The following is a 110,935-nucleotide window of genomic DNA, read 5'->3' on the forward strand; positions in this document are numbered from 1 at the left end:
CCGCGAGGACGACGTGTCGCGGCATGACGGAGGACCCGATGTAGAGCGCCACCGGGTGCTGGGCGACGGCGGTGGCGGCGGTCGCGAAGGCCGCCGACGGCGACCACCGGGCGAGGCGGGTGCCGTAGCCGACGTCCTCGATCGGGCGCAGTGCGTGGGCGACCGCCCAGGGCGGGGTGCCGAGGGTCGACGGCCAGGGCAGCTGGGCGCGGCCGCCCGGGGCGACGGTGCCCACGAGCCGGCGGTGCGTGTCGAGCACCTCGCGGGAGAAGGACTGCGGAGTCGGCTCGGCATCGGGCGAGGCGAGCAGCCGCGCGACGACCACGCACGCAGCGCCGCACGACGTCTGGTCGGGTTGGCGCAGCGTGGGGCCGTACGGCGGCGTCATGTCAGCCAGTGTGGATCAGGCGCTGCACGTCGGCGTAGCCCTCGTCGGGGCTGATCACGACGCAACCCTTCGCGGCGGCGTCGGCGACCACGCGAGACTGGCCCCGCATCAGCGCCCAGCCGCGCCGGACGAGCACCAGCGGTGGCTTGCGGCGCTCCCGCAGATCGCGGGCGAGGCGGCGCCAGAACGTGACGAGCGGGTGCTGGGTGACGCAGTACGCCGCCGCGAGGATGCCCGCCTCGCGGCAGTCAGCGACGATGTCCTGCGCGAAGATCCCCTCGGCCAGGAACAGCCGGTGCTCGCCGAGGTCGAGCAGCTGGTGGCCGGTGCGTCCGTCGTGGGCGATGTCGTAGACGGGGACGTCGGCGCGCCCGTCGGCGCACAGCGCGTGCAGCGCGGCCATCGCGTCGTCGGGCAGCCAGGAGTCGGGGTGGTCCCAGTCGACCAGGCTGGCGTTGGGGCCGTCCTGGATGCGCGGCAGCGTCGGGTCGCTGCCGTTCTTGTAGAAGTCGTCCAGTCGCAGCACGGGCAGGCCGAGGCGCCGGGCGAGACGCGACTTGCCCGCCCCCGACGGCCCCGCGAGTACGACGACCCTGCGAGACGCCTCGTCCCTCGGTTCCTCCGGACGAGACTGTGCGTGCGGCCTCACAGGCCGATCGGGTGCCAGACCGTCTTGGTCTCGAGGAAGTCGGTCATCGTGTCGAGCTCCGGCTCGGCGGCCCAGTCCGGCTCGGCGGACGGCGCGCGACGTACCCGCTTCAGGTTGTCGGCGGCGGCGACCTCGAGCTGCGTGGCCAGGTCGGGGCGGCCCGCGACACCGGTGAGGTCGATGGCGTTGACGTCCATGTGGGCGGCCAGCCAAGGCCCGATCGACGCCGCGTCGCCGGTGAGCAGGTTGACGACCCCGCCCGGCACGTCGGAGGTGGCCAGCACCTCGGCGAGCGTCACGGCCGGCAGCGGGCGCGCGAAGGACGACACCACGACCGTCGTGTTGCCGGTGACGATCACCGGCGCCACCACGGAGACCAGGCCGAGGAGCGAGGACTCCTGCGGCGCGAGGACGGCGACGACGCCGGTCGGCTCGGGCGTGGAGAGGTTGAAGTAGGGGCCCGCCACGGGGTTGGCGTTGCCGAGCACCTGGGTGAGCTTGTCCGCCCAGCCGGCGTACCAGACGAGCCGGTCGATCGCTGTGTCGACGATGCGGCCGGCCTGCCCCGCGCTCGCACCCTCGGCCAGCACGACCGCGTCGGTGAACTGCGGGCGGCGGTCCTCCATGATCTCCGCGACGCGGTAGAGGACCTGGGCGCGGTTGTAGGCCGTGCGGCCGGACCAGCCGCCGAACGCCTTGCGTGCCGCGACGACGGCGTCACGCGCGTCCTTGCGGGAGGCGAGCGCCGCGTTGGCCGCGAACCGGCCGGCGGCGTCGGACACCTGGTAGGAGTGACCCGACTCCGAGCGAGGGAACGCGCCGTCGATGTAGAGCTTGTAGGTCTTGCGGACGTCGAGACGGGTCATCGCAGGTAGGCCTCCAAGCCGTGGCGGCCGCCCTCGCGGCCATAACCGGACTCCTTGTAGCCGCCGAAGGGCGACGTCGGGTCGAACTTGTTGAACGTGTTGGCCCACACGACGCCGGCGCGCAGCTTGTCCGCGATCTTGAGGATCCGCGAGCCCTTCTCGGTCCAGACCCCCGCGGAGAGGCCGTACGGCGTGTTGTTGGCCTTCTCGACCGCCTCGGCGGGCGTGCGGAACGTGAGCACCGACAGCACCGGGCCGAAGATCTCCTCGCGGGCGATCCGGTGCGCCTGCGTGACGCCGGTGAAGACGGTCGGGGCGAACCAGTAGCCCTGCGTCGGCAGGTCGCACGGGGCCGACCAGGCCTCGGCGCCCTCGGCGGCCCCGATCTCGGAGAGCTCGCGGATGCGGGCGAGCTGGGCGGCGGAGTTGATCGCGCCCACGTCGGTGTTCTTGTCGAGCGGGTCGCCGACCCGCAGGGTCGCCATCCGCCGCTTGAGCCGCGCGAGCACCTCGTCGGCGACGTTCTCCTGCACCAGCAGCCGGGAGCCGGCGCAGCAGACGTGGCCCTGGTTGAAGAAGATGCCGTTGACGATGCCCTCGACCGCCTGGTCGATGGGGGCGTCGTCGAACACGATGTTGGCGGCCTTGCCCCCGAGCTCGAGCGTGACCCGCTTCTCGGTGCCGGCCACGGCGCGGGCGATCGCCTTGCCGACGTCGGTCGACCCGGTGAAGGCGACCTTGTCGATGCCCTCGTGCTCGACGAGCGCCTGGCCGGTGGCGCCGGCGCCGGTGACGATGTTGACGACGCCCGGCGGCAGGTCGGCCTGCTGGCAGATCTCGGCGAACAGCAGCGCGGTCAGCGGGGTCGTCTCGGCCGGCTTGAGCACGACGGTGTTGCCGCACGCCAGCGCCGGGGCGATCTTCCACGCGAGCATGAGCAGCGGGAAGTTCCACGGGATGACCTGGCCGGCCACGCCGAGGGGAGTGGTACCGAAGCCGGCGTACGCGAGCTTGTCGGCCCAGCCGGCGTAGTAGAAGAAGTGAGCGGCGACGAGCGGTACGTCGACGTCGCGCGACTCCTTGATCGGCTTGCCGTTGTCGATCGACTCCAGCACCGCGAGCTCGCGGGAGCGCTCCTGGATGATGCGGGCGATCCGGTAGAGGTACTTCGCGCGCTCGGCGCCCGAGAGCTTGGACCAGACCTTGTCGTAGGCCTTGCGAGCGGCCTTCACCGCGCGGTCGACGTCGTCGGAGTCAGCCTCGGCGACCTCGGCGAGCACCTCCTCGGTGGCCGGGTTGACGGTCTTGAAGGAGGTGCCGCCCCCGTCGACGAACTCGCCGCCGATGAAGAGCCCGTAGGAGGGCTTGATGTCGACGATCGAGCGTGACTCGGGCGCCGGTGCGTATTCGAAAACCATGTCCTCAGTCCAGCGTGAAGTAGTCGGGGCCGGAGTAGCGGCCGGTCGTCATCTTGGTGCGTTGCATCAGCAGGTCGTTGAGCAGCGTCGACGCGCCGAACCGGAACCAGTCGGGGTCGAGCCAGTCCGACCCGGCGACCTCGTTGACCACGACGAGGTACTTGATCGCGTCCTTGGCGGTGCGGATCCCGCCGGCGGGCTTGACGCCCACCATCTGCCCCGTCGTCTCGCGGAAGTCGCGGACGGCCTCCAGCATGACCAGCGTGACCGGGAGGGTGGCGGCGGGCTGCACCTTGCCGGTCGAGGTCTTGATGAAGTGGGCGCCGGCCAGCATGGCGAGCCACGACGCCCGTCGTACGTTGTCGTAGGTCTGCAGCTCGCCGGTCTCGAAGATGACCTTCAGGTGGGCGTCGCCGCAGGCCGCGCGCACGGCGGCGATCTCCTCGAAGACCTGCAGGTAGCGGCCGGCCAGGAAGGCACCGCGGTCGATGACCATGTCGATCTCGTCGGCGCCGGCCTCGACTGCGTCGCGGGTGTCGGCCAGCTTGATGTCCATCGCGGCGCGGCCGCTGGGGAACGCGGTCGCGACGGCGGCGATGTGGACGCCGCTGTCGCCGAGGACCTGCTTCACGTCGGCGACCATGTCCGGGTAGACGCAGACGGCCGCGGTGCTCGGGCAGGTCGGGTCGGCCGGGTCGGGTCGCATCGCCTTGGCGGCCAGCGCACGCACCTTGCCGGGAGTGTCCTGGCCCTCCAGCGTGGTCAGGTCGACCATCCGGATGGCGAGGTCGAGCGCGAAAGCCTTGGCGGTGGTCTTGATCGAGCGCGTCCCGAGGCCGGCCGCTCGAGCCTCGGCACCGACCTGATCGACACCGGGAAGGCCGTGGAGGAACCGGCGGAGCGTGGCATCGGAGCGGGTCACGTCGGAGACGACGCCGTCGAGATCGGCAGCCCGCGTCGGGGAGGTGGCTGTCACTGCACCAGCATAGGGCTGGTCTTAGGGTTGAGCCTCATGGGCAACGACCTCGACGACCGCGTGACGTGGTTCGCAGCGACCAACGGTCGCGTCACCGGTGTGATCGGCCTGATCGCCGGTCTGGTGATCGTGCTGCTCGGCACCTTCCACACCTCCCTCGCCGACGTCGTCGCCGGTCTCCTCGTCGGGCTGCTGAGCTGGATGGTGCTGCTGCGACCCCGGGTGGGCACGCGCGCCACCGACCTGCACCTGCGCGGCATCGCCTCGACGGTGGTCGTCCCCCTCGCGTCCATCGAGAGCGTCAATCTCCGCCAGGTGCTGGCCGTCTGGGTCGACGGCCATCGCTTCGTGAGCGCCGCGGTCGGGCACACCTTCCGTGAGATCAACCGCCAGCGCCGCGGGGTCGGGCAGGTCGAGACGGTCGAGAGCAACGCGCCCAAGTACGCCGAGCAGGTCCGCGAGATCATCACCGAGCGCTCCCGCGAGGCACGCCGCGACGGCGCCCCGATGGGACCGGCCCGCCGCGAGTGGGCGTGGCTGGAGCTGGGCGCGCTCGCCGTCCTCGTCGTCGTGCTGGTCGTCGCGATGGTCCTGCACGTCGGCACCTGACCGCCCGAACACGCGCCCCGCGGGCCCGGCGTTCGCACCGTCGGGTGCGCGGTCAGAGACCCGCAGCCGCCTTCACGTCGTCGCGCAGCGCGTCGAGCCGGCCGACGGCCGCGATGCGGGCGGCATCGACGCCGGTCCCTCCTGAGCCTGTCGAAGGATCGTCGGGATCGACGGGGACCACGACCTCGAGGTAGCACTTCAGCTTCGGCTCGGTGCCGCTCGGCCGGACGACCACGCGGGCGCCGCCCTCGAGCCGGTAGCGCAGCCCCTCCGTCGAGGGCAGGTCGGCCGAGCCGGCGGACAGGTCGTCGACGCCCTCGACGGCGAGGCCGCCGAGCGTCGTCGGCGGCGCCGCGCGCAGCCGGGCCATCGCGGCGCCGATCTCCGACACGTCGGTGACTCGCACCGACAGCTGGTCGGTGGCGTGCAGTCCGTGCGCCTCGGCGATCTCGTCGAGGAGGTCGACGAGGGTGCGGCCCTCGGCCTTGAGTCCGGCCGCCAGCTCGCACAGGAGGAGCAGCGCGGAGATGCCGTCCTTGTCGCGCACGTGCTCGGGGTCGACGCAGTAGCCGAGCGCCTCCTCGTAGCCGAAGGCGAGCCCCGGGACGCGACCGATCCACTTGAAGCCCGTGAGCGTCTCCGCGTAGGGCTGCCCCGCGGCGGTCGCGAGCTTGCCGAGCAGCGTGGAGGACACGATCGAGGCGGCGTAGGTGCCGGTGACGCCGCGGCTGAGCAGCGCGGCGCCGAGGAGCGCGCCGACCTCGTCCCCGCGCAGCATCCGCCAGCCGTGGGGGCCGTGGCCCGGGAACGGGACGGCGGCGGCGCAGCGGTCGGCGTCAGGGTCGTTGGCGACGACGAGGTCGGCGCCGGTGTCCGACGCGAGCGTCATCGCCAGGTCCATCGCGCCCGGCTCCTCCGGGTTCGGGAACGCCACGGTGGGGAAGTCGGGGTCCGGCTCGGCCTGCGCCGCGACGACCCTCGGCGCCCGGAAGCCGGCCGCCTCGAGGACCTGGGTCGCCAGGTCGCCGCCGACCCCGTGCAGGGGCGTGTAGACGATGTCGAGGTCGCGCGGGCCGTCGCCGGCGAGGCCGACCACCGACGTGAGGTAGCGGTTGACGATCGAGTCGTCGAGGACGGTCCCGGCCTGGCCGCGCGGGACGTCGGCGAGGGTGCCGACGGCGGCGATCCGGGCCGCGATCTCCGCGTCGGCGGGCGGCACGATCTGCGAGCCGTCGCCGAGGTAGACCTTGTAGCCGTTGTCCTGCGGCGGGTTGTGGCTCGCGGTCACCATGACCCCGGCCGAGCAGCCGAGGGCCCGGATCGCGAAGGCGAGCAGGGGAGTGGGCAGCGGCCGCGGCATGACGTAGGCCTCGAAGCCGGCGCCGGTCATGACCTCGGCGGTGTCGCGCGCGAAGATGTCGGAGTTGTGCCGGGCGTCGTAGCCGATGACGACGGGGGCGGTGTGGCCGTTGTCCCGGAGGTACGCCGCCAGGCCGGCCGCGGCCCGGGTGACGACCACGCGGTTCATGCGGTTCGACCCCGCCCCGAGGGCGCCGCGCAGCCCGGCGGTGCCGAACTCCAGCGTCCCGGCGAAGCGGTCCTCCAGGCCGGCGGTGTCGCCCGCCTCGATCAGGGCCGACAGCTCGGCGCGGGTCTGCGGGTCGGGATCCTCGGCGAGCCAGGCACGGGCTTGCGAGAGCACGTCGGTCATGTCCGGAACGCTAGCGGTCATGCTGGGCAAGCATGATGGTGCCGTGTTCTCGTTCCACGACCGCTGGTGGCTGCCGGCACCGCCGGACGCGGTGCGGGACGTGCTCGTCGACCTCGAGAGCTATCCGCTGTGGTGGCCCCAGGTCGTCGCCGTCGCCTCCCTCGGGCCCGACGACGCGCGGGCGCTGTGCCGGTCGACGCTGCCCTACACCCTCGATCTCGTGCTGCACGCCGTCAGCCGCGAGCTGCCGGTGCTCGAGGTGGCGGTGGCCGGGCACCTGAGCGGCTGGGTGCGCTGGCGTCTCGCGGCGGAGCGCGGCGGCACCGGTCTCCACCTGGCCCAGCAGGTCACTGTGCACGGGCCGCTGGCTCCGCTCGCGGCCGGGTTGCGGCCGCTAGCCCGCTGGAACCACCGACGGATGCTCGCCGGCGGCCTCGCCGGTCTTCGCGCCCACCTCGCGAAGCACGCCGAGGACGAGCAGTAGCTGCGCGACGCAGTAGGTGCCCATCACCCACACGTCGTGGCCGGGCTGGGTCCACACGTCGAAGGCGTCGAGCGCGATCAGGCTGTCGGAGGCCATGAAGATCGCCCCGCCCGCCCAGGTCAGCTTGTTCACGCCGGTCGCGAGCACCGCCATGGCGGCCAGGCTGCACCCGTAGACGACGACCGCCGGCGCCAGCGCACCGGCCGCGGGGGCGCAGGTCGCGAGCAGGGCCAGCAGCGCGACGACGTACGGCGTCAGCCAGCCGCGACGGGTACGCAGCACGCTGCGGCCGGCGTAGGGCCGGAACGCCGAGATGTAGAAGACCTGGGCGACGAGGAAGCAGCCGAGCATGGCGCCGAAGGCGGCGTCGTCGTCGAGCAGCCGCGGCGCGGTGTCGCCGAGCCACGAGAAGAGCAGCGCCCAGCGGGTCAGCCGGACCAGCCGGGTCGACTGCCGCGCCGACCCGACCAGCACGAGCGCCAGGGCCGGCACGAGCAGGACCTGGGTGGCAGCGGCGAGCGCGTCCCAGCCCGCGGCGTCGCAGAGGAGGTGGGCGGCCGCGACCAGGAGGTACGGCGCCAGCAGGGTGCCACGCATGCGCGCACCCTAACTGACTCCGGAGTCAATTCGCCGCTGTCACGCGTCGATCGAGCTCATGTCGCCGTACCGTGCTCCCGCGACCGCCTCCCGCGGAACCGCGGCGGTGAGCTCCGCGAGCTCGTCGGCGGTCAGCGTGACGTCGAGGGCGGCCACGTTCTCCTCGAGGTAGCGCACCCGCTTGGTCCCGGGGATCGGGGCGACGTCGTCGCCCTGGGCGAGGACCCACGCCAGCGCGAGCTGCCCGGGGGTGACGTCCTTGTCCGCCGCGATCTCGCGCACCCGCCCGACCAGCTTCAGGTTCGCGGCGAGGTTGTCGCCCTGGAAGCGGGGGAAGTACGCCGAGCTGCGGCTGTCGCCCTCGCCGAGCGTCTGCTCGGTGATCGCCCCGGTGAGGATGCCGCGGCCGAGCGGCGAGTAGGGGACCAGCCCGATGCCGAGCTCGCGGACGGTCGGGAGGATGTCGTCCTCCAGGTCGCGGGTGAACAGCGAGTACTCGGTCTGCAGCGCGGTGATCGGGTGGACGGCGTGCGCGCGGCGGATCGTCTCCGGGCTCGCCTCGGAGAGGCCGAGGAAGCGCACCTTGCCGGCCTCGACCAGCTCCTTCATGGCGCCGACGGTCTCCTCGATCGGGACGCTCTTGTCGACGCGGTGCTGGTAGTAGAGGTCGATGTGGTCCGCGCCGAGCCGGGCGAGGCTGGCGTCGCAGGCGTCGCGGACGTACTCGGGGCGCCCGTTGATGCCCAGGCGGGTGCCGTCGGGCAGCCGCTCGTTGCCGAACTTCGTGGCGAGCTGCACCTCGTCGCGACGGCCGGAGATGGCCTTGCCGACGAGCTGCTCGTTGGTGAAGGGGCCGTACATGTCGGCGGTGTCGAGGAACGTCACGCCCAGGTCGAGGGCCCGGTGGATGGTGTCGATCCCGCTCTGCTCGTCGGGTGTCCCGTAGAACTCCGACATGCCCATGCAGCCCAGCCCGAGGGCCGAGACGGTGAGCGGAGCGGCGGTACCGAGGGTGCGTCGTTGCAGCGTCATGCCTCCACTCAACGCCTTCGAGCGCGCTCCAGGTCAACCGGGTCAGGCGGTGAGCTCGGCACTGTCGACCAGCCGGCCGGCGTAGAGGTCGATCTTGTGGTCGATCGCCGCGAGGTGGGCGGTGACCTCGGCGAGATCGGCCAGCACGCGCTCGCGGTGGGCCTGCAGCAGCTCGAGCCGGGCCACCTCGTTGCCGTCGCCCGCGCGGACCAGCGCCGCGTAGCGACGGACGTCCCGGATCGGCATCCCGGTCGCCCGCAGCCGCGTCACCATCTCGATCCAGCCGAGGTCGCTGTCGGTGTAGCGACGATGCCCGCTCGCCGACCGCCCGACCGGCCGCACCAGGAGGCCGTCGCGCTCGTAGTAGCGCAGGGTGTCGGCGCTCAGTCCGCAGGCGGCCGCCGCCTCGGCGATGCTCAGTGCCATGGCCCCGAGCCTACGCCGGGCGCCGACGGCTCAGAGCCGGGGAACGAGCCGGCTGAGGAGGTCGCCCATCCGGGTCGCAGCGGCGCGACCGGCCTCGAGGACCTCCTCGTGGTTGAGCGGCTGGTCGCTGATCCCGGCGGCGGCGTTGGTGACCAGGCTGATGCCCAGCACCTCCATCCCGGCCTCGCGGGCGGCGATCGCCTCGAGCGTCGTGCTCATGCCCACCAGGTCGCCGCCGATGATCCCCGCCATCCGCACCTCGGCGGGGGTCTCGTAGTGCGGGCCGGGGAACTGCACGTAGACGCCCTCGTCCAGGCTCGGGTCGAGCTCCCGGGCGACGCCGCGCAGGCGGGCGCTGTAGAGGTCGGTGAGGTCCACGAAGTTCGCGCCGACCAGCGGCGAGGCGCCGGTCAGGTTGATGTGGTCCTTGATCAGCACCGGGGTCCCGGGCGCCCAGTCCGGGTCGAGCCCGCCGCAGCCGTTGGTGAGCACGATCGTGTGGCAGCCGGCCGCGGCCGCCGTACGCACGCCGTGCACGACCGCGTCGACGCCCTTGCCCTCGTAGTAGTGCGTGCGCGAGAGGAACACGAGCAGGTTCTTGTCGCCGGCGCGGATGCTGCGGATCTTGCCGGAGTGTCCGGCCACGGCGGCGGCCGAGAACCCGGGCAGGTCGGTGGTGGCGATCTCCGCGGTCGACTCGCCGAGCATGTCGGCGGCGGGGAGCCACCCGGAGCCGAGCACGAGCGCGAGGTCGTGCCGCTCAACGCCGGTCGCGGTCGCCAGCTGGGAGGCGGCCTGCTCGGCCACGGTGTAGGGCGACGGATCGTACGACGGGGGCGCGTTCACCCGCGTCACCCTAGGGCATGTCAGGTGTCCCAGCGGCTCACAGGCCGGTGGAGCGGCACGGCCGGCGGCGCAGCTGGCCGACGTAGTCCTGAGGCGCGTCCGCGGCCTCCGCGGCGTTGGCGATGGTGCCCAGCAGGTGCGCCGACGGCAGGCCGCCCTCGAAGGCGTCGAGCACGTAGGTCCAGGCGACGACGTCGCCGGTCAGCGTGTTCACCCGCACCTTCGTCCTCCGGTAGAGCCCGGTGTCGGCGGACTCCCACTCGTCGAGGCGGGCCTCGTCGTGCGGCGCGACGTCGTAGATCGCCACGAAGACCTGGTCGAGCGGGTCCTGGACGATCGTCGGGAGGGCGCCGTCCCAGCCGTGCTCCTCGCCACCGAACGTGAGCCGCCAGCCGGTCAGCCATCCGGTCGTCTGCAAGGGGGAGTGGGGGCACCGCGCGACCATCAGTGCCGGGTCGAGGTTGGTCCCGTAGGCGGCGTACGACGTCACGGAGGCACAGCCTACGGAAACCGGATCCGTCGGGTTCCGGCTGCTACCGTTCCATGTCGCGCGGGTGAACGGTGGAGGAACCGCATGTCACGGTCGAGTCGGCTCCGGTCCCTGGCGACGCGGCTTCGCCTGAGGCGGGGGAGCGAGCCCGAGGGGCTCAGCCCCTGGAAGGATCTCCAGCGCGAGTTCCAGCTCGACGCGGAGCGCTACCACCGCTACGCGATCCCGCGCGGCGGCAACGAGCGGTTCGACTCGATGTCGGGCATGCAGCTCGACGCCGCAGCCACCCGACTCAGCCACCGGCTCGAGAAGGGCTTCGCGCTCCCCGACACGAGGCGCCCCTTCGGCGTCCGGGCGGCGCCCGCGCTCACCCGGGCGATGGCGAACCTCGATGCCGGTGACGCGCTGTTCGCCACGGAGGCGAAGGAGGTTCTCGAGGCGCTGCAGCGGTGGAACGACCACGGGGTGCGCGACGACCGGATCTCGCCTCGCGGCGACGCGCTGCCCGGCAACCCGCTCGACCCGGAGACCCTCGCGACGTTCCTGACCTCGCGGCACAGCGTCCGCGACTTCGACCAGCGCCCGGTCGACCGGGCACTCCTCGAGGAGGCGGTCCGGCTCGCGGCGTACGCGCCGTCGGTGTGCAACCGCCAGGGCTACCGCGCCTACCTGTTCGACGACCGCGCCGACATCGCGCGGATCCTGTCGATGCACGCCGGCTCGCGGGGCTTCTCGGCGCGGGTGCCGGCGCTGTTCGTGGTGACGTTCGACATCCGTGCGTTCGAGAACAGCCTGGAGCGCAACCAGGGCTGGATCGACGGCGGCCTGTTCTCGATGATGCTCCTCCTCTCCCTGCACGGCCTGGGGCTCGGCGCCGTGCCGCTCAACTGGTCGCGTCGCAACGGCGCGACCGCGCGGCTCCGTCGTGTCGCGGCCCTTCCCGACCACGACAACGTGGTCATGCTGATCGCCGCCGGGCACCCCGCCGAGGGCTATCGCGTGGCCCGCTCGACACGCCGTCCGCTGGGGCAGATCCTGCGCATCGGAATGCCGTCCGACTGACCCTCCCGAACGTGTCGAAGGCGACGTACGGCGCCTCCGGACCGCGGTCTAGGCTGTGCCCGTGACCCACTTCGATGTCCTCGTCCTCGGCGCCGGCCCCGGTGGTTACGTCGCCGCCATCCGTGCCGCACAGCTCGGCAAGTCCGTCGCCGTCGTGGAAGACAAGTACTGGGGCGGTGTGTGCCTCAACGTCGGCTGCATCCCCTCCAAGGCGCTGCTGAAGAACGCCGAGCTCGCGCACGTGCTCACGCACGAGAAGCAGAAGTTCGGCATCGAGGGTGACGCCACGATGTCCTTCGGTCCGACGCACGCGCGCTCCCGCCAGGTGAGCGCCGGCATCGTCAAGGGCGTCCACTTCCTGATGAAGAAGAACAAGATCACCGAGATCGACGGGTGGGGCACCCTGACCGGTCCGAAGGGGATCGACGTCAAGGGCAAGGACGGCGCCACGACGTCGTACTCCTTCGACAACCTGATCATCGCCAGCGGCGCGACCGTGCGCAGCGTCCCGGGGGTCGTGCCCAACGGGAAGAACATCGTCACCTACGAGGAGCAGATCCTCACCGACCAGCTGCCGAAGTCGATCATCATCGGCGGCTCGGGCGCGATCGGTGTCGAGTTCGCCTACGTGCTCAAGAACTTCGGCGTGGACGTCACGATCATCGAGTTCCTGGACCGGATGGTCCCGACCGAGGACGCGGACATCTCCAAGGAGCTGCTGCGCCACTACAAGAAGCTCGGCGTCAACGTGATGCTCTCCACCGCGGTGAAGGGTGCCGAGGACACCGGCAACGGCGTCCGCGTGACGGTCGCCCCCGCCCAGGGCGGCGAGGAGCAGGTGCTCGAGGCCGACAAGTTCCTGGCCGCGTTCGGCTTCGCGCCGCGCGTCGAGGGCTACGGCCTGGAGAACCTCGGCATCGAGCTGACCGAGCGCAAGGCGATCGCCGTCGACCCCGTCGGCCGGACCAACGTCGAGAACGTCTACGCGATCGGTGACGTCACCGGCCTCATGATGCTCGCGCACGTCGCCGAGGCGCAGGGCGTGGTCGCTGCCGAGACGATCGCCGGCGTCGAGACCATGCCGGTCGAGATCGACTTCATCCCGCGTGCGACCTACTGCCAGCCGCAGATCGGCTCCTTCGGCTACTCCGAGCAGCAGGCCCGCGACAAGGGGTACGACGTCAAGACCGCCACCTTCCCGTTCTCGGCCAACGGCAAGGCCATGGGCCTCGGCGAGGCCGTCGGCTTCGTGAAGGTCATCGCCGACGCGAAGTACAACGAGATCCTCGGCGCGGCCATGATCGGCCCCGACGTCACCGAGCTGCTCCCGGTGCTGACCCTCGCGCAGAAGTGGGACCTCACCGCCGACGAGGTCTCCCGCAACGTCTTCGCCCACCCGACGCTCGGCGAGGCCGTCAAGGAGGCCATCGAGGGCATCGTCGGCCACATGATCAACCTCTGATCACGCCCCATCCCAGCTCCACCCAGCGCCCCCGCCGGTCTCGGCGGGGGCGCTGTGGCTTTCTCTGCCCGTCTTCCGTGTGCTGTGCGCGCTGGGCGTTGGGGCCGGCCGCGTGGCTCGAGAGTGGCGAGCTCTGCCACGGATCTCGAGCCGGCTCGGCCGGAGGTCGCCACACTCGGCGGGCGATCGTCGGAGAGCGGACACAGGGGTGTTCTCGTGCGCGCGTGGCGCACGCCCGGCGGCGAACCCCGCCCCCCGCCCCGGGTGGAGCCGCTGCAAGAATGAGCCCATGCCTAGCGTGGTGATCATCGGTGGAGGTCCCGGCGGTTATGAGGCGGCGTTGGTCGCCAACCAGCTCGGAGCCGACGTCACCGTGGTCGACCGCGACGGCCTCGGCGGTAGCGCGGTGCTCACCGACTGCGTCCCGAGCAAGACGCTGATCGCCACCGCCGAGGTGATGACCGACATGGGGTCGGCCGCCGAGCTGGGCATCAACTTCCACGACGCGCAGGGTGACGCCGCGACGAGCATCCGGGTCGACCTCGGCAAGGTCAACGCGCGGGTCAAGGCGCTGGCCGCCGCGCAGTCCGCCGACATCGAGGACCGGCTGACCCGCCGTGGCATCGGCATCATCAAGGGTCTCGGCCGGCTCGGGAAGGGCGCGGGCCGCGGCGGTGGCGAGGTCATCGCGACGCACCCCGACGGCACGGAGGAGTCGGTCCAGGCCGACGCCGTACTCATCGCGACCGGGGCGCACCCGCGGGTGTCGCCGACGGCGCAGCCGGACGGCGAGCGCATCCTCACGTGGGAGCAGGTCTACGACCTGACGGAGACGCCGACGCACATGATCGTCGTCGGCTCCGGTGTCACCGGCGCCGAGTTCGCCAGCGCCTACCTCGCCCTCGGCGTCCCCGTCACGCTCGTCAGCTCGCGCGACCGCGTACTGCCAGGCGAGGACGCCGACGCCGCGACGGTGCTCCAGGACGTCCTCGAGCGGCGTGGCATGACCATCCTCGGTCGCTCCCGGATGCAGTCGGTGGTCCGCGACGGCGACACCGTCACCGTCACGCTCACCGACGGCCGCACCGTCACCGGCTCGCACTGCATCCTCGCCGTCGGCTCGATCCCCAACACCGCGGGGCTCGGGCTCGAGGAGGCTGGTGTCCAGCTCGACGACGGCGGCTTCGTCCGCATCGACAAGGTCAGCCGTACGACGGCGCCCGGGGTCTACGCCGCCGGCGACTGCACCGGTGGGTTCATGCTCGCCTCGACCGCGGGCATGGCCGGCCGCATCGCGATGCGCCACTTCCTGGGCGACGCCGTGCAGCCGATGGACCTCAAGCAGATCGCGTCCAACGTCTTCACCTCGCCCGAGATCGCGACCGTGGGGTGGTCGCAGGCGGCCATCGACAGCGGCGAGATCCAGGCCGACGTCGTGAAGCTCGAGCTGCAGGGCAACCCCCGCGCGAAGATGCAGGGCATCCACGACGGCTTCGTGAAGCTCATCGCCCGCCGCGGTAGCGGCGTCGTCATCGGCGGCGTCGTCGTCGGTCCCCGGGCCAGCGAGCTGATCCACCCGATCAGCCTCGCCGTGGCCGCGAACCTCACCGTCGACCAGGTGGCCAACACGTTCACCGTCTACCCGTCGCTGAGCGGCTCGGTCGCCGAGGCGGCGCGGAGGCTGCACCAGGTCTGAGGCCCGTGCGGTCGCGCATCATGACCTAAGTCCCGGCCACGAGGGCGGCGACACGCCGTAGACTCCCAGAGGTTTTCAACTTTCTCTGGAGTCACACATGTCACGGACGTCGACGCTCGCGATGGTGGTCGCGACCGCCCTCCTCGGCCCGGCCGCACTGCCGGGCGCGGCATCCGCGCGGACCGCCGAGCCGGCGGTCGCCGTACCCGAGGGGGGTGCGCTGCACCTCACCGGCCACGGCTACGGCCACGGGCGGGGGATGTCGCAGTACGGCGCCGAGGGGGCCGCTCGGCAGGGGCTGACGTCCGCCCAGATCATCGGCTTCTACTACCCGGGCACGACGATCGCGCGTGCCACCGGGAAGATCAGCGTCCGGATCGGCGCGGACACCACGACCGACACCGTGGTCGCCGCGAACAGCCGGCTGGTGGCCCGGGTGGTGGGCAAGCCGTCGCAGAGCTGGTCGCTGCCGAGCCTGCGGCGTGACGCGACCCGCTGGCGGCTCAAGCCGGTCGCCGGCGGCCGCACCGTCCTGGCCTACCAGGTGCCCGGCCACTCCTGGGCCCGCGCGAAGGTGCTCGACGGCACGGCCGAGTTCTTCGCGGGTGGCGCTCCGATCACGCTCTACGTGCCGGGCGGCTCGGCCGCCTACCGCGGCGCCCTCCGCAACGCACCCGCGGGTGACACCGACCGAGACACCGTCAACGTGGTCGGCCTGGAGAACTACGTCCGCGGCGTCGTCGCGCGCGAGATGCCGTCCGGCTGGAGCGCCGCGGCGCTGCAGGCCCAGGCGGTGGCCGCCCGCACCTATGCGGCGTACGACCGCGCGCACGCGCCGGCGAGCCGCTCCTACCAGACCTGCGACAGCACGTCCTGCCAGGTCTACGGGGGCGTCGCGGCCGAGACGCGGGCGACCGACGCCGCCGTCGCGGCCACCAACGGCCAGGTCGTGACGTACGCCGGCCAGCTCGCCTTCACCCAGTTCAGCTCCTCGAGCGGCGGCTGGACCGTGCGCGGCTCGGTGCCCTACCAGGCCGCGAAGGCCGATCCCTACGACGCGTGGGCGGGCAACCGCGTCCATGACTGGACCGCCACGGTCACCGCTGCGCAGGTCCAGGCCGCCTGGCCGTCGATCGGCACCCTGACCGGCGTCCAGGTCCTCGACCGCGACGGCAACGGCGACTGGGGCGGCCGGATCGGCGCGCTCCGGCTCACCGGCAGCAAGGGCGCGGTCACGGTCGACGGCACCGACTTCCGGATGAGGCTCGGCCTCCGGTCGACCTGGCTCAAGCTCGGCTGACCGTCGAGCTCCGGGTCGTCGGGGCGACAACCCGGAGCTCGAGGGGCGAGAACCCGGAAGTCGAGGGGCGAGAACCCGGAAGTCGAGGGGCGAGGACCCGGAAGTCGACGAGGGGTCAGCCGAGGACGAGCACCAGGTCGCCACCGTCGACGGCTTGGGTGCTGCCGAGTGCCAGCCGCTCCACGGTGCCGTCGATGGGTGCGGTGATGGCCGCCTCCATCTTCATGGCCTCGATGGTCGCGACTGTGTCGCCCGCGCGCACCTTGTCGCCCTGGGCGACGACGATGGTGACGACGCCCTGGAACGGTGCGGCGATCTGCCCGGGCACCGAGGTGTCCGCCTTCTCCGCGGCCGCCGCCTCGGCCTCGACCGAACGGTCGCGCACCGCGACCGGACGCATCTGGCCGTTGATGGTGCACATGACGGTGCGGTAGCCGCGCTCGTCGGGCTCGCCGATCGCCTCGACGCCGAGGTAGAGCTGCTTGCCCTCCTCGATCTCGACGACGTGCTCCTCGCCGAAGCGGAGGCCGTAGAGGAACTCCAGCGTCGGCAGGACGGCCACGTCGCCCCACTTCGACCGGGCCTCGGTGAAGTCGCGGTTCGGGCCGGGGAAGAGCAGCCGGTTGAGCGTGCCGCGGCGTTCGCCCGGAGAGTCGCTCGCCAGGCCGGCCTCGTCCTCGGGGGAGAGCTCCTCGGCCGGAGCCTCCCAGCGGCGGCCCTCGATGGCCTTGCTCCGGAACGGCTCGGGCCAGCCGCCCGGCGGGTCACCGAGCTCCCCGTGCAGGAACCCGATGACGCTCGCCGGGATGTCGTACGACGACGGGTCGGCCGCGAACGCCGCCGGGTCGGCCCCCGCGGCGACGAGCGCGAGCGCGAGGTCACCGATGACCTTGGAGGACGGCGTGACCTTCGGGAGCCGGCCGAGGATGTCGTTCGCTGCGGCGTACATGTCCTCGATCTGCTCGAACTTCTCGCCGAGACCCAGGGCGATCGCCTGCTGGCGCAGGTTGGACAGCTGGCCGCCGGGGATCTCGTGCCGGTAGACGCGGCCGGTCGGTGCGGGCAGCCCCGACTCGAACGGCGCGTAGACCCGGCGGGTGGCCTCCCAGTAGGGCTCGAGCGCGTTGACGTTCGCCAGCGACAGCCCGGTCTCCCGCGGGGAGTGGTCGGTGGCCGCGACGAGCGAGGAGAGCGGCGGCTGGGACGTCGTACCGGCCATGGCGGAGCAGGCCGCGTCGACCGCGTCGACCCCGGCCTCGATGGCGGCGGTCAGCGTCGCGAGCTGGCCGCCGGCCGTGTCGTGCGTGTGGAGGTGGACCGGCAGGTCGAACCGCTCGCGCAGCGCGGTGACGAGCGTGCGGGCGGCCGGAGCGCGCAGCAGCCCGGCCATGTCCTTGATCGCCAGCACGTGCGCTCCGGCGTCGACGATCTGCTCGGCGAGCCGCAGGTAGTAGTCGAGCGTGTAGAGCGTCTCGTCGGGGGACGACAGGTCGCCGGTGTAGCAGAGCGCCACCTCGGCGACGGCGGTCCCCGTCTCGCGGACCGCCTGGATCGCGGGCCGCATCTGCTCGACGTCGTTGAGGGCGTCGAAGATCCGGAAGACGTCGATGCCGGTCGCGGTCGCCTCCTCGACGAACGCACGGGTCACGCTGGTCGGGTACGGCGTGTAGCCGACCGTGTTGCGGCCGCGCAGCAGCATCTGCAGGCAGATGTTCGGCACCGCCTGGCGCAGCTCGGCCAGCCGCTCCCACGGGTCCTCGGAGAGGAAGCGCAGCGCGACGTCGTAGGTCGCGCCACCCCAGCACTCGAGCGACCAGAGCTCGGGCGTCAGCCGGGCGACGTGGCCGGCCACCTGGAGCAGGTCGCGGGTGCGGACCCGGGTCGCGAGCAGGGACTGGTGGGCGTCGCGGAACGTCGTGTCGGTGACCGCGACGCGGTCCTGCGCGCGCAGCTCGGCGGCGAACGCCTCGGGACCGACGGCGAGCAGCCGCTGCCGGGTGCCGTCCGGCGCCGGCACCCCCACGGAGAGCGGCGGCAGCTTGGTCACCGGGTCGAGCGTCACCGGAGCGGCGCCGTGCGGCTGGTTGACGGTGACGTCGGCGAGGTAGGTGAGCAGCTTGGTGCCGCGGTCGCCGCTGGCGCGGGCCGTGAGCAGACCGGGGTGGGTCTCGATGAAGCTCGTCGTGATCCGCCCGGCCTCGAAGTCGGGGTCGTCGAGAAGCGCCTGCAGGAACGCGATGTTGGTGGAGACGCCGCGGATCCGGAACTCGGCCACGGCCCGGCGAGCCCGGGCCACGGCGTCGGCGAACGTACGGCCGCGACAGGTGAGCTTGGCGAGCATCGAGTCGAAGTGGGCGTTGATCTCGGCGCCGGAGTAGGTCGTCCCCCCGTCGACGCGGACGCCGGCTCCGCCGGGGGAGCGGTACGTCGTGATGACGCCCGTGTCGGGTCGGAAGTTGTTGGCCGGGTCCTCGGTGGTGATGCGGCACTGCAGCGCCGCGCCGCGGAGGTGCACCGTCTCCTGCGAGAGGCCGAGGTCCGCCAGCGTCTCGCCGGAGGCGATCCGCATCTGCGACTGGACCAGGTCGACGTCGGTGACCTCCTCGGTCACCGTGTGCTCGACCTGGATGCGCGGGTTCATCTCGATGAAGACGTAGTTGCCGTCGGGATCGAGCAGGAACTCCACGGTGCCGGCGTTGCGGTAGCCGATCTGCTGCGCGAACTTCACCGCGTCGGCACAGATCCGCTCGCGCAGCTCCGGCGGCAGGTTGGGCGCCGGAGCGATCTCGACGACCTTCTGGTGCCGGCGCTGCACCGAGCAATCACGCTCGAAGAGGTGCATGACGTTGCCGGCACCGTCGGCCAGGATCTGCACCTCGATGTGCCGCGGCTCGACGACGGCCTGCTCGATGAAGACGGTCGGGTCGCCGAAGGCGCCCTCGGCCTCGCGCATGCAGGTCTCGACGGCCTCCCGCAGCCTGTCGGGCTCGTCGACGCGTCGCATGCCGCGCCCGCCGCCGCCGGCGACCGCCTTCACGAAGAGCGGGTAGCGCAGCTCCTGGGCGGCCGACACGATCTCGTCGACGTCGCGCGAGGGCGGGATGCTGGCCAGGGTCGGCACGCCCGCCGCCTTCGCCGCCGCGATGGCGCTGGCCTTGTTGCCGGTGAGCGTCAGGACCTCGGCGGTCGGGCCGATGAAGGTGATGCCGGCATTGGCGCACGCCTCGGCCAGGGCGGGGTTCTCAGACAGGAACCCGTAGCCGGGATAGACCGCGTCCGCCCCGGCCTGGAGCGCGGCCTGGACGATCGCCTCGGGATCGAGGTAGGCGCGGACGGGGTGGCCGCGCTCGCCGATCTCGTAGGCCTCGTCGGCCTTCAGGCGGTGCTCCGACCCACGATCCTCATAGGGGTACACCGCCACGGTCTTCGCGCCGAGCTCGTAGGCCGCGCGGAAGGCTCGGATCGCGATCTCTCCACGGTTGGCCACCAGGACCTTGTTGAACATGGCGGTAACGCTATCGGCGGTGCAAGTTACCGGTCAGTCGCCGTCTCACCGTGTGCGTCCTTCGCGGCCCACCAGTCCACGGTCTCGCGCGCGCCGACCTCGAGCGGAGTGGGCTCGAGGTCGAGTCGGCGCTGGCTCGCCGAGGAGTCGATGACGAACGGCCGCGCGAACTGGTAGGACATCTCGGCGAGCTCGCGGGTGTCGCGGTGGACCAGTCCGAGGGCGTGCAGCGCCCAGGCCGGGATGCCGTGCACCGCCGGGGCGGTCACGCCGGCGGCCTCGGCGTACGTCGCCACGAGCCGGCGCTGGCTGACGGCCGGCGCCGTCGGCGCGAGCAGGAAGGTGTTCCACAGCGCCTCGTCGTCGGCGGCCCTGATCATGGCCTCGGCGAAGTCGGGGACGTAGGTCCACGAGTGCGGAGCGTCCGCGTCGCCGATGACCCACATCGTGCGCCCGGCCATCACCGTGGGGACCATCCGCTCGCCGGCGTGGGCGTTGCGGACGTGCGGGCCGTAGAAGTCGGACGCCGCGACGCTGACCGTCGGCGTCGCCGACTCGTGGCGCTGGCGGAGCAGCTCGACGCGTACGGCGGCCTTGCCGGTCGACGCCTCGCGCGGCGACGTCTCGGTGATCGGCGCGTCGACGCGGCCGAACGAGTAGAGGCTCTCGGGGAAGACGACCACCGCGCCGGCCTTGCCGGCGGCCTCGAGGACGGCGTGCTCGGCGCGGGGCAGCTCTGCGCGCCACGTGTCGACGCGGTAGGCGCTGGCGTGCATGCAGTCGAAGACGGCGGTGGCGCCGGCCAGGTGGTCGGCCAGCGCGGTCGCGTCGCCGGCGTCGGCGCGACGCCGCTCGACCAGCGGGTGGTCCGGGCCGCTGCCGGACCGGGTCAGCAGGCGGACCGGCCGACCCTGCTCGGCGAGGCGGAGGGCGATGGTGGTGCCGACCGGGCCGGCGCCGATGACGATGTCGCGGGTGGTGCTCATGGGGACTCCTCAGGGCTGGGACGGAGAGCGAGAGCGGTGCTCTCTGAAGCGAGCATGCACCGATCGGAACCAGAAAACAAGAGCGGTGCTCACATTTGTTGACGGTGCTCACTTTTCATGGGCACCATGGCGTCATGCCCGGCACTCCTCGCGACCGCGCCCGCGCCCAGACGATGTCCGACATCGTCCGGATCGGACGCCACCACCTGGCCACCGACGGCGCCGCCGCGCTCTCCCTGCGCGCCGTCGCGCGCGACCTCGGCGTCGTCTCGTCGGCGGTCTACCGCTACGTCAAGAGCCGCGACGACCTGCTCACGCTCCTCGTCGTCGACGGCTACGACGAGCTCGGCGATGCTGTCGACGCGGCGGTCGCCGCCGTCCCCGCTGACGACTTCCCGGGCCGGCAGGCGGCCATCGGACGGGCGGTGCGCACCTGGGGGCTGGCGGAGCCGGCGACATACGCCCTGCTCTTCGGCAGCCCGGTGCCCGGCTACGAGGCGCCCGCGGAGCAGACGATGGGGCCCGGCACGCGGGTGGTGCGAGCGCTGGTCACGCTCTGGGCCGAGGCGTACGCCGCCGGCCGCATGTCGCCGCCCACGGTCGAGGTGACCTCGCCCGCCCTCGCCGCCGGCTTCTCCGCCGCGCGCGAGGAGCTCGACCTCCCCTTGCCCGACGGCGTCATCGCGGCCGGTGTCTTCGGCTGGGCGGCGCTCTTCGGGTGCGTCAGCTTCGAGATCTTCGGCCAGTACGGCGACGACGCGCTGGGCGATCCGGCCGCGCTCTTCGAGCACCACCTGGAGCTGCTCGCCGCGGTGCTGGGTCTCCGCTGACGCCAGGCGCTACGGCACGTCGCGGGAGCTGTTCCGCACCACCTCGTCGTAGCCGCCGTCGGGCGGCACCATCTCGCCGCGCACGCCGAGCAGGCGGATCGGCCGCTCGTCCTCGAGCCCGTCCAGGAGCTCGAGCGCGGTCGATGCGAGCACGGAGGCGTCGTATGTCGGCTCCGGCAGCTTGCGGCTGCGGTTGGTGGTGAAGAACGGCGCGAACCTGACCTTGAGGTGGACCCGCTGGCACGGGCGCCCCTCGCATCGGAGGTCCTCGACGACCTGCGCGGCGAGGGCGCCCACCGCCGCGACGATCTCCTCGCGCCCGACCAGGTCGTGCTGGTAGGTGGTCTCGCGCCCGTGTGCCCGCGGCACCCACGGGGTCGGGTCGACCGTGGTGTAGCCGCCGCCCCGCCCGATCCGCGCGTAGTGGGGCCCCATCGTCGGCCCGAACTCCGCCACGAGCGGGCCCTCCTCGGCGTGCGCCAGGTCGGCGACCGTGGCGATGCCCAGCCGGGCCAGGCGGCCGGCGATCCGCGGGCCGATGCCCCAGATCGCCTGGGTGGGTCGCGGGCCCATCACCGCCATCCAGTTCCCGCGGGTGAGCGCGTAGGTGCCGCGCGGCTTGCCGAAGTCGGTGGCGATCTTGGCCCGGGTGGTCGTGTCGCCGATGCCGACCGAGCAGTGCAGCCCGGTGGCTGCGAGCACGTCGGCCTGGATCCGCCGCGCCACCTCGAGCGGGTCGTCGGTCTCGACGCCGACGAACGCCTCGTCCCAGCCGAGCACCTGCACGGTGGCCCCCGGCACGGCGCGGAGCGTCTCCATGACGACCTCGGAGGCCGCCTCGTAGACGGGCCGGTCCACCGGCAGGAACACCGCCTCCGGGCAGCGCCGCAGGGCCGTCTTGAGCGGCATCCCGGACCGGATGCCGAACTCGCGGGCCTCGTACGACGCCGTGGACACGACCGCTCGCTCGGTCGGGTCACCCCGCCCACCCACGACCAGCGGCAGGCCGGCCAGCTCCGGGTGCCGCAGCACCTCGACCGCGGCCAGGAACTGGTCGAGGTCGACGTGCAGGATCCAGGACGTCACGGACCCATCCTGACGGGTTGCTCAGCGGACCCGGAGCAGGCTCACGAGCGGGCGGTCGTCCGCCGGTCCAGCGCCGGGTCCTGCGTGAGTCCCCGGCGCTGGAGCTCTGGGAGTGGTGGGCTGGGTTCGAGTCCGAGCTCGGATCGGCGACGGGGCTCGAGGCGATCAGGTGGTCGATCGCGACGGCGGGGTCGGCCGCGCAGGCGAGCAGGCGGATGACGGCGCGCTGCTCCCGTCCCCCGAGTGGAAGTCGGTGGCTGTCGTCTGTCGCCTCGAAGGGCCCGAGGACGCCGAACGCGAGTGACGCTCGGCCCCTGTCCGAATCGCCCATGAGCCAGCTCTCTCTTGCTTGGCGAGCCTAGACCCGAGCGGCGCCGATGGCACCCCTCCGCGACTACGGCCGATGACCGTGGGCCAGTCGGTCCAGCACGGCCCGCAGCGGCGGCCACGCGCGGCGGCCGCGCCGGGTCACCGCATAGGCACGCAGCCGCACCCGTGGGTCGGTGAGCGGCAGCACCTTGACGCCTCGCCGCGACGCCCGGCCGCGGGGGAGCAGGGCCACGCCGCGTCCGGCGACGATGAGGTCGTCCACGAGCTCGAGCGCGTCGATCCGGTGCGCGACCCGGGGCGTGAAGCCGGCCATCGAGGCCAGTGTCCGCACGACCTCCTCGTCGGCGGTGTTGCGCGAGTTCACGATCCAGTCGCGGTCGGCGTACGTCGCGAACGGGGCCCGCCCCTCGTCGCTCGGTACGCCGAGCCCCCAGTCCGCCTCCCAGAGGGGGATGACCTCGTGGTCGCTGCTCCAGGACGCCGGCGCGAGGTTGTAGTCGTAGGCGAGTGCGAGGTCGATGTCGTCGCGGGCGAGGAGGTCGAACACCTCCAGCGGCTCGTGCTCGTGCACCCGCACCTCGATGGCCGGGTGGGACTGCGCGAGGTCGTCGATCGCCGGCAGGAGCGAGCGCCGGATCGCCGAGGCGAAGCCGGCCACCCGCAGGACGCCCGCGGGCTCCGCGGACGGATCCAGGTCGAGTCGGGCCGCGTCGACCGCCGCCAGGATCGTGACCGCGTGTTCGGCCAGCCGCCGGCCGGCCGGCGTCAGCCGCACCCGCCTCCCGTCCGGCTCCACCAGCGGCGTACCGACCTCGCGCGCGAGCGCGGCGATGCCCTGAGAGACGCTGGAGGTGGTGGTGACCAGCTCGGACGCGACCTCGTGCATGGACCCGAGCCGGGACAGCTCGAGCAGCAGGCGGAGGCGGCGCAGGTCCATGCCATCGATTGTGCTGATCAGGTGAACGGTATGTCCAGGAAAGTCACGTGGACGTGAACGGAAATGGCGCGTTGACTGAGAGACATGTCCCGAACCTCAGCCCGTACCGGTGTCTCGATGGCCGTCGCCTCGATGCTCTGCGTCCAGCTCGGCCTCGCCGCCTCGGTCGGGCTGATCGACCAGGTCGGGGCGGAGGGTGCGGCCTGGCTCCGGCTCACCTGGGCGGGCCTGCTGCTGCTCGTGATCGTGCGGCCGCGTCGGTCGATGTTCGGCCCCGGCGCGCTGCCGACGACGGTCGCGCTCGGCGTCGTGACCGCCGGCGTGACGCTGCTCTTCATGGCGTCGATCGCCCGACTGCCGCTCGGCATGGCCAGTGCGTTGGAGTTCCTCGGCCCGCTCGGCGTGGCCGTCGCCAGGAGCGCCGGTCTCGCCCGGATCTGGGCCGCCTCGGCGGCCGTCGGCGTGCTCCTGCTGACGCAGCCGTGGACCGGCACCGCCGATCTGGCCGGTGTCGCGTTCGCGCTCGGCGCGGCCGTGTGCTGGGCGGGCTACATCCTGCTCACCCAGCGGGTCGGCGACACGGTCAGCGGGATCGCGGGCCTGTCGGTCTCGATGCCGGTCGCCGCCGTCGTGGCGACCGTCGTCGCGGGACCCGAGGTGCTCGGCCGTCTCACGCCCGAGCTCGTGGTGGTCGGTCTCGGCCTCGCGATCCTGCTGCCGGTCGTGCCCTTCATCCTGGAGCTCCTCGCGCTGCGTCGGCTCAAGACCGGAGCGTTCGGCACCCTGATGGCGCTGGAGCCGGCCTTCGCGCTCACGATCGGCTTCGTGGCGCTGCACCAGGTGCCCAGCCCGCTCGCGGCGCTCGGCGTCGGCTTCGTGGTGGCTGCGGGCATCGGCGCGGAGCGCAGCGGCGCCCGCCACGAGGACGCGGCGGCCCGCGCTGGTGCGGAGGAGCCGGCGGTCCCGGTCCTCACGTAGCGATACGGCTGACACGATGGTCTCGTGAACCCGTGGCTTCAGGCGCTCCTCGCCGTCCTCGCCGGGTTGCTCTGCCTGTGGGTCGTGCTCGTCGCGGTGCTCTACCTCGCCGGCCGCCGCTACGACGACCCGCCGCGTGTGCGGGAGGTCCTACGCCTCCTGCCCGACGTGGTCCGCCTGCTCCACCGTCTGGTGAAGGATCCGGCCCTGCCCCGTGGCGTCCGGGTACGGGTGCTCGTGCTGCTGGCCTACCTGGCGCTCCCGATCGACCTGGTGCCCGACTTCATCCCGGTCATCGGGTACGCCGACGACGTGGTGATCGTCGCGCTGACCCTGCGGTCGGTCACCCGGGTCGCCGGCGCCGACGCCCTCGACCGGCACTGGCCCGGCACCCCGGAGGGGCTGCGGGCGGTCAAGCGGCTCGCCGGGCTGGCGCGCTGAGCCCGGGAAGCACACGACCGCCCTGGCCGGGGCTCACCCGGCGGGCGGTCGTGTGGTGAAGCTCGCTGGTCCGTCAGCCGCCTCTCGGCGAACGGCCGCTCGTGGCGGCAAGAATTGAGGCCCGGGGGCATGAGTCGAACCAACTGACGTGATCAACGGGGGAGGGCCGGCATCCATTCCGGGCCCTCCTGTGGGCGTCGTCACGCCCGTGGCAGCTGCCGGGTCAGTCCTTGATCTCGCAGATGACGGCGCCGTTGGTGACGGTCTCGCCGACGGCGACGGAGAGGCCGGTGACCGTGCCGGCCTTGTGGGCCTTGAGCGGCTGCTCCATCTTCATGGCCTCGATGACGACGATGGCCTCGCCCTCCGCGACGGTCTGGCCGTCCTCGACGACGACCTTGACGATGGTGCCCTGCATGGGGGAGGTCACGGCGTCGCCGGAGACGGCCGAGCCGGCCTTCTTGCCCGCGGCGCGCTTGGGCTTCTTCGCGCCGGCGGCAGCGCCACCGGTCGACAGACCACCGAGCCCGGCCGGGATGACGACCTCGATGCGCTTGCCGCCGACCTCGACGACCACTGATCGCTTGTCCTCGGCCTCGGGAGCGTCGGCGTGGTCGCCGGCGTAGGGCTGGATCTGGTTGTCGAAGTCGGTCTCGATCCAGGTGGTGTAGACGTCGAAGGACCCCTCGCCGGTCGGGTTGGACGCACCGACGTAGGCCGGGTCCTCGATGACCGCCCGGTGGAACGGGATGACGGTGGGCATGCCGTCGACCACGAACTCCGCCAGCGCACGGCGGGACCGCTCGAGGGCCTGGGTGCGGTCGCGGCCGGTGACGATGAGCTTGGCGATGAGGGAGTCGAACGAGCCGGGGATGGTCTCGCCCTTCTCGTAGCCGCCGTCGACGCGGACGCCGGGGCCCTGCGGCGGGGCCCACTCGGTGAGGGTGCCGGGGGCGGGCATGAAGTTGCGGCCGCCGTCCTCGGCGTTGATGCGGTACTCGATGGAGTGGCCGCGGATCTCGGGGTCGTCGTAGCCGAGCTCCTCGCCGGCGGCGATGCGGAACATCTCGCGGACCAGGTCGAGGCCGGTGACCTCCTCGGAGACGCAGTGCTCGACCTGGAGGCGGGTGTTGACCTCGAGGAAGGAGATGGTGCCGTCCTGGCCGACCAGGAACTCGCACGTGCCGGCGCCGACGTAGCCGGCCTCGCGCAGGATCGCCTTGGACGAGGCGTAGAGCCGCTCGATCTGCTCCTCGGAGAGGAACGGTGCGGGGGCCTCCTCCACCAGCTTCTGGTGGCGGCGCTGCAGCGAGCAGTCGCGGGTGCTCACGACGACGACGTTGCCGTGGCTGTCGGCGAGGCACTGGGTCTCGACGTGTCGGGGCTTGTCGAGGAACTTCTCGACCAGGCACTCGCCCCGGCCGAACGCGGTCACGGCCTCGCGCACCGCCGACTCGAACTGCTCGGGGATCTCCTCGAGGGTCCGGGCGACCTTCAGGCCGCGGCCGCCGCCACCGAAGACGGCCTTGATCGCGACCGGAAGGCCGTTCTCACGGGCGAACTCGACGATCTCGTCGGCGTCCTTGACCGGCTCCTTGAGGCCCGGAGCCAGCGGGGCGTTGGCCTTCTGCGCGATCTGCTTGGCCTTGGCCTTGTCGCCGAGCGCCTCGATCGCGGAGGGCGGCGGGCCGATCCAGATCAGCCCGGCGTCGATGACGGCCTGGGCGAAGTCGGCGTTCTCGGCCAGGAAGCCGTAGCCGGGGTGGACCGAGTCGGCGCCGGCCTGCTTCGCGGCGGCGACGATCTTCTCGATCGAGAGGTAGGAGTCGGCGGGCGTCGCGCCGCCGAGGGAGTAGGCCTCGTCGGCCAGGCGGACGTGCAGCGCGTTGGCGTCGGGCTCGGCGTAGACCGCCACGCTCGCGATGCCGGCGTCCTTGGCGGCGCGGATGACCCGGACGGCGATCTCGCCCCGGTTCGCGATCAGGACCTTGGACAGCGGCTTGCTCAACTCAGTACTCCTCGGTTCGACGGCCACCTGACTCTAGCGGGCGATGTCCGGGACGAGGGTGTGGCACCGATCACCGTGAGGTCAGTGCCCGGCGGGGTACTCCCGCTGGGCGGCGACCGTCCTGACCAGCGTCCCGAAGACCGCCTCGTCGACGGTCACGCCCGCCTCGCGCAGGGCGAGCACGGCCGCTCCGACGGCTCCGTCGTGCACGACCAGAGGCTGCGGGGCGTCGCCCTCTCCGGCGTACGTCGCCAGGACGGCGTCGCGCAGGGCGGGATTGCGCGCGAGCACGCCGCCGCCCATGACCACCGGTCCGGTGACCTCCGGTGAGCTGACCGCCCGCAACGTCGCCGCGAGGGCGCGCGCCGCGCCGGTCACGATCGCATCGGCGACCGGGTCGCCGGCCGCGTCGAACGCCAGCACGGCCAGGTCGGCGAGGCGGACCGGGCGGGCCGTGTAGACGTACCCGGCGAGCGCCTGCGTCGCCTCGCGCGCCGGGAGGCCGGCCGGCACGTCGAGACGGGTCCGGACCGCGGTCGTCAGGGCCGTGCCCGGGCCGCGGCCGTCGAGGTCGGCGAGGGCGGCACGCGCCACCCGCTGGCCGATCCAGAACCCTGATCCGTCATCGCCCAGCAGCCAGCCGAGGCCGTCGGCGACCGCCTCCTGGCGGCCGTCGTCCACCCGGATCGCGGCCGCTCCTGTGCCGGAGACCAGACCGTAGCCGTGGAGCAGATGGGTGCCGGAGCAGAACATCGCGAGCAGGTCGCTCGCGAAGACCGGCCGGGCGGGCAGGCCCGACTCCGCCAGGCGACGGCCGAGCTCGTCGCGGTGGGCTCCGGAGCCGGCACCGGCAGCGGCCAGCAGGACCAGGTCGACGTCAGCTGGTGCGGCACCGGCCGCGGCGAGCGCGGCCAGCGCACTGCTCGCCATGGACGCGGCGGCGACCTCGGCCCCCGAGGAGATCGGATTGCCGCTGGCGCCGCGGCCGAAGCCCCGGCAGCGGCCCCCGGCGTCGACCAGGAGCGCACGCGTGCTGGTGCCCCCGGCGTCGATGGCGAGAACGGCGGTCATCGTTACCTATTCGTGACGTTGAGGTGCTTGTGATGTATCACACAACTGTAAGAAGTTTTCCTGAACATCCCCTAGGGCCTGACATGGATTTTCATTGGACACGACGGCACCTCGGATAGCGGACACGCTAGACCGGTTCGGCACCAGCGGCCGGATCCGTGCGGCCATGTCCGGGATGTCGGCTGCGATGGCGAAGCTCGGCTCGCTGCTGCTGGAGGATCCGGCGCTGCCGTTGCACCTCTCCATCACCGAGCTGGCCCAGCGCGCGGGGACCTCGCCGGCCACCGTCACCCGGTTCTGCCGCGCCCTCGGCTACGCCGGCTATCCGACCCTCCGCGTGCGCGTGGCCGCCGAGCAGGGCAGGTCGAGCGCGCACGAGACCTGGGAGGCCGACATCGGGCGCGCCTTCCGGCCGGACGACCCGCCCGCGCAGGTCCTCCGGACGCTGGTCAACGCCCACACGGTCGCGCTCGCGACGACGGCCGAACGCGTCGACACCGAGCTCGCCGCGCGGATCGCCGCGGCGATCGCCCGGAGCACGCACGTCGACATCTACGGCATCGAGGGGAGCGCCACGTTCGCGCGCGAGCTGCAGGCGCGGCTCTACCGCATCGGCATCAACGCGCACGCCTGGGGAGAGGTGCACGCAGGGCTCACCAGCGCGGCGCTGCTCAGCGAGGGCACCGTCGCGATCGCGTTCTCCAACACCGGTCGGACCGACGAGGTCATCGAGATGCTCAGCCTGGCGAAGTCGTCCGGGGCGTACGCCGTCGCGGTGACGAGCACCCCGACCTCGCCGCTCGCCGCGGTCGCCGACGTCCACCTCACCGCCAGCGCGCCGGGCGAGTACCTCCAGCCCGACGACCTCTCGGCCAAGCACGCGCAGATGTTCCTCGTTGACCTGCTCTACCTGCTCGTCGCCCAGCTCGACTTCCCGCGCACCACCAGCATGCTCGCCGCATCGGCGGCAGCCGTGTCCCCCCACCGCCGACCGCCGCGGGCCGGCCGGACCCCCCACTCCTGAGAGGACCCCGATGACGACCGTGTTCTCCGCCTTCTCCGCCGAGGTCAGTCGCAGGCTGGCCGCGCTGGACGACGACGTGTCCTCCGGCCGGCTGGACCCGGCTATCGACCTGATCGTCGACGGGCTGCGCAAGGGCGGCGTGGTGCAGGCCTTCGGCACCGGTCACTCGCAGGCGTTCGCGATGGAGGTCGCCGGCCGGGCGGGCGGCCTGATCCCGACGCACGCGCTGTCGCTGCGCGACATCGTGCTGCACGGCAGCCGCGACGTGACCGCGCTGGGCGGGAGCTCGCTGGAGCGGGACGACACGGTCGTCGACGAGCTCTTCGGGCTCTACGAGCTCGACCCGGCCGACGTGTTCGTCATCGCCTCCAACTCCGGCGTCAACGGCTCCATCGTCGGTGTCGCGCTGCGCGCGAAGGAGGCCGGGCACCCGGTCATCGCCGTCACCAGCCTCGAGCACACCAACGCGGTCACCCCGAAGCACCCCAGCGGCAAGCGGCTCTCGGAGGTCGCCGACGTCGTTATCGACAACCGGGCGCCGTACGGCGACACGACGGTCGACCTCGGTGACGGACTCGCCGCCGGCGCGGTCTCGTCGATCACCGCCGCCTACATCGCGCAGCTCCTCACCCTCGGCGCAGCCGACCGGCTCCGCGCGGCCGGCGAGGTGCCGCCCCTCTACGTCTCCGCCAACGTCCCCGGCGGCGACGAGCACAACGACGTACTCAAGCAGCGCTACGGAAGCCGGATCGGGGGGCTCGCGTAGCGGGACAGCAGCAACGAACCACCAACCCACAACCGGACAGGAACCCGTCACCTCGAGCGAAAGGCAACACACGATGTCAGACCAGATCGGTCGCTTCGACCGTCGCACCCTCCTGCGGGGAGCGCTCGCCACAGCGGCGCTCGCGCCGCTCTCCAGCGCGCTCGCCGCCTGTGCGGGCGGAGGTGACGACAACTCCAACAAGCAGTCCGGCGGCAAGAAGAGCGCCACCAACCCGTTCGGGCTCGCCGAGACGGGCAGCGTCGAGGCCGTCATCTTCAACGGCGGCTACGGCTACGACTACGTCACGTTCGCCGCCGACCAGGTGAAGAAGAAGTTCAGCGGTGTGAAGATCAAGGTCTCACCGACCACCAAGATCGCCACCGAGCTGCAGCCGCGGTTCGTCGGTGGCAACCCGCCGGACCTCATCGACAACTCGGGCGCCGACGCGATCGGCTTCAACACGATCGCTGCCCAGCTGTCCACGCTCGACGACGTCTTCGACGCCAACAACTACGAGGGCACCAAGATCCTCGACTCGCTCTACCCGGGTGCCAAGGACCCGGGCACGTTCGACGGCAAGTTCGTCGCCCTCAACTACGTCATGACGGTCTACGCCGTCTGGTACTCGCAGTCGCTGTTCGACGCGAACGGCTGGACCCCGCCCAAGACCTGGGACGAGGCCATCGCGCTCGGCCAGAAGGCGAAGGCCAAGGGCAAGTACCTGTGGGTGTGGGGCAAGGAGGCCGCGACCTACTACCAGACGATGCTCGTCGACTCGTCCATCAAGCAGGGCGGCGACGAGGTCCGGCTGGCACTGGAGAACCTGCAGCCCAAGTGCTGGTCGCTCCCGGCCGTCCAGAGCGGGATCAAGGCCCTCGAGACGATGGTCAAGGAGAAGATGTTCGTGCCCGGTGGTGCGGGCACCCAGTTCACCGCCGCGCAGGCGAAGTGGAGCCAGGACCAGCAGGCCCTTCTCTACCCGTCGGGCGGCTGGATCGAGAACGAGATGAAGGACGCCACCAAGCCGGACTTCAAGATGACCGGCTTCCCGACCCCTACCTCGGACACGAGCTCGTCGATGCCCTACGAGGCGATCCGCGCGGGCGCGGGCGAGCCGTTCGTCGTTCCGTCCCAGGGCAAGAACGTCGCCGGCGGCAAGGAGATCCTGCGCGCCATGCTGTCGAAGGACGCGGCGACGAACTTCTCCAAGACGCGTCTGGCGCCGACCATCGTCAAGGGCATCGTGCCCGCCGACGGGTTCGGCTCCACGGCGCTCGTCTCGCAGACGTCGATGCTGGACTCGGCGGGCGACAACATCTTCAACTACCAGTTCGTCGACTACTACGGGCTCAACACCGACCAGCTCGTGCCCTGGAACTCGTTCCTCTCGGGTGCCATCGATGGCGCTGCCCTGACCAAGGCGCTGCAGGACATCACCGACAAGGTCGCGAACGACTCCTCCGTGAAGAAGCTCAAGATCACGTGACCACCAGCACCACCGCGAGCCCGACGACGGGCGGCCGGCCTCCGGCCGCCCGGCGTCGGCGCCGTCCGTCGCTCGACCGCATCACCTTCATGGCGGCCTTCCTCGGCCTGCCGTTGGTGATCTTCGTCGTCTTCGTGGTGTGGCCGGTCCTGCAGGCCCTCTACTACTCGATGACCGACTGGTCGGGCTTCACGCCCAACATGAACTTCACGGGCCTGGACAACTACCGCAAGCTGGCCCACGACGACATCTTCCTGCACGCGGTCCGCAACAACATCGAGCTGGCGATCGTGGTGCCGCTCGTGACCATCGTCGCCGCCCTCGCGATCGCCGTCGTCGTGACCGTCGGGGGACCGAGCAGCGGCACGATCCGCGGCATCCGCGGTGCGGGCGCCTACCGGGTCGTCTCGTTCTTCCCGTACGCCGTCCCGGCGATCGTCATCGGCCTCATCTGGGCGCAGGTCTACGACCCGGCGGCGGGACTCCTCAACGGCGTCCTGACGGGCCTCGGGCTCGACAGGTTCGAGAACTTCGCCTGGCTCGGTGAGGTGAGCACGGCGATGCCCGCCTCCATGTTCGTCATCATCTGGGCGTCGGTCGGCTTCTACACGGTGCTGTTCGTCGCCGCGATCAAGGGCGTGCCGGCGGAGATCTACGAGTCGGCCCGGCTCGACGGCGCCGGCCGGTTCCGCACCAGCTGGTCGATCACCCTGCCGCTGATCCGTGACAACGTGCAGACGGCCTACATCTACATCGGCATCCTGGCGCTCGACGCGTTCGTCTACATGCAGGCGATGAACTCCGGCGGCGGCCCCAACAACTCGACGCTGACCATGAGCCAGTACCTGCTGACGACGGCCTTCAAGAAGGGGCAGTTCGGCTATGCCACGGCCATGGGCGTGACCCTTGCGCTCATCACGCTGGCGTTCGCCGCGCTGGTCTTCCTCGTCAACTACCTGACGGGCGGCCACGAGAGGAGAGTGCGTCGATGAGCGCAGCAGTGACCGAGCATGCCCTCCCGGAGCAGCAGGGCCAGAGGCAGCGGAACCGGGGAACGACCCACGCCGGCGACACGGCGGTCGAGGTCACCTCACACGTGCTCCTGATCGTCTGGTCGGTCATCGTGATCGTGCCGTTCCTGTGGGTGCTGCTGTCGTCCTTCAAGACGACGCGGGAGATCCTCGGCTCGCCCTTCTCCCTGCCCGCCCACTGGCAGCTCGACAACTACGTCAACGCGTGGACCGACGCCGGCATCGGCCGGTTCTTCTTCAACACCGTCATCGTGGTGGGGGCGTCGCTGTTCCTCGTCATGCTGCTCGGGGCGATGTGCGCCTACGTGCTGGCCAGGTTCACGTTCCCGGGCAGGCGGCTCATCTACAACTCGATGCTGGCCGGCCTGACCTTCCCGATCTTCCTGGTGATCGTGCCCCTGTTCTTCGTGCTGAAGAACATCGGGCTGATCAACACCTTCCCTGGCCTGATCCTCACCTACGTCGCGTTCGCACTGCCGTTCACCGTCTTCTTCCTCCACGCGTTCTTCAAGGCGCTGCCGGAGGACGTCTACGAGGCGGCGATCATCGACGGCGCCAGCGAGTGGCGGGCGTTCTTCTCGATCATGCTGCCGATGGCGGGGCCGGGGATGGCGAGCGTCGCGATCTTCAACTTCCTCGGGCTGTGGAACCAGTTCCTGCTGCCGGTCGCGCTCAACACCAATCAGGACCACTACGTCCTCACGCAGGGGATGGCGTCGTTCGCCTCGCAGGCCGGCTACTCGGTCGACTTCGGCGCGCTCTTCGCCGCGGTCGTGATGACGGTGCTCCCGGTCCTGGTCGTCTACCTGATCTTCCAGCGGCGCCTGTCCGGCTCGGTGGCTCGGGGAACGTTCCGCTGAGGACTCCCGCCGACAGGTTAATGAACGCTAACCTGTCGGCATGTCCACATCGAACGGATACGGCGAGCTGTCCCGGGAGCACGAGGAGTTCCGGCGCGTCGTGCGCGACTTCGCCGAGGCGGAGATCGCGCCGCACGCCGCCCAGTGGGACCGTGACCACCACTTCCCGGTCGACGTCGTGCAGAAGATGGGCGAGCTCGGCCTCTTCGGTCTGACGGCGCCCGAGGAGTACGGCGGCGCCGGCGGCGACTTCACCTCGCTGTGCGTGGCCATCGAGGAGCTCGGGCGCGTCGACCAGTCGATGGGCATCACCCTCGAGGCCGGCGTCGGCCTCGGGATCAACCCGATCCTCACCTACGGCACGGACGAGCAGAAGAAGCAGTGGCTGCCCGAGCTCGTCGCCGGCCGGGCGCTGGCCGGCTTCGGCCTCACCGAGCCGGGTGCCGGGTCCGACGCGGGGGCGACCCGGACCCGGGCCGAGCTGGTCAACGACGAGTGGGTGGTCAACGGCGCCAAGCAGTTCATCACCAACTCGGGCTCCTCGATCACCAGCCTGGTCACCGTCACGGCACGGACCGGCGTCAACGCCGACGGCAAGCCGGAGATCAGCGCGATCGTCGTACCGTCAAACACGCCGGGGTTCACCGCCGAGAAGGCCTACGAGAAGCTCGGCTGGCACGCGTCGGACACCCACCCGCTGACCTTCGAGGACGTGCACGTGCCGGCCGGCAACCTGCTGGGGGAGCGCGGCCGGGGCTACGCCCAGTTCCTCGCGACGCTCGACGACGGCCGGGTCGCGATCGCGGCGCTCGCCGTGGGCCTCATCCAGGGCTGCCTCGACCTGTGCGTCTCCTACGCCGGGCAGCGGCAGACGTTCGGCGTCCCGATCGGCCGCAAGCAGGGCGTGGCCTTCCAGGTCGCCGACCTCGAGGTCATGCTGCACGCCGGCCGGCTGCTCACCTACCGCGCCGCCGCGCTCAAGGACGCCGGCGCGCCCATCAAGGAGTTCAAGCAGGCCGCCGCCATCGCCAAGCTCTACACCTCCGAGTCGGCGGTGACGGCCACGCGGATCGCCACCCAGGTCTTCGGCGGCTACGGGTTCATGGAGGAGTACGCCGTCGCGCGGTTCTACCGCGACGCCAAGATCCTCGAGATCGGCGAGGGCACCTCCGAGGTCCAGCGGATGCTGATCGCACGGGGTCTCGGTCTGCCCGTCGAGTGACCACTCCTAGAGTGGGCCGCATGCCCCGACGTCACGTGATCGCCGAGGCAGTGCGGTTCATGGCCGTCGGCCTCGTGTCGACGGCGGTGGCGATCCTGCTCTACAACTGGCTCGCCTACGAGCCCTACCACCTGTGGTCGCCGCTCCACCGCCACGTCACGTGGTCCTACATCGTGTCGCACGGCGTGGGCATGCTCGTCTCCTACGAGCTGTCGCGCCGCTGGACGTTCCGCAACCGGTCGGCGACCAAGCCGGGCGAGGGGTTCGTCTCCTACGCCGTCATCAACATCATCACGATGACGACGATCCCGCTCGGCTGCCTGTGGTTCAGCCGACACGCCCTCGGCCTGACCTCGCCCCTGTGGGACAACGTCTCGGGCAACGTCGTCGGCCTGCTGCTCTCGCAGGTGGCCCGCTTCTACCTGTTCCGGCGCTTCGTCTTCCACCGGCCGATCCGCTACACCGAGGTCTACGACGACCCGTCCGAGGGCCCGGACGAGACGGTCGTCGAGCCGCAGCTCATCGACTAGCCCACAGGCCCGTCCACTCGTGGCCCAGCTCGCGCACGAGGGTGCGTACCAGGGGCAGGCTGACGCCGACCACGTTGTGGTGGTCGCCCTCGATCGAGGTCACGAAGCCGCCGCCGAGGCCGTCGACGGTGAACGCGCCGGCGACCCACAACGGCTCGCCCGTGGCGACGTACGCCGCGATCTCGTCATCGGTCACGTCGGCGAAGTGGACGGTCGTGCTCGCGGTCGCGGCCGCCGTGCGGCCGGTGGCCGTGTCGACGAGGTGGTGCCCGGTCCGCAGGACGCCGGCGCGACCGCGCATCGCGTTCCAGCGGCGGGTCGCCTCCTCCGGCGTACCCGGCTTGCCGAGGGCCTCGCCGTCCAGGTCGAGGACCGAGTCGCAGCCGAGGACGAGCGCGCCGTCGGGCACCTCGGTCCGGGACGCGACAGCCTCGGCCTTGAGGCGGGCCAGCTGCAGCGCGAGCTCGTCGGGCGCCAGACCCGACAGCTGGTCCTCGTCCACGCCGCTCACGATCACCACCGGCTCGATCCCGGCGTTGCGAAGCGTCTGGAGGCGGGCGGGGGACTGGGAGGCCAGCACGAGGGTCGTCACGTGCGCCCGGTGAGACTCGAACTCACACTGCACAGGACCTAAACCTGTTGCCTCCTGCCAATTGGGCTACGGGCGCGCGGCGGTCAGTCTAGAGAACCGCTCAGATCCCCAGGTCCTTGCGCAGCTTCGCGACGTGACCGGTGGCCTTGACGTTGTAGGCGGCGTGCTCGATCTTGCCGCCCTCGTCGACGACGAACGTCGAGCGGATGACGCCCTCGACGACCTTGCCGTAGAGCTTCTTCTCGCCGAAGGCACCCCAGGCGGTCAGCACCGCCTTGTCCGGGTCGGAGAGCAGCGTGATCGTGAGCGAGTCGCGCTCGCGGAACTTCGCCAGCTTCTCCGGCTTGTCCGGCGAGATGCCGACCACCTCGTAGCCCTGCGCCTGGAGTGCATCGAGGGAGTCGGTGAAGTCGCAGGCCTGCTTGGTGCAGCCCGGCGTCATCGCCGCGGGGTAGAAGTAGACGATGACCTTGCGGCCGGCGAGGTCGCCGAGGGAGACGGTGTCGCCGGTGTCGGAGGTCAGCGTGAACGTGGGGGCTACATCACCGGGCTGCAGGCGGCTCATGCGGGGAAACCTACTTGGTAACCTCAGGCCATGACCAAGCCCGATCCGCAGTCCTCGCTCGAGCGTGAGATCGAAGAGACCCGCGAGCGTCTCGCGGGCACCATCGACCAGCTCCTCTACCGCTCGAGCCCGAAGACGATCGCGCGGCGCGAGGTCGCCAGCGTCCGGGCCGTCTACGTCGACCCGGCGACCGGCCAGCCGAACATGCCCAACATCCTGAAGACCGCCGGCGTGGTCGTGGGCGTTGTCGGTCTGGTCGTCGCCCTCCGCCGGCTGTCCCGGTAGCACCAGGTGAGCGACAAGACTCCGATCAAGATGCTCCACGACCGGATCCTCGTGGAGCTGGACCGGGAGGCGGGCGAGCGGCGTTCCTCGGGCGGCATCGTGATCCCGGCGACCGCTGCCATGGGCGCGCGCCGGCTGTCCTGGTCGCGCGTGGTCGCGGTCGGACCGCACGCGCGGTCCGTCCAGGTCGGCGACCGGGTGCTGTTCGACGCCGACGACAAGGCGGAGGTCGAGGTCTCGGGCGACGTCTACATCGTCATGCGGGAGCGTGACATCCACGCCGTTGCGGCCGAGCGTGTCGGCGAAGAGGCCACCGGCCTCTACCTCTGATCGGCCGGAGCGCCCAGCGGCTTGGCGACGACGACGACGTTGCTCTCGTAGGTCACGCCGTTCCAGTCGGTGCAGGTGACGAGCACGAGCCGACCCCGGCCGTGGTCCTGGCCGAAGAGGTCCTGCGCGTGCCGGGCGACCGCCGCCTTGCTGTAGACCTTCGTCCGCTGGACGACGTAGCGCATCCGTCCGCGCTGGGAGATGACGTCGACGAAGTCGCCCGCCGTGAGCTTGCCCAGCCGGTTCATGCTGGCGCCGCCGGTGTGCACCGTGTGGCCGGTGATGACGGTCTGACCGCGCGCCGCGCCCGGCCTGGCGCTGGTCTGCCACCAGCCGACCTCCCGGTAGTCCCGCGGCGGGTCGAGGGCGTGGTCGACCATCGCGATCGGGACGATCGGCGCGGTCACATGGAGTGTGGGCATCGCCAGCCGGAGCGGCGCGCCGGGGCGGATGGCCGTGTACTCCGGCGCGCCCGCCGAGGCGTCGCTACCGGGCACGAGGAAGGAGCCGATCACGGCGCCGCCCCCGAGCACCGTGGCGAGCAGCTGCACGGCGGTGACGGTGGCGACCGCGTAGCGCCGCCACCGGGCGCGCCCCGTGGGGCCCGCCCGGTGGCTGCCGCTGGCCGGTTCGGTCACGAGCGCAGGCTGCGGCGGAAGCCCCAGACGCCGGCACCCGTGCCCGCGACCACCAGGCCGCCGAGCGCGGCGTGGGCGAGCGGCGACGGACCCTCGTCGAGGGAGCCGGCGCCGGCCTCCACGGCCGTGGGCACCGCGGTGTCGGGCTCGGACGTGGACGTGGACGGCGTGTCGACCGCCGGAACGGCATCGGCGGCCGGGGCGACGCGAGTGTTCGGGCCGCAGGTGACGTGACCGATGGCGACGCTGGCGAGGTCGGCGTCGACGAACTGTCGGGCCGCGGGGAGCAGGTGCAGGTCGAGCGCGGTCACGTCGATGGCGCCGCGCGCCGGCTGGGACTGCTTGTTGAGCACGATGTCGAGGACGTTCTGCTCGAGCGGCGCGAGCTGCGGGCCGAGCGCGTCGGTCACGTTGCTCTGGACCTCGTCGATCAGCGTGTCGAGGCCGAGCTGCAGCGGCTGGAGGAGCGGGCCGAGGGTGCCGGCCTGGCCGCCCAGGGTGGTGGAGATCTGGGTGTCCACGCCCCGCTGGACGGCCTCGGCGACGGCGCTCAGGTTCGTCACGACGTGCGTGTTCGGAGCGGGGTCGACGGGCAGCGAGACCAGGTCGACGTGGCCGATGGGCGCGGGCGCCTGGAGGTAGGCCGAGGCGTGGGCGATGTTCGCTGTGCCGCGAGCGGACGTCGGACCGGCGCTGCAGGAGGCCTGGACGGCGCCGAGGTCGATGCCGAGACCGGGGTTGCCGAGGGCGGTCAGCAGCTGGTTGACGACCGGGGCGACCGCGCCCGCGACGGCGTCGGCGAGGGTGGTGTCGAGCCCCTGGGTGATCTGAGGCGGCAGCACCTGGAGCTTGCTGAAGTCGGCGTGCGCCGCGTCCAGGGTGATGGTCTGTCCACCGGTCAGGCAGCGCGTCCCGTCGCCGACCTGGGTGAGCGTGGCGCCCTCGCCCGCGACGCCCGAACACGCAGCGGAGTGACCGGCGGTCGTGGTGACCGCGTCCTGCGCGAGCGTGCCCAGGTTGGTCGCCTGCTGACCGACGGCGACCGGCAGGGCCGGCGCGTTGTCACCGGAGGTGGTCTCGCGGGTGCCGTCGTTGGTCGCGGTGTAGGTGCCGGTTTCCGTCCCGTGGCCGGCGATGCCGACCTCGAGGGCGGTGGCGGAGGCCTGGGCGACGGGGTCGGCCGCGAACGCGGGTCCGGTGGCCAGCAGCGCCACAGAGGCGGCCGCCAACGCGGAGCCGGTGCGGAGGAACAGACGGTGACTCAACTCGATCTCCTGGCTATTCGGGGGACTCCACGCCGCCCGAGCGCGGTCGTGGATCGACCTCACAACGCCCGTCGACGGGCGGAGTTACGCGCGAGTAGGGAACCGGCGGGACGACCGCTCTACAGTCGAGGCGTGGCGGGCACGTTCGAGCCGTACGGCGCCACGCACACCGTGGCCGCCGCGGTCGGTGTCGCCGGCGCCGTCGGTGCGGTGGTGGCCGGCCGCCTGCTGCGCGACCGATCGGCCGAGGAGCGGGTGCGGCGCGGCTTCGCCGTGGTGCTGGTGGTGTTCACCGCGCCGCTCCAGATCCGGCAGCTGCTGCCCGGCCAGTTCGAGCTCGGCTCGTCGATCCCGCTCCAGATCTGCGACCTGGGCTGGATGGTCGCCGTCTACGCGCTGTGGACCACGGAGCGGCGGACGTCGGGCCTGCTCTACTACTGGGCGCTCACCTTGACCGTGCAGGCGGTGATCACGCCGACGCTGGGCGCCGACTGGCCGGACCCGGACTTCATCGAGTTCTGGGGGATGCACCTGATGACGATCTGGGCGGCGCTCTACCTCACCTTCGGCATCGGTGTCCGGACCGACTGGCGCTGCTACCGCTTCACGGTGTTCTGGAGCCTGGTGTGGGCAGCCGTGACGATGGTGTTCAACGCCCTGGCCGGCACGAACTACGGCTACCTCGCGCGCAAGCCGGACGTGTCGACGCCGCTCGACCTGTTCGGCCCGTGGCCGGTCTACGTCGTGGTGCTCATCGCGGTGGTGCTGGCCGGCTGGGCGCTCATGACGTGGCCCTGGGTGGCGGCGGACCGGCGGGAGCGGCGGCCCGCGCCGCGAGTCTCCTCGCGGCGCGGGCCAGCCGATCCCTGAGTCGCGATCAGTCCGTGCCGGACACCTTCACGATCGTCTGGCCGAGCCGGTTGGTCCCGTCGGTGTGGTCGACGGCGCCGTAGTAGGTGCCGGCCGGGGTGGCGCCGGTCCAGGACAGCGTGACCGTTCCGGTTCCGGCGACGGTGGCCGTGGTCGGAGCCGAGTCCACCTTCAGGGTGCCCGCGCCGGTGGGCACGACCCAGTTGTCGATCGAGAACGTGTGCGTCCCCGTCACCTGCCAGCCGTGCACCGCCAGCGTGTAGCTGCCGGCCGCGGGGTGGCTGAGCTCGATGAGCTCATCGGTGCCGCCGGCCGTGCTCCGGGCGACGACCTTCCCTGCCGAGTCGAGCAGGTAGAGGTCGATGTCGTCGTTGCCGGGCTTGACGTACTGGATCCGCCAGTAGGAGGTGTCGCCGATGGTCACCGGCACCTTGGTGACACCGCCCTGGGTGTCGTCGGGAGTGCCGAAGGTCTGGTCGGGGTCCTGCAGGACGGTGCCGGTCAGGGGCCGCGACGCCACGAGTCCGGCCGGGACGGCCTGGTAGGCGCCGTCGTACCCGAACTTCACGGGGACGTCGACCGTGCCCGACGCGCCGCTGCCGGTCACGGTGGCCGGGGCGCCGATGCTCGCGCCGCGGACGGCGATCGTGCTGTTGACGCTGTAGCCGGAGCCGCGCCAGGTCAGGTTGCCGAACCGCCAGGCGCCGACCGGAGCGCCGTTGTTGGCGATGGTGACCTCGAAGGACGCCTTGCCGCCGGCCGGCACGGTCAGCGTCCGCGGGCTCACGGACATCGTGTAGCCGTCGGGTGCGTCGCCGGTGTCGGCGGTGACGGTGATCGACCTGCTGCTGACGTTGGTCACCGTGCGCTTGACCGTCTCGTTGCCGACCAGCGACTGGATGCCGATGGTGGCGAGGTTGAGGTCCTCGGTCCGGGTCGGGAAGCCGGCGGTGGACAGCTTCGAGCAGGTCGCCGCGCTGACGGACCCGGGAGCCGCGCCGCAGAGGAAGGCGAGGTAGTCGTTGAAGCCCGCGTCGTAGACCAGGCCGGGCTGGAACATGCCGGGCTTGGAGACGACGCCGGGGTTCACCTCGCCCGCGCCCCGCTCGAACGGGTTCGCCGGCGTCTTGCGGTCGTTGGACGTGATGTCGAGCGAGGCCGACGTCTGCAGCGCCGACTTCGCCTCGGCCTGCGACCAGTCGGGGTGGGCCTGCTTGACCAGTGCATACATGCCGGCGATCTGCGGCGAGGACATCGACGTACCGGCGATGGCCTGGAACAGCTCACCCTGGACGAAGCCCTCGTCGGTGAACGGCGAGGCGCCCGCGAGGACCTGGATGCCGGGCGCGGTGATGTCGGGCTTGATGATCGACGCCGCCGTCGGGGACGGCCCCCGGGACGAGAACACCGTCACCGACGGCGCCTTCCACGGCTGCTTGACGATCGAGCCCGTGTGGACGATCGACGCCGTGGCCCGGCCGTGGGAGCCGGCGACGTAGGCCCGCGCCCGGTCGGCGACCTTCTGGTCCATGTGGACGGTCGGCACCCAGAAGTTGTCGGTGAACAGGTTGTCCTGGTCAGGCGTGTCGACGTTCGCGAGGATCTCGCCCAAGCCGCCGGCGTTCTTGACGGCGAGGCTGGTGGCCACGCGTCCGGCCGGCAGGCCGCGGGTGCAGATCACGATCGCGCCGGCGACCGAGGAGGAGAACTGCTTCTCCGGGTCGCACTGCGCGTTGCCCAGCGTCGCCGCGTCGACGATCCGGGCGTTGCGCACGGTGCCGCCGATCGAGGCGCCGGTCAGGCGCTTGCCGTTCCCGAGCTGGACGGTGCCCTGGTAGAAGCGCGTCTCGGTGCCGGCCGCGACGCTGGTCACCCACGGCACGTCGGACGGGCCGCCGATCGTCTCCGGGTCCGGTCCGTCGTTGCCCGCCGAGACGGCCGAGAACACGCCGGCGTCGGAGGCGAACAGGAACGAGATGGCGTCGACGCCGGTGAGGTTGGCCCCGCCGCCGATCGAGTAGTTGATGACGTCCACGCCGTCGGCGACGGCCTGGTCGATCGCTGCCGACAGGTCGGAGCTGAAGCCGCCCTGGTTGCCGAGCGCCTTGTAGGCGATGACCTGGGCACGCGGCGCGATGCCGGACGTCGTGTCGACGTACTTGCCCTTGATGAAGGCCTTCACGTTCGCGTCGCCGGCCGCGGTCGAGGCGGTGTGGGTGCCGTGCCCCTCGTCGTCACGCGCGGAGACGAACTCGTCCGGCTCCGCACCCTCGACGGCGCGGTAGGTCTTGGTCATGTCGCGCGCGCCGACCAGCTTGTCGTTGCAAGTGAAGTCCTTGTCATCGGGGTTCGCCGACGTGTTGCCGAACTGGCAGGAGTCGCCGGCGAGCACCGGCGCCGCGGGCAGGGTGCCGTCGTCGGCGAAGCTCGGGTGCTCGGGCCAGATGCCGGTGTCGATGACGCCGACGAGGACACCGGTGCCGTCGATGCCGGAGTCGTAGGCCTCGCCGTGCCCCGTCAGGTCGAGGAAGTCCTCCTCGGTCGGGACGGAGGACGAGGGGCCGGGGTGGTACGGCGGCCGGGTGCCCGGCCGACCGTGACCGCGCGGGTGGGTCGGCAGCACGGTGTGGCTGCGGTCGTGCGTGCGGCGGCCCGGCGCGGCCGGCGCCGCGGCCGTGAGGCCGGTCGCCTGGAACAGCTCGTCGGGCACCACAGCGGCGACCTTCGGGTCGGCCGCCAGCCGTACGGCGGCCGCGTGGTCGACGTTGACCGCGAACGCGTTGGCCGCGACGGTGAGGTCCTGCGTGACAGCGCTCGCGGAGACGTCGGCGTCGTCGGCGATCGCGGTGTGGGCGTCGAGGATGGCGCCCTGGGCGTCACGTGCGGCCGATGTGGCCAGCTGGTCCTGGTCGAACTCGGCCAGCAGCGGGTCGGACTTGAGCAGCACGACGTAGGCATCGTGCCCGCTCTTCCGGACGTCCTTGCCGAGGCCCAACGCCTTGACGAGGGCGGCTTGCTTCTGCGTCGCCGGTGCCGCCGAAGCACCTGGTGTCAACGGCGCCGCGACGAGCGCCCCTCCGATCAGTGCAGCTGCCGCCACACCCCCGAGCAATCCACGAACGTTCGATCCCAAGACTCCTCCAAGCTCCGAGTGGAGAACGGCACGGCGGCACCGCTCTCGGATGTTTACACAGAGATGGCCGGGGCGATAGGGGCCAGTGGGATCGTCATCCGAGTAGGGGAGAGGCTCATTGACGGTCCTCCTCCCCCCGGTGACACTGAAAGCTTGGGTGCCAGTGGCGAAGGGGGCGGCTCATGTCGTGGAACCTGGCCGGAAGCTATGTGGAGACCTGCTCCTGCGAGCTGATGTGTCCCTGCAACATGTCGATGGACCACGGCGCCACCTACGACTTCTGCCGGGTGACGCTGGTGTTCGACATCCGCGAGGGCGACATTGAGGGGACCGACATCGCGGGGCGGCGGGTCGCGCTGATCGCCGACACCCCGAAGGTGATGACGGACGGCAACTGGCGGTTGGGCGTCTATGTCGACGACGGCGCCAGCGACGAGCAGTTCGACCGGCTGGTCAAGGTGTTCGGCGGCCAGCTGGGCGGTCCGATGGGCGCCCTGGTGCCGCTGGTCGGAGAGATCGTCGGCGTCGAGCGGGCCGCCATCGACGTGACCGACGACGGGCTGCGGCACAGCGTGCGGGTGGCCGACACGATCGACTTCGAGATCGAGGACATCGTCCCGTTCGGCGTCGAGACCGGGGAGCCGGTGCGCTTCCAGGGCATGTTCCACCCGGTCGGCTCCGACCTGATCATGGCCGAGGCCAAGCGCAGCCGCATCGACGCGTTCGGCATCTCCTACGAGGGCAAGACGGGTCTGTCCAAGTCGAACTTCTCCTGGGCAGCCTGACACACCATGGCGTCGACCGTCGGCCACGACGGCGGCGCCGGCCTCGCTCCGGCGTACGCCGCCGCCCGCGCGCGCCTGGGCCTGGTCTCAGCCCTCTTCGTGGTCGCCGCCCTCGGCTGGGTGTGGAGCGCGCACCTGATGCGCGGGATGGACGAGGGGCCGTGGTCGGGGCTGGGCAGCATCGCGTGGTTCCTCGGCATCTGGGTCGTGATGATGGCGGCGATGATGTTCCCGTCGGTGGCACCGACGATCGCGCTCTACACCCGAGCCACCCGGTCGACCTCACCGCTCTCCCCGTGGCTGTTCGCCGCCGGCTACCTGCTCACGTGGACAGCGGCCGGGCTGCTCGCCTACCTCGTCGGTGCCGGGACGGTCGCGCTCGGGGGCGACCGCCTCGCGTGGGAGCGGGCGGGCCAGGAGATCGCCGCGGCCACGCTCGTCGTCGCGGCGGTCTACGAGCTCACGCCGCTCAAGGACGTCTGCCTCAGCAGGTGCCGCAGTCCGCTGGGATCGATCCTCGGCTCGTGGCGCGGTGGCCGGCGGGGCGCCGTCAGCATGGGCATGCGCAACGGCGCCTGGTGCGTGGGCTGCTGCTGGGCCCTGATGGCCTCGCTGTTCGCGTTGGGCGTGATGAGCGTGACCTGGATGGCGGTCGTGGCCGGCATCATCGCTGTCGAGAAGACGTTCCCCTGGCGACGCGGGCTGACCTACGCGACCGCGGCGCTGCTGCTCGCCACCGGGATCCTGCTGCTCGTCGCCCCCGACGCCCTGCCCGGACTCACGATCCCGGGGGGACAGACCATGCAGATGGAGTGAGCCCCGCAGGCGTCTCGGGTCACCTGCGGGGCTCGTGGTGAAGCATGCCGGACGCGGCGCCGTGGCGTCTCGGGAATCGCGAAAGTGGCTGGGGAGGGCGTCGGCTGGGTACTACACCATCGGAGGCGGAGGTCCGGAGCACCCGGGGAGGGCACCGTGAAGGCACTACGTTGGCTCGGCGCGAGCCTGCTCGGGCTCGTCGGAGCCCTGCTCGGGCTGGTCGGTGCCCTGCTCTGTGTGACGATCATCCTGGCGCCGCTGGGCATCCCGATCCTGTTCCTGGCGCGCCGGTTGTTCCGGACGGCCGGGGCCCTCGTGATCCCGCGCCACGTGCGTCACCCCGTCGAGGCGATCAGCGAGGCCGCCTCTGACACCGCGGGCGACGTGGGCAAGACGGCACGGAAGCGCGGCAAGTCGGCGCGCAAGAAGGCGAAGAAGCAGACGAAGAAGATGAAGCGCGCGCTCTAGGCGGGCGCGGAGGAACGATGACGGCCACTGTCCCGGCGGCGTCCTGCGGAGACGCGCACAACCACGAGTGGAAGCTCAAGTCGATCGACTTCGAGGACTTCGGCTCGGTCTCGGTGTTCGAGTGCCTCCTCTGCGGGCGCGCCGACCACCGCGACGGCAGCGTCCGCTGACGTACGACGCCCCGCCACTGCTCGGTCCCCGGCACATGGCCCTGGTCACGGGCGCCCTTTCGGGGCAGGATGGCGCCCCCGCGTCCTACCGGACGCATCTTCGTTCTCGGGAAGGATCCTCCATGACCCCATGGACCACGCGGCGCCGGGCTGCCCTCGCCACCGCGACGGCAGGACTCGTCGCCGCCGCACTCGTCTCGATGACGGGCGCAGGCGCGACCGCCACCCCCGCCGCCGCCACCGCCGCTGACGGCTCCGTCTCGACGCCGGTGGACATCCGCACGCCCGACGGCGTCGTGTCGAGCTACCTGCTCAACGCACGGATCGCCAACCCCGGCCAGACGCGCCTGGTCGAGCGCGCGGTCGAGAAGGCCGGCGGCGTCGTCGTCCAGAGCTGGCCGCAGATCGGCGTCGTGGTCGCCCACGCCGACGTCTCGACCTTCCGCTCCGACGTGCGGGCGGCGGCGGGCAACGCCCTGGAGTCGATCGGCGCCACCCGGACCGTGCCGGTCTCCGAGGGCACCCCCGCCGACCTCGGCGCCACCTGGGGCCGGGGCGCCTCGGACTACAAGAAGGATGCGAAGAAGGACGCCAACGGTGACGTCGGCTCCGAGCCCACGGCAGCCACGGTCGCCGACCCGCGCGAGGGCGAGCAGTGGGACATGCAGATGATCAAGGCCGACCAGGCCCACGCGATCACCGACGGCAACCGCAACGTGCTCGTCGGCGTGCTCGACAGCGGCATCGACCCCGACCACCCGGACCTCGCCGCCAACATCGACGTCGCCGACTCGGTCAACTGCACCGACGCCGGCCGCCCCGACCGGTCCGCCACCGGGTGGTACCCCACGACGAGTGACCACGGCACCCACGTCGCCGGCACCATCGCCGCCGCCCGCAACGGCGTGGGCATCACCGGCGTCGCCCCCAACGTCCGGCTCGCCTCGGTCAAGGTCGTCAACGACGGCGGCTTCATCTACCCCGAGTACGCCGTCTGCGGCTTCGTGTGGGCCGGTACGCACCACATGGACGTCACCAACAACAGCTACTACGTCGACCCGTTCCAGTTCTACTGCTCGGACCAGCCCGACCAGTACGCCGCCAAGGAGGCCGTCCGTCGCGCGGTCGAGTGGTCGACCGGACAGGGCGTCGTCCACGCCGCCGCAGCGGGCAACTCGTCGTACGACCTGGCGAACAAGACCACCGACACCACCAGCCCCGACGACGGCACCCCGGTGAACCGGACGATCAACAACGACTGCCAGGACATCCCCACTGAGCTCGACGGCGTCGTCACGGTCGCCTCGACCCAGCGGTTCCCGGCCGGCACGATGGACAGCCGGCTGTCCGGCTTCTCCAACCGCGGCCTCGGGATCATCGACGTCGCCGCCCCGGGCTCGAGCATCCTGTCCACGATCGTCGCCAACAACGGCTACGGCCTGAAGAGCGGCACCTCGATGGCGACACCCCACGTCGTGGGCGTGCTGGCGCTGATGAAGTCCGCGCACCCGGACTGGTCGCCCGCGAAGATGATCGAGCAGCTCCGCGCCCAGGCCGACGACAAGCCCTGCGGCACCACCACCGCCGGTGCGCCCTGCGTCGGCACCGCCGAGAACAACAGCTACTTCGGTGAGGGCGTCGTCGACGCGCTCGACGCCGTGCGCTGAGCCCGACCCGACCGGCGCCGTCCCGCATCCTGCGGGGCGGCGCCGCGGCCGTCCTGCGCATCGACCGCGCCGACTCGCGGGGCGGGCGTTCCTGGATTGCTCGCGAACACGAGACACACTGGAGGAGGAGCTCCACTCGTTGCTTCTTCGGGGAGGGATCATGGAGGTCTCCACTCAGGGCGCGACCCTGCGGCTGGCCGGCCAGCTCGACGCCCGTTGCACCTCGCAGGTGCGGGAGGCGCTGGCGGTCCACATCGCGACGCACGGCGCCACGGAGGACGTGGTCGTCGACATGTCGGGCGTCACCGGTGCCGACCTGATCGCGCTCAAGATGCTGGCGGCGGCGAGCTGGCGGGCCACGAGCGCAGGCAAGCACCTGGTTCTCTGCGACTGCGCGCCGGGCGTGAAGCGCCTGCTCCACCTGTCGCACCTGATGAAGCTGCTCGACGTGGAGGACCACGGCACGGGCCAGCGCTCCGCCTAGGGACGCCGAGGGTCGATCTCGCTGGGACAGGCGTCATCGCGCCGTCGGCGGGGTACCGTCGAAGTGCGTGCTCGCCGAGTCTTCCTTCGGGTGAGACACGCTCACGCCCGTGGGTGCGAGCGCGGCGAGCACGCCCGATCTCAGGCTCCGCGATGATCGACGCAGCGGTGGTGAACCGTCAGGACCGCAGGCTCGTCACCAGGGCAGGAGCGAGAGGGCACGAGATGAGCAGAGGCCTGCTGGGCGTGGTCGGGGCGCTGCTCCTGGTCGCGGGCGCGGTCTTCGGGCTGCAGGGCTTCGGCGTCCTGGGCGGCAGCGCGATGTCGGGGAGCAGCACCTGGGCGATCGTGGGCCCGATCATCGCCGCGGTCGGTCTGGTGATGCTGGTCGGCGCGATCCGCAGCGGCCACCGGCACTCGCCGCGTCGCTGACCCCTCCAGCCCCGTCCGTCACGGCCCATCGGGATGGGCGAGGTCGTAGGCGCGCGAGAGCTTCTGGGGGACGACCATGCGCCACGCGTCGACGACGAGCTCGCGGGCCTCGGTCGCGTCCAACGCCGCGAGGTCGGCGTGGACCCAGTTGAAGCGCAGGTCGGACTGCGACGGCATCTGGAACTTCTCGGGATCGCCGGCGACGAGCGCCGCGCGCTCCTCCTTCGGGAAGGCGAAGCCCATCACCCGCTCGTCGCGGGAGAACGCCACGTAGACGAGCTGCTGGACGCGGAACTTCAGCCTGCCGCGCACGTAGACCGGGGTCGAACGCTCGAGCTCGGCACCGAGGTGGCGTACGTCGTCGATGACCGCCATCCCCGAATCCTGCCTGATCGCGCGGTGTGCCGTGCAGATCAAGCCTCGCGACGCGAGAACGCCCCGGACATGGTCATGTCCGGGGCGTCCGCGTCACGCGTGACGAGCGAGCTCAGACGGCGCGAACGTTCTCCGCCTGCGGGCCCTTCGGGCCCTGCGTGACGTCGAACTCGACCTTCTGGCCCTCGTCCAGGCTCTTGTAGCCCTGCGTCTGGATGGCGGAGAAGTGGACGAAGACGTCGTCGCCGCCACCGTCCTGCGCGATGAAGCCGAAGCCCTTGTCGGCGTTGAACCACTTCACGGTTCCCAGAGTCATGATTCGATCCTCGATCTCAACGGCGCGGACACCGTGCCCGCTGCCAGTTAGAGCCATCTGCGGAGACCTGATGCCCCGTTGAACCGAAGACCAAGAAAACACAAGAATGCGCCGCCAATCGTTCGGCGGCTGAGAGCACAGGCTCCCTCCAACGCACGCAACCTACCACCGCGACCACCCCAGGCACGATCCTGCGACCGGTCGGTGTGCTTCAGGCGTCCGCGCGCATCTTCGCGAGCCGCTCGCGCAGGGCGTCGGCGCGGTGGGAGTTGCCGCGGAGCTGGACGTAGGTGTCGCCGTACGCCCACAGCAGCGCGTCGTCGAGCCGACGCACCGCGCCGGGCGGGTAGCGGTAGTCCATCCGCGCGGCCAGCGTCTCCTCGTCCACCGTCCGGAGGCAGGTGGCGAGCTCGGTGAGCGAGGTGATCCCGAGCTCGAGGATGAGGCTCGCGATCCAGGCGTAGTGGTCGACCCGGGACCAGCCGGCGTCGGCGTACTGCCCGGCCAGGAACGCCGCCAGCTCGCGCGGGCTGATCCGCGGGTCGTCGTCGGCCGCCTCCAGTGGTGTCCCGGTGATGCCCTCCCGGAGCCGGTCGCGGATCGCGGAGAACTCCCGATCGGCGAGCTCGAGCAACCCCGCCGCGAGCGTGAACCTGCGGTCGAACTCCGAGACGTGCTCGGACGGGATGGTGCCCTTGTAGCGGATGTCGTGCTCGAACTCGGCCCATGCGTGCTGCAGCACCGTGCGGATCTGCACCTGCGCCCGGCGGCTGGCGAGCAGGTCGTCGGCGGCCGGGTTCTCGCGCGCCGGGTCGAGGCTCACGAGCAGGTGTCGACTGGCGTAGCCGAAGCGACCCTCGTCGGCGGTCTCCCGCCCCATGTCGCGGTCGTCGTGCACGATGACCTGATCGCTGAGGAGGTCGACGACCGCCTGCACGTCGCTGTGGACGTAGGTGATGACCCGGATCCCGATCTGGTCGGTGATGTCCGCCAGCGGCTTGGCGAAGACGCGCCGACCGTCGATGGTGCGGGCCGCCTTGGCGGCGAAGGACGAGACCGACTTCGCTCGACCGGTCACGGTGAGGTAGTTGATGCCCGCGTCGTCGAGGATCGCCGTGACCAGCCGCACGAACTGGTCGGTCGCGCGCTGCAGCTCCGGCTGCTGCCGGGCGTACTCGCGAGCGGCGACCTCAGGGTCGGTGCTGGCGGCCGCTCGTCGCCGCGGGGTGGGGACCAGGTCCGCGGGGAGGGACGGCGTGACGACGTAGCCGGTCTCGAAGTCGCCGTACGTCGTCGTCAGCTCGGGCCTGCGGGTGGCGAACAGGCCGACGTAGGCGCACACGACCGCGTCGACCTGGTCCTCGACGTAGCGCAGCTCGCTCTTGCGCTCTGCCCTCTCGACCGCGTCGCGCAGCGCACGCCACGATCGCGCCGCGACGGACTCGGCCCGGTCGCCGTCGAGGACGAGAGGCGGCTCGGCACCCGCCAGCGACTCCAGCAGGTCGAGGAGGAGCGCGAGCTCGGCGCGGAGCTGTGCGACGTCGCGCCCGGTCTTGTTCTTGTACTTGAGCGTCCGGCCCAGGCGGAACAGCGCCACGGTCGCCGGGTGTGGGTAGACCTCGATCGCCCTGCGGGCGCGTCCCGAGCGGGGGTTCATGTCGAGCCCGAGCCTGGCCGCGATCCGTGCCCCGCGCGGCTGGTCACGCAGCTCCGGCTTGCTCGTGTTCGACGGGTGCGCGCCGGCGTCGAAGCGGGCGAAGTCGGCGTTGAGCTGCGCCTCCGCGGCCCGGATGCCGGTGGCGTTCTTGACGATGAGGGGTGCATCGATGGCGACCAGGCAGTCGTTCTCGACGTACGGCGCCAGCGCCGCGACGATCTCGTCGTCGTGCATGGCCTGCGACACGTGCACGAGGCGCCCCGCCTCGTCGAGCACGGCGAGCCCGGTCGGTCGGCGCTCGCCCCAGGCGAGGTCGACCCCCACGAAGTACATGGAGGAAGGGTGCCCCACGTCAGCCCCGGGTCGGCGGCCGGCCGGGTCGCGAGGCGTCGTCGGACCGCGTCGCTCCCTCGTCCTGAGCCTGGCGACGCTCGTGCAGGCGGCGCTGGGCCTCCGGCAGGAAGGCCAGGCACGGGGCGTCGGCTCCGGGGTGCTTCTCCTTGAGGTGGAAGATCCACCGGTCCATGGCCCCCATGAACCCGTTGTCCCCGCCGGGGCGGTAGGCCGACCAGCTGCGATCCCCCTTGACGGTGCACTCGGAGCAGCTGATCTTGTAGACGAACTGGCCGTCGGCGCCGACGTCGATCTTCACCGTGGCGAGGGGACCCGCCTCGGCAGCGGCCGTCCTCTCCCGGGCGGACCGGCTCGCCGTCATGTCGACCTCGCTTCGGGTTCGTCGGTGTGGAGCGTGCGGCGTCGGTGGCCGCCCGCCGGAGCTGGGCATCAACACTAGTCAGCACCACGCTGCCCACTCCGCGCCGACCCGGCTCCCACCGCCGGCCCACCGGTCTGCCGGTGCAGGAATCCGCCGGCCGGCTTCGGGTACGGGGCCCTCGATCGGGTGACGCGACGGTGCGACGACGCGACGGTGCTGACGTCCCCTCAGGTGGGTGCTGAGCGTGGAGCCGCTGCTGGAGACCGATGACCTCGACGCGCCCGAGGAGGCCCGCAGCCTGGTCACCCGGCTGGTGAACGAGGCGTTCATCGCCTACGTGCCGACCTGGCCCGGCGCGGATCCCGACGAGTCGCTGCTGCGGGCCGCGGCGCTGGTGCTGCGGGACGAGCTGACCGCCCGCGTGTGCGCGGCGGACGAGGCCGGGCGCAGCGTGTTCGACGAGGCCGACCACCTGTCGGATCTGGCGGCCCAGCTCTACCTGCAGTCAGAGCTGCGGCTCTCGCCGGCGGGCGGCAAGCTGTGGCGTCGGCTGATCACCACCGGTTTCGGCCTGCCGGAGGAGAGGGGCCGGCCCGACTGGCAGATCGCCGTCGAGGTGGTCGCCGAGGTGCTCAAGCGCCTCGCGGAGGTCGACGAGCTCGAGGCGGCGTACGCCGTGGCGTCGGCGGAGGACCACTGACCACTTGAGCCCGGCGAGCGCCCGGTCAGGGCCGCGCCCCGAGCGGCGTGGCCTCGACCGGCTCGGACGCCACGTGCTGCTGGGGCCGTCGTACGTCGACCGGCAGCTCGACCACGAACCGGGCCCCTCCCCCCGGCGCCTCCTCGACGAGGATCGCGCCGCCGTGGAGGAGCACGTTCCGCGAGGCGATGGCCAGGCCGAGGCCGGTGCCGACGTGTGAGCTCGTGCCCCGTGCGAACCGGTCGAAGACGCGACCGCGACGGTCGGGCGGCACGCCGGGGCCGGCGTCGTCGACGGTGATCCGCACCGTGCTCCCGGCGGCCGAGACCGTCACGGCCCGGCAGCTGACGCCGTGGGTCTCGGCGTTGCGGACGAGGTTGACCACGACCAGCTGGAGCCGGCGCTTGTCGACGTTGACGACCAGGCCGTCGGCGCTGGGGCGGACGACGGTGACGGGACGGCCGGCCGCGGTGTCGGCGGCCCGGGCGACGAGCTCGCCGACGAGCACCGGCTCGGGTTCGACCGTCGCGCGACCCTCGTCGAAGCGCGAGATCTCGAGCAGGTCGATGACCAGGGCCCGGAACCGGTGCAGGTCCTCGCTGAGCAGGTCGAGGGGCTCGGCCACCTCGCTCGGCAGGGCCGCGCGGCGGTTCTCCAGGAGGGCCAGGGAGTTGAGCATGGTGGTCAGCGGCGTGCGCAGCTCGTGGCTGACGTCGCCGGCGAAGCGGGCGTCCGCGCGCACGCGCTGCTCGAGCTCGGACGCGGTGCGGTTGAACGACCGCGCGAGGTCGTCGAGGTCGGGGTCGCCGCGGGGGACGAGCCGGGTGGTGAGGTCGCCGTGGGCGATCGCGGAGGCCGCCTGGGTGACGTCCGAGAGGGGTCGCAGCATCCGGCGGCTCGCGAAGAGGCCGAACCCCGCGCCCAGCGCCGTCGCCAGCAGGATGGCGCCGATCAGCAGCTGCCACGTCCGCGTCAGGGTGTGCCGCAGGTCGTCGAGCGGTCGCAGCTCGACGTACGCGCGGTCACCGGGGTGCGAGGCCGAGACCACCTCGAGGTAGGGCTTCCCGTCGACGGTCACGGTGCTGGGGCCGCCGTCGGCGCCGAGGTCCTGCACCAGGGTGGTCGGCAGGACGAGCGACTCCGCCTCCTGGTTCCGGTAGACGTGGTCCTGGACGAGCAGGACCGCGGCCGTGCCCGGCGCGTAGTCGAGCAGGTCGAGCAGGCGGTCGCTCGGCGGTACGCCGTCCGCGATCTCCGCCGAGATCAGCTCGGCGTTGTCCGACGCCTCCGCGCGCGCCGTCAGCACGTTGTCGCGGTTGACGTAGTGCGCGGCCAGCGACCAGACCGTGAGCGCGATGGCCGTCGACAGCAGCAGGGCCATGACGCCGAAGCCGAGCGCGACCCGGTTCCTCAGCCGCAGGTGCGGCCGCCACGGCGTCGGACGCGCGGGCCTCATCGGACCAGCCGATACCCGAGCCCTCGCGCGGTCACCACGAGGGCGGGGTTGGCCGGGTCGTGCTCGACCTTCGTGCGCAGCCGGCGGACGTGGACGTCGACCAGCCGGCTGTCACCGAAGTAGCCGTAGCCCCACACCCGCTCGAGCAGCTCCTCGCGGGACCGCACGCCGGGCGCGAGCGCCAGCTCGGCGAGCAGGCGGAACTCCGTGCGGGTCAGGTGCAGGGCCACGCCGTCGCGCAGCACGACGCCCTCGTCGACCCGGATCTCGAGGTCGCCGGCCCGCACGGTCCGCGGGGTCCTGGCCGGTTCGACCCGGCGCAGCAGCGCCCGGATCCGGGCGGAGAGCTCCTTGGCGACGAGCGGCTTGGTGACGTAGTCGTCGGCGCCGGCCTCGAGGCCGGCGACGACGTCGTGGGAGTCGGTGCGCGCGGTCACCATGATGACCGGCACGTCGCTGTCGTGCCGGATCCGCCGGCAGACGTCGAAGCCGTCGAGGTCGGGCAGCATCAGGTCCAGCAGGACGACGTCGGGCGTCGACGTCCCGAGCGCCTGGAGCCCTTCGCGGCCGCTGGCGGCCAGCGACACGACGTACCCCTCGTCGCGGAGCGCCAGCTGAAGCACCCGGCGGACCCGCGGGTCGTCCTCGACCAGCAGCACGGACCTGCTCACGTCTCCCAGTATGGCGCGGTTCCGGCAGGTCGACCCCGGCGGCGGACGGCCGGCTGAACATGACGGTTCGTCATGATCCCGTCACCTCCGCCCGGCTCGGGTTGCGGTCCCGTGACGGTTGTCCCCAGCCCCGGCGGGAGCGTTGAGGCGGCCCGGAGCCGGTGCCTAACTTCGCCTTCGCAGCGGTCGGCCGGACCGCCGCCGACGTAGGTGAGCGAGCGAAGGGAGACCCACCGATGAGGACCTGGGGAGGCCGACGCGCAGCACTCGTCGGCGTGTGTGGTCTGGTGCTGATGACGGCCGCCTGCGGGAGCTCCGGGGGCGGTGGATCGTCCGGGTCCGCCAACGAGAACGCGTCGCGCGGCGGCACGCTCAACATGCTCGGCGCTGGCGACGTCGACTACATGGACCCCAACATCTCCTACTACAGCGTCGGCTACCTCGCCCTCCGTCTGTGGAGCCGGCAGCTCTTCACGTTCCCGGCCGTGTCGGGCCAGACCACCACGGCGGTGCCCGACCTCGCCACACAGGTGCCCACGACCGGCAACGGCGGCATCAGCAAGGACGGCATGACCTACACGATCACCATCCGGCAGGGCGCGATGTGGAACACGACGCCGGCCCGTCAGGTCACCGCAGCCGACGTCGTACGCGGGGTGAAGCGCACCTGCAACCCCGCGCAGCCGTTCGGCGGGACGCCCGACTTCGCCACCCTCATCCAGGGCTACCAGACCTTCTGCGACGGGTTCGCCAAGGTCGCCCAGACCCCGTCCGCGATCGCCGGCTACATCGACAAGACGCCGCTGCCCGGCGTGGTCGCACAGGGGGACACCACGGTCGTCTTCCACCTCAACCACCCCGCGACCTACTTCGTCGACATGCTGACCCTGCCGGCGTTCTCGCCCGCGCCCGTCGAGGTGCTCAAGTACCTCCCGGCCAGCCAGGCGCTCGGCCAGCACGAGGTCTCCGACGGTCCCTACCAGGTCACGACCTGGACGCCGACCAAGGAGATCGTCTTCACCCGCAACGCCGCGTGGAAGGCGAGCACCGACCCGATCCGCAAGGCCTACGTCGACAAGGTCGTCGTCAACGAGACCGTCAGCCAGGACTCGATCCAGCAGCAGCTCCAGACCGGCACCGCGAGCGCCGACATGGGGTTCGACCAGGCGCCACCGCCGAGCCAGCTGCCCGGCCTGATCGCCAAGAAGGACAAGAACCTCAACCTCGGCGAGACGGCGTCCAGCAACCCCTACCTGGTGTTCAACACCGTCTCGCCCAACAACCGCGGCGCGCTCGGCGACGTGCGGGTGCGCCAGGCGCTCGAGTACGCGCTGAACCGCAGCGACATGGACCAGGTGCTCGGCGGACAGACCGTCAACCCGCCGCTCACCCACATCCTGCCGCCCGACATCAGCGGGTCGACCGACTTCAACCTCTACCCGACCGACCAGGCCAAGGCGAAGCAGATGCTCGCCGCCGCGGGCTACCCGCACGGGATGACCCTGAAGTTCCTCTACCGCAACGCCAGCGAGGGCAGCAGCAAGGTGTTCCAGACCGTGCAGCAGCAGCTGTCCAACATCGGCGTGAAGGTCGTCGGGGTGCCCTCCCCGGACGCCGACTTCTACACGAAGTACCTCCAGGTGCCGTCCGCGGCGCGGAGCGGTGTGTGGGACCTGTCGCTGGCCGGCTGGGGTGCCGACTGGTACGGCGACGCGGCGCTGTCCTTCTTCGCCCCGCTGTTCTCCGGGCCGCCGTCCTACCCGCCGCTCGGCAGCAACTACGGGTTCTACGACAGCCCGAAGACCAACCAGCTGATCCAGCAGGCCTCCACAGCGACCGACCAGAGCAAGTCCGGGGCGCTGTGGAACCAGGCCGACCACCAGGTCATGCAGGACGCGGCGATCTTCCCGATCACCAACCCGCAGCAGGCCAGCTATCACGCGAGCCAGGTCCACAACGCCATCTACATCCCGGCGTTCCAGAACTTCGACCCGGCCAACGTCTGGCTCTCACCCGGTACCAACGGCGGCTGAGCGCCCGACACGACCATGGCACTCCTCGAGGTGGAGGACCTCCGGGTCTCGTTCCCGACCGATGACGGCGTCGTGCAGGCGGTCCGTGGGGTCTCGTTCCAGGTGGACCGGGGCGAGACCCTCGGGCTGGTGGGGGAGTCCGGGAGCGGCAAGAGCGTCGCGACCCAGACGATCACCGGCCTGACCCGCGGCGCCGACGTGCACGGTCGGGCGGTGTTCGACGGCCGGGACCTGCTGCAGGCGACGGCGTCGGAGCTGCGCGAGGTGAGGGGGCCGGGGATCGGCATGATCTTCCAGGACCCCCTCACCAGCCTGCACCCGGCCTATCGGGTGGGGTGGCAGATCGAGGAGATGATCCGCGCCCACCAGGCCGTCTCTCGTGCCCAGTCGCGTCGCCGTGCCGTGGAGATGCTCGGGCTGGTCGGGATCCCGCACGCCGCCGAGCGGGTCGACGACTACCCCCACCAGTTCTCCGGCGGGATGCGCCAGCGGGTGATGATCGCGATGGCGATGGCCCTCGACCCCAGCCTGCTGATCGCCGACGAGCCGACCACCGCGCTCGACGTCACCGTGCAGGCCCAGGTGCTGCAGGTGATGCAGCGACTGCAGAGCGACTTCGGGACCGCGATCATCATGATCACCCACGACCTCGGGGTCGTCGCGGAGATGGCGGACCGGGTGGCAGTGATGTACGCCGGCCGGTTGATGGAGCGGGCCCCGCGGCGCGACGCGTTCTACCGCCCGCACCATCCCTACACGGAGGGCCTGTTCGACTCGCTCCCGACCCGTGGCGGCCAACGGCTGACGCCCATCGTCGGCACCCCGCCGAGCCTCATCCACCCACCATCGGGCTGCCCGTTCCACCCGCGCTGCCGCTACGCGTTCGACGCCTGCGCGACCGACGTACCGGCCCTCGAACCCGTGGACGGCAACCCGGCGCACGTGTCCGCGTGCTGGCTCAGCCACGACTCGTCCCTGCGCGAGCGGCTGCGCCGCGCGATGAAGGCGGCGAGCTCGTCATGAGCGACCCGCTGCTCGTCGCCGACCACGTGACGAAGACGTTCACCGCCCGGCGGAGGGCATCGCGCGGCGGGTCGCAGGTGGTGCGTGCCGTCGACGACGTGTCGCTCGCCATCGAGCCCGGCGAGACGCTGGGGCTGGTCGGCGAGACCGGCTGCGGCAAGTCGACGCTGGCGCGGTGCGTGGCCAGGCTGTACCCGCTGACCGGGGGCACCGTGCGGTTCGACGGCCACGACATCAGCACCCTGTCGGGCCGGCGGCTGCGGCCGTTCCGGCGCGAGATGCAGGTGATCTTCCAGGACCCCTACGGCTCGCTGAACCCCCGACGGCGAGTCGGCTCGATCATCGGCGACGGCCTCGCGATCCACCACGTGGCCGACGGGTCCGCCCGACGGGAGCAGGTGCAGCACCTCATGGAGGTCGTCGGGCTGAACCCCGAGCACTACAACCGGTTCCCGGCCGACTTCAGCGGAGGGCAGCGTCAGCGCATCGGTATCGCGCGGGCGCTCGCGCTCCGCCCGAAGCTCATCATCTGCGACGAGCCGGTCTCGGCCCTCGACGTGTCGATCCAGGCCCAGGTCATCAACCTGCTCCTCGACCTGCAGAGCGACTTCCGGCTGACCTACCTCTTCATCACCCACGACCTCTCGGTCGTCCGCCACGTCAGCAGCCGGATCGCGGTGATGTACCTCGGCCGGATCGTGGAGACGGGCACCGTCGACGAGCTGTTCGCCAACAGCCGCCACCCCTACACCCGTGCGCTGCTGTCGGCGGTCCCGCCGGCCGATCCCGACGCCGCGGACAGCCGCGAGCCGGTCGTGCTCCCGGGCGACCTGCCGTCGTCGGTCAACCCGCCGTCCGGCTGCCCGTTCCACCCGCGCTGTCCCCGGCGGCAGGCTGACTGCGAGCTCGCGATGCCCCCGCTCGACCCGGTCTACGACGATGGGCCCGACCACCTCACCGCATGCCTGCACCCGCTGCGCGCCGGCGAGGACCTCAGCGGCGCGACCTCGGACGGCGCGGCATGACCATCCGCGTGCGGGAGGCCCCCGACCGACGCGTCGAACCGCCGGCGCCCGACGTCGTCGGACGAGGTCCGTGGGAGCTGGCCTGGCGTCGGTTGCGCGCCGACAAGGTGGCGATGGGCTCCCTCGTCGTCATCGTGCTGATGGTGCTGGTCGCGGTGTTCGCGCCGGTGTTCGCGCACGTCACCGGCCATCCGCCCAACATGCAGTACCACCGCGAGGGGCTGACCCCCGACGGCCTGCCCCGGCCCCCGAACTCGACGTTCGTGCTCGGCACCGATGACCTCGGCCGCGACATCCTCGTGCGGATCGCGTACGGCGCCCGGATCTCGCTCGGCGTCGGCGTGCTCGCCACGATGCTCACGGTCGTCGTCGGCGTGGTCCTCGGGCTGCTGGCCGGGTTCCTCCGGGGCGTCGTCGACCTCGTCATCGCCCGGTTGATCGACGTGGTGCTGTCGATCCCGTTCCTGCTGGTCGCCATCGCCCTCGTCTCCGTCTCGGGGCCGGGCCTGACCATCACCATCCTGGTGATCGGCATGTTCAGCTGGGCCTCGATGGCCCGGATCGTGCGCGGCCAGGTCCTGTTCCTGCGCGAGCGCGAGTTCGTCGAGGCGGCCCGATCGCTCGGCGCCAGCGACCTGCGGATCATGTTCGTCGACGTGCTGCCCAACGTGCTCGCGCCGGTCATCGTCTACACCACGCTGCTGATCCCGGTCGTCATCATCGTCCAGGCCACGCTGTCGTTCCTCGGGCTCGGGTTGCCCGCGCCGGCCGCCGACTGGGGCGGGATGATCAGCGAGGCACAGAACTACTACACGGTCGCCTGGTGGTTCGTGCTGTTCCCCAGCCTCGCGCTGCTCATCACCACGATCGCCTTCAACCTCCTCGGGGACGGCGTCCGGGACGCCGTCGACCCGCGGATCGGCCGGCTCGTCCGGCCACGGTGAGGGAGGTACGCCGTGCTCCGCTTCCTCGTCGTCCGGACCCTGACCGGCCTGTTCGTGCTGTGGGTCATCAGCGTCGCGGTGTTCGTGCTGTTCTTCGTCGCACCGAGCAACGTGGCCCACACCCTCGCCGGCCGGCAGGCCACCCCGGAGACCATCGCGCTCATCAACCACCGGCTCGGACTCGACCGTCCGCTGTGGCGCCAGTACCTCGACTTCCTGACCAACGCGCTGCACGGCGACCTGGGCTACGACTACTACCACCAGCAGCCGGTCACGACGATCATCGGACAGGCGTTCCCGATCACGTTCTCCCTGGCGATCGGCGCGGCGATCATCTGGTTGGTGCTGGGCGTCTACAACGGCGTCGTCTCGGCCACGCACCCCCGCAGCCTCCGCGACCGCTCGCTGACGGTGACCTCGCTGGTGTTCTACTCGATGCCGTCGTTCGTGCTCGGGCTCGGTGCGCTCTACTTCCTCTACTACAAGCTCACGCTCAGTGGGCACACGTGGTTCCCCGCCGGGGGCTACGCACCGCTGAGCGAGGGCATCGGCCCCTGGACGCGGCACCTGATCCTGCCGTGGCTCACGATCGCGCTCGTGTCGGCGGCGACGTACACCCGGCTCTCCCGAGCCTCGATGCTCGACGTGCTGGGGGAGGACTACATCCGCACCGCGGAGGCCAAGGGGCTCGGCCAGCGGCGGGTCACCTACCGCCACGCCCTGCGGAGTGCACTCACCCCGGTCGTCACCCAGTTCGGCATCGACCTGGGCCAGCTGGTCGGCGGGGTGGTCATCACCGAGCAGATCTTCAGCCTCCCAGGTCTGGGCAAGACCGCGGTCAACGCGATCACCCAGCAGGACCTGCCGGTGATCATCGGGATCGTGCTGGTCGCCTCGACGGCTGTCGTGCTGGCCAACATCCTCGTCGACCTCTGCTACGCCTTCCTCGACCCGCGCGTGCGGCTCACGTGACCACGAACACCGGGTCGTGGGACATGGACGGGGGGCGTTTCGGGCACGCAGTCGGACATGTCGTCTGAAGAATCCAGCGCGCGGCGCTATGCGGCGATCGTGCGGCTGCTGGTCCGTCACGGGCGATCGGACCTGGTGTCCGGAGCGGGTCTCGAGGAGTACGCCTCGGACACCGACGGATCCGGGGAGACCACCGACGCGGCCGAGGCGTTCGCCGCCGACCTCGAGGCGATGGGGCCGACCTACATCAAGCTGGGCCAGCTGCTCTCCACCCGGTTCGACCTGCTGCCGGCGGCGTACACCACCGCGCTCAGCCGGCTGCAGGACGAGGTGGAGCCGTTCGACGTCGAGGTCGTGCGCCAGACGATCGCCGACGAGCTGGGGGCCGACGTCCGTCACCTCTACGCCGACTTCGACCCCGAGCCGCTGGCCGCGGCCTCGCTCGGGCAGGTGCACCGGGCGACGCTGCGCAGCGGGCGCGAGGTGGTCGTCAAGGTCCAGCGTCCCGGGGTGCGCGAGGACGTCCACGCCGACATGGCGACGCTCGCGCGGCTCGCGACCGTGGCCGACAAGGGCAGCGAGCTGGGCCGGACCTACGGGTTCGCGCGGCTGCTGCGCGAGTTCGAGCGGTCCTTGATGCTGGAGCTGGACTACCGGCGGGAGGCCCGCAACCTGACCCGCTTCGCCGCGCTCACCAGCCGCTACGACCTGCTGGTGGTTCCGGAGCCGGTCCCCGACCTGACGAGCGGTCGGGTCCTCACGATGGACTACATCGAGGGGCGCAAGGTCACCGACGTCGGTCCGCTCGGGATGCTCGATCTCGACGCGGGGGGCATCGTCGACCAGCTCTTCGCGGCCTACCTCAACTCGATCCTCGACCACGGCTTCCTCCACGCAGACCCGCACCCGGGCAACCTGCTCGTCACCGACGACGGCCGGCTCGGGATCGTCGACCTCGGCATGGTCACGTCGGTCCCGCGACGGGTCCAGGACAAGCTCGTGCGCCTGCTCGTGGCCATCGGCGACGACAACGGCGAGCAGGCGGCGCGGGTCCTGGCCGACATGGGGCAGCCCCTGGACCACTACGACGCCGACGCGTTCCGGGACGACGTCACCCACCTCGTCTCCGACGCCGTCTCCGAGGGCCCCGACCTGCAGGCGGGCCGGGTGCTGGTCGAGCTGAGCCGGATCTCGGGCGCCCACGGGCTGCGTCCGCCACCGGAGATGTCCATGGTCGGCAAGGCGCTGCTCAACCTCGACCAGAGCACGCTTCACCTCGACCCTGACTTCGTCCCCGCGGAGGCGATCCGGGAGAACCTGCGTCACATCCTCCGGGGCGGCCTGCGTACGTCGCCCGGGGACCTGGTCACCGCCGCGCTCGACGCCAAGGAGTTCACCTCCCAGCTTCCGCGGCGGGCCAACCGGATCCTCGACAGCCTCGCCGACGGACAACTGCGGCTGCGGGTCGACGCCCTGGACGAGGAGCGCCTGCACACCGTCCTCCAGCGGGTGGCGAACCGGCTCACGCTCGGCGTGGTCATCGCCGCCACGATCCTCGGGGCGTCCCTCCTGATGCAGGTACCGACGGGCGACCGCATCCTGGGCTACCCGGCGATCGCGATGGTCCTGTTCGCCGTCGCCATCCTGGGTGGCGCCGCCCTCGCAGGGTGGATCGTGGTGACCGACCGCAAGGTCGCCCGCACCGAGCGGCGTGCGCAGAAGGACGTCCCTCGCATCTGACGCACGCAGCGCGACGCTCAGTCGCGGAGGTGCGCCTCCAGCCGCTGCACGGTCCCTTCGACGTCGGTGAGCTTGTCGAGACCGAACAGGCCGACCCGGAACGTTGAAAAGTCGTCCGGCTCACCGCACATCAGGGGTACGCCGGCCGCCACCTGGATGCCGCGCTGCTTGAACCTCGCGCCGCTGCGGACGTCCGGGTCGTCCGTGTAGGACACCCCCACGCTGGGGGCGGCATACTCCGGCGCGACGACCGAGGGGAAGCCGAGGTCGGCGAGCAGGCCGCGGACCCGCGTGCCGAGCGACGTCTGCGCCGCCCGCAGCTCGCCGAGCCCGGCCGCGCGGGTCTCGAGCATGAGCGCGGCGTCGCGCGCGAGGGAGTCCGTCGGCATCGTGGCGTGGTAGGGCGTCTGTCCCTGCGTGTAGGCGTCGGCGATCGTGAGCCACTTCTGGAGGTCGACCGCGAAGCTGGTCGACGTCGTCGACATGACCTGCTCCCGGGCGGCGTCGCCCAGCATCACGTAGCCCGCGCACGGTGAGCCGCTCCACCCCTTCTGCGGGGCGCTGAGGAGGACGTCGGCACCGACGTCGGTCATGTCCACCCACATCGCCCCGGACGCGATGCAGTCGAGGACGAAGAGACCCCTGACCGCGTGCGTCGCGTCGGCGACCGCGCGGAGGTAGTCGTCGGGCAGCAGCATCCCAGCCGCCGTCTCCACGTGCGCCGCGAAGACGACCTCCGGTCGAGCACGCTCGATGGCCTCGACCACCTCGTCGACCGGGGCAGGGACCCACGGAGCCCGTCGCTCGTCGGATACCGGCCGAGCCACGCAGACGGTGGTCTCGCTGGCCACCGTCCCCATCTCGAGGATCTGCGACCAGCGGTAGGAGAACAGGCCGTTGCGGACCACGAGGCAGCGCCGGCCGGTCGCCAGCTGTCGCGCGACTGCCTCCATCGCGTACGTGCCGCCGCCGGGGACGACCGCGACCGCCGCGGCGTTGTAGGTCGTGCGCAGGACGTCGATGATGTCCTGCATCACGCCGACGAAGCGTCGGGACATGTGGTTGAGGGACCGGTCGGTGAAGACGACCGAGTACTCGAGCAGTCCATCGGGATCGACGTCGCGGCGAGGAAGACTCACCTTGGCAGCCTGCCACAGGTCGGGCCGGAGCGGGCGAGGCGGCGAGCGACGCCGACGTACGCTGCGAGTGTGCGTGGGCCTCCCGCCCTTCCCCGGCGGACCGTGCTGACAGCGGCGATCGCGGCGGCCGCCGGTGCCTGCAGCGGCGGCCGCCAGGCGTCGCCGCTCCGCACGACGATGTCGCCCAGCGCGGCGACGCGACCGGCCGGCGGACCGACCTCGGCACCGCTCTCGCTGCCGAGCCCGACCCACTGGCGTCCGGGACCGGGCGAGCTGGTGCCGGCCGCCAAGGCGGCGGCGGTACGCCGGATCGAGCGGCTCGGCGACGACGCCGACCACCGCGTCGAGGTCATCGACGTCCAGTACGGCGGCCTGCTCACCACCACCGCGAGCGTCCTGGTCGTGTGCCGCAGCCTCACCCGCGAGGCCGGGCGGGTCGTCGCGGGTGGCCACACCTTCGACGTCCGTCTCGCTCTCGTCGGCGGGCGGTGGCGGGTGACCGACCTCCACCCCAGCCGCCCCGGACCGCCCACCGCGCACCCGACCGTCGCGGCGCGGCACGTGCTGGCCAGCCCGCGCATCGACCTGCCGCCCGCCGCCCGCGCCGACGTCGCCTCCGGCCAGGTGCACGACAGCGTGCTCGAGGCGATGCTCACCGTGTCACGCCGGTGGCCGATCGGCGTGAGCGTGGTCAGGACAGGTCACCCGATCTACGTCTTCGGCACCGACCGACGCAGCGACCACCCTCCTGGTCGAGCGTTCGACACCTGGCGGATCGATGACCACGCCGTCGTACGGCCGAGCACACCTGACGCGTTGGTCAGCGCCTACATGGAGGCGCTCGCGGCGGCCGGGTCCTACAACGTCGGCGGTCCGGTCCTGCTCGGGTCCGCGCCGCAGTTCTTCAGCGACCGCACCCACCAGGACCACGTCCACGCTGGTTTCACGACCTGAGCCGGTCCTGAGCCTCGCCCGCATCGGGCGCTCGACGAGCCGGAAGCTCGCCTCGGCCAGCACGACGAACGCGGCGATCCAGGCGAGGTCGCCGACGACCGTGTGCCCGAGCCACGCGAGCATCGCGATGCGGGCCAGGACGTTCCAGAGATAGATCGAGTACGACCGCTCACCCAGCCACCGCATCGGGCGGCTGGCCAGCACCGACCCGACGGCCGACCGCGGCCGCGTCACGACGCCGATCAGGGCGACCGCGGTGAGTCCGGTTCCCGCGACGGTCACCAGGGACGGCCGGTAGGTGTCGTTGCGGGAGGCCAGGATCGGCAGCAGGGCGAGGGCGGGCAGCGCCCCGGGGCCGACGAGCCTCACCGTCCGTGAGAACCAGCCGTGGTGCACGGCGATCGCGAGGAGGCACCCGATCAGGAGCGGCAGCGCGTTCGTGTCGCTCCCGAAGTACTCGTGCTGGTCGTACTTCACCGCTCGGGTCAGCCCGAGGAAGAGGTTGAGCGCGAGAGAGGTCGCGACCAGGACCGCCGTGAGCGCAGCGAACACCCGCGGTCCTCGTCGGTAGCCCCACAGCAGCGCGCACGGCCACAGCAGGTAGAACTGCTCCTCCACCGAGAGCGACCAGGTGTAGTTGAAGTAGTCCTTCGTGGCGAAGACGTGGTCGGTCCAGTCGAACAGGCTGGTGGTGTACGTCGTGGCCGCCCCCGCCGGTGCGAGAACCTGTCCCACGCCGAGGTCGCGCCGGCCGAGGAGCAGCACCACGACCGTCACGGCGACGACCGTCGCCAACCCCGGGCAGAGCCGGGCCACGCGCCGGCGGTAGAACCCCCTGACGTCGATGGTGCCGTGCTCGAGCTCGCGGACCAGCAGGGTGGTGATGAGGAACCCGGACAGGCAGAAGAACACCGTCACCCCGACGAAGCCGTCGATGAGCGGCCGCGTCGGGGCGTGCTGGCCGAGGACGAGCAGGATGGCGACGCCACGGAGCCCGTCCAGTCCGGTCAGGGAGCCACGGTCGTGCACCCCTGAGACACGAGCCCGGGGCGTACGCCGTTCACGGTCAGTGCGACGGCATCGGGGCCAGGTCGCCCTCCTCCGGGAGCACCACCTCGTTGACCATCTCCTCGATCTTGGCCGTCGGCAGGGCGACGTAGAGCGCCCAGTAGTAGATGAGCAGGCTGAACGCCGCCATCACCACCAGGTCCCACCACAGCGGGATCACCGGGTTGTCCAGTGGTCCGTAGTCGCTCAGGTAGACGATGATCCCGAGGCCGACGAGGTAGATCGGCAGCCACTGGGCGGCGTGCCAGTCGAGGACGGGCTGGGTGGGGTTCAGCTTGAGCAGGTTGTTGGCGACCAGGAGCACGTAGCCGAGCAGGATCGCGATGCCGAGCTTCCAGTCGGTGTCCCACCCGGTCCACAGGATGACGAAGTTGGCCACGATGAAAGCCACCGGGGAGATGACCCCGCCGAACGGCAGCCGCCACGGGCGCTCCGCGTCGGGGAGGCGCCGACGGAAAGCGCCGAAGGACAGGGGCGCGCCGGCGTACATCAGGACGCTCGCGCTGGTGATCAGGCCGACCAGCGACTGCCAGCTCGGGAACGGCAGGAAGCAGATGCAGCCGATCACGAACGCGAACAGCACGCCGAACCACGGCACCCGGCGGGCGCTGAGCCGCTCGAAGATCGTCGGCACGTAGCCGTTGCGACTCAGGCCGTAGGAGACCCGGGCCGACGCGGCGGTGTAGATGAGGCCGGTGCCACCGGGCGAGATGATCGCGTCGAGGTAGAGGATGCTGGCCAGCCAGCCGAGACTGACCAGGGACGCGAGCTGGGCCCAGGGACCGGTGAACGCCGTGTAGAGGCCGTCGCCCACCTGGCTCCAGGTGCTGCCGATCGCGCTCTCGGGCAGCGCGCCGATGAACACGACCTGCAGCGCGATGTAGATGATCAGGCCCAGCACGATGGACCCGATCACCGCCACCGGGATGTCGCGCTTGGGGTTGTTGCTCTCGCCGGCGAGCTGGTCGGCCTGCTCGAACCCCAGGTAGCTGAAGATGATGCCGCTGGTCGAGACGGCGGCCAGGATGCCGTGCGCGCCGTCGGGGTTGAAGCCGTTGGCGGCGGTGAAGTTCGACGTGTGGAAGCCGCCGACGAGCGCCACGATCAGGATCGTGGCGAGGGGTACGCCGACCTTCCACCAGGTCGCGACGCTGTTGGTCAGGGCGAGTGCCCGGATGCCGAGGTAGTTGACCGAGCTCACCAGGAACATCAGGACGACCGCGACGATCAGCCCCGAGCTGGTGAGGGTGCCGTCGCTGTGCAGCCAGCCGCTCGCGAAGCCGTAGTGGCCGGCGTAGAGGATCATGGCGGAGACCTCGATCGGTGCGACGGTCGCGGCCTGCAGCCAGGAGAACCAGCCGAACGACGCCCCGGCGAACCCGCCGAACGCGTAGTGGGGGAACCGGGCCGAGCCACCTGAGACCGGGTACATCGCGCCCAGCTCCGCGTGGACCAGGGCCAGGACCAGGATGGCGAACCCGCCGACCACCCACGAGATGATCGCGGCCGGTCCTGCCGTCATCAGGCCCTTCTGGGCACCGAAGAGCCATCCTGAGCCGATGATCGAGCCCATCGAGGCCCACAGGAGACCGATGAGACCGATCTCGCGGAGCAGGCTCGCGGACGATCTCCCGTCGTGCGTCTCAGTCGCCGGCGTTGCCATGTCGCCCTCCGATCCTCGAGCCCGGCCGCGAGGGCCGGGCCGGCACCGTCATCTGTTTTCGCGACGGGCGGAGGCGCGCAGGCGCGTCCCGTCGTGCCGCGGACGGCGTCGGATTCGCCTTCATGTTGGCTCTCCGCACCCGCGTGACGGAAGGGGCGGACGTCGACTTTTCAGTGCATTCTTCGAATGTCCGCGCCCGGACGACGCAGAACGGGCCGTCGATCCTCGATCGACGGCCCGTTCCTGGCCCGGCGTACGCCGGCTCGACGCCCTCAGGACGTCACTCCGCTGCGCGACTCGATGGCGTGGACGGCGCCCTGGAACGCCTTGACCAGGACCCCGCGACCGGCGCTGCCGAGCAGGGCCCCGAGCAGCCGCCCGCGCAGGTTCTTGCCCTCGCGCACCACGGTGTAGTCGATGTCGGTGGTGCCGTCGTCGCGGCGGGTGAGGTCGTAGGTGTGTCCCGAAGCCCGGCCCCAGACATTGGAGTCGGTCGTCGTCAGCACGACGTGGGCCGGGTCCGACCAGTCGTAGGACAGCCGCTCCCAGATCCCGCCGGAGCCCTCGGTCACGTCGGCGTGGTCGTCGGAGACGGAGTGGACCCGCAGGTCCTCGTCGGCGCTGTTGCCGAAGATCTGGGAGCGTCCCGGTCCGAAGTCGGTCAGGGAGGCGATGAACTGCTCGGGGGTGACCCGGGTGTTGGCGTGCAGGTGCAGGGTGCTCATGGTGCTCGTTCCTCGGTTCGTGTGATGGTTCTCGATGGGTGTCGTCGGGGTCGTGCTGGTCGGGGTCGTCGTCAGCGGGGCAGCTCGGTGCCGTGGTTCTCGGCGACCATGTAGGCGGCATACCAGTCGGGCCAGTTCGCGTCCTCCTCGCCGGTGCGGGCCTCGTGCTCGCCGTGCGCGGCCGCGGCCCGCTTCAGCGCACCGACCAGGTCGTCGACGGAGGCGAACTCGGTGGACGTGGCGTTCACGCGGCCGGGGATCCTGGTGGTGACCTGCTGGAGCAGGAAGGTGTTGCCGTCGGGGTCGCGGAAGGTGGCGAAGGAGCCGTAGCTCGCGCCGTCGTCGGCGGGTCCGGCGGCCTGGCCGCCGTCGAGCCGGCCGAACTGGGCGCCCGGAACCTCCGGGTGGAAGACGTCGCTGACCTCGGCGCCGAGCTCGATCAGCTGGTCGCGCGCGGCCTGGATGTCGGAGACGACGAGGTAGATGCCCTCGGCGGTGCCCGGCTGCTGGCCGGTGATCAGGGTGCCGAACTGGATCGACGCCGGTGACCCGGGCGGGGTGACCTGGACGACGCGGAAGCCGTTGTCGAAGCCGAAGTCGGCGTCGAGGCGCCAGCCGAGACCCTCGTAGAACTTCTTGGACCGGTCGACGTCGGCGACGGGGATGACGACGGCTTCGAGCCTGAGATCGGCCGTGGGCGCGGTGACCGTGGTGGTGGTCGCGGCGACGGTTGCGGTGCTGTTCATGTTCTTCTCCTCGGGTTGCGACAGCCGGTTCGCTGTCACCTCCGAGACTCGTCGACGCGGCGGCGGCTCACGCCAGTGAGACACCCTGGTCCGCTCCCTGGTGGGAACGGGCCTTGACACCGGGCGCGCGGAGGACTTGCGTCACGCGTAGCCGACAGCGAAGAGGAGAGAGCCATGCGACCCGACATCGCCCCTGGGGCGGTCTTCCCCGACTACGAGCTACCCGACGAGGCGCGCACCCTGCGCAGGCTGAGCGAGATCCAGGGTGACGACCCGATGATCCTGACGCTCGCCCGCGGGCACTACTGCCCGAAGGAGCACCAGCAGCACCTCGAGCTCGCCGCGTTCTACCCGAAGATCGCCGTCGCCTACACGCAGGTCGCGACCATCTCGACCGACGAGCACCACACCAGCCAGGAGTTCCGAGCCTCCGTCGGCGCCCAGTGGCCGTTCCTGGAGGACCCCGGCCGGACCGTGCAGCGTGACCTCGACATCGCCGAGTACACCGACCCGGAGCACGACCCGATGGTGCCGCACACGATCGTGCTGAAGCCCGGGCTGGTCGTCCACAAGATCTACAACGGCTACTGGTTCTGGGGCCGGCCGTCGACGGCCGACCTGTGGCGGGACCTTCGCGACGTCACCGCCGAGGTCCGCCCCGACTGGGACCTGGCCAAGCCCGGGCTCCGCGAGGCGTGGGACGCGGGTGACCTCTCCTCGTTCCACGGCTGGGACAAGCAAGGCCCGGCGCAGGCCGCCGAGCTCGAGGGGGCCACCTCATGACGACCGAGTGCGATGTCGTGGTCATCGGCCTCGGGCCGGGGGGTGAGCACGTCGCCGGCAGCCTGGCCGGCGCCGGGCTGCGCGTCGTCGGGGTGGACGAGCGGCTGGTGGGTGGCGAGTGCCCCTACTTCGGCTGCATCCCCACCAAGATGATGGTGCACGCCGCGCAGACCCTCCGTGAGGGTCGTCTGGTCGACGGCCGGGCCGGGACGGCGACCGTCACCCCCAGCTGGAAGCCGGTCGCCGACCGCATCCGCACGGAGGCGACCGACGACTGGAACGACCAGGTCGCCGTCGACCGGCTCGTCGACGCGGGCGGCACCTTCGCCCGGGGACGGGGCCGCATCACCGGCCCCCGGGAGGTCACCGTCACCGGGCCGGACGGTGAGGAGACGACGTACGTCGCGGCGAAGGGGATCGTCCTCAACACCGGCACCACCCCGGCGGCGCCTCCGGTGCCCGGGCTCGCGGAGACGCCGTACTGGACCAACCGGGACGCGGTCCGAGCGACGGAGCTGCCCGGCACCTTGGCCGTCCTGGGCGGCGGCACGATCGGCTGCGAGCTCGCCCAGGTGTTCGCGACCTTCGGGGTGCAGGTCACCGTGATCGAGGCCTTCGACCGCCTGCTGGCGCTGGAGGAGCCGGAAGCCTCCGAGGCGGTGCACCGAGCCTTCGAGTCCGACGGGATCAGCGTCCTGACCGGGGCGCGCGCCCAGCAGGTCTCGCACGACGGGGACGGGTTCGCCGTCAACCTCGGGGAGCGCACGCTCGTGGCGGAGCGGCTCCTCGTCACGGCCGGGAGGCGCAACAACCTCGCTGATCTCGGGCTCGAGCACGTCGGGCTCGACCCGCAGGCCAAGGTGCTCGACCCCGACGAGCGGATGCGCGTCGCCGACGGGGTGTGGGCGATCGGCGACATCACGGGCAAGGGCGCCTTCACCCACGTGTCGATGTATCAGGCCGACGTCGTCATCCGCGACCTCACCGGCGTCGACGGCCCGTGGGCCGACTACCGCGCCGTCGGGAGGGTCACCTTCACGGCGCCCGAGGTCGGCTCCGTGGGACTGACGGAGAAGGCCGCGCGGGACCAGGGCATCAACGTGCGTACGGCGACCGGCGACCTCGGCACCCGCGGCTGGATCGCCGAGGACCCCGGTCCGATCAAGCTCGTGGCCGACGCCGACCGGGGCGTCCTGGTCGGTGGCACCGTCGTGGGCAGCATGGGCGGTGAGGTGCTGTCGATGATCGTCACCGCCGTCCACGCTCAGATCCCGATCACCGTGCTGGCGGACATGCACTTCGCGTATCCGACGTTCCATCGCGGCGTGCAGCCGGTGCTGCGTGCCCTCCTCTGAGCCGGAGGACGGCGTCGTGACCACAGCACTGTCCGGGCAGACCGTCGTCGTGATCGGTGGCAGCGCCGGCATCGGGCTGGAGACGGCCCGGCTGGCCCGGGCCGAGGGCGCCGAGGTCGTGCTGGCGGCCCGGAACCCCGAGCGACTCGAGCGGGCGGGCGCCGAGGTCGGTGCGCTCCGGACCGCCGCGTTCGAGGCCACCGACGCCGCCGCTCTGGCGCGGTTCTGGGAGCAGCTGCCGACGCCGATCGACCACGTGATGGTGACCGCGGGCCGGCCCTACTACGGGCTGCTGGCCGACATCGACGTCGACCAGGCGAGCCGCTCCTTCGACGAGCACCTGTGGCTCGCGGTCAACGTGGCCCGGCACGCCGTCGGGACGGTGCGCCCCGGCGGCACGCTGCTGTTCATGGGCGGCACCGGCGCCCGCCGGCCCAAGCCGGGGCTCGCCACGGCGGCGGTCGGCACCGCGGCGATGCCCGCCCTGGTCGCCAACCTCGCCCTCGAGATCGCCCCGATCCGGGTCAACCTGATCGCCGCCGGCTTCGTCGACACGCCGCTGTCGGCCGACCTGCTGGGCGACGACCTGGAGCAGCGGCGCGCGCAGCTGCGCGACACCCTCCCGATCGCCCGCGTGGTCACCCCCGCCGACGTCGCGGCGCTGGCGGTGCACCTGATGACGAACACCGCGCTCACCGGGGCGACGTACGACATCGACGGGGGCCAGCAGCTGCTCTCGTGACTACCGGGTCGACCCGGTCCGCAGGAGCAGCGGCGAGGCGATCAGGAGCCCGACGGCGACGGCGAGGGCGAGAAGGACCACCTTGACGCGCACGTAGAGGAGCGCGATCCCGGCGCTCACACCCATGTCGGTCACGGGCCCCGGCGCGGGTCGGACGCGCGGCCCTACACGCCGACGCGCCCGTGGGCGGGAAGAGCTTCGCGAAGCTCCCGGCGTGAGGTGATCCCGAGCTTGCCGAACACCTTGCGCAGGTGCCACTCGACGGTGCGGGAGCTGATGAACAGCTCGGCCGCGATCTCGGGATTGCTCTGGCCGTCGCGGGCCAGACGAGCGATGTGCTCCTCCTGTGGCGTGAGCTGGTTGAGCGTCTCGACCACGCGCCTGCGCACCTTCTCACCGGTGGCCGCCATCTCCCGACGTGCCCGTTCGGCGAACGCCTCCATGCCCAGCTCGACGAAGGTGTCGTGCGCGGATCGAAGCCTGGTCCGGGCGGCGGAGCGCCGACCCTCGCGGCGCAGCCACTCCCCGTAGACCAGCTCGGCGCGCGCCAGCTCCGCCCGGAGCGGGGTGCGGCCGAGCCGGCCGATCGCCTCGTCGTAGGCCTTCTCGGCCTCGGTGCCGTCGATCAGGAGGGCCCGGCTGCGCGCCTCGACACCGGTGGCCCAGTCCGTGTCGCAGCCCCTGACGGCGGCCTGGAGACGAAGCAGCGCATCCGCCGCCAGCTCCGGCTGCCCGCTGCGGGCTGCCGCCTCGACGAGGTCGGGGAGCGCTTGGGCGGTGAAGGGGCCCAGGTTGCTCTCGGCGGCGCGGGCGGCGGCGGCCGAGGCGTCGGCGTAGCGGCCGACGCCGAGGTGGAGAAGGGCGGAGGCTCGGTCGGCGATGTGCCAGCCGAGCCCCTCGCCCCGTGCGAGCGCCTCGTCAGCGGTGGTGGTGATCAGCCGGTGGGCGCGCTCCGGGTCGCCCTCGAAGGCGGCCTGGAACAGGTCGCCGTACGACGCCCGCCGGGTGCCCGTCACCTGCTTGGCGACCTCCTCCGCGACCCCTTCGGACCGGGCGGCGTCGAAGTCCCCGGCGAACATCGCGACCACACGCCGTACGTTCAGGGCGGTGACCAGCGGTGCCAGCGCACCGGAGGCGCGGGCGAGCTCGACGTGTCGGGCGCTGGCCGCGTCCCAGGCGGCGAAGTCCCACAACGTGAGCGCGGCGTTGGAGACGAGGGCGCCGTAGTGCAGCCACTCATCGGTGACCGCCCCGTCGTCGATGAACGCGGTCAGCGCTCGGCGCAACGCGGGCGCAGCCTCTCGCGGTGAGTCGAGGATCAGCGTGGAAAGGCCGCTCAGAAGGTGCGCGCACGGCTCCCTTCCCGGTGTCGCCGCAAGGACGGCACGAGCCGCCGTCGAGACCGCCACCAGGTCACCACCCGGGGACGCGAGCGCGCCGGCGACGAGCGCGGCGCCCCACGCGTCCAGATGCGTCTCGCGCGCCAGCACCGGGTCGAGCGACTGGAGTCGTTCGGCGGCTTGGAGGAGGAGAAGCGGGGCGTCCCGACCGGACAACGAGGCGCGGTTGATCTCCGCTCGCAGCCGTTCGACGCGCGCTCGCCGGAGGTCGTCGACGGCATCGGCCTCCGCCTCGGCCAAGACCCCCAGGCCGGCGTCGTAGGCGCCGGCGTGCAGGTGCGCGTGCGCGGCGGCCAGCGCACGATCCGCGCGTCGTGAGCGATCCACGGTGAGCCCGACCGAGCGCTGGAGGAACGCCGCCGCGGCCGGGAGCCCGGCGCGAGCCTCGGCACGCGTGGCGGAGCGCTCGAGCTCCGCAGCCACGGCCTCGTCCGGCCCCGTGGCCGCGGCGGCCAGGTGCCACACGCGGCGATCCGGGTCGATGTGGGGATCGATCACCCCCGCCAGGGCCCGATGCGCCTCTCGTCGCTCCTCGGCCGACGCCGCGGCGTAGGCCGCCGCGCGCATCAACGGGTGCCGGAAGCGAACCCCGGAGCCGATCTCGAGGAGCCGCTCGGAACGGGCCGGCTCGGCGGCGTCGTGACCGACACCTGCCACCTGCGCCGCCCGCCACAGCAGCGTGGGGTCGCCGGTGGCGTCGGCGGCGGCAAGCAGGAGCAACCGTCGCGTCGGCGCGGGAAGTGCCCGGACGCGCTGGAGGTAGCGGTCTTCCAGCAGCCCCGGGGACAGGGTCGCGGACGGGAGCGCGAAGCCGCCGCCGAGCTCGGCCTCCGTCATCCCGCGCACCAGCTCCAGGAGGGTCAGCGGGTTCCCTCGCGTCTCCGCGACCAGGCGCTCACGGACACGTTCGTCGAGGTGTCCGGCAGTCGCACGGACGACGAGCTCACGGGCGTCGTCCCCGCCGAGTCCGTCGACGGTCAGCTCCGTCACGCCGGGGAAGAGGCGGCTCTCCCCGATCTCCCGGACCGCCAGCAGGAACAGGACCGACTCGGCGACGAGGCGGCGAGCGACCACGCCGAGGACCTGGCGGGACGCCTCGTCCAGCCACTGGGCGTCGTCGACGAGGAGTGCCACCGGACGCGCGGCCGCCACCTCGGCGAGCACGCTCAGCACCGCCAGCCCGACCAGGAAGCGGTCCGGCGGTGGTCCGGCCGCGTTGCCCAGGGCCACACGGAGCGCCTGTTCCTGGTGCTGGGGAACCGCCCGGACCTCGCCCAGCAGCGGGCCGCAGATCTGGTGGAGCGCCGCGAAGGGCAGCTCGACCTCGGACTCGACACCTGCCACCGCGAGAACCCGGCAGTCGGATCCGCGGTGCGCGGCGTACTGCAGGAGCGCGGTCTTGCCGATCCCGGCCTCGCCCCTCACCACGAGAACGACGCTCTCGCCGTCTCGCACGCGGTTCAGGGCGCCGTCGAGCTCCGCCCGCTCGCGTGAGCGGCCGAGCAGCTCGGGGACGGTCCCGCCCATGTCGTCACAGTAGGGCGGTCGGCGGGCGTGGTGAATGGCCCAGCAGCCCGCGAGCGGACCAGTGCCGTACCCGGGTGCGACGGCCGGCTCGCCGCGCGAGGTTGGAGACAGCCCGACCACCGAAGGAGCACGCAGCCATGACCACCACGATCGCCCCCGTCCCGCCCAGCCGGTCCCGCTCCATCGACGGCGTCCACATCAGGTACGTCGACTCGGGCGCCGACCGACGACCCGCCGTCCTGCTCACCAGCCCCTGGCCGGAGAGCCTCCGCGCCTTCGCCCCGATCTGGCCGCTGCTCGCCCCGCATGCTCGGCTGCTCGCCGTGGACCTCCCCGGCTTCGGCCACTCCGAGCGCCGTGACGACCTCCTGTCGCCGCGCGCGATGGGCGAGTTCCTCGTCCACCTGGTCTCCGAGCTCGGGCTCGACCGGCCATTCGTGGTCGCGCCGGACGTCGGCACACCGGCGGCGCTCTTCGCGGCGGCGGCTCATCCCGGGACCTTCTCCGGGCTCGTCGTCGGCGGCGGCGGTACTGCGTACCCCCTTCGGCTGGGGGACCCGCTCGCCTCATGGGTGCTCGACCCGGACCTGGACCGCTACCGCCGGGTCGACCCGCGCGCCATCGTCAACGCTGCCGTCGACAACCACGCTGGACACGTCCCCGACGAGATCCGTGCCGACTACCTCACCAGCTATGAGGGCGACCGGTTCGTCGAGTCGATGAGATACGTGCGTCGCTACCCGGAGGAGCTCCCGGTCCTGGCCGAGCTGCTCCCGGGACTGCAGACTCCCGTGACCGTCGTGACCGGCAGGCACGACCGGATCGTGCCGCCGGTCAACGCCACCTTCGTGGCGGACCGGGCGCCCCACGCTCGCGCTGTGGTGCTCGACGCCGGCCACTTCCTCTGGGAGGAGGTGCCTCGGCCTTACGCCGACGTCGTCCTCAGCTCGATGGGGACCGCTCCTCCGCGAGGCTGATCGCCCACGCAGCGTTGACGAGCCCGATGTGGCTGAACGCCTGCGGGAAGTTGCCGAGCAGCTCGCCGGACTCGGGGTCGACCTCCTCGGCGAGGAGCCCGACGTCGTTGACGTAGCGGACGGCTCGCTCGAAGACCCCGCGTGCGCGATCCACGAGGCCCGCCATCGCCAGCGCCTGCGCGAGCCAGAACGTGCAGAGCAGGAACGTGCCCTCGGTGCTCTCGAAGCCGTCGACGCCGGTGTCGGACCGGTAGCGGTAGACGAGCCCGCGCTCGTCGGTGAGCCGTTGCTCGATCGCGTCGATCGTCGCCAGCACGCGGGCGTCGGTGGCCGGCAGGAGGCCCGTGATCGGCAGCATCAGGCTGGAGGCGTCGAGCGCGTCGGTGCCGATGTACTGCGTGAACGCGCCGGCCGACTCGCTCCACCCGTGCAGCGTCACGAGCTCCTCGATCTCGGCGCGAGCCTGCTTCCAGGCCTGCACGCGAGAACCGTCGACGATCCCGTCGGCCATGTCGATCGCGCGGTCCAGCGCGACCCAGCACATGACCTTCGAGTGGAGGAAGTGCCGCGGCTCGCCCCGCACCTCCCAGATGCCCCGGTCGGTCTCGCGCCAGCGGACGGCCGCGGCGTCGGCGAGCGAGGCAAGGAAGCGGCGGGTGTCGTCGTCGAGGGTCGTCAGCTGCTCGCGGAGGCGGTGGGCGGCACCGAGGAGCTCGCCGTAGACGTCGACCTGGGTCTGGTTCCAGGCGCCGTTGCCGACGCGCACCGGTGCGCTGGCGCGCCAGCCGGCGAGGTGGGGGAGGGTCCGCTCGGTCAGGTCGTGCTCGCCGCCGACCCCGAACATGATCTGCAGCGACTGCTCGGCCGCGACGGCCGAGGCGGCAGCCGTCGCCATGAAGGCGAAGAACTCCTCGGCCTCGTCCGGGCACGCCGCGATCCACAGCGCTTCGAGGGTGAGGCTGGCGTCGCGGACCCAGCAGTAGCGGTAGTCCCAGTTGCGGTCGCCACCGACCACCTCCGGCAGCGAGGTGGTCGGGGCGGCCACGACGGCGCCTGACGGCTGGAAGGTCAGCGCCTTCAGCACGCGTCCGCTCGTGTGCACGAGGTCCCGCCACGGACCGTCGTACCGCTCGTGCAGCACCGACCAGGACCGCCAGGCGGCGACCGTCCGATCGAGCAGTACGTCGATCTCGTCGGCCGCCCACACGCGGGCCGCCGGCTCGCCCCACGTCGACCGGTGCAAGGCAAAGGGGAGCGTCTCACCGGTCCGAAGGGTGTGACGTCCCGTCGCGCCGCCGGCCTCGACCGCCAGGTCGACGGGCGAGGACAGCACCAGCCGGTCCGCGCCGCCACGTGCGGCGAGCCCACCGTCGACCTGCGACACGACCGGTGTGACGAGCCCGTACTCCGGCCGCGGCGCGTAGGAGACCTCGACCTCCACGCTCCCGGTCTCGCACGTCATCGAGCGCACCAGCACGTGCGGCACGTCGCGGCCCAGCCCGTGCCCCTCGTTGTCCGGACCCATCGCCAGGGCGTCGGTCAGGATCGCCGTGCCCGACGGCGTCCGGAACGTCGTCTCGAGGACCAGGGTCCCCTCCAGGTAGCGGCGCGACACGGAGAAGTCGCCGCGGGGCCGGATCGACCAGTGGCCGGCGTCGTCGTCCAGCAGCCGCGCCATCGCGGTCGGGCTGTCGAATCGCGGGAAGGTGAGCCACTCGACGGATCCCGCCGAGTCGACGAGCGCGGTCGAGTGGCAGTCCGACAGCAGCGCATGCTGTGCGATGGGAGTGCGGCTCACGGCTCGTCACCTCCGGGTGGCGTCGACGTTGCGAGTCTGGCACGGGTGGAGGTCGCCGCGCTCGGTGCTCGGACCGGTCGGCGCGCGGTCCGGACGGCGCGCGAGCCGGACGGCGCGCGAGCCGGACGGCAGAGTCGGCTCGACGTGTCGGATCGGGCTGTCGCCGTTCGTGGAGAAGGTGGAGGGTGGCCCCGGGGACCACCCACGGCACGAGGAGGAACGTTGGCGACTGGTGGCTTCTCGACGCCACGACTGGCTCGGGTGCGCGAGCTGCTCGAGCACCACGTCGACTCCGGCTTCGTCCCGGGCGCCCTGGCCGTGCTCGCCAGGCACGGTCACGTGCGCGTCGAGGCCGCCGGCACCCTCGCGTTCGAGGGTGCCGGGTCGGCGACGCCGATGGCGCTCGACACGATCTGCCGCCTGGGCTCGATGTCGAAGCCCGTCGTCGCCGCGTGCGTCATGACGCTCGTCGAGGACCGCACGCTGCGCCTCGACGACCCGGTCGACGACCTGCTCCCGGAGCTGGCCGACATGAGCGTGCTCGTGGATCCGGACGGTCCGCTGGAGAGGACGGTCCCGGCGAGGCGCCCGATCCTCGTGCGCGACCTGCTGACCTACACGCTCGGCACCGGCATGGTCCCGGCCGAGCCCGGGACGGTTCCGATCGCCGACGCACTCGGCGCCGTCGGGGAGCAGCCCCCGGACGAGTGGATCCGTCGGCTCGGCGCGTTGCCGCTGGTGCACCAGCCGGGGGAGCGCTGGATGTACGACACCGCTGGCGACGTGACCGGCGTACTCGTCGCTCGCGCGACCGGCCGGTCGTTCGGGGAGGTGCTGCGCGAGCGGATCTGCGAGCCGCTCGGGATGCGCGACACCGGCTTCTGCGTGGACGACGACAGGCTAGGCCGGCTGGCGACGGCGTACGCGCACGACGACGCTGTCGACGGGCTGGTCGTGGAGGACGGACCGGACGGGCGGTGGAGCCGTTCGCCCGTCTTCGAGAGTGGTGGCGGCGGCCTCGTCTCGACCGCCGACGACTTCCTGGCCTTCGCCTCGGCGCTGCTCGCCGGCGGGTCGCACCGCGGCGAGCGGGTGCTCTCACGGCCGTCGGTGACCCTGATGACGACCGACCAGCTCACCCCGGCGCAGAAGGAGTTGTCCGGGTTCTGGCCGGGCTACTTCGACGAGATGGGCTGGGGCTTCGGCATGTCGGTCCGCACCCGTCGTACGCGTCTCGGTCCGTCCGTCGGGAGCTACGGGTGGCCCGGGTTCTACGGGACGGCCTGGTTCAACGACCCCGCGGAGGACCTGACGACGATCCTCATGGTGCAACGCGCGCACGCGGGCGACCAGCGGCTGCCGAGCTCTCAGGACTTCTGGACGGCCGTCTACCAAGCGATCGACGACTGACCAGCGCCGCTGGTCGAGCTGAGGGAGGTGGGTCAGATGACGCCGAGGGCGAGCATCGCGTCGGCCACCTTGATGAACCCGGCGATGTTGGCACCGAGGACATAGTCGCCGGGGGCGCCGTACTCCTCGGCGGTCGCCACGCAGGTGTCGTGGATGCCGGTCATGATCTGCTGCAGCCGGTCCTCGGTGTAGTCGAACGACCAGGCGTCGCGCGAGGCGTTCTGCTGCATCTCGAGCGCGGAGGTCGCGACGCCGCCGGCGTTGGCGGCCTTGCCGGGTCCGAAGAGGACGCCGGCCTCGCGCATGAGGGCGACGGCGTTCGGGGTCGCCGGCATGTTGGCGCCCTCGGCGACGGCGAGCAGGCCGTTGACCACAAGCTGCTTCGCGTCCGACTCGTCGAGCTCGTTCTGGGTGGCGCAGGGGAGGGCGACCTCGGTCGGCACGTCCCAGATGGAGCCGGACGTGACCAGGCGGGCGCCCGGGCGCTGCTCGACGTAGTCGGCGACGCGGCCGCGCTGGACCTCCTTGACCTCACGCAGCAGGGCCAGGTCGACGCCGGCCTCGTCGACGACGTAGCCGGAGGAGTCGGAGAAGGCGACGACGTCGGCGCCGAGCTGCTGCGCCTTGGCGATCGCGTAGGTCGCGACGTTGCCGGAGCCGGAGACAGTGACGCGGCGGCCGTCGAGGTCCTTGCCCTGGGCGCCGAGCATCGACTGCGCGAACATCACCGTGCCGTAGCCGGTGGCCTCGGTGCGCACCAGGGAGCCACCCCACGCGATGCCCTTGCCCGTCAGCACGCCGGACTCGTAGCGGTTGGTGATGCGCTTGTACTGGCCGAAGAGGTAGCCGATCTCGCGGCCGCCGACGCCGATGTCGCCGGCGGGGACGTCGGTGTGCTCACCGAGGTGGCGGTAGAGCTCGGTCATGAAGGACTGGCAGAACCGCATGATCTCGGCGTCGGACCGCCCGCGCGGGTCGAAGTCGGAGCCACCCTTGCCGCCGCCGATCGGCATGCCGGTCAGGGAGTTCTTGAAGATCTGCTCGAAGCCCAGGAACTTCACGATGCCCAGGTAGACCGAGGGGTGGAAGCGCAGGCCGCCCTTGTAGGGGCCGAGGGCGGAGTTGAACTCCACCCGGAAGCCACGGTTGATCTGCATCTGGCCCTGGTCGTCGACCCACGGCACCCGGAAGATCAGCTGGCGCTCGGGCTCGCAGATCCGCTCGATGATCGCCTGGTCGACGTACTCGGGGTGACGCTCGACGACCGGGGCTAGCGAGCCCAGCACCTCCGCCACGGCCTGGTGGAACTCGACCTCGCCGGGGTTCCGGGCGAGGACCGTGTCGAAGTGGGGCTGCAGGGCCGGGCTGATGCTGCTCACACAGCGAGGCTAATGACCTTTGCCCCGGTGCCCACATCGCGGGTACGCCGGGTCGAGGCGCTCAGTCGAGGGGCCCGACGGCCGATGGTCCCGAGGTGAAGACGCGTCCGACCGTCCCCCCTCGTGGGCTTCGACACGCCGCACCCGTGCTGGTCGTCCTGCTCCTCCTCGCGCTCGTGCCGGCGGGCGCGACGGTCGCGACGGCGAGCGGAACCGCCGCCGCGCGCGGTGCCGTCTCCGTTCGGCCGTCGACCTCGGGGGGCGACGCCGAGGCCGCCAGGCCCCGACGGTGCGCGAAGGGCAAGGTCCGCCGGCACGGCAGGTGCGTCTCGAGGAAGAAGGCCACGAGGTGCCCGCACGGCAAGGTGCGCAAGGCCGGTCGGTGCGTCAGGAAGAAGCGGGCCGCCGCGCCGGCGAAGCCCCGGCCGGCCCACTACGCGGTCAACACCGACGACGGCCGTACGCCGGTCCGCTGGGCCGCGTGCACCCCCATCCCCTACTACCTCAACATGGCCGGGGCGCCCGCCGGCTGGGCGGCGACCGTCGCGGCCGTGATGGGGAAGGTGTCGGCCTACACCGGCTACGCGTTCGCCTTCCGGGGCACGACCACCTACGGCGTGGACGACGGGGAGAACTCCATCGTGATCCAGTGGCTCAGCGCCGCCCAGGACCCGAACCTCGCCGGCAGCACCGTCGGCATCGCCTACCGGAGCTGGGGCTCGGCGGGCACGGAGCCCTCCTACTACACCTCGGTCGGCATCGCGATGGACAAGTCGCTGCTCGGCTACGACCCGAAGCGGCGTGCCGGCATGATCCGGGAGGTCCTGCTCCACGAGATGGGCCACGCGATGGGGCTCGACCACGTCGACGACCGGACCCAGGTGATGAACCCCTCGTCGGCGGGTGACCTGCCGGACTACCAGAACGGCGACCGGCTCGGCCTGTCGAAGGTGGGCAGGTCGGCCGCGCCGTGCCGGCCGCTCGACCCGCCGACGTTCGGTCGGGTGAGTGCTCGCCGGCTGTCGTCAGCGGTCGTCGGCTGACGAGCGCCCGCCGGGCTACTGCCGCAGCTCGAGGCGCGCCGGAAGGGTCCGCGCGGAGGCGACGAGCTCGATGGTGACGGCCGCGGAGACCGCCTGCACGGCGAGCAGGCTGATCAGCACGAACGCCTGCGCGACGCCGGCCTGCAACGGGGACGCCCCCGTCAGCAGGACACCGACGAAGGCGCCGGGCAGGGTCACCAGCCCGACCGTCCGGGTCTGGTCGAGCCCCGGGACGAGCGCGAGTCCGGCGGCCGACCTGGCGACGATGCCCACGGCCTGGCGGCGCGTGAGGCCCAACGCCAGCGCGGCGTCGTACTGGCCGTGCTGCGAGGTGAGCTCGTCGGTGGCGCGGCGACCCGCGAGCGTCGCCGCCGACATCGCCCCGCCGACGAGGATGCCCGCGGTCGGGAGGACGGCGATCGGCTTCGCCGGCACCGCGGTGCTGGCCAGGGCCAGGCCGATCGCCGGGACGACGCCCGCGAGGATGGGCGTCGCCATCCACGGCGCGGCTCGTAGCGATCCCGTGACCCGGCGCGCGGACGTGGCCGCGGCGACGGCGATCATCCCGCCGACGAACACGACCGTCCACGCCATCGACTCGATCGCGAACCTGATCACGAGACTGACCGCCGCGAGCTGGACGACGCAGCGGACCGCGGCGGTGAGCGGCGCTCGCCAGTCGCCGAGGGTCGCCAGCCGCGTCACGCTCGCCGCGGTCAGCGCGAAGAACACCAGCAGCGCGGTGAGCGGCCAGCCCAGAGAGACCGCGTTCCCGTGCATGCCGCGACTCTAGGCGCCGTCAGCAACGGCCGAGGGGCACCGCGGCCGCGCCCGCACCGAGCGATCGACGTACGCCGTCGCGCAGGAGGATGTCGTGGCCGCAGACGACGGCGGCCACGTGGTAGCGCCGCGCGATCAGGCGTGCCACGCGTGGGGTCTCGAGGTGCCAGGCGTTGGAGCGGCCGACGTCGAGCAGCCAGGTCGGCGCTCGCGGGCCCGCCAGCAGGTCGGCGAACAGCTGCAGGTGCGGGTCCTCGACGCGCACGGGCAGCGACCAGGAGTACGGGTAGGGCGTCCGCAGCCCGGTCTCCTCGAGCAGGTTCGGCTGGCCCCACAGCACCATCATGGTGTCGCGCGGCCGCGCGGCCGCGGCCACGAACCGGGCCATCGCCGGTGAGGCCAGGTTCACCGGCAGCTGCAGGGCGACGTTGGCGACGGAGGCGAGCACGGTCGCCGCGACGACGGCCCTCGGGATCATGCGTGCGCGCCAGGTGCGCTCGGCCGGGACGAAGGCGAGCGCGACACCGACGGCCGCGAGCGGGACGACGGCGAGCCAGTAGTGGACGTACCAGTTCAGGCTGGCGACGATGACGCTCGCGAGGCAGGCGGCCGCGACGGCGACCGTTCCGCGCAGCAGCCAGGACCTCCGCCGGGTCAGCATGTCGTAGGCGAGGTGTCCGAGCGAGAACCCGAGCCCGCTGACGACCAGGACGCGGACGTAGGTGCCGAACCGGCCCGAGGGAGCATGCGACGTCGAGCTCTCGACGACCCGGACGGAGGCCACCCGGAACGTGTAGAGGGCGTTCGCCAGCATGGCCACGCCTGGTCCCTCCGCCGCCCACGCGAGCGTCGCGGCGAGCGGTACCAGCGCGCCGACGGCGTAGCCGAGGAGGAGCGACCAGTGCCGGCGTGATCTCGCTCCCAGCACGACGACAGCGACGACCATGGCCACGACGGCGCTCTGCTTGCTGAGGAACGCGAGCACGCCCGCGCACCCCGCGAGCCCGGCGAGGGCGACCGCCCGACGACCGGGGGAGTCGTCGTGGGCGCTGATGGCGGCGAGGAGGAGCGCGAACGAGAGCATGACGAACATCGCGCCGACGCCGTCGCTCATCAGCTCGCTGCCGCCGAGCGCGGGGTTCGACCCGAGCGCCGCCGCGCAGAGCGAGGCCGCGAGGGCACCGTCACCGCCGGCCAGCCGTCGGCCGGCGTACCAGGCGCTGGCGACGAGCACACACACCACAGCGATCGCGACCAGGCGCATCGCCACGGGCGAGCTCCCGAGCAGGACCACCGTCTTGAACAGCAGCAGGAGGGCCGGCGGGCGGTCCACCCACTGGTCTCCGTAGAGCCAGTGGCCGGGCCCCGGCCAGTGCTGGGCGATGTAGAGATAGCCGCCCTCGTCGACGCCGAACGGTGCCGCGACGAACGGCAGCCGCAGGCCGGCCGCCAGCAGCAGTCCCGCCGTGAGCGACGACCCGGGACGATCGGCGAGCCACGCCCAGAGGCGCGCCGGCGCGGTCCTCATGCGAGGAGCGTGCGCCAGGTCCCGTGAAGCCCGCATGAAGGCTGACCCGGGCCTTCATGCAGCCTTCACCTGGCGCGAGCATCCTCCCGGTATGACGACCCAGGTGTCGTTGTCCCACGTCGACCGTTGGCGGACGCTCGCGGGCAGCCTCGCGGGCGGGGCCCTGGCGGCGGCGACGGGCAGCGCGGTGGCCTGCCTGGGCTGGGCGGTGTTCGGGCTGGCGTGGGTCGACTGGGTCCTGGTCGGCGTACTCGTCGCCGTCGGGACGCAGGCCGTGGTCGCGGGGGCCCGTCGACGTCGCTGGCTGCGGCGCGTGCTGCTCTGCTTCGTGACGGTGTCCCTGCTGGCGGGCTCCGCGGCAACCGTCCTCTACGCGCTCACCCCAGGCGTGAGCGATGCCGCGCAGCGCGTCGAGCACCAGGCGGCGCTGCGCGGGACGAGCGACCCCGTCGTCCGGCCGCCGGCCAGGGTCGCCGATGCTCTGCTCGCGACCGAGGACAGCCGCTTCTACGTCAACGGCGGGATGGATCTCGTCGGCGCCGGCCATGCCGCCCTGGCGTCGGTGCGCGGCGGGGACTCGGGCGGGGCGACGCTGGAGCAGCAGCTCGCGAAGCTGCTCTACAGCGACGGGCGGGACGGCCTCCTCGACCGGTCCGAGGACGCGATGCTGGCCGTCAAGCTCGACCACCGGTGGTCCAAGGAGGCGATCCTGGAGATGTACCTGGCCGCCGCCTACTTCGGCCATGGCTACTACGGCCTCGACGCTGCCGCGTCCGGCTACTTCGGCACCTCGCCCGAACGCCTGGACTGGCCGCAGGCCGCCCTCCTGGCCGGCACCGTCCAGGCCCCGTCGGCCTACGACCCGATCCGGCACCCTGGCCTGGCCGCCCGTCGGCGCGCGCACGTGCTCGAGCGCCTGGCGGCCACCGGCGTCATCACGCCGGCCCAGGAACGCAGGTTCACGAGGGCGCCGCTCCAGCTCGGCTAGCTGGCCGGCGTACGGGCAGCCGTGCGTGGGCCGTGTTGAAGGGGGTACGGGTACCTGTGCTGCAAGGCGTGTTGGACGCCATCCGATCGGTACCGCCTGCCCTGGCCTACGCGATCATCGCCCTGCTCGTCTTCGGCGAGGCGGCGCTCTTCGTCGGCTTCGTCCTCCCCGGGGAGACGGCCGTCCTGCTCGGCGGCTTCCTGGCCAACCAGGGCCACCTCGACATCGTCACCCTCATCGTGCTCGTAGTGGTCAGCGCGATCGTCGGCGACACCGTCGGCTACGAGGTCGGCAAGCATCTCGGGCCGCGCGTCCTGCAGATCGGCCCGTTGCGCAAGCACCAGTCGCGGATCCACGACGCGCAGGAGATGCTTCGTCGGCGCGGCGGACCGGCCGTCTTCGTCGCGCGTTGGACCGCCTTCTTCCGGGCCGTGATGCCGGGTATCGCCGGCCTCAGCCAGATGCGCTATCGGACGTTCCTCCTCTGGAACGCGGCCGGAGGGATCGCCTGGGGGGTCACCTTCAGCCTGGTCGGCTACTTCGCGGGCGCGTCCTACGAGAAGGTCGCCTCGACGATCGGCAAGGGCACGGCGGTCGTCGTCGCCCTGCTGGTGATCGCCGGGATCGTGGTCTGGCGCGTCCGCCGCAAGCGACGCGAGCGGACCGACGAGGACGGGTACGCGACCGCCCGAGACACCCGAGGCGGCGGAGCTGGGCTGTCGGAGTGAGGCTGTCGGGAGTGAGGCCGTCGGAGTGAGGGCTCGATGCTGCCCGGGTGTGACGACTGCCCGGGAGGCTCGTTGAGAGTGGACGACCCACCTCCCCACCCAGGAGAACTCCGTGACCGACGCCAAGCACCGGGCCGGGCGCTTGCCGGCCTGGCTCCCGAAGACCCCCGTCGACCGGTTCGCCCTGGCCGCCCTGGGCGCCCTCGCCGGCCTCCTCGGCGGCATCGTCCTCGCCCGGGGGCTGTGAGGACCCCCGCGCGGCTCGACGTACGCCGGCCTCGGACTGCTGATCGCGCGGACGGCCGTCATCGGGGCGCCGCTCAGTGGTAGTAGCCCCAGGTGTCGCCGATGTCGCGTTCGACGTCGCCGTTGGTCCGGCTGATCCTGACGTGCCGCTTCCGGTCGGCCCGCCAGGCGGCGACGAGCACCACGAGGACGACGAGGACGACGACTGACCAGAACACCATCGCCTTCTCCTTCCAGGAGGCCTGCCGACCTGGACGGCCGGTGGTGCTCCCAAGACGCTTTGGCGGGAGGAAACGGTTGCCTGCCCTGGACGGGAGGCGTGCCGGTCGAGGCCCGGGTGGCGTGGGTCGCGGGGTGGGAGAATGCGGTCTGGCAGGGCAACCATCGCGCGCTCCCAGCGCGTCTTGGTAGCGATGTCGGCACCGGTCGGCGTCGACCCGAGGGTCGTGATCGCATGGCAGACGAAGCGGAGTTCGACGACTTCGTCGTCGCGCGGTCCCAAGCGCTGATCCGGTCGGCGTACCTGCTGGTGCAGGACGGCGGCCTGGCCGAGGACCTGGTGCAGACGGCGCTGACCAAGGCGTGGTTCGTGTGGAGCCGGATCGAGGATCCGGAGGCCTACGTCCGCCGGATCATGACGACGACCGCGACGTCGTGGTGGCGGCGGCGCTGGGTCCGGGAGACGCCGGCCGAGCTGCCGCTCGCCAACGCACCGGCGGCGGCCGAGATCGAGGATCTGGCCGAGGGGCAGGACGTGTGGAACGCGCTCGGGCGTCTGCCGCGTCGACAGCGCGCCGTCGTCGTCCTCCGCTATGTCGAGGACCGCACGGAGGCGGACACCGCCCACCTGCTCGGATGCTCGATCGGGACGGTCAAGAGCCAGTGCTCCAAGGCGTTGGCCAAGCTCAGGCTGGACTCCTCACTCGGGCCGGTCGTGGACGAGAGGAACCTGCCATGAACGGGCCGGACCTCAGGTTCTTGGCCGAGCGCGCCTCGGCCCTGGACGATCGCACCTTCGAGCGGCTCGACGAGGTCCATGCGCGGATCGCGGCGTCGCGCGAGCGCCGCCGGATCGGTGTGGCCGTCGGTGCGGCCGGACTGGTGGCCGTGCTGGCCGCCGGCGTGGCGATCCTCGACCGCGGCGGGAGGGAGAACTCGCCCGCCCCGGCTCCCAAGCCGACCGAGACGGCCACCGTGGGCGCGGGCGCCGGAGGGGCTCCGGCCCGCGGCACGTGCTGGGCGGTGCCGCCGAAGGCGGCGGTCGAGCCGACCGACTACTTCGACGACTCGCCGGAGGTGCCTTGCTCGCAGCCCCACACCACGGAGACCGTCGCCACGTTCACGCTCGCGGAGGCGACCGAGGAGGAGGCCGACGCGAGGGGCGGCACGTGCTACGACGTCGTCGGTGAATACCTCAACATCGACAACGAGAGCTGGATCCACTGGGCAGCGGCCTGGTACCTGCCGAGCAAGGAGCAGGTCGCCGCCGGAGAGTCCTGGGCACGTTGCGACGCCGTCATCCCGGGGCCGTGGTGGAGCCCCACAGGCGAGCACGCGGCGCCTGCCCGCACGCTGACACGGTCTGCGCTCGATCTCGCGGACGAGCCGCCCGACGACCTCTGGACCTGTCTGGCCGAGCCCCCCACCAGCGAGCAGCCGACGATCCCGTGCGACCGACCGCACGCCTACGAGGCGACGGGCACGCTGGCTGCCCTCGGCGGCATCTCGACGTACCCGAGCGCCGACGTGCTCCGCGCTGAGGCGCAAGAGGACTGCACCCCTGCCGTCCCGAAGCGACTCGCCGGAGCCTCGGTCATCGCCGGCTGGGACCCCGAGGAGGGCTGGCACTCGCCTGTGCTGCACGGCGTGTGCTTCGTCTACCGCGCGAACGGCGAGCTGCTGCCGCCGCGCTGAGCAGCGGCGCGGGAGGCGGGAAGCACGAAGGCCGCCGACCTGGTCCTCTAGTCGGCGGCGTGCCCGCGCGCTGCATCCGCCTCGTCCTGTTGGGTACTTGTGACTAAGTGCACAGTCGTTTGCGTTTAGTCCACGCTTGTGCCCCACCGAGGAGAAGACATGACCAATCCCTCAGACTCAACCGGATCCGGCACCTCACAAGAGCTCAGCACCCGGGGGTCCGCTGGTCCCTCCGAGCTGCAGACCTCCAAGGGCAACACGACGATCGCCGACAGCGTCGTCCAGAAGATCGCCGCCATCTCGGCTCGAGAGATCTCGGGTGTGCATGACCTCGGCGGCGGCACGGCGAGGGCGATCGGCGCCATCCGGGAGCGGATCCCGGGTTCCTCCCAGTCCACCGGCCAGGGTGTCGCGGTGGAGGTCGGTGAGAGGCAGGCCGCGATCGACCTCGACCTCGTGGCCGAGTACGGAGTGTCCATGGTCGAGCTCAGCCGTGCTGTCAGGCGAAACGTGATCTCGGCGGTCGAAGGTATGACCGGACTGGAGGTGACGGAGGTGAATGTCTCCGTCAACGACATCCACCTGCCCGTCGACGACGAGGAAGGTGCCCAGGAGCCTCGGGTCCAGTGACCGACGTCGGCGGCGTATCTGCACAGGGCACCTACGAGGTCGACGTGATCGCGTCGGCAGCGTTGGCGTGTCCGGCGGTGGCCGCGCTGGACCAGGGCGGCACCTGGGCGGTGGCCACCTATCTTCCGGGACGCCGGGTGATCGGTGTCCGGATCGAGGACTCCCGCGTCCTGGTGTCGGTCGTGCTGGCCGCTGGCTACTCCGTGCCGTTGCTGGAGGCACAGGTGCGCAGGGCGCTGGCGGCGTACGCCGGGGGTCGGCAGGTCGACGTACACGTGGCCGACCTCGACACCGGCACGGGTCCCTCGGGAGAGCGGGACAGGCATGTCCCCGCATGGTGAGACCGAGGAGGAGCGTCGCCGCCGGCGACGGGCACTGATCCGCGCCCACCACCCCGACGCGGGTGGGGACGTCGCTGAGTTCATCGAACGCCTCGATCGCTTCGATCGAGGGCTTCCTGTTGGCAACGGCTATCCGGAGATGAGGTTCAGCCGCCGGCGCCGCTGGTGGCAGGGCGCGCTCCCGTCACTTGAGCTTCTCCGACGCTCCCGAGGGCGTCCGAAGCGCACCGTCTGATCCACCGGGCGTGAGTCCGTCACAGCCCGTTTTCCACTGGAGGTTGTCATGCATCCCACCCTGATCGGACTCTTTTGCGGCCTTCTCCTGGGACTCGCCTGGGCGATGGACGGATTCGCTGGCCTCGTCCTCACCGCCGCACTGGGGATCATCGGCTTCGTCGTCGGCAAGGTGATCGCCGGCGAGGTCGACCTCAACCAGTACTTCGGCGGGTCCAACCGCTCACCGCGATGACTGCCGCCAGCTCCGGTGAGTCCCCACCAGGCAGCGGCTCCGTGACTCGCAGCGAGAGCCTCGCACGCTCGCCAGGCGAGCGTGGGGCCTTGAAGGTGGAGGACCGGGTCGTCGAGAAGGTGGCCGGATATGCCGTCACCTTGGTGCCGGACGCCGCTGCCGCGCCGCGGAGGGTGCTCGGCGTCAAGATCGGGGAGGCGCGTCCCGATGCCGCCGCGAGCGTCGACGCGCAGGTCCAAGGTGACATCGCGAGCGTGCATGCTGTCATCGCGGTGCGCTGGCCGAGGTCTGTCCAGAGCGTTGCAGACGAGGCTCGGGAGCGCATCCGTTCGGAGGTCGAGGCGATCACCGGCGTCCGCGTGGACCACGTCGACGTGGAGGTGGTCTCGATGACGCTGCCGTCACCAGAACCGAGAGTGACATGACGGCCACCGGGTGGGTGACTCGACTTCTCTCGGCCCTGCTGGCGCTGGCCCTGCTTCTCGGCTCGCTGCTGGCGGTGGCCGTGATCGCGGCCGCTGCGCTGGGCCGCGAGCAGGCGCTGGTTCCTTACCCCGAGTGGGCCAGGTGGCTGCGCACTCACGATTGGAACGATCGGATCGTGATGGTGGTGCTGGGCGCCCTCGTCGTGGTGGGGCTGCTGCTCCTGCTGCTCGCCTTTCGACGCGGCAAGCCAGCGTCGTTTGCGCTGAACAGTCGCACCGATGGGGTGACCATCACCGCCTCCCGACGCAGCCTGGAGAAGTACCTCGCGGCGGCAGCTGCTCGCACGAACGGCGTCTCCAACGCGAGCGTTTCCTTGAGCCGTCGCTCCGCACGTGTCGATGCTCGGACGGTTGGTCTGTCCGAGTCCGGGACGCGGGACGAGGTGGAGACGGCCGTGACAGGACGGCTGGATGCGCTCGACCTGGAACGCCGCATGCGCACTCAGGTGGCACTCAAGACGAAGGACAAGCGATGAGCGGGCGTGTGCACCTCCTTGACCGGGTCGTGCTGACCTTGCTCGGCCTGCTCCTCCTCGCCGCCGGCGGCCTCGGACTGGCGCTCGGCATGGAGGCCTTCGGGAGGTCACGGGCGAGCGATCAGGTGTTGCCGCAGGAGGTGGTCGACTACCCCGATGGGCGCCAGTGGTTCTGGTGGGCGGTGACCGGGGCGCTCCTCCTGATAGCGGTGCTCGCGCTGCTGTGGCTACTCAGCCAACTGAAGACGGACCGGATGACCCGGTTGGATCTGACGACGAATGCGCGAGACGGTTACACCACGCTCCACGCACGCGCCCTGACCGACGCTGTGGAGAACGAGGCGCTGGGTGTCCGCGGTGTGACCCGCGCGTCAGCGAAGGTGCGTGAACACCGCGAGAGGCATCTGTTCCTCCTGGTGGAACTGGCCGACTCCGCCAACATCGACGGGGTGCGCACCGAGCTCGAGAACGAGGTGGTGGCGCACCTGCGCGAAGGGGTCGGTGACCCACATCTGCCCGTGACCATCGAGCTCCGGCCGAGCGCCAGCAGGACCCGGCAACGCGCACTGGCCTGAGGCTCGGCCGGGGGACCGTGGATGCGTCGTGGCGGTTGGTGTCGCTATCGACACACGGCGCTGGTGGGCAGCTGCGGGTTACTCGCGACGGAAAGACGCACCTTCGGGGCGTCAGACCGCGAGCAGGGTCTCCAGGGCGTCGATCCGCCCGTCGACGACGGTCGCCACGTCGACGCCGCGGACGACTGGCTCGCCGCCGGGCGGCCCGAACCGCCAGGCGAGCGCCGCGCGCTCGGCATCGCCGTACAACGGACCGTCCTCGGCGAAGACGAAGTCAGCCGGCGCCCGCTCCAGCACCGCCCGGGCGCGCTGGTCGACGGCGTCGTGCCCGCTGACGGTGCCCTGTTCGTCGGTGAACCGGACCGTCTCGGTATAGGTCCGCCGGATCGACTCGACGCGCCTCTCGTCGACACGCTCACCGAAGACGTCGTACAGGTTCGCCCGCATGAGGGCGGCCACTCGCTCGTGCATCACGTTCCTCCGTCTGCGTCGCGGTCAGGTCTGGCTCGCGCAGCCATCGCCGGTGCGTCGTCAGCCAGGGTGGTGCTCGTCCAGAGTGTCACGACGCCCGTTGCAACCCGCCGTCGTCGCCACATGATGCTGTGGGAAGCCAAACTGGGACCGTGACTCCCGACGATGTCCTGGCGATCTGTCTCGGCCTACCTGCGGCCGAGGAGACCTACCCGTTCGGTGAGGACGTTGCGGTGATGAAGGTCGGAGGCAAGATGTTCGCTCTGGTGCCGCTCGCCGACGGCCCGAGTTCTGTCAATCTCAAGTGCGAGCCTGGGCGAGCGCTCGAGCTGCGCGAGGCGTACGCCGCCATCAGACCTGGCTACCACCAGAACAAGCGCCACTGGAACACCGTGGACCTCGATGGTTCGGTCGAGGACGACGTCGTCCGCGGCCTGATCCGGGAGTCCTACGACTTGGTTGTCGCAGGGTTGCGGCACGCGGTCCGCGCGCAGCTCGAGCTGGAGTAATCCGCTCTCGCGGCGATACGCACCTGCATTGCGAGCGGATCGCGCCAGACCTGACGATCCTCCCGAGACGTCGCATCCGCGCAAGCTAACTGGATCGGCCCGGGCGACCCGGCCTGCCCATGTTCGACATGAAGGGTGGAGGTCAGCTCTGGTCGCGCAGTGGCCGTCGCCGGCACGATGAGCCCGTTCGGGTGCTGCCGGCCGCCGGCGCGTGGTGTTGTCTACTCCTGCTGCCAGACGAAGGTGACACGGCTGGCATCGGGGACGATGTCGAGGTCGCCGACCTGGTAGGCGAGGCGGCGCACGGTGGAGAACGGCCAGAAGTCCCACTCGCGGCGGCGGAACCCGAGAACGCCTCCTCGTAGTCCCGCGGAGGCAACGGTCGCCTCGGCCTCCCGGCTGGTCGAGTCGACCTCGAGCAGCAGGTCGTCGGAGCCCGCCACCGGGACCAGCAGGCCCTTCCACCAGGAGCACCGTTGCCCCAGCTGTAGGCGGAAGGTCGTTGAGCCGGTGGGCACTGTGTCAAGCTCGATGACGGCCTGGATGATGTGGCCGCCGGGCAGTCTCCGGCCCAGGAGGAACGCCGCCCACGAGGCGCACAGTTCGTCGTTGTACACGTACCGGTCATAAAGGGTGGGCCGGACCACGTCGGGGTCGGTGGTGTGGATCTCACGCTGGTTTGGCGCATCCCAGGGTGGTACCGCCAGTGATCCGCCGCTCCAGGGGTCCATCTTCCGTGTCATGTCGGGGACGGTTGCTTGGCTTCCGTACACCCGGGCCGAGTTCAGGCGCCCCGCCGGTTCCCGGGAGTCGCCCTCAGGTCGCAACTGCCAGCTGGCGTAGAGCCTGTCGACGTTGGAGTGGAGGAGAAACACGAACGGGTCACGGAAGGAGAAGTGCCCATCTGCCCGAGCGATGTCACCACCCATGTACCGGTGGGCCCAGGAATGGGCCGGGTATAGCCAGTCCGCGAAGCCTTGCCACGGCTCGGGCTCGCCTGATCCTTCGTCGAGCAGGGCCCGGTCGTCTGGTTGGTACCGTTCGAGCCCGGCTGGTGGGTTGTTCCTGACCTGCACGCCGGCATCGAAGTTGGCGGGATTGTCGCTCCAGTCGAAGTCGTTGATGGGGACATCCCCGGGGCGGTTCGGCGGAGGGAGCCGGCGACGGACGTGAGGTGGTGGTAGTGCGGCTCGCTCCTCGCGGTCCGTGCCCCGGTAGGTGTCGCGGTTCGGGCTGGTTTGCGGGTCGTAGAGACTGAGGAACGGCTCGCCGATGTCGCCCTCGACGGCGCCCATGAAGTCTGGCCCCATCAAGTCGACCAGCCGGCCGGTCCGGTCCGGAGTGGCGCGCGGATCTGTGGTCCAGTCCCAATACGGAACGGTGATGTCCGGGTCCACCTGCTGCAGCAGCGCCTCGAAGCGATTGACCAACTCCCGGTGCCACGGAAGGAAGCTCGGCAGCTGGTGTGGGCCGCCGTTGATGTGCTGCTGATCCTGCTTGAACCACCAGTTCACCGTGTCGCTGCCGCCACCGGTCAGCTGGGGGAAGCGGTTGCGAAGTTCGATGACCGCGGCAACATAGGCCGCCCGCTCCTCGGGGGTCAGGTCCGCGGCGTTCTTCCGTACCCGCACAGGCACCTGACGCGGGAGATCCCGACAGGCAGGAAGCCGGTCCAGGTTGTTTCCGGTCGACCCGTCCGGAGTGGTCCGGAGGAAGGGGCCATCGGAGCCCTGCACAACTCGTATGGCCGCGAGGGTGAACGGAAAGCGGTACACGAAGTACCGGTGTCGCCCTGACGTGATGTCGTCGATGACCTCGATCGCCGTTCGCGGTGACCATCCGGCAGCGGGGTTGCACAGTCTCGTGACGCGACCGCCGTCTTCACGGTCACATCCGAGAACCCACCGGACCGCCATCGTCTGCCTCACGCACCTGATGTGCACCGAGCACTCTCGTCACCGCCGAGTTTTCACCATCTCGACAATCTCCCGGATGGTCAAGGAACACCATCCGTCGCCTGGTCGCAGTCCCAGATCTCGACGCGCACGTGCATCGAGCCCCTGAGAGGGCAAGGCTCAGGCTCGGCTCCCGCGGGGGGACCGGCTGGTGCGGTCGAGGTCGGAGGGCGAGCGTCGACACACTCCCCTCGGGCAGGTGGTAAACGTGAATGTGATGACCGACGCCGCTGCTCGAACCGCTGGCGCGGGCATACGGGGAGTCGACCGCGTGAGGCGCCAGTGGCTCGCCTGTGTGCTCGGCGCGCTGGCCGGGCTGCTCTTCAACTCGTGGCCGCTGGGGTTCGCCGTCGACCGTCCCGCTCTGGACGGTACCTACTTCAGCGTCCTGGAGATGTCCGGGCGGCCGTACGCGCACGTCTTCGTCGCCTGCGATCTGGCAGCGGGCGTACTGGCCGTCCTCGCCGGCCTGCTTCTTCTGAACCGTCCGTTTGTCGCCTCGGGTCTGGTGATGTTCGGTGTCGGGAACGTCTGGGGCGCGTTGGTTCCGATCAACGGGTCCTGCGCGACGTCGGTCGTCTCGTGTGGGGCAGCTCCTGCTCAGCTGCTCGAGCCGCACACCCTCGCCAGCACCCTGTCGGTGATCGGCCTGGCGTTGGCCGCATCGAGCCTATGGCGGCGCGGCCGGTGGATGCGAGCGGTCATCCTGTCGTGCGCGCTCGCCTCGCTGTTGCTGCCGATCTCGGTGATGACGGCCCATGGGGTCACGGGCTCGCAAGTGCTCTTCATGACCGCCTGCGGTGCGATGCTGGCCGCCGTGCCGTGTGCCGCTCTCACACCGACCGAAGTTGATGCCCTGCGACGTGCTGTCGCGGCATATCGGCCTGATCGCTAAGCGGAAGCGCGGAGGTACGGCTCGCCGCAGGAGTCCGCTTTCCCCTTCAGCGGAGCCTCTGCCCCGTCCTCGCCCGCTATCGGCAGATCTTCCCGAGTGGCCGATGCATGCGCGGTAGGGACCGGCGATCACCGATCTTCGATGTAGGTCGTGTTCTGTCCGGCCACGATCCGCCAGGTGTCCCCACTGCGCATCCAGATGTACGTCGGGCGGCCGAGCGAGCGGGGATGAAGGGGCTCTCCGGTCACGTCGGTGTACTCCTGGTTGACGCCGGTCAGCGCGAGGTCCGGGGTGATGAATCGGATGTGGTCCACGTCGTAGGTCACCGAGCCGTCCACCATCGCGCCGGGGAGAACCTGCCGAGTGAACTCGGCAATGACGTCGAGGCCCACCAGTCGGGAACCCGCACCGGTGACCCAGACTGCGTCGGCGTCGAAGAGTGCGAGGAACCCGTCGGCGTCCTCAGTGCGCTGGACCTGCTCGATGACGCCGACGAGCTCGGTCAGTGCAGCCACGTCGTCGGGCGAGGCGTCCTCGGGAGAGACGGTGTAGGAGTTCACGACTCCACTGCACTTCCTCAAGTCAACTTGATGTCAACACCATCGGAGCACTCCGCCGCGCACAGATCGGCGCAGACGCGGTAACTCGGTCCTGCCGACAGGCGCCGCGACCGGTCGAAGTACGTGTCGGCGTACAGCGGGCGACCGGTCAGGACACCGCCGGGAACTGCGCGAAGTGGAGCAGCACGCCGCTCGGATCCCAGACGTAGGTCACTCGCGCCCACTCCTCGTTCCTCGGCTCAGCGACCCGAGCCGTCCCGTAGCGGCCAGCCGCCAGGACCGCGGTCACCTTCGCGTACCAGTCGTCCGCGGACCCCACCTCCACGGTGAGCATGGAGTTCTCTGCCCACTCCTTCACATAACGGTCCTGCAGCATGAGCTGACTCCCGCTGAGGCCGAGCAGGACGAGAGCGTCGTCTCGCCACAGTTCGCTCCATCCCAGCGCCAGGTAGAAGTTGCGGGAGGCGGCCAGATCCAGCGCCGGAACGAACGGCCGTACGTCGGTCACGCTCAGGTCGGTCACCTCCACACGATGCAAGATCCCCCCGCCCGCGTCAACGCTCGTCCGGTGCAGCACTCAATAGTGACTCTCCGTCGGCAGAAGACGCGTCCCACAGAGGGGTCGTGCCGATCGCAGGTCCATGCCGGGGACCTTGCCGCGGCTAGGGCAGACGGCTGGTGCCCAACGGCCTTCGAGCCGGCCGGCCCGCTCGCCGTCGCTGCCGGTCCGGCTGGGTGATCGCGCGCACCAGGCCGACGACACCGAGCGCCACGAGTGCCATCGAGACGACGAGCCAGAACGCCACCCATCCGCCGGTTGCCGGCCACTTCACCCACCCGGCGGTGATCATGTCGGCGACGCCGAGCCAGGCAAACGCGAGCAGCACCCACCAATCGAGACCCTGCGCCGCGAGGTTGAACCGCAGGGCGAAGTCGGCGAACCGGCCGTGCCGGGTCGGGAGCAGGGAGATCGCTCCCTTGGTCAGCCGCGGCGGGCCCACCGCGTTGTCCGAACGCACCGTGTGGGTGAGCGTCGTGGTGGCGTACGCCGGCGTCAGGGAGCGGACGAATGCGAGACCGCCCAGCATCGTCAGTGAGGCGGTGAGTGCCGTCGCGATCCCCAGCGCACCACCGAGGATCGGGCCCGCCACAACCACCACCAACAGGGAGACGAGCACGTCGTATCCGCTGCTGCCCTCACCGAACCCGCGGTCGATGCCGATGAACAGGCCGCCCCACCCGAACACGACGACCACGGCCAGCAGCGCCGTGTAGATCGACGTGACAAGCAGGTAGCCGAACGGTCGCAGGATCAGAACGACCTTCGGCATCGGTTCGTTGGCGGTCACGCCCCAGATGCTCCCCCTTGCGGGTTGCGCCAAACCTGCGCGGCGTCACTGACGTCGAGCCTGCGGCTCGGACCGATCCGCGTCCGTCGTCGGTCTCCGACACCGGTGCCTGTCGCCGCCGAACGCGTCCCGACGGATCCTCGCGTCGCTCGTCGCCTGGCCGCGGGACCGGAAACGGAGGGGCGCCCCGGCGCATGAGTCGCTACGGTCGGCTGATGGCGCAGGGCGAGATCACGTACGCGTTGCTGCCGGGTGCTGGCGGACGCGCGACCTGGTTCTACAGCCGCCTCACGCCGCTGTTGCAGCGGGCAGGCCATGAGGCGATCGCGATCGACCTGCCCGGCGCCGACGGGTCGGCGGGCCTGCCCGAGTATGCCGAGATCGTGACCCGTGCGCTGGAAGGGCGGTCGCAGGTGGTGCTCGTCGCCCAGTCCATGGGCGGGTTCACCGCTCCGCTGGTCGCCCAGCGCACGCCGCTGGAGTCCCTCGTGCTCCTCAACGCGATGATCCCGGTGCCGGGCGAGCGGGCGGGCGAGTGGTGGGAGAACACCGGGGTCTCGGCGGAGCGAGAGGCGGCCGCGCGCCGGCACGGGTACCCGGAGAACTTCGACCTGGAGACGTATTTCCTGCACGACATGGACCCGGTTGCTGTGGCACAGAGCGAGGAGGAGGCGAGCGACGAGGCCGCCGCGGCCTTCGACTCGCCCTGCGCGTTCGGGTCGTGGCCGGACGTGCCTCTGCACGTCGTCGCCGGTGCGGACGACCGCTTCTTCCCTGTGGAGTTCCAGCAGCGCCTCGCGCGTGAGCGGCTCGGTCTCGAGGCGGACGTGCTCCCCGGCGGGCACATGCTCGCGCTGTCGCAGCCGACCGCGCTCGCCGCCTACCTGCTGGAGCTCTGAGATCCCAGAGGCGACCGGCGGCGGAGTGACGCAGTCTCCTCAGCGTCTCCGCGGCTGTAGAGAGTGTCCGGAAATGGACTCGGCATCAGCCGCACCCTTGACCGATGAGGGGCCGCCCAGTCGGAATGCGAGGCCGGCGCTACCGGGTTGCACCCGTCATGACAGTCATTGGGATCATCGGAGCAGGACACATCGGCAGCACGATCGCCCGTCTCGCCGTCAGCGCAGGTCACGACGTCGTGATCAGCAACAGCCGCGGGCCCGAGACCCTGACTGACCTCGTCGCCGACCTCGGTCCGAACGTCCGAGCAGCGACCGCCGAGGACGCCGCGGCCGCCGGCGACGTCGTCGTTGTCACCATTCCCCTGAAGAACTACCGCCAGGTCCCCGCCAAGCCCCTTGCCGGCAAGGTCGTGATCGACACCAACAACTACTACCCGCAACGCGATGGCCAGATCGCCGAGCTCGACAGCGAGGCGACCACCACGGCGGAGCTGCTACAGCAGCACCTCCGCGAGTCCCGCGTCGTGAAGGCTTTCAACAACATCCAGTTCGCCCACCTCGGCGCGCTCGCCCGTCCATCCGGGGCCGACGACCGAACATCGCTGCCGATCGCAGGCAACGATGTGGCCGCGAAGGAGACGGTCGCCCGGCTGCTCGACAGCCTCGGCTACGACGCCTACGACGTCGGCAGCCTTGCCGAGGGCTGGCGATTCCAGCGCGACGAGCCGTCCTATGTGTCGCCGTACGGCGAGCGTGGCGGAGCGCCCCGCCCGGTGAGTGCCGAGCAGCTCGCCGTCCTCATCGCTCGGGCCACGCGCTACAGCGACAGGTGACACACCGGACCTGGACCCACGATCGGGGTCGAGCGTCGCACCGCTGCGCGTGCGAGCGCGGCGGTGTGACGCACCTTGGGGAAGGGTGACTCGCGGCGGAGGAGGCGTTTGGCGCTTCTCGGTCGCCGTAGCGGGTACGACAAGAGTCAGGGGGCAATGCGATGAGCACGCACCGGGCATCAACAGGCCAGAACTCCACGAGCAGCCTCAGTCCGTCCGAAGCGTTCGGCATGGTCCTGGACGCTGCCGTGACGGTCGTCGCCGCCAAGGTCGAACGAAAGGCAGCTGGTTGGATCGACAAGCTCAGCGCCGTGGCAGGGTCGAGGGCCTCGGAGACGACCGTCCTCGGGCTGGCTGATCAAGGACTTGACGTTGTCGCTGAGTCCGGGGGCCTGGCTCAACGAGCCGGCGCTGCTGGCGTCAAGGCGCACCTACACGGCGAGGGTCCGACGTCGGCCGCACTCCGGAGCGTGTGGCACGCGGGAACGCCGGCAGTGAAGGCAGCGATGCTCACCTCGGCCGTCGCCGCCATCGTGCTGCTTGCCCTGTCTCCCGTGCTCCTGGTCATCTACCTGCTGATCTGGATCGTGATCGCCGCGGTCCACCGAGCCCGCGCAGTTCGCCGGCGCGGGCTTGCGACAGCGTGACACCGCCTCCGATCCGGGCGGATCTTTGATGAGCGGACGCTCGTCAGCGTCGGTCGTTGAGGCAGTCGTGGTCGGGTGCGATGGCCTGGAGGATCCGGCGGGCGATCGCGGCGGTCTGCTGGACTTGGGCTTTGGTGAGCGGGTCGAACACGATCCTGCGGACCTCGGCCACGTGTCCGGGGGCGGTGGCGACGACTTTGTCCCATCCGGAGTCGGTGAGGATGGCCAGGGTGTAGCGGCCGTCACTGGGGTCTGGGGTGCGGCGCAGCCAGCCCCTCTTCTCCAGTCTGGAGACGACCTGAGAGAGCCGGGACAATGAGCCGTCGGCGATGGCGGCGAGCACGCTCATGCGCAAGGTTCGGTCTGGCGCCTCGGAGAGACCTGCGAGCACGCCGTACTCGAAGAGGCTGAGGCCCGCGTCCCGTCGTAGCTGGGCGTCGAGGGCAGGCTCCAGGTTGAAGATCAGGCCGCCCAGCATCATCCAAGCCTCATGTTCGTCGGCCGTCAGCCACCTGGCCTCCTCCGGACACCCCGCGGTCGCAGTGTCCGTACTCGCCTGGGTGCTGCCCTCCGTCATCGGCACAGACTACCGGGCGACGGTGGAAGTCGGCGGTAGTCCAAGGCGCTGGATCACTTGAGGGTTGAAGTGAAGGTGCCTAGCATCAAGTTCACGGCTGAAGTCAAATACGGAGGCTAGAAATGGGCGACTGGCAGTTGGACCCCTACCACACCCAGGTGGAGTTCGCGGCGAAGCATCTGGGGATGATGACCGTTCGCGGGCACTTCGCCGAAGTGACATCCAAGGCCGAGATCGACCTCGATCATCTGGAGGACATGCAGGTCGAGGTCACGATCCAGGCGGCCAGCATCAAGACCAACAACGAGGTACGTGACAAGGACGTGCGGGCGGAGAACTTCCTCGATACCGACAACTTCCCGGTCATCACGTTCAAGAGCACTCACGTCGAGCTCGCCGGGCAGGATCGCCTCAACGTGACCGGGGACCTGACGGTCAAGGGCACGACGCGGCCCGTCACCCTTGCCGTGACCCGCCTGGGGGAGTTCAGCGACCCGATGATGGGCCACAGAATCGGCTACAGCGGCCAGGCGACGATCAAGCGGAAGGACTTCGGTCTGAGCTTCAACCCCATGCTGGACGGACGATTCGTCGTCAGTGACGCGATCGACATCCTCCTCGAAGGCGAGTTGGTGGAACAGGTCGCGCAGGAATCGGCCGACTAGGCACGACCGCTCATCGGCAGACCCGGAAGACAGCCGTGCGGGCACTCGCCATCGTGAGTGCGGTCTGTCCGCCGCCTGCCCAGATGTGGGCGCGGCGGTCACGAACCTCGAGGTGCCTTTTGTGAGGCGTCTCCGACGCACGCATCATGGTGTTACGAACTGAGCGTTCGTAACGGACCTGTGAGGGGTGGATGAGCGTGCAAGAGGCGCCTGTGGTGATCGAGATGTGGACTGACCTGGGATGCCCGTGGTGCTACGTCGGCAAGCACCGGCTTCAGGCTGCGATCGACCGGCGGACGGACGCGGGACGGTTCGTGGTGCGGCTGCGGTCCTTCGAGCTGAACCCGGACGCGCCGCGCGAGCCGGAGACCATCGAGAGCGCCTTCATCCGCTCTCACGGTGGCGACGCGTCGGTGGTGCTCGACGCCGAGCGACGCATCCAGGCACTCGCCCGAGGTGAGGGGTTGGCGTTCTCGCTGGATCGGCTCAACGCCAACACCTTCGACTTCCACCGCGTGCTGCACCACGCCGACGAGCAGGGCCTCGGGACCGAGTTCTTCTCCGCGGTCCAGGACCAGTTGTTCGCCGGCGCGATCAACCCGTTCGACCCCGTCGAGCTGGTCCAGGTCGCGGAGTCGGTCGGGCTGGACGGGGAGCGAGTGCGTCGCGTGCTCGCCAGCGACGAGTACGCCGAGGAGACGCACGCCGACCGGCGCGAGGGTCTCGCGCTGGGACTGACGGGCGTCCCGTTCGTGGTGTTCGACCGTCAGGTCGCGGCGCCGGGTGCGCAGTCGGTCGAGGTGTACGGCCAGATCCTCGATCAGATCGTGGGCCAGCATGCCCAGAGGGTCGTGGCTCATGGCTGACCCGGTGGGTCCCCTCGTGTTCGTCGCCGGCGACGCGGACGGGATCTGCGACTCCAAGACCGGCGTCTGTGCGGTCCCCGAGCCCGACACAGGGCCGGACGCGGTGGTCAGCGAGCCCCAGTAGCGGCTCGACCGACGCCGGTGGCTTCGTGCTGCTTGCGGTGGGCTGCGACGGCGGCGTGATTGCTGGCCGCCCAGCCGGCCAGCGCCAGCACCGCCTCCTGCAGCGAGCGGCCGAGGTCGGTGAGCTCGTAGACCACGCGCGGCGGCACCTCGGCGTACGCGGTTCGGGTGGCGAGCCCGTCGCGCTCGAGCTCCTTGAGCGTCACGGTCAACATCCGCTGCGAGATCCCCGGGACACTCGCCTGGAGGTCGGAGTACCTCAACGGCCCCGAGCCCAGGGTGCTGATCACCAGCACCGTCCACTTGTCGCCGATCCGGTCCAGCACCTCGCGGATGAACGCGCTGTCCTCGGGCCACGCCGTGCACGGGCCCGAGAGCGTCCGCTGTCCCGCCATGATCCACCCGATTCCTACGCAGACAACTGTTGCCGCACCAACAGTAACCCAGCATGACGACAGAACCGAAGGAGAGGCCCTTCATGAGCACCCTGCTCGTGCTGGGCGGCAGCGGCCGCACCGGCATCCACGTCCTCGAGCACGCCATCGCCCGCGGCCACCAGGTCCGCGCACTCGTCCGCAACCCCGACGCAGTCGATGCCCCCGCCGGGGTGCAGCTGATCGCCGGCACCCCGGCCGACATCGACGACATCCGCCGAGCCGCTGAAGGCACCGAGGCCGTGGTCAGCGTCCTGAACAACGCCCGGGCCTCGGACAACCCGTGGGCCAAGCCGGTCAGCCCACCCGGCTTCATGACCGACGCGGCCCGCGCCACCCTCACCGTGATGGGCGAACAGGGCATCACGCGCATCGTGGCGACCTCCAGCCAGGGCGTCGCCGAGGACTGGAAGCGGATCAGCCCGATCATGCGCGGCCTCATCAAGATCTCCAACATCAAGGCCGGCTTCGACGACCACGACGGAGTCGACACCTTGATGCGCACCTCCGGTGTCGACTGGACCCTGGTCCGCGCCGTCGCCCTCACCGACAAGCCAGCCAAGGGCCCCCTTCGCGTTGCCGAACCCGGCACCGAGAAGCCCGCTCCGTTCGTCAACCGCGACGACCTCGCAGCGTTCCTGCTCGACACCGTCGAGCAGAACAGCTGGATCCGCCAGACCCCACTGGTCTGGAACGCCCGCGACTGAACCAAGCAGCACCCACAGGAGATCCCCACGGGATCACAGCGGTTCCGCCCGCCGAGCAAGCCGAGGCTGGCATCGACCTCGACGGCTCAGGCTGGGCGCAGCAACGGCTTCGTCGGACGACGGTTTCCGCGTTGTCGAGGTATTCGTCAGAGGTTCACGTCGTGGCCAACCGGGTGCGCGGTCCTCCCGCCAGAGTTCGCACCGTCCCTCGACGAAGGAGTCTCATGCGAACCTCACTCATCCCCGCCCTCGCGGCCGGCGCCGCCATGATCGCCGTCCCGTTCGCGGCGCACGCGGCCGGCACTGCGAGTGGTGGCAAGACGAGCACGCAGGGCTCGTTCACCTACGCCGTCTACGGCGACGCGCCCTACGGCGTGAGCCCCACTGACACCTCCGAGGTCGACGCGACGCCAGGGTTCATCGACGCCGTCAACGCCGACCCGGACGTCAGCGCCGTGCTCCACGTGGGGGACATCCACTCGGGCAAGCAGTACTGCACCGAGGACTACGACCGCCAGATCGCGGACCTTTGGAGCCACTTCGCCGACCCGATGGTCTACACGCCCGGCGACAACGAGTGGACCGACTGCCACAAGGCCGCCGAGGGCGGCGGCACCTACAACAAGACGACCGGGCAGGTCGACTACGTCAAGGACGCCCAAGGCAACCTGGTCGACTACGCCGGCGGAGATCCCGTGGCCAACCTCGACCTGGTCCGCTCGATCTTCTTCCCGAAGCCGGGTGCCACGCTCGGCAGCGGGTCACTCGAGACGGAGTCGCAGGCCACGGCGTACGACCCCGCACACCCCGAGGACGCTCAGTACGTCGAGAACGCGATCTGGAAGCGGAAGGGCTTCGTCTTCGTCACGCTCAACATCCCCGGCGGCTCGAACAACGACACCGACCCCTGGTACGGCGCCGCGACGATGAGCGCCGAGCAGGCCGCGGAGACGCAGCAGCGCACCGCCGCCGACCTGCGTTGGCTCGACCACGCCTTCGACGTCGCCTCCGCCGAGGACGCCCAGGGTGTCGTGCTGGTCCAGCAATCCGACATGTGGGACCTCGACGGCAAGGCGCAGACGCACCTCAGCCAGTACGAGCCGTTCGTGAAGAGCCTCGCCGAGCACACCGTGGCGTTCGGCAAGCCGGTGCTGGCCCTGGAGGGCGACTCGCACGTCTACCGCTCGGACAACCCGCTGCAGAAGGGCGCCGCGTGCGCCGGCGACGCCGACGTCTGCTCGTACGACGCCTGGAACAGCCACCCGTCGTACGACGTGCCGAACTTCCACCGCATCGTCGTGCACGGCAGCACGGTGCCGCTGGAATACCTCAAGCTGGTCGTCACCCCCGGTGGCCACCAGGCCACCACGGCGACGAGCTTCGGCCCGTTCTCATGGTCGCGCCACGTGGAGGGCTGAGGGCGCCTCAGCTGCCGCCGGTCCGCGCGGAGGAGCGCCCGCCGAGGCGCTCCAGCTCGGGACGGCGTTCAGGCGTGACACGTCCCGGCCAGTGCGCGGTCGTGACCGCTCGCCGCGAGCAGGTGCGAGACGTATCGCCGCACTTCCGCACACGGATACCTCGGTGGGCATCCCGGCCGGCCCGTCACGCACCTCTCGCTGGATAGCCTGCCTCCATGCCCAGCATGCGGGTGGCGCGGAGAACGGTTGGCTACGTTGCCTGGTCCGTCTTCGTGGCGTGGGGCTACTTCGCCTTCACCTACTACTACATCTACCTCGAGTTCGGTCACGAGCACCTGCTCGCGGCGACGATGGTCAACCTGGCGACGATCTTCTTCTGGCTGCTGGCAGGCAAGCTCGAGGCCGCCTACGGCACGCGCCTCTACGTCTGGTCGAAGCGCAACGGCAGCCCCACGACGCTGACCCGCGTGATCCGGTGGTGGATGTCGTCGGCGTCGATCAAGACCTCGCTCTACCTCTTCTACATCGTGGTCCTGTTCTGCGCGGCGATCCTGGCAGCGGATCCCGGCTTCCCACGCTTGAGCGAGCACGCCGACTACCTCATAACGGTTCGCTACGGCCTGCTCGTGCTGGTCGCCGGCGACAAGTTCTTTGAGCAGATCGCCAAGGACATCCGAGACAACCAGCAGTTCCTCACTTGACCGGTTGACCGCCGCGCAGGAGCTCGGCGCGGACTCTGAGCGCAAGCAACCCGGCGGCAAGAAGCCGCTTGAGGCGGTCGCTGAGGTCCGCCTACCGTACTGCTGGCGGGCCACCAGCACTTTCTGAGGAGCAGGCATGGAAGGCAGCGAGGCAAGTCTCGGCAAGGTCGTCTGTCACTTCACGATGTCGCTCGACGGCTTCGTGGCCGGACCAGGTCACGACATGTCCTGGCTCGCCGGAGTCACCGTGCCGCCCGGGCTGATCGACCGGTACGTCGCCTCCACCGGCGCCATCGTCGCCGGGCGTCGCGGCTGGCAGGAGGTGATTGGCACCCATCGCCCGTACGGCGGAAAGTGGTCGGGCCCCGTCTTCGTCCTCACCCACCATCCCGTCAACGGGCATGTCGAGGACGGCGTGACCTACGTGGACGACCTGCGATCGGCACTGGCGCAAGCCCGAGCGGCGGCTGGTGCCAAGAACGTGGAGATCTTCTCGCCCGGCATCGGCAAGCAGGCGCTCGAGCTAGGACTGCTCGACGAGTTCGATCTCCACGTCGCCCCGGTCCTCCTCGGCGACGGTGTGCGCCTCTATGAGGCTCCCGGCGCTACCCCGGTCGCGCTGCGCCACTCCGACGGATCACGGTCCGTCGTGGATCTGCGACTGGTGCCGGCACCCTGAGGGCCGGACGTGAGTCGGGCAGGGGACTGGTTCGAGCGGGCAGGGTCAGGGAGGATCGGGACCCGCCTCAATTCCGGTCTGGTCGGGTGAGGTAACTCTCCAGGGACCGCAGGCTGCCGGTGAGGCCGCCTTCTGCTCCCGCGACCATGCGCTCGTCCGGTGCGCTGATCTGGGCGACGATCCGGATGCGTGCACCGGTCTCCCCCACCTCGTAGTGCCAGGTGACCAGCGACGTGCTGAGCAGCTGGTTCCCGCCGCTGACTCGTTCGGCGACGACGATCCGGACTCCGTCGACGATGTCGAGGTAATGGCTGGTGACGTCGAACCTGAGGGATCCAGAGGGCCCGCACCGGTAGACGCTCGTGCCGCCGACGGAGAAGTCGTCGAGGGAGAACTCGACCTGCTCGCCGGGAGGGGCTGCCCAGCAGCGCCGTGCGTCGAGGTCGGCGAACGATCCGAAGAGTGCCGCCACGGAGGCGTCGAACTCCCGCGACACCTCGACCTGGTCGTGGCACCAGCGTGCTTCGGTCATGGGGTTGCCTCCGGGGTTGGTGGGAGAGGTCGTGCATCGGCGGCGGCCAGTGCCTCGGCCGTGGCAGCGTCGCCGGGCAGGAAGGCCTCGAGCGAGACCTCGGAGAGGGCGACGTCGGTGGTGGTGGCGAAGTGGCTGAGGGTGGTGAGCAGCGTCAAGACGCCGTACGCCGACTGGAGCCGGAGCGGGACGGCGTACCCGATGTGGCTGCTCGTCGGTCGGGCGCGTGCGGGGACCGACTCGCGCAGCTCGCCGAGGACGCCGTCGAGGCGGTCGTCGGGGCAGCGGAGCGAGCGCTCCTCCAGCGCGTCGATGACGTGCCAGGCGTAGACGTCCAGGTTCAGCATGCGCGGTGCCAGTCCCCGCGGGCTCAGGAGCACGCGGGCGACGCTCACGGGTGGCTCGAGCAGGTCCGGGGCGACACCGTCGATGAGCCGCCAGAAGGCCGAGTTGCCCGAGACCAGGTCGCCATGCCGGTCGGTGATGACCGCCGGATAGGGGCGGTGGGCCACGAGGAGCCGCTCCAGCGCGTTGCGGACCGGGTCGAGGCTCGGATCGTCCAGCTCCGCCTCGCCGTACGCCGGGGCGTAGCCCGCTGCAAGCAAGAGTGCGTTGCGGTGGCGAAGGGGTATGTCCAATGCCTCGGTGAGACGGACGACGATCTCGCGCCCCGGCAAGGAGCGCCCGCTCTCCACGAAGCTGACATGACGCTGGGTGGTGCCGGCGGCGAGCGCGAGCTCGAGCTGGCTGACGCGGCGCCGCTGACGCCAGTCGCGAATGCCCTCCGCGAAGTTACCGGCTCCCTCGACGACCACCATGTGCCCAGCATGGGCCGCACGCCGGGTCGGCGCGATTCCCTTCAGGGAATTGAGAGGTCGCGACCCGCGCCGAAGGATCACTCGGACTGGACGAGCCAGCAGGAGGAGCAGGGCCATGACGACGACGAACGACCTGTGCGACCGCTACGTGGCGGTCTGGAACGAGGCGGACCCGACCGAGCGGCGAGCGCAGGTCGCTGCGCTCTGGACGCCCGACGCGGAGCACCTGTTGGTGCCGCCCGAGGAGGTGCGGGACTCGGCGGCGGGGATGGCGATGCATCCGCTCTTCGAGGTCCGCGGGCACCAGGAGCTCGAAAGGCGGGTCGCTGACGCGTACGGCCGGTTCGTCGCCTCGGGCGAGTACGGCTTCCGCAGGCACGATGATCCCGATCGGCTCCGTGACATGGTCAAGTTCCGTTGGGCGATGGTCTCGGCCACAGACGCCGCGGTGGCCGCGGTGGGGCTCGAGATCCTCCTGGTCGATGCGGAAGGCCGGATCCGGACCGACTACCAGTTCATCGAGCGGAGTTGACCGGCGCCTGCGCCGGCGAGCGGGTACGCCCTTGCTGCAGTTTCGGTCGGGAACCTTGCCGCGCTGACCGTGGCGAGACACCCCAATAGCACCCACAGGGATACCCGTGCCACGAGCAACCTCATACGTTCCGGACCTCTCCGCGGGACCTGATCACCCGCCCGACCGCTGAGCGGAGTAGATGGGTGCCACTGAGAAGCCATCGGCTGATCTGTGCGCCCTGCTCGCGGCGACGTGACGCACGTCTGGGAGCGAGTGGGTCGCGGTATGTCGGATGTGACTGGTCGGCGCGACCGGCTCAGCTCGTCGAGGTGGCCGTTGCCAGCTTCGAGCGCACGAGCACGAGGGGCGCGTCTGGGTTATGTGGTTGGGGTAGGACTTCGAGGCTGAAGTCGGCGATGGCGCCCGGTCGGAAGATGAGGCAGTGTGTGGAGCCACCGAACTGGAAGTGGCCGAGCTCGTCGCCCTTCGCGACGTGGTGACCGGCGGTGATCTCCGGAGCGATCACGCAGGAGGAGACCTCGACCATGCCGACGAGCACTACCGCCACGAGCCCGATCGTGGGGTCGTCGGCCTCGATGAGGATGATCGCCCGGGTCGCCACGTGGGCGAGGTAGCCCTGTGAGTTGGTGGGCTCGACGGCGGCTGGCCCTTCGGAGTCGGCCTCGGAGTAGTAAGTGCCGTCGACCACGAAGGCTCGCACGATCGTGCCGGCGACGGGAGCATGCCAGCGGTGGTAGTTGAGGGCGCTGAGGAAGGCTTGGTAGACGGTGCCGCCGACGAACTGCTCGACCGACTCGTCGTTGGCCAGCATGTCCTCGAGCGAGTACGGCTGGGACTTGAGCCAGAAGCTGTCCCGGCGCTGAACGCCGGTCTTGATGCTGTAAGGCGTCGACTCGCAGGCGCTGACGATGACCGAGTGGTCGTCGGGGTCGGCCACCGGTCGGGCGTCCTCGTGGAACCGCCGGGTGAAGAAGTCGTTCCAGGAGGTGAATCCCCAGTGCGGGTCGGCGGCGTCGTGCTGGTACTGGTCGATACCGATCGCGCGCTGCGCTGCCTGCGACATCCACCCAGTGTCCGAGTCATTGAGCACGTACAGCGATTCGGGACTGCTCAGGAACTCGCACCATGCTGTGAGGAGCTTTTTGAGCATCGCGTTGACGCGGGAATCTCGATAGAACGCGAACCCGGACGTGGTCCCGGTCGTCCAGTCCAGGATGGCGGCCAGCGGGAGGGTCACGTGCTGCTCGCCGAACTCGGGGGCCATGGTCAGTACCTCGTTGATCAGCCGGAGCAGCTGGTCCACGCTCTCCAGGTGCCGCTTGCTGTAGGGCTTCCCGCTCGGCACGTCGGCGATCATCCGCTCGGCGTACATGCGTAGCAGCGGATCCCCGTCCAGCAGCTCCTTGAACTCCTGGACAACCGGGTGCAGCTCTCGTTCGCCCCGGGCCTCGACCCGTTCGCGGTGCCCGGCGAGCCACGCCTCCAACGCGTCCTGGTCCTGTGGCAGCCAGCCGGCGCGGCGTTTGACGTCGATGTCCGAGGAGGAAGGTGTCATGACGCCAAACTAGTTCGCCTGTCCCGCGGTCACCTGGGACGGGCGTTTTCCGGCCGGGTCGGCGACCACTGCCACCGCGAACGCGGCCGGCTGCTCTGCTGTCGTTCTTGTCATGGTGAGCTCTGATGCGCTCTTGGACGACGCCGTCCGGTCTGCTTAATGTCTTTCGCGGAGAAGGTGCTGCGCCACTTGGACGAGGCACCTGCGATCGAGCCGCTCACCTACTTCCGCGACCGCAAGGGACTTCGAGATCCGGTTGCGGCGGAGTTACACAGGTGTGTGGGGATTCAGAGGGGGTAGATGGGGGCGTCGAGCAACGACTTCCGTAGCAAGTCGACTTGCTGATGCGAGCGGGAGCGTCTGAGCAGTCTCTCCGGTCGGGGCCTAGTAGGTCGGCTTTAGCGCCAACCGTGTCTCGGGTCGTATCCCAGGACGCGGCGTGCCTTCTCGATCGAGAGCATGGTGTCGTGCTCGCCGAGGTCACCGCGTACCTCGACGTCCGGGAACACCTCTGCGACGAGTTCGGCGTTCGGCCGCGACATTACGGTGTCCGCGTTGGCGATGATGAAGACTTCCATGCCCTTGCCTTCGTGCTCGAGCGCCTTTCGCGTGGCCTGGGCGCCGTCGCGTGCGTCGATGTAGCCCCACAGGTTCCACTTGCGCAGCATCGGGTCGCGGTCGAAGGACGGGAACGCTTCATAGTCGTCAGGGTTCATCACGTTGGAGAAGCGCAGGCCGTACATCTTCAGTTCCGGGTCCCACCGGCACAGCTGCGCGGCCATCGTTTCCTCGAGAGTCTTCACCAGGGAGTACGTGCTCTCGGGCCGAGGTGAGTACTCCTCGTCCACCGGGATGTACGGCGGCGGCGTGTCGAACGGCAGGCCGAGGACTGTTTCGCTGGATGCCCAGACGATGTTCTTCACGCTGGCCCGGCGGGCGGCAGCGAACACGTGATAGGTCGAGTTCATGTTGTTGGCGAACGTGGCGGCATCACCCTGGAGACCAGGTGCGGGCACAGCCGCCAAATGGATGACGGCGTCGATGGCGTCGTATCGCTCCTCGACGCCGAGCATGGCGTCGAGCACCGCCGCGTAGTCCGTAAGGTCGACAGGCAGGAAGGCGGCCTCCGCATGCGTGGCGGACCCGATTCGGTCGAATACGACCACGTTCCACCCGTGCTCGACGAGGTCGGCCACTACCGCACGGCCGAGTTTGCCTGATCCGCCGGTGACGACCACGCGCCTGCCGGATTCCGAAGTCATGAGGGCACCGTACCCAGGAGAGCCTGCGGGCCAGTTTCTCAAGGCCGTACGTCGACTTCATCATGCAGACCCACAAGAGGAGGCTGGATCAAGATCGCAAACCCTGACACACGGTTAGGCGAGAAGGGTCGAGTCAACTTCCGAATGCGGTACACAGGCAGGCCCAGAGAGATTGGATCGCCGTGCCCTCGGACGGTCACATCGCAGCCTCTGGGTCGCGAGTTCTCAGATTCCGCCCAGGACGCAGCGGCACCGAGCCATTCCGCGGGACTGACTCGCGCAGGGGGTCGGTGCATCCCTGCGCCGGCAGACGGCGAAGTGACGCACGGCCAATCGCGCGCTTGCCCGGTTCGCCCGTGATGTGGCGGTGGTGACCCTCAGTAGCGAAGGTCAGCCTGAACGGCGTAGTGGTCCGACGCGATGGTGCCGTGGACCGGGGTGGTGCCCAGAAGGGTCGCCTGGAGCGGATGTCCGGCACCGCCGCGGCGTTGGGTGGCCGAGAACACGTAGTCGATGCGTCGGTCCGGCCACAGCAGTTGCGTCGCATGGGGATTGGCGTTGGACCAGGTGGCACCGGCGGAAGCCGCGCCGGCTCGGGGTCCGGCGACCTCCCAGGCGTCGTAGAACGACAGGCCCGCGACGGGAGCAGTCGTTCGTCCGGTGAGCATGCGGATCTCGTCGCTGTCCGGGTCGCAGTTGAAGTCACCGCACACGACAAGAGGGACCGAGTCGTCCCGCAACGGGCGCAGGTAGGCGAGCAGCTCGCGTACGGCCTCCTGGCGGGCCTGGCTCTCGTCGAACCACCAGGCATCCATCACCACGCCACAGACCTGGATCGGCCCTCGGGGACCGGACAGCTCGGCATACTCCACTCGCGCATCGCCGAAGGTCCGGCTTGCTGCGTACGCGATCGGCCACCGAGACATCACGGCGACACCGGAGAGTGCGGTCTCGTCCTCTTGAGCCGGAACTCCACTGAAGGTGTGATGCGGCAGGTCGAGCGGGCCTGCGAGCCGAGCACACTGGCTGTCGGAGCCCGTGGCCCACGACTCAGCAAGGACAAGGATGTCCGCCTGGGCGTCCTGCAGCGTCGCGATGATGGCGGGCTCACGCTCTTGCCAGTTGCCGTAGCGCCCCCACACGTTCCAGGTGACCAGCCGCGCTGTCGTCTCGATCACGGCGCCGTAGAAGTCCGGCGGGATGTCAAGGGAAGGCGACATGCACTCATGTTGCATGGACGGTGATGATCGGCGCGAGTCAGTCCCTGGCTCTATGGAGGCGACGCCGGCCAAGATCGGTGTGGCCGCCGGCTCGCGATGCTGAAGCGGCGGCGTGACGCGTGTGGGTACCGACCCGCAGCTTACGTAGTATCGCCGCGTTGACGACGCAAACGAAGGCGATGACATGGGGGTCCTGACGGGCGTCTATGCGGTCGCCTTCCTCGGCACGCTGCTTACCGTCGTCACCACGAGCGGGTTCTCAAATTTGGGGCAGTCAGCGGCATTGGCTGCAGTCATTGCGGTCGGGGTGGTCGCGATCGTCTACATCGGCGAGTGGCGCCGAAATCGGCGCTCGGCTGGGCGCACACCGTGCCCCTGAAGCGGCGAAGTGACGCGCCTTGAGGGTGGTATTGGGCGCGCGGCCAGGTTGCCCACATCTACCGATCCGGCTACTGCGCGCGCGTCGGTTGGCACTCGGCCAAGTAGCCGCCTCCCTCATGCGCAGTCACAGCGATGACGTGCCAAGGCGCCGTCACGCTCGGCCCCACAGAGCCCACAAGGTGGCAAATCTTCATCGCGTCCGCACGGTTTTCCTCCTTATAGAAGAGGTTGGCGGCGACGACCACACGAATGGCCCCGTCCGTCCTGATGGACTTGATCACCTTGAGCCCGGGATCGACCGGGTCGTCCGGCCAGCCGTAGGACTCGGCGAACGCTTTCCGCACCTGCGCGGCCAGCTCCGCCCCAGGCGATGGTGACGGCGAGGGCGTCGAAGTAGGAGGGCTCGGGCTGGTCGGAGTCGCAGGCGACTCCCGTTCCCCCGCGCCGGATCCATCACCTTGTCTGGTGCAGCCAGCGAAGAGGATCACTCCGACTACCAGTGCGACGACACCGGGCGCGTAATGCTTCATCTCTGCCCTCTAAGCGGAACCCATCCCCACAAGCATCGCACCGGCCTCGGGCCCCCTGGTCGAACCGCTGGTCCTGGGCCCGTAGAGCCCGCAGCAGTTCACACGTCTCGACCGCCTGCTGGTCGACATCGCCAGTGAGCCGACGGGGACTCGTCGACTCAACAAGAGCGGACCGGACTATCGGCGACCGCCACGGAGATCGGGCTGAGGACCGTTGGTGAATTGATCGGACGAATGGTGCTCGGTCCGCATGCAGGGTTAGTCGCGCCTGCATGCGGCGGATAGACGCATATTCTCCTGCCCGTACGGCCACCATCGCCCGCGTCGAACATCGTTGTGATGCTCAACCTCCGGTCCTACTCTCGGTATGGAGTGTGACCATGAAGGTGGCCGAGGGTACGCAGCCTGACCGAGCCGAGGCGGTTCGCGCCTTCGATGCTGTGTATGGCGAGATGGATCGCAGCCTCTGGACCATCTCGCAGGCATGTCGACCATGGTTGCTTCGACAACAGCACTCACCGGTTCTCGATGAGTTCGTGTGGACTCTCAAGAGTTGGTGGGGCGTTCAAGGCGTCCGCTTGGAGACCAAGCATGCGATGGGTGCCGGGCTTCTCAGCCTGGACTGGGCTCCTGCATACTTCGAGCCAACGTACCTCCCCCCGGGCGCCGCGGAAGCCTTCGCAGAGGGAGCAGTTGGCACTCTGGTTGACATG

116 protein-coding genes and 1 tRNA gene (1 of these 117 running past the window's edge) are annotated in these 110,935 nt (G+C 70.9%); 64 read left to right on the forward strand and 53 right to left on the reverse strand.

All coding sequences use genetic code 11. The features are described 5' to 3' along the window. The 5 genes from QDS12_RS06040 to deoC form a co-directional block, all read right to left on the reverse strand. Positions 1–388 carry the 5' portion of a hypothetical protein gene (locus QDS12_RS06040; protein ID WP_279877705.1) on the reverse strand. 140 nt of this gene lie to the left of the window's left edge, so only the first 388 of its 528 coding nucleotides appear in the window; it begins with the start codon at positions 386–388; its stop codon lies beyond the left edge, outside the window. A 1-nt stretch (position 389) separates the two neighbouring features. Further along, on the reverse strand, positions 390–914 hold the full coding sequence (locus QDS12_RS06045; RefSeq protein ID WP_279877706.1) for an ATP-binding protein: 525 nt from the start codon (positions 912–914) through the stop codon (positions 390–392). Positions 915–1,033: 119 nt separating this feature from the next. Then, entirely contained in the window at positions 1,034–1,903 is an 870-nt protein-coding gene (locus QDS12_RS06050) for an aldehyde dehydrogenase family protein (RefSeq protein ID WP_279877707.1), read from the reverse strand. Further along, positions 1,900–3,321, reverse strand: a complete 1,422-nt coding sequence (locus QDS12_RS06055; RefSeq protein WP_279877708.1) for an aldehyde dehydrogenase family protein — start codon at positions 3,319–3,321, stop codon at positions 1,900–1,902. Before QDS12_RS06055 ends, QDS12_RS06050 begins: the two co-directional genes overlap by 4 nt. 4 nt (positions 3,322–3,325) lie before the next feature. Next, positions 3,326–4,297 (reverse strand): deoxyribose-phosphate aldolase, encoded by a 972-nt coding sequence (deoC, locus tag QDS12_RS06060; protein WP_279877710.1) that lies wholly within the window; start codon positions 4,295–4,297, stop codon positions 3,326–3,328. A gap of 36 nt (positions 4,298–4,333) precedes the next feature. Here deoC and QDS12_RS06065 point away from each other — a divergent pair, with 36 nt between their 5' ends. Then, positions 4,334–4,906, forward strand: coding sequence for a hypothetical protein (locus QDS12_RS06065; RefSeq protein WP_279877712.1), 573 nt, complete (start codon positions 4,334–4,336; stop codon positions 4,904–4,906). A 52-nt stretch (positions 4,907–4,958) separates the two neighbouring features. On the opposite strand, the gene QDS12_RS06070 is transcribed toward QDS12_RS06065, so the two are convergent. Beyond that, complete coding sequence (locus QDS12_RS06070; protein WP_279877714.1) at positions 4,959–6,617, reverse strand: phospho-sugar mutase; 1,659 nt, start codon at positions 6,615–6,617, stop codon at positions 4,959–4,961. A 19-nt stretch (positions 6,618–6,636) separates the two neighbouring features. Here QDS12_RS06070 and QDS12_RS06075 point away from each other — a divergent pair, with 19 nt between their 5' ends. Beyond that, positions 6,637–7,101 carry an SRPBCC family protein gene (locus tag QDS12_RS06075; RefSeq protein WP_279877716.1) on the forward strand — a complete coding sequence of 155 codons (465 nt, stop codon included), beginning with the start codon at positions 6,637–6,639 and terminating at the stop codon, positions 7,099–7,101. Here QDS12_RS06075 and QDS12_RS06080 read toward each other — a convergent pair. The 5 genes from QDS12_RS06080 to QDS12_RS06100 are packed head-to-tail and all read right to left on the reverse strand — an operon-like array spanning position 7,012 to position 10,492. Further along, complete coding sequence (locus QDS12_RS06080; RefSeq protein WP_279877717.1) at positions 7,012–7,698, reverse strand: lysoplasmalogenase; 687 nt, start codon at positions 7,696–7,698, stop codon at positions 7,012–7,014. The genes QDS12_RS06075 and QDS12_RS06080 overlap by 90 nt on opposite strands. A gap of 39 nt (positions 7,699–7,737) precedes the next feature. Next, positions 7,738–8,730: an aldo/keto reductase gene (locus QDS12_RS06085; protein WP_279877719.1), complete on the reverse strand. Its 993-nt coding sequence runs from the start codon at positions 8,728–8,730 to the stop codon at positions 7,738–7,740. A 42-nt stretch (positions 8,731–8,772) separates the two neighbouring features. Next, entirely contained in the window at positions 8,773–9,156 is a 384-nt protein-coding gene (locus QDS12_RS06090; protein WP_279877721.1) for a MerR family transcriptional regulator, read from the reverse strand. Positions 9,157–9,186: 30 nt separating this feature from the next. Beyond that, positions 9,187–10,002, reverse strand: coding sequence for a purine-nucleoside phosphorylase (locus QDS12_RS06095; RefSeq protein WP_279877723.1), 816 nt, complete (start codon positions 10,000–10,002; stop codon positions 9,187–9,189). Between the two features lie 37 nt (positions 10,003–10,039). Beyond that, a complete protein-coding gene (locus QDS12_RS06100; RefSeq protein ID WP_279877724.1) occupies positions 10,040–10,492 on the reverse strand; it encodes a gamma-glutamylcyclotransferase in 453 nt (150 codons plus the stop codon). Positions 10,493–10,576: 84 nt separating this feature from the next. Between QDS12_RS06100 and QDS12_RS06105 the strand changes: the two genes are divergently transcribed. The 4 genes from QDS12_RS06105 (at position 10,577) to QDS12_RS06120 (ending at position 16,012) form a co-directional block, all read left to right on the forward strand. Beyond that, the gene (locus tag QDS12_RS06105) at positions 10,577–11,554 is read left to right on the forward strand and encodes a nitroreductase family protein (RefSeq protein ID WP_279877726.1); all 978 of its coding nucleotides are present in this window, start codon (positions 10,577–10,579) and stop codon (positions 11,552–11,554) included. Positions 11,555–11,615: 61 nt separating this feature from the next. Then, positions 11,616–13,016 (forward strand): dihydrolipoyl dehydrogenase, encoded by a 1,401-nt coding sequence (gene lpdA, locus QDS12_RS06110; protein ID WP_279877728.1) that lies wholly within the window; start codon positions 11,616–11,618, stop codon positions 13,014–13,016. Positions 13,017–13,305: 289 nt separating this feature from the next. Beyond that, complete coding sequence (locus QDS12_RS06115; RefSeq protein ID WP_279877730.1) at positions 13,306–14,712, forward strand: NAD(P)H-quinone dehydrogenase; 1,407 nt, start codon at positions 13,306–13,308, stop codon at positions 14,710–14,712. A 97-nt stretch (positions 14,713–14,809) separates the two neighbouring features. Beyond that, on the forward strand, positions 14,810–16,012 hold the full coding sequence (locus QDS12_RS06120; protein WP_279877732.1) for a SpoIID/LytB domain-containing protein: 1,203 nt from the start codon (positions 14,810–14,812) through the stop codon (positions 16,010–16,012). A gap of 115 nt (positions 16,013–16,127) precedes the next feature. Here the strand turns inward: QDS12_RS06120 and QDS12_RS06125 are convergent, their stop codons facing one another. Both QDS12_RS06125 and QDS12_RS06130 read right to left on the reverse strand, forming a co-directional pair. Then, positions 16,128–19,517, reverse strand: coding sequence for a pyruvate carboxylase (locus QDS12_RS06125; RefSeq protein WP_279877734.1), 3,390 nt, complete (start codon positions 19,515–19,517; stop codon positions 16,128–16,130). Positions 19,518–19,543: 26 nt separating this feature from the next. Then, positions 19,544–20,503, reverse strand: a complete 960-nt coding sequence (locus QDS12_RS06130) for an NAD-dependent epimerase/dehydratase family protein (protein ID WP_279877736.1) — start codon at positions 20,501–20,503, stop codon at positions 19,544–19,546. A 134-nt stretch (positions 20,504–20,637) separates the two neighbouring features. On the opposite strand from QDS12_RS06130, the gene QDS12_RS06135 reads away from it, so the two are divergent. Next, positions 20,638–21,333: a TetR-like C-terminal domain-containing protein gene (locus QDS12_RS06135; protein ID WP_279877738.1), complete on the forward strand. Its 696-nt coding sequence runs from the start codon at positions 20,638–20,640 to the stop codon at positions 21,331–21,333. A gap of 9 nt (positions 21,334–21,342) precedes the next feature. On the opposite strand, the gene QDS12_RS06140 is transcribed toward QDS12_RS06135, so the two are convergent. After that, positions 21,343–22,419 (reverse strand): DNA polymerase IV, encoded by a 1,077-nt coding sequence (locus QDS12_RS06140; protein WP_279877740.1) that lies wholly within the window; start codon positions 22,417–22,419, stop codon positions 21,343–21,345. Positions 22,420–22,813: 394 nt separating this feature from the next. After that, positions 22,814–23,686: a LysR substrate-binding domain-containing protein gene (locus QDS12_RS06145; RefSeq protein WP_279877743.1), complete on the reverse strand. Its 873-nt coding sequence runs from the start codon at positions 23,684–23,686 to the stop codon at positions 22,814–22,816. An 84-nt stretch (positions 23,687–23,770) separates the two neighbouring features. Here QDS12_RS06145 and QDS12_RS06150 point away from each other — a divergent pair, with 84 nt between their 5' ends. Then, positions 23,771–24,664 carry an EamA family transporter gene (locus QDS12_RS06150; protein ID WP_279877745.1) on the forward strand — a complete coding sequence of 298 codons (894 nt, stop codon included), beginning with the start codon at positions 23,771–23,773 and terminating at the stop codon, positions 24,662–24,664. Between the two features lie 24 nt (positions 24,665–24,688). Continuing rightward, entirely contained in the window at positions 24,689–25,105 is a 417-nt protein-coding gene (locus QDS12_RS06155) for a DUF1232 domain-containing protein (protein WP_279877747.1), read from the forward strand. Between the two features lie 223 nt (positions 25,106–25,328). Here QDS12_RS06155 and QDS12_RS06160 read toward each other — a convergent pair whose 3' ends face one another. Further along, positions 25,329–27,113 carry a biotin carboxylase N-terminal domain-containing protein gene (locus tag QDS12_RS06160; protein ID WP_279877749.1) on the reverse strand — a complete coding sequence of 595 codons (1,785 nt, stop codon included), beginning with the start codon at positions 27,111–27,113 and terminating at the stop codon, positions 25,329–25,331. A gap of 81 nt (positions 27,114–27,194) precedes the next feature. Continuing rightward, positions 27,195–28,184, reverse strand: a complete 990-nt coding sequence (locus tag QDS12_RS06165; RefSeq protein ID WP_279877751.1) for a BadF/BadG/BcrA/BcrD ATPase family protein — start codon at positions 28,182–28,184, stop codon at positions 27,195–27,197. A 94-nt stretch (positions 28,185–28,278) separates the two neighbouring features. On the opposite strand from QDS12_RS06165, the gene QDS12_RS06170 reads away from it, so the two are divergent. From QDS12_RS06170 to QDS12_RS06200, 7 genes are all read left to right on the forward strand, one after another. Further along, positions 28,279–29,208: a MurR/RpiR family transcriptional regulator gene (locus QDS12_RS06170; protein ID WP_279877752.1), complete on the forward strand. Its 930-nt coding sequence runs from the start codon at positions 28,279–28,281 to the stop codon at positions 29,206–29,208. A gap of 10 nt (positions 29,209–29,218) precedes the next feature. Beyond that, complete coding sequence (locus tag QDS12_RS06175; RefSeq protein WP_279877753.1) at positions 29,219–29,974, forward strand: SIS domain-containing protein; 756 nt, start codon at positions 29,219–29,221, stop codon at positions 29,972–29,974. A 73-nt stretch (positions 29,975–30,047) separates the two neighbouring features. Next, positions 30,048–31,460, forward strand: a complete 1,413-nt coding sequence (gene ngcE, locus QDS12_RS06180) for an N-acetylglucosamine/diacetylchitobiose ABC transporter substrate-binding protein (RefSeq protein WP_279877755.1) — start codon at positions 30,048–30,050, stop codon at positions 31,458–31,460. Continuing rightward, positions 31,457–32,452: a sugar ABC transporter permease gene (locus QDS12_RS06185; RefSeq protein ID WP_279877758.1), complete on the forward strand. Its 996-nt coding sequence runs from the start codon at positions 31,457–31,459 to the stop codon at positions 32,450–32,452. The genes ngcE and QDS12_RS06185 overlap by 4 nt, the downstream gene beginning before the upstream one ends. Then, entirely contained in the window at positions 32,449–33,351 is a 903-nt protein-coding gene (locus tag QDS12_RS06190) for a carbohydrate ABC transporter permease (RefSeq protein WP_279877760.1), read from the forward strand. Before QDS12_RS06185 ends, QDS12_RS06190 begins: the two co-directional genes overlap by 4 nt. A 40-nt stretch (positions 33,352–33,391) precedes the next feature. Next, positions 33,392–34,573 (forward strand): acyl-CoA dehydrogenase family protein, encoded by a 1,182-nt coding sequence (locus tag QDS12_RS06195; RefSeq protein WP_279877762.1) that lies wholly within the window; start codon positions 33,392–33,394, stop codon positions 34,571–34,573. A 20-nt stretch (positions 34,574–34,593) separates the two neighbouring features. Then, positions 34,594–35,103 (forward strand): GtrA family protein, encoded by a 510-nt coding sequence (locus tag QDS12_RS06200; protein ID WP_279877764.1) that lies wholly within the window; start codon positions 34,594–34,596, stop codon positions 35,101–35,103. On the opposite strand, the gene QDS12_RS06205 is transcribed toward QDS12_RS06200, so the two are convergent. From QDS12_RS06205 to bcp, 3 genes are all read right to left on the reverse strand, one after another. After that, positions 35,093–35,695 (reverse strand): Maf family protein, encoded by a 603-nt coding sequence (locus QDS12_RS06205; protein WP_279877765.1) that lies wholly within the window; start codon positions 35,693–35,695, stop codon positions 35,093–35,095. The two genes, QDS12_RS06200 and QDS12_RS06205, sit on opposite strands and share 11 nt — an antisense overlap. Position 35,696: 1 nt before the next feature. Beyond that, a tRNA-Leu gene (locus QDS12_RS06210) sits at positions 35,697–35,771 on the reverse strand. A gap of 24 nt (positions 35,772–35,795) precedes the next feature. Further along, positions 35,796–36,260 (reverse strand): thioredoxin-dependent thiol peroxidase, encoded by a 465-nt coding sequence (gene bcp / locus QDS12_RS06215; RefSeq protein ID WP_279877767.1) that lies wholly within the window; start codon positions 36,258–36,260, stop codon positions 35,796–35,798. Positions 36,261–36,290: 30 nt separating this feature from the next. Between bcp and QDS12_RS06220 the strand changes: the two genes are divergently transcribed. Further along, positions 36,291–36,545: a DUF3618 domain-containing protein gene (locus tag QDS12_RS06220; protein WP_279877769.1), complete on the forward strand. Its 255-nt coding sequence runs from the start codon at positions 36,291–36,293 to the stop codon at positions 36,543–36,545. A 30-nt stretch (positions 36,546–36,575) separates the two neighbouring features. Then, entirely contained in the window at positions 36,576–36,875 is a 300-nt protein-coding gene (locus QDS12_RS06225) for a co-chaperone GroES (protein WP_279878471.1), read from the forward strand. On the opposite strand, the gene QDS12_RS06230 is transcribed toward QDS12_RS06225, so the two are convergent. Both QDS12_RS06230 and QDS12_RS06235 read right to left on the reverse strand, forming a co-directional pair. Continuing rightward, complete coding sequence (locus tag QDS12_RS06230) at positions 36,866–37,513, reverse strand: class F sortase (RefSeq protein ID WP_279877771.1); 648 nt, start codon at positions 37,511–37,513, stop codon at positions 36,866–36,868. The two genes, QDS12_RS06225 and QDS12_RS06230, sit on opposite strands and share 10 nt — an antisense overlap. After that, entirely contained in the window at positions 37,510–38,778 is a 1,269-nt protein-coding gene (locus QDS12_RS06235) for a hypothetical protein (RefSeq protein ID WP_279877774.1), read from the reverse strand. The genes QDS12_RS06230 and QDS12_RS06235 overlap by 4 nt, the downstream gene beginning before the upstream one ends. A gap of 132 nt (positions 38,779–38,910) precedes the next feature. Between QDS12_RS06235 and QDS12_RS06240 the strand changes: the two genes are divergently transcribed. Beyond that, on the forward strand, positions 38,911–39,648 hold the full coding sequence (locus QDS12_RS06240) for a TIGR02206 family membrane protein (protein ID WP_279877776.1): 738 nt from the start codon (positions 38,911–38,913) through the stop codon (positions 39,646–39,648). Between the two features lie 7 nt (positions 39,649–39,655). On the opposite strand, the gene QDS12_RS06245 is transcribed toward QDS12_RS06240, so the two are convergent. Then, the gene (locus QDS12_RS06245) at positions 39,656–42,748 is read right to left on the reverse strand and encodes a S8 family serine peptidase (protein ID WP_279877777.1); all 3,093 of its coding nucleotides are present in this window, start codon (positions 42,746–42,748) and stop codon (positions 39,656–39,658) included. A 215-nt stretch (positions 42,749–42,963) separates the two neighbouring features. Between QDS12_RS06245 and QDS12_RS06250 the strand changes: the two genes are divergently transcribed. The 7 genes from QDS12_RS06250 (at position 42,964) to QDS12_RS06280 (ending at position 47,602) form a co-directional block, all read left to right on the forward strand. Next, positions 42,964–43,566, forward strand: a complete 603-nt coding sequence (locus QDS12_RS06250) for a DUF1326 domain-containing protein (RefSeq protein WP_279877779.1) — start codon at positions 42,964–42,966, stop codon at positions 43,564–43,566. 6 nt (positions 43,567–43,572) lie between these two features. Beyond that, positions 43,573–44,382, forward strand: a complete 810-nt coding sequence (locus QDS12_RS06255) for a DUF2182 domain-containing protein (RefSeq protein WP_279877781.1) — start codon at positions 43,573–43,575, stop codon at positions 44,380–44,382. A gap of 156 nt (positions 44,383–44,538) precedes the next feature. After that, complete coding sequence (locus tag QDS12_RS06260) at positions 44,539–44,850, forward strand: hypothetical protein (RefSeq protein WP_279877783.1); 312 nt, start codon at positions 44,539–44,541, stop codon at positions 44,848–44,850. 17 nt (positions 44,851–44,867) lie between these two features. Beyond that, a complete protein-coding gene (locus tag QDS12_RS06265; RefSeq protein WP_279877784.1) occupies positions 44,868–45,020 on the forward strand; it encodes a hypothetical protein in 153 nt (50 codons plus the stop codon). 122 nt (positions 45,021–45,142) lie between these two features. Next, positions 45,143–46,687 (forward strand): S8 family serine peptidase, encoded by a 1,545-nt coding sequence (locus QDS12_RS06270; protein ID WP_279877785.1) that lies wholly within the window; start codon positions 45,143–45,145, stop codon positions 46,685–46,687. A gap of 160 nt (positions 46,688–46,847) precedes the next feature. Beyond that, entirely contained in the window at positions 46,848–47,171 is a 324-nt protein-coding gene (locus QDS12_RS06275) for an STAS domain-containing protein (RefSeq protein ID WP_279877786.1), read from the forward strand. A 224-nt stretch (positions 47,172–47,395) separates the two neighbouring features. After that, positions 47,396–47,602 (forward strand): hypothetical protein, encoded by a 207-nt coding sequence (locus QDS12_RS06280; RefSeq protein ID WP_279877787.1) that lies wholly within the window; start codon positions 47,396–47,398, stop codon positions 47,600–47,602. 18 nt (positions 47,603–47,620) lie between these two features. On the opposite strand, the gene QDS12_RS06285 is transcribed toward QDS12_RS06280, so the two are convergent. From QDS12_RS06285 to QDS12_RS06300, 4 genes are all read right to left on the reverse strand, one after another. Continuing rightward, a complete protein-coding gene (locus QDS12_RS06285) occupies positions 47,621–47,977 on the reverse strand; it encodes a hypothetical protein (protein WP_279877788.1) in 357 nt (118 codons plus the stop codon). A 112-nt stretch (positions 47,978–48,089) separates the two neighbouring features. Further along, positions 48,090–48,293: a cold-shock protein gene (locus tag QDS12_RS06290; protein WP_279877789.1), complete on the reverse strand. Its 204-nt coding sequence runs from the start codon at positions 48,291–48,293 to the stop codon at positions 48,090–48,092. A gap of 211 nt (positions 48,294–48,504) precedes the next feature. After that, positions 48,505–50,283 carry a DUF429 domain-containing protein gene (locus QDS12_RS06295; RefSeq protein WP_279877791.1) on the reverse strand — a complete coding sequence of 593 codons (1,779 nt, stop codon included), beginning with the start codon at positions 50,281–50,283 and terminating at the stop codon, positions 48,505–48,507. A 19-nt stretch (positions 50,284–50,302) separates the two neighbouring features. Further along, positions 50,303–50,665: a hypothetical protein gene (locus tag QDS12_RS06300; RefSeq protein ID WP_279877792.1), complete on the reverse strand. Its 363-nt coding sequence runs from the start codon at positions 50,663–50,665 to the stop codon at positions 50,303–50,305. A 235-nt stretch (positions 50,666–50,900) separates the two neighbouring features. On the opposite strand from QDS12_RS06300, the gene QDS12_RS06305 reads away from it, so the two are divergent. Continuing rightward, a complete protein-coding gene (locus tag QDS12_RS06305) occupies positions 50,901–51,365 on the forward strand; it encodes a hypothetical protein (protein ID WP_279877793.1) in 465 nt (154 codons plus the stop codon). 25 nt (positions 51,366–51,390) lie between these two features. Here QDS12_RS06305 and QDS12_RS06310 read toward each other — a convergent pair whose 3' ends face one another. Both QDS12_RS06310 and QDS12_RS06315 read right to left on the reverse strand, forming a co-directional pair. Next, positions 51,391–52,821 (reverse strand): HAMP domain-containing sensor histidine kinase, encoded by a 1,431-nt coding sequence (locus QDS12_RS06310; RefSeq protein ID WP_279877795.1) that lies wholly within the window; start codon positions 52,819–52,821, stop codon positions 51,391–51,393. Further along, entirely contained in the window at positions 52,818–53,492 is a 675-nt protein-coding gene (locus QDS12_RS06315; protein WP_279877796.1) for a response regulator transcription factor, read from the reverse strand. Before QDS12_RS06315 ends, QDS12_RS06310 begins: the two co-directional genes overlap by 4 nt. Before the next feature lie 236 nt (positions 53,493–53,728). On the opposite strand from QDS12_RS06315, the gene QDS12_RS06320 reads away from it, so the two are divergent. Genes QDS12_RS06320 through QDS12_RS06345 form a run of 6 tightly spaced genes read left to right on the forward strand, consistent with a single transcriptional unit; the run spans position 53,729 to position 61,229 of the window. Then, positions 53,729–55,525: an ABC transporter substrate-binding protein gene (locus tag QDS12_RS06320; protein WP_279877797.1), complete on the forward strand. Its 1,797-nt coding sequence runs from the start codon at positions 53,729–53,731 to the stop codon at positions 55,523–55,525. A gap of 15 nt (positions 55,526–55,540) precedes the next feature. Continuing rightward, on the forward strand, positions 55,541–56,548 hold the full coding sequence (locus tag QDS12_RS06325) for an ABC transporter ATP-binding protein (protein ID WP_279877798.1): 1,008 nt from the start codon (positions 55,541–55,543) through the stop codon (positions 56,546–56,548). Next, positions 56,545–57,573 (forward strand): oligopeptide/dipeptide ABC transporter ATP-binding protein, encoded by a 1,029-nt coding sequence (locus tag QDS12_RS06330; RefSeq protein ID WP_279877799.1) that lies wholly within the window; start codon positions 56,545–56,547, stop codon positions 57,571–57,573. The genes QDS12_RS06325 and QDS12_RS06330 overlap by 4 nt, the downstream gene beginning before the upstream one ends. Further along, positions 57,570–58,517, forward strand: coding sequence for an ABC transporter permease (locus QDS12_RS06335; RefSeq protein ID WP_279877800.1), 948 nt, complete (start codon positions 57,570–57,572; stop codon positions 58,515–58,517). Before QDS12_RS06330 ends, QDS12_RS06335 begins: the two co-directional genes overlap by 4 nt. A gap of 12 nt (positions 58,518–58,529) precedes the next feature. Beyond that, positions 58,530–59,489, forward strand: coding sequence for an ABC transporter permease (locus QDS12_RS06340; protein WP_279877801.1), 960 nt, complete (start codon positions 58,530–58,532; stop codon positions 59,487–59,489). A 57-nt stretch (positions 59,490–59,546) separates the two neighbouring features. Next, complete coding sequence (locus QDS12_RS06345) at positions 59,547–61,229, forward strand: AarF/UbiB family protein (protein ID WP_279877802.1); 1,683 nt, start codon at positions 59,547–59,549, stop codon at positions 61,227–61,229. A gap of 17 nt (positions 61,230–61,246) precedes the next feature. Here the strand turns inward: QDS12_RS06345 and QDS12_RS06350 are convergent, their stop codons facing one another. The 5 genes from QDS12_RS06350 to QDS12_RS06370 form a co-directional block, all read right to left on the reverse strand. Then, the gene (locus QDS12_RS06350) at positions 61,247–62,368 is read right to left on the reverse strand and encodes an aminotransferase class V-fold PLP-dependent enzyme (RefSeq protein ID WP_279877804.1); all 1,122 of its coding nucleotides are present in this window, start codon (positions 62,366–62,368) and stop codon (positions 61,247–61,249) included. Positions 62,369–63,028: 660 nt separating this feature from the next. Further along, positions 63,029–64,351 (reverse strand): acyltransferase, encoded by a 1,323-nt coding sequence (locus tag QDS12_RS06355; RefSeq protein WP_279877806.1) that lies wholly within the window; start codon positions 64,349–64,351, stop codon positions 63,029–63,031. Between the two features lie 37 nt (positions 64,352–64,388). After that, positions 64,389–66,053 carry an APC family permease gene (locus tag QDS12_RS06360; RefSeq protein WP_279877808.1) on the reverse strand — a complete coding sequence of 555 codons (1,665 nt, stop codon included), beginning with the start codon at positions 66,051–66,053 and terminating at the stop codon, positions 64,389–64,391. Between the two features lie 272 nt (positions 66,054–66,325). Beyond that, a complete protein-coding gene (locus QDS12_RS06365; protein WP_279877810.1) occupies positions 66,326–66,778 on the reverse strand; it encodes a hypothetical protein in 453 nt (150 codons plus the stop codon). A 71-nt stretch (positions 66,779–66,849) separates the two neighbouring features. After that, positions 66,850–67,524 carry a VOC family protein gene (locus tag QDS12_RS06370; protein ID WP_279877812.1) on the reverse strand — a complete coding sequence of 225 codons (675 nt, stop codon included), beginning with the start codon at positions 67,522–67,524 and terminating at the stop codon, positions 66,850–66,852. A 174-nt stretch (positions 67,525–67,698) separates the two neighbouring features. Here QDS12_RS06370 and QDS12_RS06375 point away from each other — a divergent pair, with 174 nt between their 5' ends. From QDS12_RS06375 to QDS12_RS06385, 3 genes are read left to right on the forward strand one after another with little or no spacing between them, the layout of a single operon-like run. Beyond that, positions 67,699–68,307, forward strand: coding sequence for a redoxin domain-containing protein (locus tag QDS12_RS06375; RefSeq protein ID WP_279877814.1), 609 nt, complete (start codon positions 67,699–67,701; stop codon positions 68,305–68,307). After that, positions 68,304–69,662: an NAD(P)/FAD-dependent oxidoreductase gene (locus QDS12_RS06380; protein ID WP_279877816.1), complete on the forward strand. Its 1,359-nt coding sequence runs from the start codon at positions 68,304–68,306 to the stop codon at positions 69,660–69,662. Before QDS12_RS06375 ends, QDS12_RS06380 begins: the two co-directional genes overlap by 4 nt. Before the next feature lie 16 nt (positions 69,663–69,678). Next, positions 69,679–70,404, forward strand: coding sequence for an SDR family oxidoreductase (locus tag QDS12_RS06385; RefSeq protein ID WP_279877818.1), 726 nt, complete (start codon positions 69,679–69,681; stop codon positions 70,402–70,404). Here the strand turns inward: QDS12_RS06385 and QDS12_RS06390 are convergent, their stop codons facing one another. Both QDS12_RS06390 and QDS12_RS06395 read right to left on the reverse strand, forming a co-directional pair. Then, positions 70,405–70,539, reverse strand: coding sequence for a hypothetical protein (locus QDS12_RS06390; RefSeq protein WP_279877820.1), 135 nt, complete (start codon positions 70,537–70,539; stop codon positions 70,405–70,407). It abuts the gene before it with no gap. A 29-nt stretch (positions 70,540–70,568) separates the two neighbouring features. Continuing rightward, the gene (locus tag QDS12_RS06395) at positions 70,569–73,331 is read right to left on the reverse strand and encodes a LuxR family transcriptional regulator (RefSeq protein ID WP_279877822.1); all 2,763 of its coding nucleotides are present in this window, start codon (positions 73,329–73,331) and stop codon (positions 70,569–70,571) included. A gap of 137 nt (positions 73,332–73,468) precedes the next feature. Between QDS12_RS06395 and QDS12_RS06400 the strand changes: the two genes are divergently transcribed. After that, positions 73,469–74,308: an alpha/beta hydrolase gene (locus QDS12_RS06400; protein WP_279877824.1), complete on the forward strand. Its 840-nt coding sequence runs from the start codon at positions 73,469–73,471 to the stop codon at positions 74,306–74,308. Here QDS12_RS06400 and QDS12_RS06405 read toward each other — a convergent pair. Then, positions 74,274–76,106 carry a glycoside hydrolase family 15 protein gene (locus tag QDS12_RS06405; RefSeq protein WP_279877826.1) on the reverse strand — a complete coding sequence of 611 codons (1,833 nt, stop codon included), beginning with the start codon at positions 76,104–76,106 and terminating at the stop codon, positions 74,274–74,276. The genes QDS12_RS06400 and QDS12_RS06405 overlap by 35 nt on opposite strands. Positions 76,107–76,328: 222 nt before the next feature. Between QDS12_RS06405 and QDS12_RS06410 the strand changes: the two genes are divergently transcribed. After that, the gene (locus QDS12_RS06410) at positions 76,329–77,516 is read left to right on the forward strand and encodes a serine hydrolase (protein WP_279877828.1); all 1,188 of its coding nucleotides are present in this window, start codon (positions 76,329–76,331) and stop codon (positions 77,514–77,516) included. Positions 77,517–77,548: 32 nt separating this feature from the next. On the opposite strand, the gene gdhA is transcribed toward QDS12_RS06410, so the two are convergent. Beyond that, complete coding sequence (gdhA, locus tag QDS12_RS06415) at positions 77,549–78,886, reverse strand: NADP-specific glutamate dehydrogenase (RefSeq protein WP_279878474.1); 1,338 nt, start codon at positions 78,884–78,886, stop codon at positions 77,549–77,551. A gap of 155 nt (positions 78,887–79,041) precedes the next feature. Here gdhA and QDS12_RS06420 point away from each other — a divergent pair, with 155 nt between their 5' ends. Further along, positions 79,042–79,938: a matrixin family metalloprotease gene (locus tag QDS12_RS06420; protein ID WP_279877830.1), complete on the forward strand. Its 897-nt coding sequence runs from the start codon at positions 79,042–79,044 to the stop codon at positions 79,936–79,938. A gap of 15 nt (positions 79,939–79,953) precedes the next feature. Here the strand turns inward: QDS12_RS06420 and QDS12_RS06425 are convergent, their stop codons facing one another. After that, entirely contained in the window at positions 79,954–80,718 is a 765-nt protein-coding gene (locus QDS12_RS06425) for an ABC transporter permease (RefSeq protein ID WP_279877832.1), read from the reverse strand. A gap of 19 nt (positions 80,719–80,737) precedes the next feature. Next, positions 80,738–82,246 (reverse strand): glycosyltransferase family 39 protein, encoded by a 1,509-nt coding sequence (locus QDS12_RS06430; protein WP_279877835.1) that lies wholly within the window; start codon positions 82,244–82,246, stop codon positions 80,738–80,740. Between the two features lie 91 nt (positions 82,247–82,337). Between QDS12_RS06430 and QDS12_RS06435 the strand changes: the two genes are divergently transcribed. The 3 genes from QDS12_RS06435 (at position 82,338) to QDS12_RS06445 (ending at position 84,209) form a co-directional block, all read left to right on the forward strand. Then, on the forward strand, positions 82,338–83,234 hold the full coding sequence (locus QDS12_RS06435) for a transglycosylase domain-containing protein (protein ID WP_279877837.1): 897 nt from the start codon (positions 82,338–82,340) through the stop codon (positions 83,232–83,234). 68 nt (positions 83,235–83,302) lie between these two features. Further along, complete coding sequence (locus QDS12_RS06440; RefSeq protein WP_279877840.1) at positions 83,303–83,962, forward strand: DedA family protein; 660 nt, start codon at positions 83,303–83,305, stop codon at positions 83,960–83,962. Between the two features lie 112 nt (positions 83,963–84,074). After that, on the forward strand, positions 84,075–84,209 hold the full coding sequence (locus QDS12_RS06445) for a hypothetical protein (RefSeq protein WP_279877842.1): 135 nt from the start codon (positions 84,075–84,077) through the stop codon (positions 84,207–84,209). Between the two features lie 73 nt (positions 84,210–84,282). Here QDS12_RS06445 and QDS12_RS06450 read toward each other — a convergent pair whose 3' ends face one another. After that, on the reverse strand, positions 84,283–84,429 hold the full coding sequence (locus tag QDS12_RS06450; protein ID WP_279877845.1) for a hypothetical protein: 147 nt from the start codon (positions 84,427–84,429) through the stop codon (positions 84,283–84,285). A 233-nt stretch (positions 84,430–84,662) separates the two neighbouring features. Between QDS12_RS06450 and QDS12_RS06455 the strand changes: the two genes are divergently transcribed. The 8 genes from QDS12_RS06455 to amaP all read left to right on the forward strand — a co-directional run bounded on the left by QDS12_RS06455 (position 84,663) and on the right by amaP (position 89,098). Next, entirely contained in the window at positions 84,663–85,166 is a 504-nt protein-coding gene (locus tag QDS12_RS06455; protein ID WP_279877847.1) for a SigE family RNA polymerase sigma factor, read from the forward strand. Then, positions 85,163–86,122 carry a septum formation family protein gene (locus QDS12_RS06460; protein ID WP_279877849.1) on the forward strand — a complete coding sequence of 320 codons (960 nt, stop codon included), beginning with the start codon at positions 85,163–85,165 and terminating at the stop codon, positions 86,120–86,122. Before QDS12_RS06455 ends, QDS12_RS06460 begins: the two co-directional genes overlap by 4 nt. Before the next feature lie 159 nt (positions 86,123–86,281). Beyond that, the gene (locus QDS12_RS06465) at positions 86,282–86,752 is read left to right on the forward strand and encodes an Asp23/Gls24 family envelope stress response protein (protein WP_279877852.1); all 471 of its coding nucleotides are present in this window, start codon (positions 86,282–86,284) and stop codon (positions 86,750–86,752) included. Continuing rightward, positions 86,749–87,093, forward strand: a complete 345-nt coding sequence (locus QDS12_RS06470; RefSeq protein ID WP_279877854.1) for a hypothetical protein — start codon at positions 86,749–86,751, stop codon at positions 87,091–87,093. The genes QDS12_RS06465 and QDS12_RS06470 overlap by 4 nt, the downstream gene beginning before the upstream one ends. 283 nt (positions 87,094–87,376) lie before the next feature. Beyond that, on the forward strand, positions 87,377–87,562 hold the full coding sequence (locus QDS12_RS06475; RefSeq protein WP_279877856.1) for a hypothetical protein: 186 nt from the start codon (positions 87,377–87,379) through the stop codon (positions 87,560–87,562). Between the two features lie 89 nt (positions 87,563–87,651). Then, positions 87,652–87,987, forward strand: coding sequence for an Asp23/Gls24 family envelope stress response protein (locus tag QDS12_RS06480; protein ID WP_279877858.1), 336 nt, complete (start codon positions 87,652–87,654; stop codon positions 87,985–87,987). Then, positions 87,984–88,523: a DUF6286 domain-containing protein gene (locus QDS12_RS06485; protein WP_279877860.1), complete on the forward strand. Its 540-nt coding sequence runs from the start codon at positions 87,984–87,986 to the stop codon at positions 88,521–88,523. Before QDS12_RS06480 ends, QDS12_RS06485 begins: the two co-directional genes overlap by 4 nt. After that, positions 88,520–89,098 (forward strand): alkaline shock response membrane anchor protein AmaP, encoded by a 579-nt coding sequence (gene amaP, locus QDS12_RS06490; RefSeq protein WP_279877862.1) that lies wholly within the window; start codon positions 88,520–88,522, stop codon positions 89,096–89,098. The genes QDS12_RS06485 and amaP overlap by 4 nt, the downstream gene beginning before the upstream one ends. Before the next feature lie 111 nt (positions 89,099–89,209). On the opposite strand, the gene QDS12_RS06495 is transcribed toward amaP, so the two are convergent. After that, a complete protein-coding gene (locus QDS12_RS06495; protein ID WP_279877864.1) occupies positions 89,210–89,569 on the reverse strand; it encodes a nuclear transport factor 2 family protein in 360 nt (119 codons plus the stop codon). A gap of 152 nt (positions 89,570–89,721) precedes the next feature. On the opposite strand from QDS12_RS06495, the gene QDS12_RS06500 reads away from it, so the two are divergent. Beyond that, positions 89,722–90,078 (forward strand): MmcQ/YjbR family DNA-binding protein, encoded by a 357-nt coding sequence (locus QDS12_RS06500; RefSeq protein WP_279877866.1) that lies wholly within the window; start codon positions 89,722–89,724, stop codon positions 90,076–90,078. Positions 90,079–90,299: 221 nt separating this feature from the next. Here QDS12_RS06500 and QDS12_RS06505 read toward each other — a convergent pair whose 3' ends face one another. Continuing rightward, positions 90,300–92,006: a tyrosinase family protein gene (locus tag QDS12_RS06505; protein WP_279877868.1), complete on the reverse strand. Its 1,707-nt coding sequence runs from the start codon at positions 92,004–92,006 to the stop codon at positions 90,300–90,302. 235 nt (positions 92,007–92,241) lie between these two features. On the opposite strand from QDS12_RS06505, the gene QDS12_RS06510 reads away from it, so the two are divergent. Then, complete coding sequence (locus QDS12_RS06510) at positions 92,242–92,928, forward strand: hypothetical protein (protein WP_279877870.1); 687 nt, start codon at positions 92,242–92,244, stop codon at positions 92,926–92,928. A 128-nt stretch (positions 92,929–93,056) separates the two neighbouring features. On the opposite strand, the gene QDS12_RS06515 is transcribed toward QDS12_RS06510, so the two are convergent. The 3 genes from QDS12_RS06515 to QDS12_RS06525 form a co-directional block, all read right to left on the reverse strand. Then, positions 93,057–93,488: an SgcJ/EcaC family oxidoreductase gene (locus tag QDS12_RS06515; protein ID WP_279877872.1), complete on the reverse strand. Its 432-nt coding sequence runs from the start codon at positions 93,486–93,488 to the stop codon at positions 93,057–93,059. A gap of 148 nt (positions 93,489–93,636) precedes the next feature. Then, a complete protein-coding gene (locus tag QDS12_RS06520) occupies positions 93,637–94,011 on the reverse strand; it encodes a VOC family protein (RefSeq protein ID WP_279877874.1) in 375 nt (124 codons plus the stop codon). A 139-nt stretch (positions 94,012–94,150) separates the two neighbouring features. Continuing rightward, complete coding sequence (locus tag QDS12_RS06525; RefSeq protein ID WP_279877877.1) at positions 94,151–94,837, reverse strand: hypothetical protein; 687 nt, start codon at positions 94,835–94,837, stop codon at positions 94,151–94,153. Between the two features lie 194 nt (positions 94,838–95,031). On the opposite strand from QDS12_RS06525, the gene QDS12_RS06530 reads away from it, so the two are divergent. The 3 genes from QDS12_RS06530 to QDS12_RS06540 all read left to right on the forward strand — a co-directional run bounded on the left by QDS12_RS06530 (position 95,032) and on the right by QDS12_RS06540 (position 97,219). Next, positions 95,032–95,736 (forward strand): alpha/beta hydrolase, encoded by a 705-nt coding sequence (locus tag QDS12_RS06530; RefSeq protein ID WP_279877879.1) that lies wholly within the window; start codon positions 95,032–95,034, stop codon positions 95,734–95,736. A 158-nt stretch (positions 95,737–95,894) separates the two neighbouring features. Then, positions 95,895–96,572 carry an NAD(P)-binding domain-containing protein gene (locus QDS12_RS06535; protein WP_279877880.1) on the forward strand — a complete coding sequence of 226 codons (678 nt, stop codon included), beginning with the start codon at positions 95,895–95,897 and terminating at the stop codon, positions 96,570–96,572. 161 nt (positions 96,573–96,733) lie between these two features. Then, a complete protein-coding gene (locus QDS12_RS06540; RefSeq protein WP_279877882.1) occupies positions 96,734–97,219 on the forward strand; it encodes a hypothetical protein in 486 nt (161 codons plus the stop codon). A gap of 43 nt (positions 97,220–97,262) precedes the next feature. Here QDS12_RS06540 and QDS12_RS06545 read toward each other — a convergent pair whose 3' ends face one another. After that, a complete protein-coding gene (locus tag QDS12_RS06545; protein ID WP_279877884.1) occupies positions 97,263–97,796 on the reverse strand; it encodes a MarR family winged helix-turn-helix transcriptional regulator in 534 nt (177 codons plus the stop codon). A 122-nt stretch (positions 97,797–97,918) separates the two neighbouring features. Between QDS12_RS06545 and QDS12_RS06550 the strand changes: the two genes are divergently transcribed. The 3 genes from QDS12_RS06550 (at position 97,919) to QDS12_RS06560 (ending at position 99,451) form a co-directional block, all read left to right on the forward strand. Further along, a complete protein-coding gene (locus QDS12_RS06550; protein WP_279877886.1) occupies positions 97,919–98,461 on the forward strand; it encodes a YceI family protein in 543 nt (180 codons plus the stop codon). 191 nt (positions 98,462–98,652) lie between these two features. Beyond that, a complete protein-coding gene (locus tag QDS12_RS06555) occupies positions 98,653–99,327 on the forward strand; it encodes a DsbA family oxidoreductase (RefSeq protein ID WP_279877887.1) in 675 nt (224 codons plus the stop codon). Beyond that, positions 99,320–99,451, forward strand: coding sequence for a hypothetical protein (locus tag QDS12_RS06560; RefSeq protein ID WP_279877888.1), 132 nt, complete (start codon positions 99,320–99,322; stop codon positions 99,449–99,451). Before QDS12_RS06555 ends, QDS12_RS06560 begins: the two co-directional genes overlap by 8 nt. Here the strand turns inward: QDS12_RS06560 and QDS12_RS06565 are convergent. After that, positions 99,435–99,845, reverse strand: coding sequence for a helix-turn-helix domain-containing protein (locus QDS12_RS06565; RefSeq protein ID WP_279877890.1), 411 nt, complete (start codon positions 99,843–99,845; stop codon positions 99,435–99,437). The two genes, QDS12_RS06560 and QDS12_RS06565, sit on opposite strands and share 17 nt — an antisense overlap. 83 nt (positions 99,846–99,928) lie before the next feature. Between QDS12_RS06565 and QDS12_RS06570 the strand changes: the two genes are divergently transcribed. From QDS12_RS06570 to QDS12_RS06585, 4 genes are all read left to right on the forward strand, one after another. Then, positions 99,929–100,591, forward strand: coding sequence for an NAD(P)H-binding protein (locus tag QDS12_RS06570; protein WP_279877891.1), 663 nt, complete (start codon positions 99,929–99,931; stop codon positions 100,589–100,591). Positions 100,592–100,815: 224 nt separating this feature from the next. Next, entirely contained in the window at positions 100,816–102,009 is a 1,194-nt protein-coding gene (locus QDS12_RS06575) for a hypothetical protein (protein ID WP_279877892.1), read from the forward strand. A gap of 215 nt (positions 102,010–102,224) precedes the next feature. Next, positions 102,225–102,710, forward strand: a complete 486-nt coding sequence (locus tag QDS12_RS06580) for a hypothetical protein (protein ID WP_279877893.1) — start codon at positions 102,225–102,227, stop codon at positions 102,708–102,710. Positions 102,711–102,846: 136 nt separating this feature from the next. Then, positions 102,847–103,389: a dihydrofolate reductase family protein gene (locus QDS12_RS06585; RefSeq protein WP_279877894.1), complete on the forward strand. Its 543-nt coding sequence runs from the start codon at positions 102,847–102,849 to the stop codon at positions 103,387–103,389. A 67-nt stretch (positions 103,390–103,456) separates the two neighbouring features. Here the strand turns inward: QDS12_RS06585 and QDS12_RS06590 are convergent, their stop codons facing one another. Both QDS12_RS06590 and QDS12_RS06595 read right to left on the reverse strand, forming a co-directional pair. Continuing rightward, on the reverse strand, positions 103,457–103,921 hold the full coding sequence (locus QDS12_RS06590) for an SRPBCC domain-containing protein (RefSeq protein ID WP_279877896.1): 465 nt from the start codon (positions 103,919–103,921) through the stop codon (positions 103,457–103,459). Next, positions 103,918–104,739 (reverse strand): helix-turn-helix domain-containing protein, encoded by an 822-nt coding sequence (locus QDS12_RS06595; RefSeq protein WP_279877897.1) that lies wholly within the window; start codon positions 104,737–104,739, stop codon positions 103,918–103,920. Before QDS12_RS06595 ends, QDS12_RS06590 begins: the two co-directional genes overlap by 4 nt. 115 nt (positions 104,740–104,854) lie before the next feature. Here QDS12_RS06595 and QDS12_RS06600 point away from each other — a divergent pair, with 115 nt between their 5' ends. Further along, positions 104,855–105,271 (forward strand): hypothetical protein, encoded by a 417-nt coding sequence (locus QDS12_RS06600; RefSeq protein WP_279877899.1) that lies wholly within the window; start codon positions 104,855–104,857, stop codon positions 105,269–105,271. 298 nt (positions 105,272–105,569) lie between these two features. Here the strand turns inward: QDS12_RS06600 and QDS12_RS06605 are convergent, their stop codons facing one another. From QDS12_RS06605 to QDS12_RS06615, 3 genes are all read right to left on the reverse strand, one after another. Next, entirely contained in the window at positions 105,570–106,829 is a 1,260-nt protein-coding gene (locus QDS12_RS06605) for a phosphatidylserine decarboxylase family protein (protein ID WP_279877900.1), read from the reverse strand. A gap of 398 nt (positions 106,830–107,227) precedes the next feature. Then, positions 107,228–108,091 (reverse strand): NAD(P)-dependent oxidoreductase, encoded by an 864-nt coding sequence (locus QDS12_RS06610; protein WP_279877901.1) that lies wholly within the window; start codon positions 108,089–108,091, stop codon positions 107,228–107,230. Between the two features lie 377 nt (positions 108,092–108,468). Then, on the reverse strand, positions 108,469–109,311 hold the full coding sequence (locus QDS12_RS06615; protein ID WP_279877902.1) for an endonuclease/exonuclease/phosphatase family protein: 843 nt from the start codon (positions 109,309–109,311) through the stop codon (positions 108,469–108,471). Between the two features lie 184 nt (positions 109,312–109,495). Here QDS12_RS06615 and QDS12_RS06620 point away from each other — a divergent pair, with 184 nt between their 5' ends. Continuing rightward, entirely contained in the window at positions 109,496–109,690 is a 195-nt protein-coding gene (locus tag QDS12_RS06620) for a hypothetical protein (protein ID WP_279877904.1), read from the forward strand. Positions 109,691–110,935 lie beyond the last annotated feature (1,245 nt).

The sequence above is a fragment of the Nocardioides sp. CER19 genome (genome assembly GCF_029846275.1).
Classification (GTDB): domain Bacteria; phylum Actinomycetota; class Actinomycetes; order Propionibacteriales; family Nocardioidaceae; genus Nocardioides.

Bases quoted from the DNA above. Each gene is read 5' to 3' on its own strand.
- QDS12_RS06090 (WP_279877721.1), bottom strand. From the start codon at position 9,156: ATGGCACTGAGCATCGCCGAGGCGGCGGCCGCCTGCGGACTGAGCGCC.
- QDS12_RS06465 (WP_279877852.1), top strand. From the start codon at position 86,282: ATGACCAATCCCTCAGACTCAACCGGATCCGGCACCTCACAAGAGCTC.
- QDS12_RS06310 (WP_279877795.1), bottom strand. From the start codon at position 52,821: ATGAGGCCCGCGCGTCCGACGCCGTGGCGGCCGCACCTGCGGCTGAGG.
- QDS12_RS06615 (WP_279877902.1), bottom strand. From the start codon at position 109,311: ATGTCGCCTTCCCTTGACATCCCGCCGGACTTCTACGGCGCCGTGATC.
- QDS12_RS06050 (WP_279877707.1), bottom strand. From the start codon at position 1,903: ATGACCCGTCTCGACGTCCGCAAGACCTACAAGCTCTACATCGACGGC.
- QDS12_RS06065 (WP_279877712.1), top strand. From the start codon at position 4,334: ATGGGCAACGACCTCGACGACCGCGTGACGTGGTTCGCAGCGACCAAC.
- QDS12_RS06475 (WP_279877856.1), top strand. From the start codon at position 87,377: ATGCATCCCACCCTGATCGGACTCTTTTGCGGCCTTCTCCTGGGACTC.
- QDS12_RS06580 (WP_279877893.1), top strand. From the start codon at position 102,225: ATGCCCAGCATGCGGGTGGCGCGGAGAACGGTTGGCTACGTTGCCTGG.
- QDS12_RS06560 (WP_279877888.1), top strand. From the start codon at position 99,320: ATGGCTGACCCGGTGGGTCCCCTCGTGTTCGTCGCCGGCGACGCGGAC.
- amaP (WP_279877862.1), top strand. From the start codon at position 88,520: ATGAGCGGGCGTGTGCACCTCCTTGACCGGGTCGTGCTGACCTTGCTC.
- QDS12_RS06200 (WP_279877764.1), top strand. From the start codon at position 34,594: ATGCCCCGACGTCACGTGATCGCCGAGGCAGTGCGGTTCATGGCCGTC.
- QDS12_RS06255 (WP_279877781.1), top strand. From the start codon at position 43,573: ATGGCGTCGACCGTCGGCCACGACGGCGGCGCCGGCCTCGCTCCGGCG.
- QDS12_RS06590 (WP_279877896.1), bottom strand. From the start codon at position 103,921: ATGACCGAAGCACGCTGGTGCCACGACCAGGTCGAGGTGTCGCGGGAG.
- QDS12_RS06270 (WP_279877785.1), top strand. From the start codon at position 45,143: ATGACCCCATGGACCACGCGGCGCCGGGCTGCCCTCGCCACCGCGACG.
- QDS12_RS06365 (WP_279877810.1), bottom strand. From the start codon at position 66,778: ATGAGCACCCTGCACCTGCACGCCAACACCCGGGTCACCCCCGAGCAG.
- QDS12_RS06495 (WP_279877864.1), bottom strand. From the start codon at position 89,569: ATGCACGAGCGAGTGGCCGCCCTCATGCGGGCGAACCTGTACGACGTC.
- QDS12_RS06220 (WP_279877769.1), top strand. From the start codon at position 36,291: ATGACCAAGCCCGATCCGCAGTCCTCGCTCGAGCGTGAGATCGAAGAG.
- QDS12_RS06070 (WP_279877714.1), bottom strand. From the start codon at position 6,617: ATGACCGACGTGCTCTCGCAAGCCCGTGCCTGGCTCGCCGAGGATCCC.
- QDS12_RS06130 (WP_279877736.1), bottom strand. From the start codon at position 20,503: ATGAGCACCACCCGCGACATCGTCATCGGCGCCGGCCCGGTCGGCACC.
- QDS12_RS06370 (WP_279877812.1), bottom strand. From the start codon at position 67,524: ATGAACAGCACCGCAACCGTCGCCGCGACCACCACCACGGTCACCGCG.
- QDS12_RS06075 (WP_279877716.1), top strand. From the start codon at position 6,637: ATGCTGGGCAAGCATGATGGTGCCGTGTTCTCGTTCCACGACCGCTGG.
- QDS12_RS06125 (WP_279877734.1), bottom strand. From the start codon at position 19,517: ATGTTCAACAAGGTCCTGGTGGCCAACCGTGGAGAGATCGCGATCCGA.
- QDS12_RS06225 (WP_279878471.1), top strand. From the start codon at position 36,576: ATGCTCCACGACCGGATCCTCGTGGAGCTGGACCGGGAGGCGGGCGAG.
- QDS12_RS06530 (WP_279877879.1), top strand. From the start codon at position 95,032: ATGAGTCGCTACGGTCGGCTGATGGCGCAGGGCGAGATCACGTACGCG.
- QDS12_RS06300 (WP_279877792.1), bottom strand. From the start codon at position 50,665: ATGACGGCGAGCCGGTCCGCCCGGGAGAGGACGGCCGCTGCCGAGGCG.
- QDS12_RS06550 (WP_279877886.1), top strand. From the start codon at position 97,919: ATGGGCGACTGGCAGTTGGACCCCTACCACACCCAGGTGGAGTTCGCG.
- QDS12_RS06265 (WP_279877784.1), top strand. From the start codon at position 44,868: ATGACGGCCACTGTCCCGGCGGCGTCCTGCGGAGACGCGCACAACCAC.
- QDS12_RS06085 (WP_279877719.1), bottom strand. From the start codon at position 8,730: ATGACGCTGCAACGACGCACCCTCGGTACCGCCGCTCCGCTCACCGTC.
- QDS12_RS06600 (WP_279877899.1), top strand. From the start codon at position 104,855: ATGACGACGACGAACGACCTGTGCGACCGCTACGTGGCGGTCTGGAAC.
- QDS12_RS06320 (WP_279877797.1), top strand. From the start codon at position 53,729: ATGAGGACCTGGGGAGGCCGACGCGCAGCACTCGTCGGCGTGTGTGGT.
- QDS12_RS06135 (WP_279877738.1), top strand. From the start codon at position 20,638: ATGCCCGGCACTCCTCGCGACCGCGCCCGCGCCCAGACGATGTCCGAC.
- QDS12_RS06435 (WP_279877837.1), top strand. From the start codon at position 82,338: ATGACGACCCAGGTGTCGTTGTCCCACGTCGACCGTTGGCGGACGCTC.
- QDS12_RS06055 (WP_279877708.1), bottom strand. From the start codon at position 3,321: ATGGTTTTCGAATACGCACCGGCGCCCGAGTCACGCTCGATCGTCGAC.
- QDS12_RS06195 (WP_279877762.1), top strand. From the start codon at position 33,392: ATGTCCACATCGAACGGATACGGCGAGCTGTCCCGGGAGCACGAGGAG.
- QDS12_RS06395 (WP_279877822.1), bottom strand. From the start codon at position 73,331: ATGGGCGGGACCGTCCCCGAGCTGCTCGGCCGCTCACGCGAGCGGGCG.
- QDS12_RS06460 (WP_279877849.1), top strand. From the start codon at position 85,163: ATGAACGGGCCGGACCTCAGGTTCTTGGCCGAGCGCGCCTCGGCCCTG.
- QDS12_RS06380 (WP_279877816.1), top strand. From the start codon at position 68,304: ATGACGACCGAGTGCGATGTCGTGGTCATCGGCCTCGGGCCGGGGGGT.
- QDS12_RS06605 (WP_279877900.1), bottom strand. From the start codon at position 106,829: ATGACACCTTCCTCCTCGGACATCGACGTCAAACGCCGCGCCGGCTGG.
- QDS12_RS06360 (WP_279877808.1), bottom strand. From the start codon at position 66,053: ATGGCAACGCCGGCGACTGAGACGCACGACGGGAGATCGTCCGCGAGC.
- QDS12_RS06375 (WP_279877814.1), top strand. From the start codon at position 67,699: ATGCGACCCGACATCGCCCCTGGGGCGGTCTTCCCCGACTACGAGCTA.
- QDS12_RS06610 (WP_279877901.1), bottom strand. From the start codon at position 108,091: ATGACTTCGGAATCCGGCAGGCGCGTGGTCGTCACCGGCGGATCAGGC.
- bcp (WP_279877767.1), bottom strand. From the start codon at position 36,260: ATGAGCCGCCTGCAGCCCGGTGATGTAGCCCCCACGTTCACGCTGACC.
- QDS12_RS06080 (WP_279877717.1), bottom strand. From the start codon at position 7,698: ATGCGTGGCACCCTGCTGGCGCCGTACCTCCTGGTCGCGGCCGCCCAC.
- QDS12_RS06555 (WP_279877887.1), top strand. From the start codon at position 98,653: ATGAGCGTGCAAGAGGCGCCTGTGGTGATCGAGATGTGGACTGACCTG.
- QDS12_RS06290 (WP_279877789.1), bottom strand. From the start codon at position 48,293: ATGACTCTGGGAACCGTGAAGTGGTTCAACGCCGACAAGGGCTTCGGC.
- QDS12_RS06425 (WP_279877832.1), bottom strand. From the start codon at position 80,718: ATGCACGGGAACGCGGTCTCTCTGGGCTGGCCGCTCACCGCGCTGCTG.
- QDS12_RS06285 (WP_279877788.1), bottom strand. From the start codon at position 47,977: ATGGCGGTCATCGACGACGTACGCCACCTCGGTGCCGAGCTCGAGCGT.
- QDS12_RS06575 (WP_279877892.1), top strand. From the start codon at position 100,816: ATGCGAACCTCACTCATCCCCGCCCTCGCGGCCGGCGCCGCCATGATC.
- QDS12_RS06430 (WP_279877835.1), bottom strand. From the start codon at position 82,246: ATGAGGACCGCGCCGGCGCGCCTCTGGGCGTGGCTCGCCGATCGTCCC.
- QDS12_RS06325 (WP_279877798.1), top strand. From the start codon at position 55,541: ATGGCACTCCTCGAGGTGGAGGACCTCCGGGTCTCGTTCCCGACCGAT.
- QDS12_RS06250 (WP_279877779.1), top strand. From the start codon at position 42,964: ATGTCGTGGAACCTGGCCGGAAGCTATGTGGAGACCTGCTCCTGCGAG.
- QDS12_RS06400 (WP_279877824.1), top strand. From the start codon at position 73,469: ATGACCACCACGATCGCCCCCGTCCCGCCCAGCCGGTCCCGCTCCATC.
- QDS12_RS06455 (WP_279877847.1), top strand. From the start codon at position 84,663: ATGGCAGACGAAGCGGAGTTCGACGACTTCGTCGTCGCGCGGTCCCAA.
- QDS12_RS06620 (WP_279877904.1), top strand. From the start codon at position 109,496: ATGGGGGTCCTGACGGGCGTCTATGCGGTCGCCTTCCTCGGCACGCTG.
- QDS12_RS06570 (WP_279877891.1), top strand. From the start codon at position 99,929: ATGAGCACCCTGCTCGTGCTGGGCGGCAGCGGCCGCACCGGCATCCAC.
- QDS12_RS06115 (WP_279877730.1), top strand. From the start codon at position 13,306: ATGCCTAGCGTGGTGATCATCGGTGGAGGTCCCGGCGGTTATGAGGCG.
- QDS12_RS06585 (WP_279877894.1), top strand. From the start codon at position 102,847: ATGGAAGGCAGCGAGGCAAGTCTCGGCAAGGTCGTCTGTCACTTCACG.
- QDS12_RS06120 (WP_279877732.1), top strand. From the start codon at position 14,810: ATGTCACGGACGTCGACGCTCGCGATGGTGGTCGCGACCGCCCTCCTC.
- QDS12_RS06565 (WP_279877890.1), bottom strand. From the start codon at position 99,845: ATGGCGGGACAGCGGACGCTCTCGGGCCCGTGCACGGCGTGGCCCGAG.
- QDS12_RS06190 (WP_279877760.1), top strand. From the start codon at position 32,449: ATGAGCGCAGCAGTGACCGAGCATGCCCTCCCGGAGCAGCAGGGCCAG.
- QDS12_RS06485 (WP_279877860.1), top strand. From the start codon at position 87,984: ATGACGGCCACCGGGTGGGTGACTCGACTTCTCTCGGCCCTGCTGGCG.
- QDS12_RS06345 (WP_279877802.1), top strand. From the start codon at position 59,547: ATGTCGTCTGAAGAATCCAGCGCGCGGCGCTATGCGGCGATCGTGCGG.
- QDS12_RS06595 (WP_279877897.1), bottom strand. From the start codon at position 104,739: ATGGTGGTCGTCGAGGGAGCCGGTAACTTCGCGGAGGGCATTCGCGAC.
- QDS12_RS06175 (WP_279877753.1), top strand. From the start codon at position 29,219: ATGACGACCGTGTTCTCCGCCTTCTCCGCCGAGGTCAGTCGCAGGCTG.
- ngcE (WP_279877755.1), top strand. From the start codon at position 30,048: ATGTCAGACCAGATCGGTCGCTTCGACCGTCGCACCCTCCTGCGGGGA.
- QDS12_RS06335 (WP_279877800.1), top strand. From the start codon at position 57,570: ATGACCATCCGCGTGCGGGAGGCCCCCGACCGACGCGTCGAACCGCCG.
- QDS12_RS06295 (WP_279877791.1), bottom strand. From the start codon at position 50,283: ATGTACTTCGTGGGGGTCGACCTCGCCTGGGGCGAGCGCCGACCGACC.
- QDS12_RS06280 (WP_279877787.1), top strand. From the start codon at position 47,396: ATGAGCAGAGGCCTGCTGGGCGTGGTCGGGGCGCTGCTCCTGGTCGCG.
- QDS12_RS06150 (WP_279877745.1), top strand. From the start codon at position 23,771: ATGTCCCGAACCTCAGCCCGTACCGGTGTCTCGATGGCCGTCGCCTCG.
- QDS12_RS06450 (WP_279877845.1), bottom strand. From the start codon at position 84,429: ATGGTGTTCTGGTCAGTCGTCGTCCTCGTCGTCCTCGTGGTGCTCGTC.
- QDS12_RS06145 (WP_279877743.1), bottom strand. From the start codon at position 23,686: ATGGACCTGCGCCGCCTCCGCCTGCTGCTCGAGCTGTCCCGGCTCGGG.
- QDS12_RS06275 (WP_279877786.1), top strand. From the start codon at position 46,848: ATGGAGGTCTCCACTCAGGGCGCGACCCTGCGGCTGGCCGGCCAGCTC.
- QDS12_RS06535 (WP_279877880.1), top strand. From the start codon at position 95,895: ATGACAGTCATTGGGATCATCGGAGCAGGACACATCGGCAGCACGATC.
- QDS12_RS06165 (WP_279877751.1), bottom strand. From the start codon at position 28,184: ATGACCGCCGTTCTCGCCATCGACGCCGGGGGCACCAGCACGCGTGCG.
- QDS12_RS06540 (WP_279877882.1), top strand. From the start codon at position 96,734: ATGAGCACGCACCGGGCATCAACAGGCCAGAACTCCACGAGCAGCCTC.
- QDS12_RS06330 (WP_279877799.1), top strand. From the start codon at position 56,545: ATGAGCGACCCGCTGCTCGTCGCCGACCACGTGACGAAGACGTTCACC.
- QDS12_RS06545 (WP_279877884.1), bottom strand. From the start codon at position 97,796: ATGACGGAGGGCAGCACCCAGGCGAGTACGGACACTGCGACCGCGGGG.
- QDS12_RS06105 (WP_279877726.1), top strand. From the start codon at position 10,577: ATGTCACGGTCGAGTCGGCTCCGGTCCCTGGCGACGCGGCTTCGCCTG.